The sequence below is a fragment of the Sporosarcina sp. G11-34 genome (assembly GCF_026931025.1).
Genome location: NZ_JAHNZW010000004.1, coordinates 1 through 115,343 on the forward strand (window position 1 = coordinate 1; position 115,343 = coordinate 115,343).

Annotated in this window: 112 protein-coding genes, 3 pseudogenes and 1 riboswitch (1 of these 116 running past the window's edge); of the genes and pseudogenes, 68 read left to right on the plus strand and 47 right to left on the minus strand. The window is 39.5% G+C overall.

Translation table 11 applies throughout. The annotated features are described in order from the left end of the window. A partial coding sequence (locus KSU66_RS06255; protein WP_269050575.1) for a transposase occupies positions 1-313 on the minus strand: 313 nt, incomplete at its 3' end. Between the two features lie 836 nt (positions 314-1,149). On the opposite strand from KSU66_RS06255, the gene KSU66_RS06260 reads away from it, so the two are divergent. Continuing rightward, positions 1,150-2,904 (plus strand): sulfate adenylyltransferase, encoded by a 1,755-nt coding sequence (locus tag KSU66_RS06260; protein WP_269050576.1) that lies wholly within the window; start codon positions 1,150-1,152, stop codon positions 2,902-2,904. Between the two features lie 79 nt (positions 2,905-2,983). Here KSU66_RS06260 and KSU66_RS06265 read toward each other — a convergent pair whose 3' ends face one another. Both KSU66_RS06265 and KSU66_RS06270 read right to left on the minus strand, forming a co-directional pair. Further along, on the minus strand, positions 2,984-3,649 hold the full coding sequence (locus KSU66_RS06265; protein WP_269050577.1) for a TIGR04104 family putative zinc finger protein: 666 nt from the start codon (positions 3,647-3,649) through the stop codon (positions 2,984-2,986). Beyond that, on the minus strand, positions 3,636-4,172 hold the full coding sequence (locus KSU66_RS06270) for a sigma-70 family RNA polymerase sigma factor (protein ID WP_269050578.1): 537 nt from the start codon (positions 4,170-4,172) through the stop codon (positions 3,636-3,638). Before KSU66_RS06270 ends, KSU66_RS06265 begins: the two co-directional genes overlap by 14 nt. Positions 4,173-4,427: 255 nt before the next feature. On the opposite strand from KSU66_RS06270, the gene KSU66_RS06275 reads away from it, so the two are divergent. From KSU66_RS06275 to KSU66_RS06315, 9 genes are all read left to right on the plus strand, one after another. Then, positions 4,428-5,159 carry a hypothetical protein gene (locus KSU66_RS06275; RefSeq protein WP_269050579.1) on the plus strand — a complete coding sequence of 244 codons (732 nt, stop codon included), beginning with the start codon at positions 4,428-4,430 and terminating at the stop codon, positions 5,157-5,159. A 27-nt stretch (positions 5,160-5,186) separates the two neighbouring features. Beyond that, positions 5,187-5,582 (plus strand): GntR family transcriptional regulator, encoded by a 396-nt coding sequence (locus tag KSU66_RS06280; RefSeq protein ID WP_269050580.1) that lies wholly within the window; start codon positions 5,187-5,189, stop codon positions 5,580-5,582. 4 nt (positions 5,583-5,586) lie between these two features. Next, positions 5,587-6,435, plus strand: a complete 849-nt coding sequence (locus KSU66_RS06285; RefSeq protein WP_269050581.1) for an ABC transporter ATP-binding protein — start codon at positions 5,587-5,589, stop codon at positions 6,433-6,435. A 17-nt stretch (positions 6,436-6,452) separates the two neighbouring features. Beyond that, positions 6,453-7,388 (plus strand): ABC transporter ATP-binding protein, encoded by a 936-nt coding sequence (locus KSU66_RS06290; protein WP_269050582.1) that lies wholly within the window; start codon positions 6,453-6,455, stop codon positions 7,386-7,388. Beyond that, on the plus strand, positions 7,378-8,610 hold the full coding sequence (locus KSU66_RS06295; RefSeq protein ID WP_269050583.1) for an ABC transporter permease: 1,233 nt from the start codon (positions 7,378-7,380) through the stop codon (positions 8,608-8,610). The genes KSU66_RS06290 and KSU66_RS06295 overlap by 11 nt, the downstream gene beginning before the upstream one ends. 157 nt (positions 8,611-8,767) lie before the next feature. After that, positions 8,768-9,544: a 3-hydroxybutyrate dehydrogenase gene (locus KSU66_RS06300; protein WP_269050584.1), complete on the plus strand. Its 777-nt coding sequence runs from the start codon at positions 8,768-8,770 to the stop codon at positions 9,542-9,544. A 39-nt stretch (positions 9,545-9,583) separates the two neighbouring features. After that, complete coding sequence (locus KSU66_RS06305; RefSeq protein WP_269050585.1) at positions 9,584-10,867, plus strand: GntP family permease; 1,284 nt, start codon at positions 9,584-9,586, stop codon at positions 10,865-10,867. A gap of 37 nt (positions 10,868-10,904) precedes the next feature. After that, positions 10,905-11,840 (plus strand): 3-hydroxyacyl-CoA dehydrogenase family protein, encoded by a 936-nt coding sequence (locus KSU66_RS06310; protein ID WP_269050586.1) that lies wholly within the window; start codon positions 10,905-10,907, stop codon positions 11,838-11,840. 251 nt (positions 11,841-12,091) lie between these two features. After that, complete coding sequence (locus KSU66_RS06315) at positions 12,092-12,853, plus strand: polysaccharide deacetylase family protein (protein ID WP_443028942.1); 762 nt, start codon at positions 12,092-12,094, stop codon at positions 12,851-12,853. A gap of 268 nt (positions 12,854-13,121) precedes the next feature. On the opposite strand, the gene KSU66_RS06320 is transcribed toward KSU66_RS06315, so the two are convergent. Beyond that, positions 13,122-13,343 (minus strand): small, acid-soluble spore protein tlp, encoded by a 222-nt coding sequence (locus tag KSU66_RS06320; protein ID WP_269050587.1) that lies wholly within the window; start codon positions 13,341-13,343, stop codon positions 13,122-13,124. Between the two features lie 334 nt (positions 13,344-13,677). Between KSU66_RS06320 and KSU66_RS06325 the strand changes: the two genes are divergently transcribed. The 8 genes from KSU66_RS06325 to KSU66_RS06360 are packed head-to-tail and all read left to right on the plus strand — an operon-like array spanning position 13,678 to position 22,233. After that, entirely contained in the window at positions 13,678-14,631 is a 954-nt protein-coding gene (locus tag KSU66_RS06325) for a sugar-binding transcriptional regulator (RefSeq protein WP_269050588.1), read from the plus strand. Next, positions 14,632-16,185, plus strand: coding sequence for an FGGY-family carbohydrate kinase (locus tag KSU66_RS06330; protein ID WP_269050589.1), 1,554 nt, complete (start codon positions 14,632-14,634; stop codon positions 16,183-16,185). Next, the gene (locus tag KSU66_RS06335; RefSeq protein ID WP_269050590.1) at positions 16,182-17,210 is read left to right on the plus strand and encodes a 2-hydroxyacid dehydrogenase; all 1,029 of its coding nucleotides are present in this window, start codon (positions 16,182-16,184) and stop codon (positions 17,208-17,210) included. Before KSU66_RS06330 ends, KSU66_RS06335 begins: the two co-directional genes overlap by 4 nt. Positions 17,211-17,225: 15 nt before the next feature. Beyond that, positions 17,226-18,428, plus strand: coding sequence for a trans-sulfuration enzyme family protein (locus KSU66_RS06340; RefSeq protein ID WP_269050591.1), 1,203 nt, complete (start codon positions 17,226-17,228; stop codon positions 18,426-18,428). 1 nt (position 18,429) lies between these two features. Beyond that, positions 18,430-19,434, plus strand: coding sequence for a sugar phosphate isomerase/epimerase family protein (locus tag KSU66_RS06345; protein ID WP_269050592.1), 1,005 nt, complete (start codon positions 18,430-18,432; stop codon positions 19,432-19,434). Continuing rightward, complete coding sequence (locus tag KSU66_RS06350; RefSeq protein ID WP_269050593.1) at positions 19,427-20,209, plus strand: SDR family NAD(P)-dependent oxidoreductase; 783 nt, start codon at positions 19,427-19,429, stop codon at positions 20,207-20,209. Before KSU66_RS06345 ends, KSU66_RS06350 begins: the two co-directional genes overlap by 8 nt. Positions 20,210-20,231: 22 nt before the next feature. Then, positions 20,232-21,572 (plus strand): Na+/H+ antiporter NhaC family protein, encoded by a 1,341-nt coding sequence (locus KSU66_RS06355; protein ID WP_269050594.1) that lies wholly within the window; start codon positions 20,232-20,234, stop codon positions 21,570-21,572. 13 nt (positions 21,573-21,585) lie between these two features. Continuing rightward, positions 21,586-22,233 (plus strand): L-fuculose-phosphate aldolase, encoded by a 648-nt coding sequence (locus KSU66_RS06360; protein ID WP_269050595.1) that lies wholly within the window; start codon positions 21,586-21,588, stop codon positions 22,231-22,233. On the opposite strand, the gene KSU66_RS06365 is transcribed toward KSU66_RS06360, so the two are convergent. Continuing rightward, positions 22,226-22,471, minus strand: coding sequence for a hypothetical protein (locus KSU66_RS06365; RefSeq protein ID WP_269050596.1), 246 nt, complete (start codon positions 22,469-22,471; stop codon positions 22,226-22,228). The two genes, KSU66_RS06360 and KSU66_RS06365, sit on opposite strands and share 8 nt — an antisense overlap. Before the next feature lie 149 nt (positions 22,472-22,620). Here KSU66_RS06365 and hpaB point away from each other — a divergent pair, with 149 nt between their 5' ends. The 17 genes and pseudogenes from hpaB (at position 22,621) to KSU66_RS06440 (ending at position 41,385) form a co-directional block, all read left to right on the plus strand. Further along, positions 22,621-24,054 carry a 4-hydroxyphenylacetate 3-monooxygenase, oxygenase component gene (gene hpaB, locus KSU66_RS06370; RefSeq protein ID WP_269050597.1) on the plus strand — a complete coding sequence of 478 codons (1,434 nt, stop codon included), beginning with the start codon at positions 22,621-22,623 and terminating at the stop codon, positions 24,052-24,054. A 189-nt stretch (positions 24,055-24,243) separates the two neighbouring features. Beyond that, a complete protein-coding gene (locus KSU66_RS06375) occupies positions 24,244-25,032 on the plus strand; it encodes a formate/nitrite transporter family protein (RefSeq protein ID WP_269050598.1) in 789 nt (262 codons plus the stop codon). Positions 25,033-25,190: 158 nt separating this feature from the next. After that, entirely contained in the window at positions 25,191-25,418 is a 228-nt protein-coding gene (locus KSU66_RS06380; RefSeq protein ID WP_269050599.1) for a hypothetical protein, read from the plus strand. Between the two features lie 36 nt (positions 25,419-25,454). Beyond that, on the plus strand, positions 25,455-25,553 hold the full coding sequence (locus KSU66_RS21410; RefSeq protein WP_443028944.1) for a peptidase dimerization domain-containing protein: 99 nt from the start codon (positions 25,455-25,457) through the stop codon (positions 25,551-25,553). A gap of 435 nt (positions 25,554-25,988) precedes the next feature. Beyond that, positions 25,989-26,942, plus strand: coding sequence for a bile acid:sodium symporter family protein (locus KSU66_RS06385; protein ID WP_269050600.1), 954 nt, complete (start codon positions 25,989-25,991; stop codon positions 26,940-26,942). A gap of 284 nt (positions 26,943-27,226) precedes the next feature. Then, the gene (locus tag KSU66_RS06390; protein ID WP_269050601.1) at positions 27,227-28,951 is read left to right on the plus strand and encodes an ABC transporter ATP-binding protein; all 1,725 of its coding nucleotides are present in this window, start codon (positions 27,227-27,229) and stop codon (positions 28,949-28,951) included. After that, a complete protein-coding gene (locus KSU66_RS06395) occupies positions 28,948-30,807 on the plus strand; it encodes an ABC transporter ATP-binding protein (protein ID WP_329958782.1) in 1,860 nt (619 codons plus the stop codon). Before KSU66_RS06390 ends, KSU66_RS06395 begins: the two co-directional genes overlap by 4 nt. 191 nt (positions 30,808-30,998) lie before the next feature. After that, positions 30,999-31,307, plus strand: coding sequence for a hypothetical protein (locus KSU66_RS06400; protein ID WP_269050602.1), 309 nt, complete (start codon positions 30,999-31,001; stop codon positions 31,305-31,307). 282 nt (positions 31,308-31,589) lie between these two features. After that, on the plus strand, positions 31,590-32,234 hold the full coding sequence (bluB, locus tag KSU66_RS06405; RefSeq protein ID WP_269050603.1) for a 5,6-dimethylbenzimidazole synthase: 645 nt from the start codon (positions 31,590-31,592) through the stop codon (positions 32,232-32,234). A gap of 135 nt (positions 32,235-32,369) precedes the next feature. Further along, positions 32,370-32,562: pseudogene (locus KSU66_RS06410) on the plus strand (ribonuclease J); the annotation flags it as partial. 416 nt (positions 32,563-32,978) lie between these two features. Beyond that, positions 32,979-33,293, plus strand: a pseudogene (locus KSU66_RS21325) (insertion element protein); the annotation flags it as partial. A gap of 298 nt (positions 33,294-33,591) precedes the next feature. Then, the gene (locus tag KSU66_RS06415; protein WP_269050604.1) at positions 33,592-33,975 is read left to right on the plus strand and encodes a hypothetical protein; all 384 of its coding nucleotides are present in this window, start codon (positions 33,592-33,594) and stop codon (positions 33,973-33,975) included. 422 nt (positions 33,976-34,397) lie between these two features. Then, complete coding sequence (locus KSU66_RS06420; RefSeq protein ID WP_269050605.1) at positions 34,398-34,811, plus strand: DUF4085 family protein; 414 nt, start codon at positions 34,398-34,400, stop codon at positions 34,809-34,811. Positions 34,812-35,203: 392 nt separating this feature from the next. Further along, the gene (mprF, locus tag KSU66_RS06425; protein WP_269050606.1) at positions 35,204-37,750 is read left to right on the plus strand and encodes a bifunctional lysylphosphatidylglycerol flippase/synthetase MprF; all 2,547 of its coding nucleotides are present in this window, start codon (positions 35,204-35,206) and stop codon (positions 37,748-37,750) included. Positions 37,751-37,762: 12 nt separating this feature from the next. Next, entirely contained in the window at positions 37,763-38,758 is a 996-nt protein-coding gene (locus tag KSU66_RS06430) for an alpha/beta fold hydrolase (RefSeq protein WP_269050607.1), read from the plus strand. 1,017 nt (positions 38,759-39,775) lie between these two features. Beyond that, a complete protein-coding gene (locus KSU66_RS06435; protein ID WP_269050608.1) occupies positions 39,776-39,937 on the plus strand; it encodes a hypothetical protein in 162 nt (53 codons plus the stop codon). Between the two features lie 785 nt (positions 39,938-40,722). Continuing rightward, on the plus strand, positions 40,723-41,385 hold the full coding sequence (locus tag KSU66_RS06440) for a DUF1232 domain-containing protein (RefSeq protein ID WP_269050609.1): 663 nt from the start codon (positions 40,723-40,725) through the stop codon (positions 41,383-41,385). A 128-nt stretch (positions 41,386-41,513) separates the two neighbouring features. Here the strand turns inward: KSU66_RS06440 and KSU66_RS06445 are convergent, their stop codons facing one another. The 4 genes from KSU66_RS06445 to KSU66_RS06460 are packed head-to-tail and all read right to left on the minus strand — an operon-like array spanning position 41,514 to position 44,303. Next, complete coding sequence (locus tag KSU66_RS06445; RefSeq protein WP_269050610.1) at positions 41,514-42,245, minus strand: ABC transporter ATP-binding protein; 732 nt, start codon at positions 42,243-42,245, stop codon at positions 41,514-41,516. After that, positions 42,238-43,011 carry an ABC transporter permease gene (locus KSU66_RS06450; protein ID WP_269050611.1) on the minus strand — a complete coding sequence of 258 codons (774 nt, stop codon included), beginning with the start codon at positions 43,009-43,011 and terminating at the stop codon, positions 42,238-42,240. Before KSU66_RS06450 ends, KSU66_RS06445 begins: the two co-directional genes overlap by 8 nt. Next, entirely contained in the window at positions 43,008-43,298 is a 291-nt protein-coding gene (locus KSU66_RS06455; RefSeq protein ID WP_269050612.1) for a thiamine-binding protein, read from the minus strand. Before KSU66_RS06455 ends, KSU66_RS06450 begins: the two co-directional genes overlap by 4 nt. 12 nt (positions 43,299-43,310) lie before the next feature. Further along, complete coding sequence (locus tag KSU66_RS06460) at positions 43,311-44,303, minus strand: ABC transporter substrate-binding protein (protein ID WP_269050613.1); 993 nt, start codon at positions 44,301-44,303, stop codon at positions 43,311-43,313. 99 nt (positions 44,304-44,402) lie between these two features. Beyond that, a riboswitch (TPP riboswitch) is annotated at positions 44,403-44,511 on the minus strand. A gap of 203 nt (positions 44,512-44,714) precedes the next feature. On the opposite strand from KSU66_RS06460, the gene KSU66_RS06465 reads away from it, so the two are divergent. The 6 genes from KSU66_RS06465 to KSU66_RS06490 all read left to right on the plus strand — a co-directional run bounded on the left by KSU66_RS06465 (position 44,715) and on the right by KSU66_RS06490 (position 50,030). Continuing rightward, positions 44,715-45,059: a hypothetical protein gene (locus KSU66_RS06465; RefSeq protein WP_269050614.1), complete on the plus strand. Its 345-nt coding sequence runs from the start codon at positions 44,715-44,717 to the stop codon at positions 45,057-45,059. Positions 45,060-45,258: 199 nt separating this feature from the next. Beyond that, a complete protein-coding gene (locus tag KSU66_RS06470) occupies positions 45,259-46,134 on the plus strand; it encodes a YIEGIA family protein (protein ID WP_269050615.1) in 876 nt (291 codons plus the stop codon). Positions 46,135-46,146: 12 nt separating this feature from the next. Then, complete coding sequence (locus tag KSU66_RS06475; RefSeq protein ID WP_269050616.1) at positions 46,147-46,338, plus strand: capping complex subunit for YIEGIA; 192 nt, start codon at positions 46,147-46,149, stop codon at positions 46,336-46,338. 25 nt (positions 46,339-46,363) lie between these two features. After that, positions 46,364-48,709 carry a xanthine dehydrogenase family protein molybdopterin-binding subunit gene (locus KSU66_RS06480; RefSeq protein ID WP_269050617.1) on the plus strand — a complete coding sequence of 782 codons (2,346 nt, stop codon included), beginning with the start codon at positions 46,364-46,366 and terminating at the stop codon, positions 48,707-48,709. After that, positions 48,706-49,542, plus strand: a complete 837-nt coding sequence (locus KSU66_RS06485) for an FAD binding domain-containing protein (protein ID WP_269050618.1) — start codon at positions 48,706-48,708, stop codon at positions 49,540-49,542. The genes KSU66_RS06480 and KSU66_RS06485 overlap by 4 nt, the downstream gene beginning before the upstream one ends. Next, a complete protein-coding gene (locus KSU66_RS06490; RefSeq protein WP_269050619.1) occupies positions 49,539-50,030 on the plus strand; it encodes a (2Fe-2S)-binding protein in 492 nt (163 codons plus the stop codon). The genes KSU66_RS06485 and KSU66_RS06490 overlap by 4 nt, the downstream gene beginning before the upstream one ends. Before the next feature lie 54 nt (positions 50,031-50,084). Here the strand turns inward: KSU66_RS06490 and KSU66_RS06495 are convergent, their stop codons facing one another. Continuing rightward, positions 50,085-50,471, minus strand: coding sequence for a hypothetical protein (locus tag KSU66_RS06495; protein WP_269050620.1), 387 nt, complete (start codon positions 50,469-50,471; stop codon positions 50,085-50,087). A 188-nt stretch (positions 50,472-50,659) separates the two neighbouring features. On the opposite strand from KSU66_RS06495, the gene yfkAB reads away from it, so the two are divergent. Next, the gene (yfkAB, locus tag KSU66_RS06500; RefSeq protein WP_269050621.1) at positions 50,660-51,784 is read left to right on the plus strand and encodes a radical SAM/CxCxxxxC motif protein YfkAB; all 1,125 of its coding nucleotides are present in this window, start codon (positions 50,660-50,662) and stop codon (positions 51,782-51,784) included. 102 nt (positions 51,785-51,886) lie between these two features. Beyond that, the gene (locus KSU66_RS06505) at positions 51,887-52,600 is read left to right on the plus strand and encodes a YwaF family protein (protein WP_269050622.1); all 714 of its coding nucleotides are present in this window, start codon (positions 51,887-51,889) and stop codon (positions 52,598-52,600) included. A 12-nt stretch (positions 52,601-52,612) separates the two neighbouring features. Here the strand turns inward: KSU66_RS06505 and KSU66_RS06510 are convergent, their stop codons facing one another. Continuing rightward, the gene (locus tag KSU66_RS06510) at positions 52,613-53,002 is read right to left on the minus strand and encodes a hypothetical protein (protein ID WP_269050623.1); all 390 of its coding nucleotides are present in this window, start codon (positions 53,000-53,002) and stop codon (positions 52,613-52,615) included. 536 nt (positions 53,003-53,538) lie between these two features. Here KSU66_RS06510 and KSU66_RS06515 point away from each other — a divergent pair. From KSU66_RS06515 to KSU66_RS06535, 5 genes are all read left to right on the plus strand, one after another. Continuing rightward, entirely contained in the window at positions 53,539-53,682 is a 144-nt protein-coding gene (locus tag KSU66_RS06515; protein WP_269050624.1) for a hypothetical protein, read from the plus strand. Positions 53,683-53,694: 12 nt separating this feature from the next. Next, on the plus strand, positions 53,695-54,231 hold the full coding sequence (locus KSU66_RS06520; protein WP_269050625.1) for a TetR/AcrR family transcriptional regulator: 537 nt from the start codon (positions 53,695-53,697) through the stop codon (positions 54,229-54,231). A 211-nt stretch (positions 54,232-54,442) separates the two neighbouring features. Beyond that, entirely contained in the window at positions 54,443-55,336 is an 894-nt protein-coding gene (locus tag KSU66_RS06525) for a 3-keto-5-aminohexanoate cleavage protein (protein ID WP_269050626.1), read from the plus strand. Further along, positions 55,336-56,289, plus strand: a complete 954-nt coding sequence (locus KSU66_RS06530) for an L-carnitine dehydrogenase (protein ID WP_269050627.1) — start codon at positions 55,336-55,338, stop codon at positions 56,287-56,289. Before KSU66_RS06525 ends, KSU66_RS06530 begins: the two co-directional genes overlap by 1 nt. A 47-nt stretch (positions 56,290-56,336) precedes the next feature. Next, a complete protein-coding gene (locus KSU66_RS06535; protein ID WP_269050628.1) occupies positions 56,337-56,807 on the plus strand; it encodes a thioesterase family protein in 471 nt (156 codons plus the stop codon). Positions 56,808-56,876: 69 nt separating this feature from the next. On the opposite strand, the gene KSU66_RS06540 is transcribed toward KSU66_RS06535, so the two are convergent. Continuing rightward, complete coding sequence (locus tag KSU66_RS06540) at positions 56,877-57,131, minus strand: hypothetical protein (protein WP_269050629.1); 255 nt, start codon at positions 57,129-57,131, stop codon at positions 56,877-56,879. Between the two features lie 152 nt (positions 57,132-57,283). Here KSU66_RS06540 and KSU66_RS06545 point away from each other — a divergent pair, with 152 nt between their 5' ends. The 3 genes from KSU66_RS06545 to KSU66_RS06555 all read left to right on the plus strand — a co-directional run bounded on the left by KSU66_RS06545 (position 57,284) and on the right by KSU66_RS06555 (position 62,498). Next, positions 57,284-60,544: an ATP-binding protein gene (locus KSU66_RS06545; RefSeq protein WP_269050630.1), complete on the plus strand. Its 3,261-nt coding sequence runs from the start codon at positions 57,284-57,286 to the stop codon at positions 60,542-60,544. A gap of 542 nt (positions 60,545-61,086) precedes the next feature. Further along, positions 61,087-61,887: a DUF4097 family beta strand repeat-containing protein gene (locus KSU66_RS06550; protein ID WP_269050631.1), complete on the plus strand. Its 801-nt coding sequence runs from the start codon at positions 61,087-61,089 to the stop codon at positions 61,885-61,887. A 320-nt stretch (positions 61,888-62,207) separates the two neighbouring features. Then, positions 62,208-62,498: a hypothetical protein gene (locus tag KSU66_RS06555; RefSeq protein ID WP_269050632.1), complete on the plus strand. Its 291-nt coding sequence runs from the start codon at positions 62,208-62,210 to the stop codon at positions 62,496-62,498. A 378-nt stretch (positions 62,499-62,876) separates the two neighbouring features. Here the strand turns inward: KSU66_RS06555 and KSU66_RS06560 are convergent, their stop codons facing one another. Then, entirely contained in the window at positions 62,877-64,019 is a 1,143-nt protein-coding gene (locus KSU66_RS06560; RefSeq protein WP_269050633.1) for a glycosyl hydrolase family 18 protein, read from the minus strand. Positions 64,020-64,295: 276 nt separating this feature from the next. Between KSU66_RS06560 and KSU66_RS06565 the strand changes: the two genes are divergently transcribed. The 3 genes from KSU66_RS06565 to KSU66_RS06575 all read left to right on the plus strand — a co-directional run bounded on the left by KSU66_RS06565 (position 64,296) and on the right by KSU66_RS06575 (position 68,469). Next, positions 64,296-65,651 carry an amino acid permease gene (locus KSU66_RS06565; RefSeq protein ID WP_269050634.1) on the plus strand — a complete coding sequence of 452 codons (1,356 nt, stop codon included), beginning with the start codon at positions 64,296-64,298 and terminating at the stop codon, positions 65,649-65,651. 299 nt (positions 65,652-65,950) lie between these two features. Beyond that, a complete protein-coding gene (locus tag KSU66_RS06570) occupies positions 65,951-66,868 on the plus strand; it encodes an ABC transporter ATP-binding protein (protein ID WP_269050635.1) in 918 nt (305 codons plus the stop codon). Then, positions 66,868-68,469, plus strand: coding sequence for an ABC transporter permease (locus KSU66_RS06575; RefSeq protein ID WP_269050636.1), 1,602 nt, complete (start codon positions 66,868-66,870; stop codon positions 68,467-68,469). Before KSU66_RS06570 ends, KSU66_RS06575 begins: the two co-directional genes overlap by 1 nt. Before the next feature lie 27 nt (positions 68,470-68,496). Here the strand turns inward: KSU66_RS06575 and KSU66_RS06580 are convergent, their stop codons facing one another. The 3 genes from KSU66_RS06580 to KSU66_RS06590 form a co-directional block, all read right to left on the minus strand. Then, a complete protein-coding gene (locus KSU66_RS06580; RefSeq protein ID WP_269050637.1) occupies positions 68,497-68,895 on the minus strand; it encodes a DUF2500 domain-containing protein in 399 nt (132 codons plus the stop codon). 111 nt (positions 68,896-69,006) lie between these two features. Beyond that, positions 69,007-69,891 (minus strand): DUF3307 domain-containing protein, encoded by an 885-nt coding sequence (locus tag KSU66_RS06585; protein ID WP_269050638.1) that lies wholly within the window; start codon positions 69,889-69,891, stop codon positions 69,007-69,009. Positions 69,892-69,906: 15 nt separating this feature from the next. Further along, entirely contained in the window at positions 69,907-70,707 is an 801-nt protein-coding gene (locus KSU66_RS06590; RefSeq protein ID WP_269050639.1) for a hypothetical protein, read from the minus strand. Positions 70,708-71,037: 330 nt separating this feature from the next. Here KSU66_RS06590 and KSU66_RS06595 point away from each other — a divergent pair, with 330 nt between their 5' ends. The 6 genes and pseudogenes from KSU66_RS06595 (at position 71,038) to KSU66_RS06615 (ending at position 76,625) form a co-directional block, all read left to right on the plus strand. Beyond that, positions 71,038-71,364 carry an ArsR/SmtB family transcription factor gene (locus tag KSU66_RS06595; RefSeq protein WP_443028945.1) on the plus strand — a complete coding sequence of 109 codons (327 nt, stop codon included), beginning with the start codon at positions 71,038-71,040 and terminating at the stop codon, positions 71,362-71,364. After that, complete coding sequence (locus tag KSU66_RS06600; RefSeq protein WP_269050641.1) at positions 71,361-71,777, plus strand: SRPBCC family protein; 417 nt, start codon at positions 71,361-71,363, stop codon at positions 71,775-71,777. Before KSU66_RS06595 ends, KSU66_RS06600 begins: the two co-directional genes overlap by 4 nt. A gap of 133 nt (positions 71,778-71,910) precedes the next feature. Further along, a pseudogene (locus KSU66_RS06605) lies at positions 71,911-74,012 on the plus strand (excinuclease ABC subunit UvrA). Positions 74,013-74,661: 649 nt separating this feature from the next. Beyond that, complete coding sequence (locus KSU66_RS21415) at positions 74,662-74,880, plus strand: putative immunity protein (protein WP_443028952.1); 219 nt, start codon at positions 74,662-74,664, stop codon at positions 74,878-74,880. Positions 74,881-75,108: 228 nt separating this feature from the next. Beyond that, positions 75,109-75,375, plus strand: coding sequence for a YqhV family protein (locus KSU66_RS06610; protein ID WP_443028946.1), 267 nt, complete (start codon positions 75,109-75,111; stop codon positions 75,373-75,375). 878 nt (positions 75,376-76,253) lie between these two features. Further along, on the plus strand, positions 76,254-76,625 hold the full coding sequence (locus KSU66_RS06615; RefSeq protein WP_269050642.1) for an rRNA methyltransferase: 372 nt from the start codon (positions 76,254-76,256) through the stop codon (positions 76,623-76,625). Between the two features lie 1,064 nt (positions 76,626-77,689). Here the strand turns inward: KSU66_RS06615 and KSU66_RS06620 are convergent. The 5 genes from KSU66_RS06620 to parE form a co-directional block, all read right to left on the minus strand. Then, a complete protein-coding gene (locus KSU66_RS06620) occupies positions 77,690-78,073 on the minus strand; it encodes an FAS1-like dehydratase domain-containing protein (protein WP_269050643.1) in 384 nt (127 codons plus the stop codon). A 595-nt stretch (positions 78,074-78,668) separates the two neighbouring features. Continuing rightward, the gene (locus tag KSU66_RS06625) at positions 78,669-79,244 is read right to left on the minus strand and encodes an MBL fold metallo-hydrolase (protein ID WP_269050644.1); all 576 of its coding nucleotides are present in this window, start codon (positions 79,242-79,244) and stop codon (positions 78,669-78,671) included. A 1,207-nt stretch (positions 79,245-80,451) separates the two neighbouring features. Next, the gene (locus KSU66_RS06630; RefSeq protein WP_269050645.1) at positions 80,452-81,672 is read right to left on the minus strand and encodes an MFS transporter; all 1,221 of its coding nucleotides are present in this window, start codon (positions 81,670-81,672) and stop codon (positions 80,452-80,454) included. A gap of 96 nt (positions 81,673-81,768) precedes the next feature. Further along, positions 81,769-84,198, minus strand: coding sequence for a DNA topoisomerase IV subunit A (gene parC, locus KSU66_RS06635; protein ID WP_269050646.1), 2,430 nt, complete (start codon positions 84,196-84,198; stop codon positions 81,769-81,771). Further along, positions 84,195-86,168: a DNA topoisomerase IV subunit B gene (gene parE / locus KSU66_RS06640; protein WP_269050647.1), complete on the minus strand. Its 1,974-nt coding sequence runs from the start codon at positions 86,166-86,168 to the stop codon at positions 84,195-84,197. The genes parC and parE overlap by 4 nt, the downstream gene beginning before the upstream one ends. 266 nt (positions 86,169-86,434) lie before the next feature. Here parE and plsY point away from each other — a divergent pair, with 266 nt between their 5' ends. Beyond that, positions 86,435-87,037 (plus strand): glycerol-3-phosphate 1-O-acyltransferase PlsY, encoded by a 603-nt coding sequence (gene plsY, locus KSU66_RS06645; RefSeq protein WP_269050648.1) that lies wholly within the window; start codon positions 86,435-86,437, stop codon positions 87,035-87,037. Between the two features lie 38 nt (positions 87,038-87,075). Continuing rightward, positions 87,076-87,369 carry a HesB/YadR/YfhF family protein gene (locus KSU66_RS06650; RefSeq protein WP_269050649.1) on the plus strand — a complete coding sequence of 98 codons (294 nt, stop codon included), beginning with the start codon at positions 87,076-87,078 and terminating at the stop codon, positions 87,367-87,369. Positions 87,370-87,421: 52 nt separating this feature from the next. Here KSU66_RS06650 and fabG read toward each other — a convergent pair whose 3' ends face one another. From fabG to acnA, 4 genes are all read right to left on the minus strand, one after another. Then, on the minus strand, positions 87,422-88,162 hold the full coding sequence (gene fabG, locus KSU66_RS06655) for a 3-oxoacyl-ACP reductase FabG (RefSeq protein WP_269050650.1): 741 nt from the start codon (positions 88,160-88,162) through the stop codon (positions 87,422-87,424). A 537-nt stretch (positions 88,163-88,699) separates the two neighbouring features. After that, on the minus strand, positions 88,700-88,996 hold the full coding sequence (locus KSU66_RS06660; RefSeq protein ID WP_269050651.1) for a hypothetical protein: 297 nt from the start codon (positions 88,994-88,996) through the stop codon (positions 88,700-88,702). Then, complete coding sequence (locus KSU66_RS06665; RefSeq protein WP_269050652.1) at positions 88,996-89,421, minus strand: acyl-CoA thioesterase; 426 nt, start codon at positions 89,419-89,421, stop codon at positions 88,996-88,998. Before KSU66_RS06665 ends, KSU66_RS06660 begins: the two co-directional genes overlap by 1 nt. 116 nt (positions 89,422-89,537) lie before the next feature. Further along, positions 89,538-92,258, minus strand: a complete 2,721-nt coding sequence (gene acnA / locus KSU66_RS06670) for an aconitate hydratase AcnA (protein ID WP_269050653.1) — start codon at positions 92,256-92,258, stop codon at positions 89,538-89,540. A gap of 423 nt (positions 92,259-92,681) precedes the next feature. On the opposite strand from acnA, the gene KSU66_RS06675 reads away from it, so the two are divergent. After that, the gene (locus KSU66_RS06675) at positions 92,682-92,936 is read left to right on the plus strand and encodes a GlsB/YeaQ/YmgE family stress response membrane protein (protein ID WP_269050654.1); all 255 of its coding nucleotides are present in this window, start codon (positions 92,682-92,684) and stop codon (positions 92,934-92,936) included. A 61-nt stretch (positions 92,937-92,997) separates the two neighbouring features. Here KSU66_RS06675 and KSU66_RS06680 read toward each other — a convergent pair whose 3' ends face one another. From KSU66_RS06680 to KSU66_RS06700, 5 genes are all read right to left on the minus strand, one after another. Then, positions 92,998-93,663 (minus strand): lytic transglycosylase domain-containing protein, encoded by a 666-nt coding sequence (locus tag KSU66_RS06680; protein WP_269050655.1) that lies wholly within the window; start codon positions 93,661-93,663, stop codon positions 92,998-93,000. A gap of 35 nt (positions 93,664-93,698) precedes the next feature. Then, positions 93,699-94,328 carry an SCO family protein gene (locus KSU66_RS06685; protein WP_269050656.1) on the minus strand — a complete coding sequence of 210 codons (630 nt, stop codon included), beginning with the start codon at positions 94,326-94,328 and terminating at the stop codon, positions 93,699-93,701. A 108-nt stretch (positions 94,329-94,436) separates the two neighbouring features. Continuing rightward, positions 94,437-94,565 (minus strand): YvrJ family protein, encoded by a 129-nt coding sequence (locus tag KSU66_RS06690; protein ID WP_269050657.1) that lies wholly within the window; start codon positions 94,563-94,565, stop codon positions 94,437-94,439. Positions 94,566-94,689: 124 nt separating this feature from the next. Further along, a complete protein-coding gene (locus KSU66_RS06695; RefSeq protein WP_269050658.1) occupies positions 94,690-94,908 on the minus strand; it encodes a DUF2922 domain-containing protein in 219 nt (72 codons plus the stop codon). 23 nt (positions 94,909-94,931) lie between these two features. Continuing rightward, positions 94,932-95,150: a DUF1659 domain-containing protein gene (locus tag KSU66_RS06700; protein WP_269050659.1), complete on the minus strand. Its 219-nt coding sequence runs from the start codon at positions 95,148-95,150 to the stop codon at positions 94,932-94,934. A 117-nt stretch (positions 95,151-95,267) separates the two neighbouring features. On the opposite strand from KSU66_RS06700, the gene KSU66_RS06705 reads away from it, so the two are divergent. Beyond that, positions 95,268-95,693, plus strand: a complete 426-nt coding sequence (locus KSU66_RS06705; protein WP_269050660.1) for a DUF2621 family protein — start codon at positions 95,268-95,270, stop codon at positions 95,691-95,693. A 15-nt stretch (positions 95,694-95,708) separates the two neighbouring features. Here the strand turns inward: KSU66_RS06705 and KSU66_RS06710 are convergent, their stop codons facing one another. The 5 genes from KSU66_RS06710 to KSU66_RS06730 form a co-directional block, all read right to left on the minus strand. Continuing rightward, the gene (locus KSU66_RS06710; RefSeq protein WP_269050929.1) at positions 95,709-96,212 is read right to left on the minus strand and encodes a CcdC family protein; all 504 of its coding nucleotides are present in this window, start codon (positions 96,210-96,212) and stop codon (positions 95,709-95,711) included. Further along, a complete protein-coding gene (locus KSU66_RS06715) occupies positions 96,208-96,537 on the minus strand; it encodes a thioredoxin family protein (protein WP_269050661.1) in 330 nt (109 codons plus the stop codon). The genes KSU66_RS06710 and KSU66_RS06715 overlap by 5 nt, the downstream gene beginning before the upstream one ends. Before the next feature lie 34 nt (positions 96,538-96,571). Then, positions 96,572-97,282: a cytochrome c biogenesis CcdA family protein gene (locus tag KSU66_RS06720; protein WP_329958783.1), complete on the minus strand. Its 711-nt coding sequence runs from the start codon at positions 97,280-97,282 to the stop codon at positions 96,572-96,574. Between the two features lie 153 nt (positions 97,283-97,435). Next, positions 97,436-99,232 (minus strand): ABC transporter ATP-binding protein, encoded by a 1,797-nt coding sequence (locus KSU66_RS06725; protein WP_269050663.1) that lies wholly within the window; start codon positions 99,230-99,232, stop codon positions 97,436-97,438. Beyond that, complete coding sequence (locus tag KSU66_RS06730; RefSeq protein ID WP_269050664.1) at positions 99,229-100,986, minus strand: ABC transporter ATP-binding protein; 1,758 nt, start codon at positions 100,984-100,986, stop codon at positions 99,229-99,231. Before KSU66_RS06730 ends, KSU66_RS06725 begins: the two co-directional genes overlap by 4 nt. 229 nt (positions 100,987-101,215) lie before the next feature. Here KSU66_RS06730 and KSU66_RS06735 point away from each other — a divergent pair, with 229 nt between their 5' ends. Together KSU66_RS06735 and KSU66_RS06740 are read left to right on the plus strand one after the other, a co-directional pair. Then, positions 101,216-101,917, plus strand: coding sequence for a zinc transporter family protein (locus tag KSU66_RS06735; RefSeq protein WP_269050665.1), 702 nt, complete (start codon positions 101,216-101,218; stop codon positions 101,915-101,917). A 182-nt stretch (positions 101,918-102,099) separates the two neighbouring features. Continuing rightward, a complete protein-coding gene (locus KSU66_RS06740) occupies positions 102,100-102,549 on the plus strand; it encodes a flavodoxin domain-containing protein (protein WP_269050666.1) in 450 nt (149 codons plus the stop codon). 6 nt (positions 102,550-102,555) lie between these two features. Here the strand turns inward: KSU66_RS06740 and KSU66_RS06745 are convergent, their stop codons facing one another. Further along, positions 102,556-103,242, minus strand: a complete 687-nt coding sequence (locus KSU66_RS06745) for a YjjG family noncanonical pyrimidine nucleotidase (RefSeq protein WP_269050930.1) — start codon at positions 103,240-103,242, stop codon at positions 102,556-102,558. A gap of 460 nt (positions 103,243-103,702) precedes the next feature. Here KSU66_RS06745 and KSU66_RS06750 point away from each other — a divergent pair, with 460 nt between their 5' ends. Then, positions 103,703-104,347 (plus strand): hypothetical protein, encoded by a 645-nt coding sequence (locus KSU66_RS06750; RefSeq protein WP_329958787.1) that lies wholly within the window; start codon positions 103,703-103,705, stop codon positions 104,345-104,347. A gap of 162 nt (positions 104,348-104,509) precedes the next feature. Here the strand turns inward: KSU66_RS06750 and KSU66_RS06755 are convergent, their stop codons facing one another. Next, the gene (locus KSU66_RS06755; protein WP_269050668.1) at positions 104,510-105,502 is read right to left on the minus strand and encodes an LLM class flavin-dependent oxidoreductase; all 993 of its coding nucleotides are present in this window, start codon (positions 105,500-105,502) and stop codon (positions 104,510-104,512) included. 164 nt (positions 105,503-105,666) lie between these two features. Between KSU66_RS06755 and KSU66_RS06760 the strand changes: the two genes are divergently transcribed. Next, the gene (locus KSU66_RS06760) at positions 105,667-105,969 is read left to right on the plus strand and encodes a YunC family protein (protein WP_269050669.1); all 303 of its coding nucleotides are present in this window, start codon (positions 105,667-105,669) and stop codon (positions 105,967-105,969) included. A gap of 90 nt (positions 105,970-106,059) precedes the next feature. Here the strand turns inward: KSU66_RS06760 and KSU66_RS06765 are convergent, their stop codons facing one another. The 10 genes from KSU66_RS06765 to KSU66_RS06810 all read right to left on the minus strand — a co-directional run. Then, complete coding sequence (locus tag KSU66_RS06765) at positions 106,060-106,683, minus strand: nucleotidyltransferase family protein (RefSeq protein WP_269050670.1); 624 nt, start codon at positions 106,681-106,683, stop codon at positions 106,060-106,062. 58 nt (positions 106,684-106,741) lie between these two features. After that, positions 106,742-107,542 (minus strand): XdhC family protein, encoded by an 801-nt coding sequence (locus KSU66_RS06770; RefSeq protein WP_269050671.1) that lies wholly within the window; start codon positions 107,540-107,542, stop codon positions 106,742-106,744. 59 nt (positions 107,543-107,601) lie between these two features. Continuing rightward, a complete protein-coding gene (locus KSU66_RS06775) occupies positions 107,602-107,922 on the minus strand; it encodes an XdhC family protein (RefSeq protein WP_269050672.1) in 321 nt (106 codons plus the stop codon). Positions 107,923-107,927: 5 nt separating this feature from the next. Continuing rightward, the gene (locus tag KSU66_RS06780) at positions 107,928-109,118 is read right to left on the minus strand and encodes a vWA domain-containing protein (protein ID WP_269050673.1); all 1,191 of its coding nucleotides are present in this window, start codon (positions 109,116-109,118) and stop codon (positions 107,928-107,930) included. A 25-nt stretch (positions 109,119-109,143) separates the two neighbouring features. Beyond that, positions 109,144-110,034: an AAA family ATPase gene (locus KSU66_RS06785; RefSeq protein ID WP_329958784.1), complete on the minus strand. Its 891-nt coding sequence runs from the start codon at positions 110,032-110,034 to the stop codon at positions 109,144-109,146. 100 nt (positions 110,035-110,134) lie between these two features. After that, positions 110,135-110,992, minus strand: coding sequence for an FAD binding domain-containing protein (locus KSU66_RS06790; protein WP_269050674.1), 858 nt, complete (start codon positions 110,990-110,992; stop codon positions 110,135-110,137). Next, the gene (locus KSU66_RS06795) at positions 110,989-113,337 is read right to left on the minus strand and encodes a xanthine dehydrogenase family protein molybdopterin-binding subunit (protein WP_269050675.1); all 2,349 of its coding nucleotides are present in this window, start codon (positions 113,335-113,337) and stop codon (positions 110,989-110,991) included. Before KSU66_RS06795 ends, KSU66_RS06790 begins: the two co-directional genes overlap by 4 nt. Further along, on the minus strand, positions 113,334-113,867 hold the full coding sequence (locus KSU66_RS06800) for a (2Fe-2S)-binding protein (RefSeq protein WP_269050676.1): 534 nt from the start codon (positions 113,865-113,867) through the stop codon (positions 113,334-113,336). The genes KSU66_RS06795 and KSU66_RS06800 overlap by 4 nt, the downstream gene beginning before the upstream one ends. 53 nt (positions 113,868-113,920) lie before the next feature. Then, positions 113,921-114,367, minus strand: a complete 447-nt coding sequence (locus KSU66_RS06805; protein ID WP_269050932.1) for a CoxG family protein — start codon at positions 114,365-114,367, stop codon at positions 113,921-113,923. A 216-nt stretch (positions 114,368-114,583) separates the two neighbouring features. After that, positions 114,584-115,343 carry the 3' portion of a LamB/YcsF family protein gene (locus tag KSU66_RS06810; RefSeq protein ID WP_269050677.1) on the minus strand. The gene runs 5 nt beyond the window's last position, so the window shows 760 of its 765 coding nt (coding positions 6-765); its start codon lies beyond the right edge, outside the window; it ends in the stop codon at positions 114,584-114,586.

The following is a 115,343-nucleotide window of genomic DNA, read 5'->3' on the forward strand; positions in this document are numbered from 1 at the left end:
CAAGAAACTTCTTATTCCATGAAGAAATCATAGGTGGATTCGTTAGGCCGAAGTGAAGTGCCGTTTCTGTCAGCGAAGCGCCTGTCCTTTTTATAAAGCTTAGTACATCGAGCTTGAATTGAACAGAATAAACTTCGTTACTTTCCTTCCTAAATAATCCTTCTACACCATACTCCTTGTATACTAGTACCCAATTTCTGATCTGTGTAGTGGATTTTATTTTATATTTTTCAGCTAACCGTTTATATCCAAGTAGTCCCGCTAGATATTCACGCACAATTATTACTTTAAATTCGTCACTATATTTGGCCATAATAAAACACCCCAAAAGTTAGTTTTTAACTCTAACTTTTGGGGTGCACTACACAAGGACCATGCTTTTTTCGTATTGCTATGAAACAGATTGGTACTCGGAAAATTTGTCTTTGTTCTTAAATCACAAACTGATCTTTCTGACGATGTTCGAAGCCCGTCTTCCAGTTTGATGGACCTAGCTGCCGTCTTAAGCCTTTTTGGCAAGGAAGTTACAAAATACTGTTCGTAACATTTTCCTTCCGCAGTTGGTCTTAACGTGCACTTACACAAAAAATTACCTTTTACTACTAGTTGTCGCTTGTTCTAGGAGAAACGTTGAAGCTTTAGTTCTCGACGAGATTTCTTATCGCCAGTAATGCAAATTTTCCGCCAAGGCTGTGCATTTCTACGTAAGAAGTTCACTGAAGGCTGCTCGTCTAGCAGTTTCCACCTTACGTAATTTCGCCTTGTACTTACTATATACCCCGACATTTTTAAGTTAAACCTCTTTCTCGAAAATTAATAAAAACTTTTTATTTTTTTACCAATGGTTCTGATACCATTCGAACCATTTTTTCACCATTACCTTTCCTACTTCACAAGGTAATGTTTCCTCAATATGAGAATTTGGAACTATAAAACGGGCAGATTAATAAGTAAAACGACGAGAAAGAAGGCTACTTCTAAGTAGAAGGGATCTATTCTTGAATTACCTCTTTTTCTAAGAACAGATATATGATAAGATTCAGAATATAGAGATATTTCCCTGCGCTGGTTGATTCACAATAAATGAAAACGGATACATTCAGTGTTGAGATAGAAATAAAGGGGAATTTAAAAAGGGAGGAAAAGGGAATGACAAAAGAAACAGTGGTAGCACCAAATGAGAATAAGTTTGCCAATTATCCACAGCAGCCTCATGGTGGAAAATTGATTGATAAGGTGATAACAGGAAAAGAGCTAGAAGAGGCATTAGTTAGGGCCGAGCAATTACCTAAAATTATGGTGGACATGGAAGCAGTGATTACGCTTGAAATGATTGCCACAGGGGTTCTGTCTCCAAACGAAGGGTTTATGAATGAAGTTGACTATAAGTCTGTCCTGACGAAAGGTCGGCTAGATAACGGAATCATTTGGCCGGTTCCGTTAAGTTTCGCCCCGACTGGTAAGCGAAATCAGGAAATTGTTAAGACACTTTCCGTTGGCGATGAAGTAGCGCTTGTGGATGAAAGTAATAAGCCAGTTGCGATACTTAATTTGAATGATGTTTTCCATTACGATAAAGAGTATCGCGCTATACATCTTTTTGGTACGACAGACCGAAATCATCCAGGAGTAGACTCGATATACAGGCGAATGGGGGATATCGCTTTAGGCGGGCCTATTCAGTTGCTAAGACGTGTAGATTGGGGACCGTTTGAGAAACTAAGGTTAGAACCAAAAGATACGTGGCATGAGTTTTATGAGGAAAAAAAGTTCCGATCTGCGGCTGGATTTATCACGGGGGCGAACCCTTTACATAGGGGGCACGAATATATTCATAAGAACGCTTTAGAAGAGATTGACGGTTTGTTACTTCAGCCTTTGGTCGAAATGGCTAAACGCGAATATACCCGTCATGAGTTTCGTATGCTATCGTATCGCACCGTGTTAGATACGTATTATCCAAAAGGAAGGTCGATTCTAGCTCCTCTCCGGGTAACGTATATTTTCGCGGGACCTCGGGAAACGGTTTTACATGCGCTAATTATGAAAAACTATGGTTGTACGCATGCGCTAATTGGCCGAGATCATGCGGGAATAGGCGATTATTACGACAAGTATGCGAGTCATAGTATATTTGATGAGTTTGATCCAGCGGAACTTGGGATTGATATTCGGCTATTTCATGAAGTCTTTTATTGTACACGTTGTGATAGCCCGGCGACTGGTCAGTCTTGTCCGCATGATGAACAATTTAGAATTAACATCTCTGGTACAGGTATTCGGGAAATGCTTCGTCACGGAATTATGCCACCGAAAGAAATTGTGCGTCCGGAATCAGCCAGAATTGCTATGCAGGGAGTTCAACCTAAAGGGCTTGATGAGAACTATGAAGCCATTTCACCGGTAGGAAAAACAATCAAAAGTATATTCCCGTTCTATTTAGAAAGAATGAGACTTGGTGGGCGAAAACGTATCGCGCCTTTAACAGTTGAAGAACTTACGAATCTTGACTTGGAGGCGGCGAATTTAGATGTCCGTTCCAATGCGGATCGTATTTACCGTGAAATATTTGAAGAATTTAGTAGTATAGGTGATACGAACCGGAATCTTCAGCCGGAGTGGATAACAGATGCCCGGGAGGCAGCGCGGAACCAACAAGCAATGGTTATCCAAGACTTGGAGGAAAAAATAGGACAAGCACCAATCGTCGCATCCGATGAATTCATGTACCAAGATAAGGAAGAGTCTGAGCGGGAGTTGGAAGTAGCTAAAAAGATTCTTAAGGATATGCCTCAGGCACTTCGTGCGGATGACTTGGAATATCGAACTTGGAACCTTTTACCATACAAACGTTACCGGGGCAGTGATGAACCGGATCAGAGTAAGAAAGAATCGGACTCATAACTCTTTAAAACTTCAAAACTAAAAATAGTCAAGGGGATAACAACCTTTTGACTATTTTCGTTTTCTACTTTTAGTTAGTTCACCATAAAGGATCAGTGAGTGAATCTTTCTCCTGAAGGTCCATAAAATAAGGACTTAAATTACACATGATATACGTTGTACAAGAGGCATGGACAACAATCCCAAGCAGGAAATGATCAAATAGATAAGGTACAAAGACCATGAAAGGCATAAATAGACCAAGCATAACTCCTTTTGAGAATGATTTTTTCGTTCGGTACTGTTTTTGATCACAGTAAGGACATGTCAATGCTGTGTTTTTCATGCTTTGCTTGAAAGCTTCTCGATAGGACCATTCTTCACCACAATGCACACAAACGGGTAAGCCTTTTCCACCTTTTTGAAGGCGTCTCTTTATCAAGGTTCGTAAAATAATAAAAAAGCTAATGTAGAGTACCGTTTTTGAAACGTCATTATGAAGTATAGACCAAATCGGAGTTGTTCCAGATTCAATAGGTGCTGCACTTTGTGATTTACTTACGGAATCATCCTGTTGCCATAGTAAATAACTGAAGCCGAGTGCGAAAACTGTGAAAGTCACAAGCACAAATCGATACTGCCAGTGGATGCGCCTCTTTTGGCTATAATTTTTCGCTTTTGCCTTCATTGCGATTCGCTGTTTTGTTTCTTTGGATAAGGATACAGATTGTAACTCACGATTTAAATCTTTCTTAAATTGATTCATGGCGTAGTTCCTCCCATTCATAATCAATTATCCGATTCTTTAATTGTTTCCGTGCACGCTGTAATCTAGTTCTTATCGTCGCTTCCGGACAAGTTAATAATTTTGCTATTTCCACAGTTGTCATTTCCTCAAAATAATAAAGGATGAGAACTTCGCGATAAATTATAGATAATGTAAATAAGGCCTCCACTAATTCCTGCTTCTCCGATTTCTTAAGCATTGCACGCTCAGGTGTATGATTTGTACTTTTACCTGTAATTTTCTCAAACAGTATAATTCTCCTGTTTTTCCAGCTTCGTAAATAATCATGGCTTCGATTAACTACCATTTTCACTAAATATGTTCTAAGTGATGCATCACCCCTGTACTGCTCCTGTTTTTCATAAAAGGCAATGAACACGTCTTGCACGATATCTTCCGCGGTTGCATTATTTTTCACATACAAATAGGCGACACGCAATAAATAATCGCCATGCTCGGCAATGATACCTTTAATATTCGCCACAAGCTCACCTACCTTCATCCTACTGACGGAACCCAAACCTTTTCCGATTCACTTTTCTTAAATTTATTTATCATGTACTACTATTCTAGTACTTCTTAGATAACGACTACTAGTAATTGTACCGTACTTCTCTAAGACTAATAGCTTATAAACGAAAGACGTGTCCGAACTATTGGACGCGTTTTTTCATAATAGTTAGTTGACAATTTTCAGTTAATGTTTTATGGTGTGTATATCGATATGCACACCATCACTTACAAAGGAGAGAGTTGATTGAAAAATTGGAAGCAAGCATTTTTATTAGCAAAATTTGAACTAAGGCACTCAAAGTTTGCACTTCTTACACTAGGTATACTTTTAATTCTATACGTGTACTTTATCGCCGATTCGGCATCGGCCTATTTGGGGGAAGGATATGTGTTATTCGATCCATTTTTTCTAATCGTCATTGGATTGACTCCAGTTTGGGTAAGACCAAAAGACTTTCAACTGCAAAAGATAGCAAATGGTTTACAGGTGAACCCCTATTTTGTGACATTACACCAATTGCCCATACCGAAAGAGGTTCTTATTAAAAATCGATTGGCCATTTACTATATGTATTCTGTTCCTTTCAATACATTGTTTTTCACACTCATCTATGTATTTTCAGATGCAATCCAGTCGATGTTGACATTGCCCCAATATGCAGCTTTTTCGTTTATCTGGATTTCCTTCGGTATTTATTGGGGATCGGTCTATGCGGTGACTGATGTAGGTGAAGCTACTAAAAAGAGTACATTTAAATCGTATGTCTATATGTTTCTCTTTCTCGTACCAATTGTTGTTGGGATGGTCATACTACACAAATATTCAGGGCATGGAGTCATTTATTGGTCAATGATCCTTGCAAAACAGTGGCCGCTTTTAGCCTCGATACTTTCTGTAATTGCTACTTATATAAGTACGATTTATTGGATCCGCTATGCGCATAAAATTATGAAAAGAATTGATTACTCGAACTAAATCGTTAGAAAGAGGGGAGTGTGTACGATGGAACTTCCGATTCAGTTATCAAAGGATTCCCGGGAACCGATTTACTTTCAAATCGAAGAGCAAATCAAAGCATTGATTGCGAGTGGGCAGTTGGGTGCGGGGGCGATGCTTCCTTCAATTCGCGCGCTTTCGAAAGACCTGGAAGTAAGTATCATCACGACGAGACGAGTGTATCAAAATTTAGAACAGCAGGGATTTATTCATTCAGCGCAAGGAAAGGGATCCTATGTCGCAGAAATAGAAGAAGGATTAAAAAAGGATGTAAAAGAGGCAGCTGTTCAACTCGTATTTGAAACCGCAATCGAAACCGCATTACGTCACGATTATTCAACGGAACAAGTGAAGGTTATTTTTGCAGATTTAATGAAACAGTATGAAGCGAAAGGAGAATAAGCAAATGAATGATGCAGTAACAATGAGCAACGTACATAAAACGGTGGATGATTTTCAATTGAAATCGATTAACTTGGAAATTGAAAGAGGAACAATATCTGCCCTAATTGGGAAGAATGGGGCTGGAAAAAGTACGCTTATAAAAATGATTATGAATTTAATGAAATCAGACGAAGGGGACATTCAGCTACTCGGCCAGTCCGTGTCGACAGAGGATGAGTCGTGGAAAACGAACATAGCCTATTTGCCACAAAAGCTGCCACTTACCGTTCCTTTTACGGGCCATGAAATGAAAGAATTAATCTTACAGTGGTACCCATCTTGGGATGAACACTACTTTCAAGAAATCGTATCGTTATTTGGTGTTGATCTTTCCAAAAAGATGAAGAAGCTATCACCGGGCGTCCAGCAACAACTCAACTTAGCACTCGTGCTTGCTAGAAATACCCCAGTGCTTATTCTAGATGAACCAACCGCACATCTCGATATACCGTCCAAGCAAATTTTGAATAATTTACTCATAGAGTGGATGGATAAGGGGGAAAGAACAATCATTCTAGCGACACATCAAATCGAGGATATACAGAAACTAGCGGACTATCTCGTTGTTTTGAAAGGTGGCAAGATTCGTGGCCAGTTTGAAAAAGAAGAACTAACGGATATGTATAAACGTTACTGGTTTTCACAACCGTTGGAGTGCGCGGCAGTACCTGGTGAAGTAGAGAGAAAAGAACATTCACTTACGACAAAGTGTCCAATAGAAGCAGAAGATTTTCTTCTTCAAGAAAATATACGTTGGACAAATGTGCAAACCGTAGCGTTGGATGAAATTATAACGATGCTATTAGTGTAATGAAAGGGGAAAAGATGATGACTAATGTATTGACAGTGAAGCGTATAGGGAAATCATTCAAATCAAAACAGATCATCAAAAATATTTCGTTTGACGTGCGTAAAGGGGAAATCATGGCGATTTTAGGTCCAAATGGCGCGGGTAAGTCAACGACAATCCGCAATGTTATGGGCATCATGTACCCAGACGAAGGAACGATTGAGTTTAATGGATATGCGGAAAATGAGATTCCACGGCGGAAGATCGGCTATTTACCGGAAGAACGTGGTTTGTACAAAAATGTCAAAGTGATGGATATGATTTTATATTTGGCGGATTTGAAAGATTATCCGAAAAAGAAAGCAAAAGAGCGTGCACTCGCCTATTTAAAGAAATTCGGTCTGGAAGGTAAGGACAAAGTTTCTGTCGAGGAATTATCGAAAGGGATGGGGCAAAAAGTACAATTCATCGCTTCGATTATTCATGAGCCAGAATTGCTCATTTTAGATGAGCCGTTTTCGGGGCTGGATCCGGTCAGTCAGGAAACGTTCAAACAGGAAATCCGTGAACTTGCAAACAACGGGACAGCGATTCTTTTATCGTCTCACCAGATGAATGTTGTCGAGGAATTATGTGACCGATTATTTATGATTCATCGTGGTGAAAAAGTCATCTATGGTGCGATGGAAGAAGTGAAAAACGAATATGCCAATTTTAAATGTACGATTAAAGGTCAAAATACACGTGCTTTAATGGAAATGATTCCGGACGTGCTACGTATCGAGCAAAACGGAGATCTAACGGTGCTTTACTTAACCCAAGATGTCATTGTCCCGTCATGGTTAAAGAACTTACCAGAACAACTGACGATTCAGGAATTGTCAATTGACCGAATTTCACTTCATGAGATTTTCATAGATATTGCGACAGACCAACATCACTTATGGGAAGGAGGCGGAAATGATGCGGAATAGTTTAAAAGTGGCGAAATGGGAAATAAAGCGTAATATGACGAATAAATCGTTCATCATTTCATTGCTTAGTACACCGGTTATCTTTTTGGCATTCTTTTTTATCCCGATGCTATTCAACAAATCAGACTCAGGTGACAATGCGAATGTGGATGTTTATGTGTACGATGAATTGGGTGTTTGGAATGAACTACAAAAGGTAGTTGACGAGTTAGGCCTATCGAATTGGACGTTAATAAAGGCTGAAACCGGGGAAGTGGAAATGCAAAGTGACTTGCTCGATATGGAGCAGAGCGTTTATCTCGCTATGACAGAAAAAGCACTTGAACAAGGCCAAGTAAAGATGTATATGACGGACGATATGGATGAGCATTTTCCATTTGAAGCAACAATACTGGAAGAGCCACTTCGCCAGTTACAAATGGATAGACTTGGTCTAACGGATGCACAAAAAAAAGCCGTTGCGAAGCACATATCTATTGTTGCAGTTGATTCGGAAGTATTGGAGACAGAAGAAATTGCTATGGATGAAGCCGATCCGCTAAAACGGATGATCCCTGGTGCATTCGCTGGAATTATTCTTTTCTCCATTGTGATGACGGGGATGATGATATTCCAATCCGCCTCACAGGAAAAGAAAGAGAAAGTTGCTGAAATCATTTTGTCTTCATTAACACCAACGGAATTGATGCAAGGAAAGATTATTGGTTACTTTGTTCTTGGTATTACACAAGTAGTCGTCTGGCTCGTCGTTGCGATTCCGGCTGTTGTGTGGCGCTTTGACTTTCCACTTCTTGAATACTTACTCGTTCCTGAATTATTTCTTTTATTATTCATAGCATTCGCGGGTTATCTGCTGTTTGCTGCAATCTTTGTTGGTATTGGAGCAACAGTGGAAGACATGACTGCAACGAGCAATTTCCAAGGGATAGTCATAATGCTTCCGTTCCTGCCAGTAATCCTCATCGGTCCAATACTTGCGGATCCGAGCGGGCTCATTGCACAAATCGGGTCATTCATCCCAATAACTGCCCCGGCAGTTTTACTCGTTCGCTTATCTATTCTCGATGAGTGGCCGTGGATGGAAATTGGTATCGCAGTCGCCGTGTTAGTTTTCAGTATTTGGCTCTTTATGAAACTGGCTGGGAAGATTTTCAACATGGGTATAATGATGTACGGTAAAAATGCCACACCGAAAGAAATTTGGAAATCGATGTGGGCTTGAATTGAAAAAAATGAAAAAAGGATGCAATCCCTATTGTGTAGAAGTTGCATCCTCTTAACTTTTCCGAATAAAAATACTATTCCACCTAATAGTTTGCATATAACTGTGAATTATGTAAACTATTAGATGGGTTACTATTATATTAGGAGGTAGAAAAATGAATAAAGACAAAGTAGTTTTTATTACAGGTGCAGCAAGTGGAATCGGTTATGAGATTGGGATTGGGTTTGCAAAAGAGGGTGCAAAAGTCGCTTTTTCTGATCTTAATGAAGAAAAGCTGAACGAAGTAGTAAACGCATTAATTGCTGAAGGGTATGATTGTTTAGGCGTTAAATGCGATGTAACGAAAGAAGAAGACATTCAACAAGCAATTGATAAAACGGTTGAGCGATACGGTAGAATCGATGTATTGGTGAACAATGCGGGTATGCAACACGTTGCTTTAATAGAAGATTTCCCTACCGAAAGATTCGAACTGATGACGAAGATTATGCTGGTCGCACCGTTTATGGCGATTAAATATGTGATGCCAATGATGAAAGAGCAAGGATTTGGTCGGATCATTAATATGGCGTCCATTAATGGGGTTATCGGATTTGCGGGTAAAGCGGCTTATAATAGCGCAAAGCACGGATTGATTGGATTGACAAAAGTGGCCGCATTAGAAGGTGCAGCATATGGAATTACCGTTAACGCCTTATGTCCGGGTTATTGTGATACGCCACTTGTGCGCAATCAACTTGTCGACTTGGCTGCAAATCGTAATGTGTCGCTCGAGAAAGTGTTGGAAGAAGTTATTTACCCGTTAGTGCCACAAAAGAGATTGTTGGCCGTACAAGAAATTGCAGATTTTGCATTATTTATTGCGAGTGATAAAGCAAAAGGAATGACTGGTCAATCGATCATTATTGATGGGGGATATACCGCACAATAAGTAACGTAAAATACAAGATATAAAAAGGGGGGACTCATAATGTTAGGTATTATTCTTGGTCTTATTGTTTTAATGGTGCTCGCCTATTTAGGTTGGTCCATTATTTGGGTCGCGCCTATTGCCGCTGGGGTAGTCGCACTTACGGGCGGTTTGGATTTATTAGATGCTTATAAAGATACATACATGAGTGGGTTTGTTGCGTTTGCACAAGCATGGTTCCCGGTGTTTTTACTTGGGGCAATATTCGGCAAGCTAATGGAAGATACAGGGATGGCAAGATCCGTTGCGGTTGCCATTACGAAATTACTTGGTACGAAACGTGCAATTTTAGGAGTTGTAATTTCCGCAGCGGTTCTAACGTACGGAGGAGTTAGTCTGTTCGTCGTTGTGTTTGCTGTTTATCCACTGGCACTGTCATTATTTAGGGAAGCCAACATTACTAGACGTTTAATCCCACCTACAGTTGCATTAGGTGCTTTTACGTTTACAATGACAGCGATACCAGGAACACCACAAATACAGAACTTAATTCCTATGAATTATTTTGAGACGACGGCAATGGCTGCACCAATTATGGGGATTGCAGCTGCATTCGTTATGCTAGGTGGCGGTTATTGGTACTTGAGTTACCGCGAGAGAAAAACGAAGATGGATGGGGAGTTTTTTACTGAACCAAAGGATGAAAATGTGCTCAATCCGGATGGTCATATCCCTTCATTTATCTTGTCATTATTACCATTAGTTATCGTTCTCGTTACGTTGAATATGTTAAAATGGGATATTATTGCTGCACTTTTATCAGGTATTATTTTAATTATGGTATTGAATATAAGTAAAATGAAATTATTTATTAAAGCCATAAATGGCGGTGCGATTGGCTCAGTGACAGCGATTGTTAATACGAGTGCCGCAGTTGGATTTGGAACGGTTGTAAAAGTCGTGCCTGGTTTTGAGAAGCTTACCGAGTTACTAATGGGAATCAAGGGAAATCCGTTAATATCAGAAGCGGTTGCTGTAAATATTCTTGCGGGGGCAACGGGTTCCGCTTCTGGGGGAATGGGAATTGCTTTGGAAGCGCTTGGTTCCAAGTATTACGAACTTGCAATTGATACTGGAATAAGTCCAGAAGCATTTCACCGTGTTGCATCACTTGCTTCAGGCGGATTAGATACGCTGCCGCATAATGGTGCGGTATTGACTCTTTTGACAATTACAGGAATGAGTCATAAAGAAAGTTACAAAGACATTTTTGTCGTTGCAGTATTAATTCCAATTATTTCGGTTATCGTTGCTATTTTACTGGCGATGGTTGGATTAGTTTAAAAAAGTAGGATCCATTAAGGAAAAGGGGTGAAATGGTATGGAGAAAATCGGCGTAATTGGTTGCGGAACTATGGGTCACTCCATTGCACTTAGTGCAGCTTGGGCAGGGTACGATGTGATCATGCAAGGAGTAGACAGTGCGGATATTGATAGAGGTTTGGCAAGCATGCATGGGAAACTGCAAGTGCTCATTCAAAATGGATTGATAGCTGAAGTAGAGTCGCAACGAATTCAAAGTAGTGTTCAAACGACAACTTCGATTGTGGAGGTTGTGGAAGATAGAACATTTATCATTGAGGCGATTCCAGAAAATATCGAATTGAAGAAACGAATTTTCAAACAGTTAGATAGTCTTTGTGAGGTCGATGTTATTTTAGCAAGCAATACTTCCGCACTCAGTCCAACGGAAATCGCTTCCGAAACGAATCATCCAGAGCGAACCGTTATTACTCATTTTTGGCATCCAGCACATCTTATTCCTCTTGTTGAAGTCGTTCGTGGCGAACAAACGAATGATCATACAGTAGAAAGAGCGTTGAAGCTGATGGTAGAGATGAATAAAAAACCGATTGAAGTAAAAAAAGAAGCGCCTGGTTTTGTTGGAAATCGTCTACAATTTGCCCTTTTACGAGAGGCGCAGCATATTTTGGAAGAGGGGATCGCCTCGAAAGAAGATATCGATGCGGCCGTAGTTTACAGTATTGGAAGAAGATTACCTGTAACAGGGCCGATTTTATCGGCAGATATGGGTGGTCTAGATGTATATACGGACATTTCGAATTACTTATATAACCATTTGTCGACTGCTACACAATCGACACCAAGTATGGCCAAGCTTGTGAATAAAGGCAAGTTTGGGAATAAAACTGGAGAAGGTTATTATAAGTGGGATGCTTCGTTCTCTGAAGAGGTAAATAGCGCAAGAGAAAAAGAACTCATTCGTTATTTAAAACAGGATATGGGCTTGAATTGAGAAAAAAGGGTGTAATTCCTACTACATAGGAGTTGCATCTTTTTTGAAACTTTATTGTTGGAAATATACCCATTTAGCCAAGAAAACATAAACTAGGTAAAAACACTTACAAGGTTACATAATACTATTATAAATATTTACTCAACGCGTAAAAAGCTTAGTATAATTCCAATGCTTTGACGAACAATAACTGGGAGGACATCAACTTAATTTAATCCACTGCTAAAAAGCAAGGCTTGGAGGGATGCTATGTGAAGCATTTTGGGTTTATTGTAGGTGTTGTTATTATTTTGTTTTTTTCAATCGCTTATGCTTCAATGGCAACCGAGAAAGGAAGGGCCTATTATGAAAATAAAGGGTATATTTTATGGGATGTTCAAACAGAGGAAAAAGTTATAGCTCTTACATTTGACGATGGGCCGCATGCGACTTATACAGCCGAAATTTTGGACTTACTTTCCGCGCACGATGCAAAAGCAACGTTTTTTGTCCTTGGTGAGCGTGCAGAAAAATTTCCAAACCTTATCCTCAGACAAAAAAATGAAGGCCATGAAGTGGCGAATCATACGTATTCACATCCTTATTCAAGCACACCCGAAAATTTAGAAATGGAATTAAAAAAGACAAATGAAATCATTTTTGAAATCACCGGCACGTACCCGTTGCTTTACCGGCCAGTAGGAGGAAGTTATAATGAGCCGACTATTAATACAGCTGTAAAAAATGGATACAAAGTGGTGCTGTGGTCATGGCATCAGGATACAGAGGATTGGAAAAGACCAGGGGTAAATAAAATTGTAGAAAAAGTACTTTCAGGTGCCAAACCAGGAGATGTTGTATTATTTCATGATGCAGGAGGAAATCGCTCTCAAACAGTGAAAGCGCTAGAAGAAATTCTGCCAGAACTGAAAAAGGAAGGCTATGAATTTGTAACGGTATCAGAACTCTTAAATCGAAACAGCATTGAAGTATCACGTAAGAAAAACAAAGATAATCAGAACGTAGAAAAATAAACGACTTATATATGATGAAATAAAAACTCCAACTAAAATCGCTTGGCGCTGGGGGGATACCTCCCGCAATAAGCCAATTAGAAAACCACTGCTTGTCTTATTGTTTCGGCTACCCCAGCAGATGCCTTCGCTAGATTTGTGTCCGTATTCATATGAAAAGTTAAGAACTCAACCAAGGGGGAATTTGGTTAAGTTCTTTTTGTTTGTGTAAAGTACTTATCAATCGTTCATCCATAGGCACTGGCGCAATTAATTTATGACGGAGATTTCATAAATACCCGTTAATTCGTGATTTATCTTCTTCGATTATTTCTTTGCGCAAACTGTCAATACTATCTTCACGTCGTGCATTTTTCTCCTTGATTGCATCAAGTTCTTTTCCTTCAGCGAATTTCATTGCTTCTTCCGCCGCTTCCATATTACTGATTGTTTTCTTTAATCTTACTTCATTGTCCGCCGAATCATTCGGTTTTGGGGTGATGTTGGCCATTGTATTTCCTCCTTTACTTTTTAAAAACCTTCAAAAGTTAGTATCCCCAAATTCGTGATAACTATTTCATGTTTTTTAGTCGCTCCTTGATGCCTTATTAAGAAGGTGGAAATGCTGAACTAAAGTAAGATATTAGACTAAGTCACAAAAAATCTGTAACTACTCAAAAAGTTTACGGTCTAAAACAGTAAAGCTAGAAGGGCTGTTGATGAAAAATTAAACCTTTCAATCGGATTGCCGGTCGGAAGGTTTTTCTGTTTCTTAGTATTAAAGTTCGGCGGCGTTACATATGTTTGAGTAGTGAGCAAATGTAACGTGTAGAGGAAGTGACTGAATGGTGGATGAGACAAAGACATTGCTAAAAATCGCCTATTATTATTACAAGGATGGATTGACCCAGCAGGAGATTGCCAAAAAACTTTCGGTTTCACGCCAGAAAGTGAATCGATGTATAAAGCGGTTGCTTGCAGAGGGGCTTGTGACAATAGAGATTGCGAAAATAGAAGGATCTTATGAGGAAATGGAAAATTATTTGGAACGATTGTTGGGTTTGAAGCGTGTCGTTATCGCACATGTAGAAAATGAACAATCGATTATTGAGCAAATCGGAAAAGCTGGAGCGCAGTATGTAATGGAGAATATGGCGAATGGCTTACGAGTTGGCGTTTCATGGGGGAAAACGCTTCATAGGGTTGGGGGTTACCTGTCGGACAAAAGGAAAGAAAATGTAGAAGTCATACAACTAATTGGCGGCGTCAATTCAATCATCGTTGCAGATATGACGAATGAAATCACGCGCTTATTCGCTACAGGTCTTCAGGCGATCCCGCATTATATCCATGCGCCTGCAATTGTAAAAAACAAAAAGCTAAGAGAATCCATTTTAAAAGAAGAAAGTATACGAATCGTTCTAGAGAAAATAGATGAATGCCATATGGCTGTTGTTGGGATTGGTGAACTTGGTAGTGATTCTACCATATATGGGCAAAGTTATGTAGATCAAGCGCATTCGAATTACTTGCATGATCAGAAAGCAGTCGGAGATATTTGCCTTCATATGTTCGACAAACAAGGTAGGTTCATAGGGGAAGATATGGATCACTATTCAATTGGAGTGGGCCTAGACCAACTGATGAACATCCCGCAAGTCATCGCGGTTGCAGGTGGCGTAGAAAAAGTATCGGCTATATTGGGTGCGATACGAACTGGGGTAATCGATGTATTAGTCACCGATTCGATTAGTGCCTCGCTCTTATGCAAAGCGGTAAATAGCAAGGGGGTCAATTGAATGGATCCACGATATATTTTGGCGATTGATGCAGGTACGACGAAGTTGAAAGTCATTCTGTTTGATGAAAATGGGAGTGCAGTAGATTCCGCCGTAACACATGTCGACTATATGCAACCCGAAGCAGATTGGTTTGAAATGGACATGAATCATTTATGGGAGAAACTAGAAACGTTAGTAAAAGAATTATTGATTCATTCCAACATTCATCCCGCTTCTGTCATTTCAATAGGAATCACTGGACAAGGGGAAGGCTGTTGGTTGGTCGATGGGGATTTCCAACCGGTTCGAAATGCGATTCTTTGGCTCGATAAAAGGGCAGCAAGTGACTTGAAGAACCTTCAGGATGACGTTCTTCAGGCGTACAAAAATATTTCATTTTCGTCGTTAGTACCGGGGGCAACAATTGCCTTGTTGAAGTGGCTTGATATGCACGAACCATTGGCCTTAAATCGTGCGGCTTATTGTCTTTCTTGTAAAGACTGGCTCCGCTACAAATTGACAGGAGCTATTAGGTCGGACTTTTCGGATGCTTCGACTTCCATGCTTGATTTGCAGACTGCCCAAATTTCTGCGGAAGTGTTTGAGCTTATAGGTATTCAGCATCGTCAATCGCTTGTTGCGCCACTATCATATGGAAGCGAAGTCGCCGGTCTGGTTTCCAAGGAAGCTTCTTTTTTAACAGGGTTAGTGGAAGGAACACCAGTCATTACCGGGGTACTCGATATTGTGGCCAATGCACTCGGGTGTGGAGCGATTGGTGAAGGGGATGTAAGTGTAACAATAGGGACAACTTGTAGCAGCCAAGTCATCCTGAACAAGCTACCGGGAAATGCTAGCCAGGTCGGGAGTGTTCTCTGTGGCGCAACGGAAAATCAATATATTCATATGGTCGGTAGTATGGCAGGGACACCCAATATGGACTGGCTTGCCCGTGAACTATATGGCATTGATTTGCATGATAAAGAAAAGGCAACGAACTTCTTTACTTTAGTAGACAAGGAGATTAAGGCGGTTGAGGTAGGCGCCAAAGGGGTCGTTTATCACCCATATATTATGACTGGAGAACGAGCGCCTTTTTACAATCCATATGCGGTCGCACAATTTTTCGGAATCCATTCAAAAACGACAAAAGAACATTTGAGTCGCGCAGTTTATGAGGGCATCGCTTTCTCCATTAAAGATTGTCTTCATTTAAATATAGAAAAAAAGAGGATTATTTTAAGTGGTGGCGCTTCAAACAGTGAAATCCTGCCACAAATCGTTGCGGACTGCCTAGGAGTCGAAGTCGTTAAATTAGTGGGCAAAGAACAGACGGCTAAAGGTGTTTTCATGCTTGCAGCGGTCCAATCTGGAATCGTTAACTCGTTGGAAGAAGCAATCCATAAGACAACACATATTGCGGCGTCTTTCCAACCGAATATGGAAAATCATCGACGTTATAACGAGCTGTTTCACTTATACAAAAATTTGCGAAAAATGAATGCTAGGAATTGGGAGTTAAGACATCGCTTTTTGCAAGGGACCAACAGCAGACTGGAGGAAAGAGTATGAAAGCGCTATTAACCGCGGAAATGGATGAGTCGCTTGTTCCAGAATTGGATTGCATGTTGGACGTTGAGACGGATGGGTGGTATGTCTCGAATGAATTACTTAGTGAGTCTGACCTTATTCGGAAAATGAAACATAAAGATGTACTCATTACGAGTTACGACAAGGTGACTCGGAACGTCATTGAAAATTGTCCGCAGCTAAAACTCATTGCGTGTACAAGATCGAATCCTATAAATATTGACTTTGATGCCGCAACTGAAAGAAAAATACCTATTATTTATACACCTGGTAGAAACGCAAATAGCGCAGCTGAATATACAATCGCTATGATGTTGAATATTGCGAGGCATATCCCTTTTGCTTATAAAGAGTTACATGATTCAAACAGTCTCATCGAAAAAGAAGTCCAAGAAGTTCAAAGGGAAGCGCTCAAAGAAGATATTACATGGGGGCTTGGGATAGGTAGCCCATATATCGAATTCAAAGGTTCGGAGTTAAAAGATAAAACACTTGGCATTATCGGTTATGGGCAGATTGGAAAGAAGGTGGCCGGGCTCGCACGCGCATTCGGCATGAAAATCTATGTAAATGATCCTTATGTGCAAGAATCTGAAGCACAGGACGTTACGTTAGTTGGGTTCGATAGGTTGTTAGAAAGCAGTGATTTTATTACTTCTCACGCGGCTGTTGTACCGGATACGATTGGGCTTCTAAATAAGGCGGCATTTGAAAGAATGAAAAAAAACGCCTATTTAATCAATACGAGCCGAGGAGCGATTATTAATGAAGACGATCTTGTTCTAGCGTTACGTAACCGGACGATTGCAGGTGCGGCATTAGATGTGTTTGCGGCAGAGCCACTGTCAGCAGGTCATCCGTTCCTTTGCGAACTTGACAATGTACTTGTGACGCCACATATTGCTGGTGCCACATTTGAAGCCATCACGAACCATTCGAAAATGATAATTGAAGAGATTAAAAGATTTATGAATAAAGAGCCTTTGGAATTTCAATATAAAAAATGACTAGGGGGAATTTGATTGACTCATGTAAACTGGAGTTTTGAAACAAAAGCTGTGCACGTAGGTTCGGAACCATGTCCGCAAACGGGTGCACTTGTTTCGCCAATCTATCAAACATCAACGTACACGTTTAAAAGCACGGAAGAAGCAGGGAATATCTTCGCCGGAGAACAAGCCGGATATGTTTACGGTCGTGTTTCAAGTCCGACACAACATGAACTTGAAAGGAAAATTGCAGCACTTGAAGGTGGCGAAGCATGTAGCGCATTTGCATCTGGTATGGCAGCAATCGCCTCAGTATGTACTGCATTGCTAGAATCAGGGGATCATGTAATTTGCGACACGGTCGTGTACGGCGGAACGTACGGTTTGTTTGAAAAGATTTTTTCGAAATATAATGTGGAAGCTTCTTTCATAGATACGAGCGATATTGAAAAATTAACGAATGCCATCCGACCAACTACGAAATTTGTTTACTTGGAATCCCCAGCAAATCCAACATTAAAAGTAGTTGATATCGCCGAAGTTTCGAATGTTTGTAAAAAACACGATTTACAGTTGATTGTAGACAATACATTTATGACGCCTTATTTCCAAAAGCCATTGGAACTTGGGGCGGATATCGTCGTTCATAGTGCCACGAAATTCATGGGCGGTCACGGCGATTTGCTTGCAGGGGTAGTCGTTGGATCTGAACGATTCATCAAGGAAGAGCTGCATGATCCACTAACTAAACTCGGCGGAATTATATCCCCATTCACATGCTTCTTAGTAAAAAGAGGTCTCCAAACATTAGCGCTTAGAATGGAAAAACATAACGCAAACGCACTCGAAATCGCAAGGTATTTAGAAGGTCATTCTAAAATTAAGTCTTTGGCTTATCCTGGACTGGAATCGTTCTCTCAATATGAACTCGTTAAAAAGCAGATGAGCGGATATGGGGGACTTATTGCATTCGAAGTGGTGGGAGGCTTAAAAAATGGACAAGTCTTTTGCGACAATCTCAAATTGATTCAGTTGGCTGTAAGTTTAGGAGATGTCGGTACACTTATTGAGCATCCAGCTTCTATGACACATAGGTCCGTACCGATTGAAGAGAGAAGAAAACACGGAATTACGGATGGCTTAATCAGATTATCTGTTGGAATTGAAAACGCGACAGACATTATCGGCGACATCGAGCAAGCGTTGGCCAAGGTTGAGACAAAAGGGGCGGAGTGATTTGGGAAAGTATAAATATGCGGTAGGTGTCTGGGCTTTTGGCTCCATTTCCGATCGATTTTGCGAGCAAGGCTATCAGAAGCCAAGGTCTTTCCGTGAAAAACTTAAGGCGGCATCGGCATGTGAAAAACTTGCTGGCATAGAAATTCACTATAATGGTGATTTTGACAAGGACACAATTGTGGAGACGAAGGAAATGGTTGACCAATATGGTCTAGAAATCGCTGCAATTAATTGCGAACTATTCGGCGACCGAAAATTTCGGAAGGGGGCCCTGACATCCACGGATGCCGAGATTCGTAAGGCAGCAATGGATGTCATAAGGGGGGCGGCGGAAGCGGCACATAAACTTGGGGTTGAACTGGTGAATATCTGGCCAGGAGCGGAAGGACATGATTATCCATTCCAAGTGAATTTCACAGAGCTATGGGAGAATTTAATCACCTCAATCGGCACCGTCGTAAAAGAGTTCCCGAATCAGAAATTCGCCCTCGAATATAAAGGAAGAGAACCAAGGGGCAGGTCATCGATTAGTACGGTTGGAAAGTCCTTACTCATTATTCATGATCTTGGGCTAGATAATTTAGGCGTGACGCTCGATTTTGGCCACGCTCTCCAAGTAAAAGAAAACCCGGCGGAATCTGCGGCGATTTTAAATCGTTACGGCAAGCTATTCCATGTTCATATGAATGACAATACACGTGACTGGGACGACGACTATATGGTTGGCTCCTATCATTTTTGGGAAACGCTTGAGTTCTTTTATTACTTGAAAAAGATTAATTACCAAGGGTGGATTAGCTTGGATATTACACCTGCAAGAGAAGACCAAATCGGGGTGGTCCAACATTGCATCGAAGTGATGAAACAGATGGCGAACGTCGTTGACGGATTGGATGACAAGCTAATTGAACAGGCGCTTTACGAACAAGACGCACTCAAAACACAACAATATTTGTTAGCGAAATTCTTTGGGAACACGATTAGGGGGTTAGAGCGTGTATAGTCTTGATTTGACGAACAAAGTGGCAATCGTTACCGGAGGAACGCGGGGAATTGGGAAAGCGATTGTCCATGCGTTCATTGAATGTGGAGCGAAAGTAGCGATTGTTGGCAGAGACATAGAGACATGTCAAGACGTTGCTAAGGAATATGATTCGGGGGCCGTCCTTGCAATTGCTGCTGATGTTTCAAACACGGAAGATATTGAACGAATGGTTGAAGAGACAAGAAGCCATTTTGGTCAAATCGATTTATTAGTAAATAATGCAGGGTCTTCCACTATGGATTTTGTTGAAGATATAAGAGAAGAAGACTGGGATCGAGTTATGAATTTAAATGCCAAAGGTGTGTTCCTATGCAGCCAGAAAGTAATTCATATTTTCAAGGCACAAGGGGGTGGCGGTAGAATCATAAATATCGCTTCCCAGGCGGGGAAAAATGGGTATAAGTGCATGGGGAATTATGTTGCTTCAAAACATGCCGTACTCGGAATTACGAAGGTAATGGCATTGGAGCTTGCGAAAGAAAATATATTAGTAAATGCCGTCTGCCCCGGAATCATCGAGACGAAAATGAAGGAAATTGAGCGAGTGTGGGGAGGCGAATTGCGGGGGATGCAAACACATGAGGTGGAAGCTGAAGATTACTCCCAAGTACCGCTTGGAAGAACGGGGAAACCGAACGATGTCGCGAATGTTGTCTTGTTTTTAGCATCTGATTTGGCTAATTATATGACGGGACAAAGTATCAATGTAACAGGTGGAATGACAATGCATTGAAAACTAAAAAGGGGTGTATGGGATGGAGACTAAAATGAATAAAGGGAATCCATGGGCACTGCTACCGTTACTTGTGTTTTTGCTACTTTTCGTTGGGAGTGCTTTCATAACAAATGACTTTGCAAAAATGCCGGTCATTGTTGCAACGCTAATTGCTGGAACATTTGCCTTAGTCATGAATCGAAAAGAAAAGTTTGGGAAGAAAGCCGATATATTTTCCAAAGGTGGAGGACATCCAAACATTATTCTTATGGCGATTATTTTCATTTTGGCTGGGGCGTTCGCATCCGTTGCAAGAGGGATGGGTGCTGTCGAATCTACAGTGAACTTTGGGCTCACGATGATTCCCGCTAATTTACTTCTTGTTGGAATTTTTGTTATCGGTTGTTTTATTTCATTATCAATGGGAACGTCGATGGGAACTATAGTTGCGCTCGCACCAATCGGTTTTGGAATTGCAGAACAAGTTGGGATCTCACCCGCATTGGCGATGGGCGCAGTCATCGGTGGGGCGATGTTCGGAGATAATCTTTCGATGATTTCGGATACAACAATTGCGGCAGTTCGAACGCAAGGAACGAAAATGAGTGATAAATTCAAAGTGAATTTCATCATTGTGTTACCTGCGGCGATACTTACCGCCATTATTTTAGCCATCGTTACACCAGGAAATACAGCATCTATAGGAGGGGATCTACCTTATACGCTACTGAAAATCCTTCCTTATTTGGCCGTTCTAATCATTGCGTTACTCGGTGTCAACGTATTGATTGTGTTAATTGGTGGTACGATATTTGCTGGCATTATCGGTATTGTTGACGGATCGTTTGGATTTTATGGTTTAATTGGACTTATCGGCGATGGGATTGAAAGTATGCAAACATTAGCGATGATTGCGATCTTAATCGGTGGGATGGTTGCGGTTATTAAACATAATGGTGGAATCGACTATATGCTCCATGCAATTACGAAACGGATTCGTACGAAAAAAGGAGCGGAATTTGGAATTGCGGGGCTTGTGAGTGTGGCAGATATAGCTACTTCTAATAATACGATTTCAATCGTTATGATTGGACCTCTTGCACATGATATTGCAAAAGAATATAAAATCGATCCAAGAAAGTCTGCGAGTATACTAGATATTTTCTCCTGTGCGTTCCAAGGCATTGTACCATATGGAGGACAAATCCTCGCTGCGGCTGGAATTGCGATGATATCTCCTCTTAGTATCGTGCCATTTGTATTTTATTCATTCTTGATTTTTACTTTCGGAATACTGGCAATACTGTTTGATTTACCACGCTTAAAAAAATACCAAGAACCTGAAATAATTGACTACGGGGAAGCTGATAAAACGATTTAAGGGGGATGAATATTTGTTGCTGAATAAAGAATGTAATCTCATCGTTCAGTATGGACAGAAGCTTATACAGAATGGCTTGACTACGGGAACTGGTGGAAATTTAAGTATTCTAAATCGAGAGAAGAACTTAGTTGCAATTTCACCAAGTGGAATGGATTATTTCGATGTTACTCCAGAAGATGTTGTCATCATCGATTTGGAGGGGAATATCGTCGAAGGAAACCGTACACCTTCAAGTGAAATGGCGATGCACTTAATTTATTATAACAAAAGGGATGACATCGAGGCAGTCGTACACACACATTCGACATATGCCACCACGATTTCCTGCTTGAATTGGGGATTACCGGCTGTCCACTACTTAGTAGCGTTTGCGGGGGAAGACGTCCGGTGTGCGAAGTATGCGACGTACGGAACACCGGAATTGGCGGTGAATGCTTTTGAAGCAATGCATGACAGAAGAGCGGTTTTACTTGCAAATCATGGGCTGTTGGCAGGTGGAATGGATATAAATCACGCATTTAATATCGCAGAAGAAATTGAGTTTTGTGCAGAACTATACTATCAAACAAAAAGCATTGGTGAACCCGTCCTTTTAGATAAGGAAGAAATGTCGCTTATGCAGAAGAAATTCGAGACATATGGGCAACGGGTTACATGAGCAAGAAATGAAGGATTTGAATCGAAAAGGCTAGTTCACTTGTATGACTAAGTGAACTAGCTGTTTTCGATTTACTGACGCTGTTTATTTTTTTCTTTGCTTTAGGATAAATATTCGTAAAGTAATCGTTCTTAATTTCACGTACTTTACCACTTAAGAACAGAACTGCGATGGCGTTGCGGATAACAACTACTGCAAGTAAAAGGTCAAGAAAATTCCCAAATGAATTGCAATTCACCTACAGCGTGGGGTAGTGGTTCGTAACGCGACGATTCTGATGATTTTCAATAATACGCAATGGTGCGCACACGCCCCTGTAACAATAGAAGGAAAATAATAATAGTATATAATAAAATCAATTGGTCATTACTATTTAGGAGTGTGTGTATGCCAGCAATTACCGGGAATGAGTATATGAACCGTATTGACCAGCTACGAACGAATATATGGATAGATGGTAATCCTGTGAAGGGAAATATTTCCGAACACGATGCATTTAAAGGAATCATGAAAAGCCAAGCCGCATTGTACGATCTGCAACATGATGCGTCCTTAATAGATGTTATGACTTATGAGTCGCCTCTAACTGGAAGCCAAGTAGGAATGTCTTATTTACAGCCGAAAACAAAAGAAGATCTAGTGAAAAGGCGGACGATGGTCCAACAATGGGCGAAATCGAACAATGGCATGATGGGAAGAAGTCCCGACTATATGAATACTGTGTTAGTCGCACTGGCATCATCTGTGGAGTACTTAAAAGGAAAAGACAATTGTTTTCCGGATAACATACGGGCGTTCTATGAACATGCACGGGAAAATGATTTATCGATGACACATACATTTATTGACCCACAAGTAAACCGAGGGCAATTCTATTTCGAAGAGTCAAATAAACCGATTGCTGCTAAAGTGATTGAAAAAAATGAAAAAGGAATCGTCGTAAAGGGTGCGCGCTTACTTGCAACGCAAGGCGGAATAACGGATGAAATTGTCGTTATTTCGGCAGGAGGCGTTTATGATAAAGCAAATGGCTTTGCATTTTCGATACCTAGTAATAGTAAAGGACTACGATTTGTGTGCAGGGAATCATTTGTTGGAGGAGACTCCACATTTAACTATCCATTAAGTTCGCGGTATGAGGAAATGGATTCAATTGTTGTTTTCGACAATGTATTGGTTCCATGGGAGCGCGTGTTTTATTATGATAATATAGAGGTTTCGAATAGGTTCATGGCTGCTAGTTCCTTTTTGCCACTTACACTGCATCAAGTCATTTCTAGGCAGATTGTTAAAACCGAATTTGTTTTGGGTGTTGTTCAATCGATTATCGACACGATTAATATTGGGGAATACCAGCATGTTCAGGCGAAGGCCTCCGAAATTATTATTGCACTAGAAACGATGAAAGCTTTGGTGATCAAGTCGGAAGTTGAAGCCGAACTGGATGACTGGGGATTTATGCGACCGGATCAAACGACGCTGCAAATCGCTATCAATATATTTCCGGAAGTCTATCCAAGATTTACGGAAATCATTCAGCTTTTAAGTGCAAGTGGATTGATGTCAATCCCAACAGAAAATGCCTTTCGATCAAGTATTAGAAAGGATTTGGATCAATATTTGCAGGCTAAATCCAGAAACGCGGAAGATCGCGTCAAAATTTTCCGTTTAGCATGGGATTTAACGATGAGCTCTTTCGGTACACGTGAAACATTATATGAACGGTTTTTCTTTGGCGATCCTATTAAACTTTCGAGTCAATTGTATCATTCGTATGATTTAGAACCGTATGTGAAGCGAGTGAAGGATATGTTGCAATAATCGTAATAGGTGCCTGCATAATAAACAATCATGAATGTTTATTATGCGGGTATTTTTGTCGTTGTCAAGCTTAAACTAATTGATTTTTGGGAAAAGTGAAGGTGCGTATGTCCATGTGATATTATTAAAATAGTTGAATATAAGGTACGTTATTGTAAACTATGCTTGTTCTTGGTGGAGGGAAAAAAGATGAAAGCAACAATTGCTGTTTTAGGTGATACAGCCATATCAAAAGTAAATCAATTACATACGAGTAAAAGTAGATACCTCATATTGACAATGATGGGGGGATTTTTTGTTGGATTTGGAATTATTCTTATTTTTACGATTGGTGGGTTGCTCGGACCTACTGACTTCGCCGGAACTAAAATTATTATGGGTGTTTCATTTGGAATCGCGCTCAGTTTAGTTTTAATGGCGGGAGCGGATCTTTTCACAAGTAATAATATGATTATGACCATTGGTACATTGACGAAGAAAACGACGTGGTATGAAACAATGCAAATTTGGATATTTAGCTATATGGGCAACTTTGCCGGAGCTATTCTCATCGCAGCGCTTTTTTTCTATTCAGGGCTAGCCACAGAGGGAACCGCGGACTATATAAATATGGCGGCAGGCGACAAGATGAATGCACCGTTTATGGCGTTACTTACTCGAGGAATTCTTTGTAATATTCTCGTCTGTTTGGCCGTTTGGTGCGCTTATAAGCTTAAGGAAGAAACAGCGAAATTAATTATAATTTTTTGGTGCCTATTCGGCTTTATTACTTCAGGTTTCGAACATAGCATCGCTAACATGACCTTGCTCTCCATATCACTGATGATTCCTCATCCTGAAACTGTTTCATTGGTAGGGTTAGTAGCAAATTTAGTACCGGTGACAATCGGGAATATTATCGGTGGAGCTATGTTCATTGGAGCAGCATACTGGTATGGGAATTCAGAAAGACCTAGGAAGAATTCTATCGGAAATTAAAAATCATCTGCTGTGCACGATTTCATAAATGAGTATCTTATCTAGCGCGATCATAATTGATTGTCACAAAGAGGTATATGATGTTATGGGTGAGGAGATAATAGAAACGAAATAAGAAAGAATTTATACTTTCATTCTTGACTTAGGAGATGAATAGCATGAAAGAATTCAAAGTGACTTACTTTTTTGATGAAACGCATTATATTAGAAGATTTATTCATATGGAGTCCCAAGATAATGCAGAAAAGCTAATTCAAAGCGAGCGTGATCAATACATTTCATTTCAAGACAGCCGTGGCATTTATCATGAGCTACATACGCGGAATGTTCGTGTCATTCAAATATCTGAATATCATAGAATCGACAAAACTAAAAAACATGACTAGTCGAATACCTATAAAAATACTTTCCATGCGGGGATTATGTATTTCCATGTTTATGTAAAAGGAAGAATTGCACATGCTGGTTTATCGCATGAAGGCGTTAATACCATAAAGAATCTGGTCAATTTGCTTACCTAAACTTAGGTGTGTTGAAGGCCAGGAACTGGGAATCGACTGTTCCTGGCGAAGCAATGCTTGAAAGGGCGAATTGGATTTACTCCCGGAGAAACAAGGCAAAGGATTAAAGAACTCATACATGATACCGTTATGAAATCTGTCGAAGGTGACGAGTAGATAGATAAAAAACCAACTATTTTTGGAAACAACTAAAAACGAACAGATTATAAGCATCTCATGCTTATAATCTGTTCGTTTATTTTGAGTTCCTACTATATAATAGGGGAGACAATATGTTTCAACGGGGATTTATTCAGGCCAGTGCAAATGCAATGCGCATCAACCAGTGGAGAAAGAAGAACATTTTTGTATGAAAAAGTATGAAAACTATAACTTTTGCTTCGGACAATGTGAGAATTGTTTCGATCACGGGTTTTGTTGTATGGAGGAAAATAGATGAGGATTCTTCAGGCGATACCTGTACTTATTTCTCGATTTTTACCGTTTTGGATTATACTACTCTCACTCGTTGCCTATTTTGTTCCAGATGCATTCATACCAATTCAAGGTTTAACGGGTGTTGGGCTGGGTACGATTTTTCTGTTGATGGGTTTGTCACTTTCGACAGAGGCTTTATTTTCGATTATTAAAAGTCCGAAATATGCACTGTTAGGTGTTCTTTTTAAGTGGACAATCATGGTTACGGTAACAATTGCCATTGCTTACTTGTTTTTTCGGGATAATGCCGAATTGGCAACGGGTATCATTTTGGCGGGAACAGTTCCAAGCGGGACATCTGCCAATATGTATTCATTTATCGCAGGTGGTGAAGTTGCGTTAAGTATTACAATGGCTACGATGGATACATTCATTTCACCGATACTTACGCCAACGCTTGTTCAAGTTTTTGCTGGAAAACTCATTCCGATTGCTTTTTGGCCTCTTTTTATTAATATTATTTCCATTGTTTTTATCCCACTACTTACTGGTTTGTTCATTCAATGGAAATGGACGAAGAGAGCAGGGCGTGTGAAACCTTATACCGCGATGCTTTCACAACTTGCTTTGTTCATTGTTGTTTTGTCGGTCATTTCAAGTGCCCAATATTCATTGCAAGTAAACTTGTCGATTCTTCCAATCATTTTCTTAGCTGTATTTTTTCAAGTTACAATTCCAATGTTCGCGGGTTATTCTATGTCAAAATGGATGAAGGTACCCGAAGAAAATTCACGTGCGATTTTGTTTCACACCGGAATTTGTAACACAGCTCTTGCTGCGACTTTGGCCATGGAACATGTTAGCTCACTAGCGGCGGTACCCGCGGTCGCCAATATGGTTGTCAATTTAACGGTAGGGGCCATTGTTGCCAATCTATTTGCAAATAAATATAAGATTGAGAAGTTGAAATAGAGAATCTTACTAAAAAAGAAAATCGTTGAACCGGCTCCCTTAGCGCCAAGGGGAAAGAGGAAGTTCACTCTCTCCTTGTTTTTAGTTGGATATTTTAACTCAACCTATACAGATAGAAAAAAGTGAACAATCAATAGAAAGCGTTCAATTAATTATATACGAAACGTTGCGCACCTTGAAATGACGGGTGCGCTTTTCACCTGTATAATGAAAGGAAATCGCTTTTAATCGTTTCACCAATGCCATTTGTATTTTAAAAACTAAAGAATTGAGGAATTTCTACAATGATTAAACTTTTAAAAAATTTGACTGTCTATAAATGGATTGTTCTTGCAATATTAGGGCTCGTATTCATTCAATCCATGTCGGATTTGTTTTTACCGACGTTAATGGCAGATATTATCGACAAAGGTGTTGTCGTTGGTGATATCCCGTATATTTGGAAAATTGGTGGACTGATGCTTCTTGTATCTGCATTTAGTGCTTTGGCATCCGTTGCTGCGAGCTTTTATTCATCAAAAGCGGCGATGGGATTTGGCAGAGACATCCGTCGTAAAGTATTTACACATGTAGAAAGCTTTTCACTGCAAGACTTTGACAAGGTCGGTACAGCGTCGCTTATTACAAGAACGACGAATGATATTACGCAACTGCAACAAGTTGTTATTATGATGCTTCGTATGGTTGTCAGTGCACCGATTATGTTCGTCGGTGGGCTCGTGATGGCCTTATCAAAAGATGCGAAATTATCCCTTGTCATCGTTGCTGCAATGCCAGTTTTAATCGGCGCGATATTACTTGTTCTTTATAAAGGCGTTCCTCTTTTCAAAACGGTGCAAAAGCGACTCGATCGCTTGAACCTTGTATTACGGGAAAATTTGACGGGAATTCGTGTCGTCCGTTCATTTAATCGTGAAAAAGAAGAGCAAGTTCGACTCAGAAAAGCGAATGAAGAACTGACGGATGTTTCCATTAAAGTAAATAAGTTAATGGCTTTCTTAATGCCTATTATGATGCTCGTTATGAATATAACTATTGTAGGGGTCATTTGGTTTGGTGGAATTCGAATTGACAGCGGTAGCATGCAAATAGGGGATTTAATGGCTTATATTCAATATGTCACGTTGATTATGTTTTCACTAGTCATGGCTTCAATGATGTTCATAATGATTCCGCGGGCTGCTGTTTCAGCAAAACGTATTAACGAAGTGCTCGACATGAAACCGACATTTTTAGATGAAGGAACTGAACTGGCGACTAAAGAACGCGGGACACTTGAATTTAAAAATGTTTCGTTCAACTATCCAGAAGCTGAAGAACCTGCGTTATCCGATATTAGTTTTAAAGCGAAATCAGGAGAAGTGACTGCCATTATCGGTGGAACTGGCGCCGGTAAAACGACACTTATTAACTTAATACCCCGTTTTTATGATGTGTCTAGAGGTACGATTCTTGTGAACGGGGTCGATACCCAAAAATCTTCTCAAGAAGAGATTCGTTCGAAAATAGGCTTTGTTCCCCAAAAAGCATTACTCTTTACCGGAACAATCGCGGAAAATATCCGCTTTGGTAAACAAGATGCTACACAAGCCGAAATCGAACATGCGGCTCGCATTGCGCAGGCGGCAGATTTTATTAATGATATGAAAGATGGGTATGAATCGACTATTTCGCAAGGCGGTTCGAATGTATCGGGTGGACAAAAACAGCGTCTATCGATTGCACGTGCGCTTATCCGGAAACCCGATATTTATATTTTCGATGACAGCTTTTCAGCGCTCGATTATAAGACAGATGCCAACTTGCGGGCAGCACTGAAAGATGAAACAAAGGACGCAACAGTTGTTATCGTCGCGCAACGAGTAAGCACGGTCATTGATGCAAATCAAATTATCGTATTAGATCGAGGCCAAATTGCTGGTATAGGTACACATAAAGAACTTCTTGAAACGAATAGCGTGTACCAAGAAATCGTCCAATCACAGCTCTCAGAGGAGGAAATCGCATGAGTGAACATAAAAAGCGCACACCTCAAGGCGGGGGCCCAATGGGATTTGGCGGAGGAAATATGATGATGCAAGGCAAGAAAGCAAAAGACTTTAAAGGGACCTTACGTCGCTTGCTTGGTTATTTAAAGCCACGTCGCAACCAACTAATCGCAGTGTTTTTTGCGGCGATATTGAGTACAGTTTTCATGATTGCGGGACCGAAAATAATGGGGAACGCAATTACAGAATTATTTGAAGGGGCCTACGGAAAATTTACGGGCGTGCCTGACGCAACAATTAATTTTGACACGATTGCGAAACTGTTGCTCCTTCTAGCCGGTTTGTATGTAATTAGTAGCGTATTTAGTTATATTCAGCAATTCATCATGTCGACTGTCGCCCAAAAAACCGTTTATGATTTGCGGGAAGATGTAAATCATAAGTTGGAGAAACTTCCTTTAAAATATTACGATGGGCATCCTGTTGGAGATACATTAAGTCGGGTGACAAATGATATCGATACGATTGGAAGTACTTTACAACAAAGTATTACACAGTTTATCACATCAATCGTCACGATTGTTGGAATTCTTGCGATGATGTTATGGATCAGTCCAGTATTGACGCTCATTGCACTCGTTAGTTTACCATTATCTATTTTTGTCATTCGTCCGTTTTTGAAACGGTCCCAAAAACATTTTGCGGATCAACAGCGGACGCTTGGGAATTTAAACGGTCATATTGAAGAGATGTATACTGGTCACCAGGTTGTCAAAGTGTTTGGCCATGAGAAGAAAGCAATTGCCGAGTTTGATGAGGTTAACGAACAATTATACGATGCAGGCCGCAAAGCTCAATTTATATCGGGTATTATCATGCCGATGATGTCCTTAATAGGGAACTTGAGCTATGTATTAATTTGTATCGTTGGTGGAATTTTAGTCACACAACGTGCGATTTCAATAGGAGATATTCAAGCTTTTATTACTTATACACGCCAATTTACGCAGCCGATTATGCAAACGGCGAATATCGCGAATGTCATCCAGTCAACAGTCGCAGCTGCAGAGCGTGTTTTTGAACTGTTAGATGAGGAAGAAGAAATGAACGAAGTAACAACAGTACGTTTGGAGCGTGCAAAAGGCGAAGTGGCGTTTGAACAGGTCGATTTCGGATACGGCGATGATTTGCTAATCGAAGACATGAACATTCATGTGTACGCCGGTCAAACGGTCGCAATTGTGGGACCGACTGGTGCTGGTAAAACGACGCTTATTAATTTATTAATGCGTTTTTATGAGTTAAACAGTGGAACAATCAAAATTGACGGTTTTGACACGCATATGATCTCACGTAAAGATCTCCGGGCGACATTCGGAATCGTCCTTCAAGATACATGGCTCTTTAATGGAACGATTAAAGATAATATTGCTTACGGAAAAAATGATGCGACCGATGAAGAAATTTTCTCGGCTGCTCAAATGGCTCGTGCGGATCACTTTATCCGTACACTTCCGGATGGGTATGAAACGGTTCTAAATGAGGAAGCATCGAATATTTCACAAGGGCAAAAACAGCTTATAACAATTGCTCGTGCTGTTTTAGCCGATCCTCCAATAATGATTTTAGATGAAGCAACATCTAGTGTTGATACGCGGACGGAGCTTCTCATCCAGCAAGCGATGAATCGCTTAATGGAAGGACGAACAAGTTTCGTCATCGCACACCGACTGTCAACCATTCGGGATGCAAATCTAATTTTAGTAATGGATCAAGGGAAAGTAATTGAACAAGGAACACATATGGAACTGTTAGAAGCGAACGGTTTCTACGCAGATCTATACAATAGTCAGTTTTCCAACAAATCTGCGATATAATAGTATTACTAAAAGCGTGATCACTTACAGGGGAATTTACCTGTAGATGATCACGCTTTTTATTTTTTGGGAAAATATCACTTAACAGATTCAGCCAAATGAAACGATGGATAGTTCCCTTATTTCGGACCAACCTACAATGTATCTCAAAAAAAGCATCTTAAGTGATCGCGGAAAGGAGATGACTTCCTATGTTGAAAAAAGCTGTACCACTTGCCGTTTTGTCGGGGATTTTACTTGTTGGTTGTGGCGCTAAAAATGCGCTTCCGAAGAACAACGAAACACCTATGCAAGATGTCCGCGAAGATACTAGGCAATGGAAAAATGACGTAGAAAGAGACATTGATGGCCGTAATTTTGACAATGGTACGAACGGCACTATCGATAACGGTATGAATCAAGATGGGAATAGTGTAAACGACAACAATTTGAATCGTGACGACAATAATACCCAAGTAGAAATTATTGAAGATGTAAATCGAAAAAATAACGTTCACTAACTTGGCACTATTATTTTAATTCGATAAGCTATAAACGAGTCAGAAATCGTAAATTGGATTTCTGACTCGTTTTTCTTTTATATGAAATGGATACTCTTGATTTATGATATAGTAAGTTATTCGGAGAGATGGCAACAAAATGAAGATAGAATAGTCAGTCGTAGCATATACTAAAATTAAAAAAGTAAACTGACTTTTTGAAAACTCTAGCGAATACAGTAAAATTCTAACTGTGGGTACAAAGTGACATATTGGGCAAATATAAAAACAGGAGAGAAGTCTATGTTTTCTAATGAAGAAAAAGAATCCATTTATAAAGTCATTTATAATAGAAGGGATATTCGAAGCTTTTTATCTACGCCTATATCAGAAGATAAGATTGATAGAATATTGAGCGCTGCCCATCACGCGCCGTCAGTAGGTTTTATGCAACCTTGGAATTTTATTTTAATTTCTTCAGATGAAGTAAAAGAAAAGTTGGCTTGGGCCGCGGATAAAGAAAGACGGTCATTGGCAATTCATTATGAAGGAGAAAAAGAGACGAATTTTCTCAGCTTGAAAGTTGAAGGTCTAAAAGAAGCCCCTTTAACCATTTGTGTAACATGTGATCCCACAAGAGGTGGCTCACATGTTTTGGGAAGAAACTCAATGCCTGAAACAGATATGCTTTCAACGGCTTGTGCCATTCAAAATATGTGGTTGGCTGCATGTGCAGAAGGTCTCGCGATGGGGTGGGTAAGTTTTTATAAGAAAAATGATGTTCGGGATATTCTAGAAATTCCACCGCATATTGATCCAATCGCGTTAATATCAATTGGGTATACGGACGACTACCCGGAAAAACCGATATTGGAAACAGCTAACTGGAGAAAAAGGGAATCATTAAAGAGCCTTATTTTTAAGGACAAATGGCAAGAAACTAACTGATTGCTAAAGAACGTTTTCTCAAACCTCCTTCTACAACTTATCATTGCAGAAGGAGGTTTTTGTGTGCAGACTTATCGCTTATAATCATTCATGAAAAATGAATTCTGGGTAAAATTTGATTATACATTCAAAGTCGACTTTAAATTTGATTTAAACCTTGCAAATAATGAATATGCGGATATCAATAAAACGGCTAAGGTTGGGGATGACGGTGTATTAGTTCTTTTGTCGGAAAATACGAATGCGCAACGCCCGTCGTAAAGTATTTATCTTTACTTTTTCTTCCAATGTACATCGTGTACAACAAGTCGTAGATGCAGCAGAAAAGTACAGGTGATGGTGTTTTTCATGATCACAATGCAGGGGAAAAGCGCAGCGTTTCTTAAATATACTAGGACAACAATTAAAGACATTGGTTGGAACATCGATTATTGGACGATAAAATGGGGAAGAAAAGGAGGTAACTATTATGTTCGGGGCGCTGCACCGAACATAAAACAAGAGCATTCCATCCTACCCGACGTATACACCCACCATTTTCCTATATCCAACACGAAAAACCACACGCTGCATTCAAGTAGGGGATAAAGCCCTCGGTTAGTGTAAAGCTTGCAAAAAGAAGACAGCACTTACACAAAGAAGAGATAACTCTATCACGTATAACTAGAAACGAAGTGAAATCCATCATCTTTTTGCTAAATTGTTATTAAGCCGAACACCCGTTACAAGAACCTGCGAAACTCATCATCGCTCGATCCAAAAGATGTCGCTGTCTTAATAATGAATGTGAATAACAACGCTACCAACAGCTTTATCCAACAGATTCGGAGAAGGCTGTCTATTTTGGAAAGACCGTTAACTACGGCTTGTCGAGATGGGAAAGGTTATATCTATTCGAATTTCAATCCGAAATATGCTCAAATGGCTATCACTATACTGCGAACTTATTACAACTTTTGCTTAGCATATAATTCTAACGGGAAAATGAAGACACCTGCTCAACGATTAGGAATTACCAATAAAAAATTCGACCTAAAGGACGTCATTTATCTAAGGTAGTTCATATATCCTGAAAAAGAAACTTTTTTATTGAAAGAAATAAGGAAATCTATGTTAAATTAAGTTAAAGGGTTCTAAAGAAAGTCGGTTCTGTGTGATGAATCAAGATCAATCTTAATTCAACAAACAAGCCATTTAGCAGAACAGAGCTGTCAGTAGATAGCCTTATTGTTGCTCAACTGAAGGGCAGTTTAGTTCAATAAAATTACGTTATAATTTGAAACCTTTACCAATAGATATCGTCAAACTTACGTATGAACAGTAGTGTGAATATTAAAAATCAACGGGAGGGATTAAGTTGAGACAGATTTTACTATTGGTTACTTTAGTATTTTTACTGAGTGGCTGTGTGGATGGGAACAAAAATAGTTTTTCAGGAAGTGGAGATAACTGGGACGTTTCTTATGAAGCAGTAGTTACAAACGAAGTTGAGCAACAAACTGCTGGGAAAATCAAGTATATAGGAGATAATAAAACACCAGAAACGTTAGACTATACAATCAAATATAACAATTTAGGACAAGGAAGTATCGGAGAAGAAAGACCATTGAAATTTGGAGCTGTTAAATTTAAAGATGTAACTTGTGGTAACTGCGAAATCATCCAAAAGGATGATAAAATTGAAGTGGAAATAATGTGGGAGGGACAAACAGAAAAATTAATATTAATAACTGACAAATGATAGGGCTTTAAATAGAAAACACCCCAACTTCGAATTACATTATCCTCATTATTATCTTAGTTTCTTTAATCCTATCTACGCTGACCTCCATCGGGGTGCTAAACAAACAGTGGAATATAAGACAGGCAAGGTTAAGCGCATTTTTGACAAACGTAGTTATATTAGGAATCGCGACAGGAGTCTTGTACAAAACAGACGTTCAAACATTTCATAAAGAGGCTGACGGATTATTTAGTAGTTTAGGTATAGGAGTATTGATATTTTGTATTCCAATAATCACTTGGATTAATATCTATATTCTTGATTTTACAAAGAGAACTATAAAGAAAAAATGGTAGGAGGGCAATGTTATTAAATACTTTACGATAGATTGGTACAAAGACATGCAAAGTAGCCGCGGATCAGCATCTTTCGTGAGGAAAATGGAGGAAATCGAAAGAAAGTATAGTGAATACTACAATTCCATTGAAAATGAATTGCCAAGAAGTATTATTCAATTATTTGAAAGCTCTTTACATGATGCAGAAATCACATCTTTAGATGTACAATCAGAAGATGTGATAAGTATAACCTTAGATTGTAGGTCTTCATTTTACGATGCAAACGAAATTAAGTTAACCTTTCTTGGTGTGAAAGAAGTATTAATTCCAGAGGGAATTGTCGGTTCTTATTGGCTTTATAATGAAGTGTATCCAAAGTATTTCAACGAATATAACGAAGACTTTGAGTATGTTAAGAAACGTGGGTTTGAGCTCCACGTATTGCTTGATTGCTTCCCTCTGGCAGAGTTTACAGTCATGGCGGAGGGTTTTTTAATAGAAGTACTGAAGGAATAAAGTTCCACTTATTTAAGCGAACGATGGCCAGCTGTACTATTACCGCGATGAAGATTCAGAGCAGCACGGAATTTTCTCTACTTTAATTATAGGGGATAAGGAAAAGCCCACGATTACAGTGCTATTAAGCGCTGATTTCGAAATTGGCGATAATGGCTTGATCATGGAGGGGGGAACGATTACAATCTTCCCGGTAACTCCTAGCGAATCAAAGGGCAAGATGTATTATAGTCAATAGCAATTCATATTCAAGGTCTTGTTGGATACTTGCAACTTTGAAGTGTTTTTAGTTTTGTCAATAGGGTATGTTAATAGTATATTTCCTCCGAAAACCATTGTTAGTTAGGGAACGTTTTGCATAAAGTAAATCAAAAACAAACGGGGGGGATCCGATGCTGAAGATTCGAAAAGAGCAACTCGTTCAACTACTAAAAATCCTGTTTCCAATACTGCTCCTAGTTATTGCAACGATTGAAATTGGTAAAGCGGTGAATGGAATTGATGGAAGCTTGTTACGACATGAAGTGAGTCAACTACAACCATGGAAAGTGATTCTTATTTTTGTCTTTGCTTTATGCACAATACTGCCAATGTTATTTTATGATGTCATCCTTATAAAGTTGTTAGGGATCCAAATGAAAGCGAAGAAATTAGTGAAACACTCGTTTATCGTCAATACATTTTCGAACTTAATCGGTTTTGGCGGGCTCGTTGGACTCATGTTAAGGAGTTATTTCTATTCGAACTATAAAGAAGAAAAAAAAGGTGTATTGAAAACAATCACTTCAGTGACACTTTTTTATCTGACGGGAATATCACTACTCTCATGGATCGTACTCATCGGCTTTCGAAATTTCCCTTTACTTGTCGATAAGACATGGCTATTTCTAATTGTAGGGGCAGTAAGCATCTATTTACCAATGTTCATTTTATATTCCGTAATTCGACTTAAAAAAGAAAATAGTTCATCGATTAAAATCAAAGTCGCATCAAGTCTTATCGCTACGTCGACGATTGAATGGATTTCTGTCTTTCTTCTTATATGGTTGTTAACGTATTTTCTTCATATTCCGATTGGATTAACGGATTTAATCCCTGTCTTTCTTATTGCTGCTTGCGTCGGGATTGCAAGTATGATCCCGGGTGGAATTGGTTCTTTTGATCTTATTTTCCTCTGGGGTACGCAAAGTTTAGGGATTGCAGATGAAAAAGTGCTTGTGCTGCTCGTCCTTTATCGGTTAAGTTACTTTGTTATCCCTTTTCTTCTGGCGGCCTTCCTCTTTGTTAAAGACTATTGGGAAAAGTGGAATCGTTCATGGAACAATATACCAAACACCGTCTTTGAGCAAATCAGTCATACCTTATTAACGTTTGCCGTTTTCATATCAGGAATTATTTTGCTTTTGTCGGCATCTGTGCCTGGTGTCTTGAGCCGATTGAAAATTGCACAGGATTTTTTGTCTTTACCAATTATGAACGTGTCCCATCAATTGACCGTCATTGCTGGAGTTCTTTTATTGGGGCTTTGTCGAGGCATTGAATATCAAGTGAAACGGACATACAATATTGTCGTTATCGTCTTAGCTTTAGCCGCTGTTTTTTCGTTGTTGAAAGGATTCGATTTTGAAGAGGCTATCTTTGTCGGTATCGTTGCAATCCTCCTTAAAGTATCTAAAAAACGGTTTTATAGAGAGAGTTATGTGCGTACATGGGGGAAAATATCGTTTGATATGGCAGTGATCTTTACCATAACTGCAATGTACGTCATTATTGGGTATGTAAATTTACCGGCTTCAAACTTACGTGTTTCCGATAAGATACTCCCTTACATCCTGACCGATTATCTTGACTTGTTTTACAGTGCAATTATTGGGCTTCTCATTGCGGGGATAATTCTGCTATTTGGTTATTTCGGGCGTAAATCGAAGCAAATCGAAAAGATATCTCCTATCCATTACGAAGATGAAATAAAAGAGCATCTCGGGAAATATGGTGGAACTGAACTTTCTCACCTCATTTTTACGAACGACAAATATATTTTTTGGAATGAAGAAAAAACCGTTTTATTTTCCTATCAGACATATGCAGATAAAATTGTTGTTCTCGGTAATCCAGTTGGAAAGAAAGACGACTTTTCGTCTGCAATCGAGAAGTTATTGGAAACAGCGGACCTATATGGTTATACACCTGTCTATTATGAAGTAAGCAGGGAGTTTATTCCCTATTTACATGAGTACGGCTATGGATTTTTTAAACTTGGTGAGGAAGCTTTCGTTAACTTGGAAAGGTTTTCTTTTTCAGGGAAGAAGATGAAAAACGCTAGAGCTATAAAAAATAAATTCGAAAGAGAACTATATAGAGTAGAATTGTTAACACCACCATTTCAAGCGGATCTTATGCAGCAATTGAGAATTGTTTCAGATGAATGGTTGCATGGAAGAAAAGAAAAAGGATTTTCTCTTGGATTTTTTGACGAAAAGTACTTAAATACTTCAGAGATTGCCGTTATGAAGGGAGAAGAGGGAATTATTGGCTTCGCAAGCTTAATGCCAATGTATGACAATCACAAAGTTATTTCCGTCGACTTAATGCGTTTTAAGCCTGGTTCTCCGTCTGGTACGATGGATTATATTTTTCTATCCTTGTTCGAATGGGCGAGCGAATCGGGGTATGAACGATTCAATATAGGCATGGCGCCCCTTTCGAATGTCGGTCTTTCCAAATATTCGTTTTTACCTGAAAAGTTGGCGGCTCAACTCTTTCTACACGGACAATTTTTCTACCACTTCAAGGGGTTAAGAAACTTTAAAGAAAAGTATGCGAACAATTGGGAACCAAAATATTTAGCCTACCGAAAAAGGTCCTCATTACCAATTACAATGGCACAACTTACATTAATGATAGGGAAGGGCAGAGAATCAGACAACAAGCCAAGTTGAAGGAGCCTGTTTATGGAAGTGAAACCGGGTAAAGACGAAGCAAAAAAAATTAATTCTTTAGAAGCGGTAAAAATAAATGGAGTTAAGCAGTGGATTTATGTGCGAAGTAAAAACCTTAATAATCCTATCATTCTTTTCTTACATGGTGGCCCAGGTGTTTCTCATATTTACTGTATAAAAAAGTACTTCGAAAACTTGGAAAGTCGTTTTATAGTCGTGGATTGGGACCAACGAGGTTCTGGGAAAAGTTACTCCGAAACAATACCAAAAGAAACATATACAATCAACCAATACGTTGAGGATGTAAAAGTTTTGGCGGAGTTATTAAAAACACGTTTCAACAAGAAGATATTTCTTGTAGGTCATTCTTGGGGAAGTATTATTGGTCTTATGGCAGTCTATAAATATCCACAATTATTTCAATGTTATATTGGCCTTGGTCAAGTCGTTGATATTGTTGCGGGCGATAAAAGAGCGTATGATCACGCATTGGAACAATCCAAGTTAAACAATGATAAGCCTTCCCATGAAAAACTAAATAAAATGGGTCCACCGCCTTATCACTCACTTTACAAATCATTACTATTTCGGATCTATCTCAATAAGTATGGGGGTTTTGACTATAAAAAATCAATAAATCTTTGGACGGATTATTTAAAGGAAATGGTTTTTTCGAAAGAGTATAGTCCAATGGATGTCGTGAAATGGTTGAAAGGGATAAATTACTCGGGTAAAAGAATGCAGAAAGAAATGCTTACAGTTAATTTTATAGAGCAAATTAAAAAAGTGAAAATCCCTGTGTACTTTTTAGCTGGAAGATTAGATTATATAACCCCAAGTTCATTGGTAGAGGAGTATTATGCACTTATTGAAAGTCCGTATAAAGAAATGATCTATTTTGAAAATGCAGCCCACAATGTACATTTCGAGGAAACAGATAAATTCATTCATGTTTGCTGTGAAGTTGCAAATAAGTTTGAAAATAGCGATAGCAAGTTGAACTATTGAATTTGAATGTTTTAGAAAAATGTTATATGTCTTACGATTATCTTGCGAGTTCTACATTTGTAAGGGGAGAGAATTAAAAGAGGGCGGCGTTCGGGCGAAATCCCGCCCTTATGGCCCCGATACATACAGGCGTTGTTCTTGTTCTATGAACATATAACAAAATCAGCGCAAAATAAATGGGGGATTTAGAATAGGCGACAATTGAAAAAAACGTTGATAATCTCCTGACGCGTTACGGGACAAGACTTATTCGTTGCAAAATTATTACGTAGGGTCAGACAGAAGAGTTGGTGGGGAGATTGATATTAGACGGTAAAATTAGCCAGGACTATTAAAGCATATAGAAAAGTAATTAAATATTATGTTCGGGGCGCGCCCTCAGATTGAAAATGAAATCTTGTCCAGCCCCCATGTATATATCCGCAAAGCTTACAACTTCCAACATGAAAAATACACGCTGTACTCAAGTTTTTTAGAATCTAATTGATCAAACTCGAACAAAATTGATTAGTGAAACACATATCAAAAGAAATATTCCCGTAAGTAGTGCCTACCGATGTTAGATACGGCGGTATGTGACAAACCGTCGTAAGTTGGAGTCAGACCAACGTATCGACTTTATAGCACACTATAGTTCATCAAGAATTGGCATCATTAAAGAAAAGCGATTGTTAAATATAGTGATAAACTTTTGCACCGCTTAGGAGGTGCTTTTTCCATGCCTGAAAATTACCGGGATGGCGGTGGTATAATATGCCTACTTGGGAGGATGTTAGGGAAGAGTAGGGGACAGCAAGCATAACGTTTGTTGTATTAGCAGAAAAAAGCGATGCGAAACTTAGGACAGTTGCAATAAGAGGGATAGTAGGGAGTGAAAGCCAATTGAATGTTCTGAATGGAAAGTGCCAGAAGATATGTATTGTGAAATCTGATAATACATTGAAGAAGAACCCGTCGGCGGAAGGCTAATTTCTTTTCAACTACTGAAATCTATTCACTTTAAATACCTAATAAACCATGGAGGACATCATGACACATTTCCTACAAAGCTTAATGGATCAACATGGATATCACATGCTTGGTATTGTGCTTGGTATTGCGCTTCTTCTTGAGCTCCTTGCATTGCCTTTACCAGGAGAAGTGCTTATGGCTTACGCAGGACTAATTTTCTTCTTGTGAAGAAATTGACTTTCTGTCAACTATAAAATAGATAGTCATTATGGACATTGTAGTTAAACTATTTTTAGTTTTGACGATAAGTCAACAGTTAAAGAGTTGATTGAAATGACAAAATGTCAATATTTCAACCGTCTAGGTAATTGACATGCCGTCAACAGGCGTGTAAACTTGTATCAGATACCTAATCTATTACCTATATGAGCCGATTTCATAATTCCCTATTTTAACTTAAAGTACGAATGATAATGGGGTTTTAAGTTTTATTGTTCATTAATATAGAAGGCGTTTCGTTGATTGGAGCGGAGGGCGGCGACTCCAGTGGGAACAGCACGAGCTGAAAGCCCCGCAGGAACTCAGTGACGAGGAGATTGAAGCCGTGCCCACGGAAAGCGTCCGACCGGAGCGGAAATCAACTTTGTTCGTATTTCAAGACTAAATCTTCTATTATGAAATTAACTCATATAGGTTGAACTAAAGAAAGTGACACCTAGTTGATTGTAGTGGAGAGCGGCGACTCCAGCGGGAAAAGCAGGGCAAAGACGGAGAGAGAAAGTTTCACTCTCTCTTTGTCCAGGTCAGACCCCGCAGCAAAGCGAGGAGGCTCACGGACCGCCCACAGAAAGCGTCCGCTCGGAACCGAAAAAAACGGCTCAGTAAAGCGATTATCATTAGACTTTTTCAGGTTAAAATCTTTAAATCAATATATATAGTACATTTTTTACATATTGATTTGTTAATTGACAAGTAATGCTTTCCCTAATAATTTTTAGAAAGGACAATAGAATATGTCTGAAGAAAGAACAAGCAACAGCCTCGGTTTGTTGTTAAGAGATTTATTACAAGAACGTTCATTGTCAATGCGACAACTAAGTGAACTTACTGAAATCGACACAGCTACAATTTCTCGCATTAGTAACGGAAAACGAAACGCAACGCTAGATCACTTACAAAAGTTTGCAGACAGTTTAGATGTTCCAATGCAAAAGTTAGTTGAAGCTGCCGGATACCCGTTTGAGGGGGAGGAGATAAAGAAACAATCAGATATTCATATGTCAGTTGATATGATACAAGGCTTTCTGGAGTCCTCAAATGTATATAAAGATAATTTTTCTATTGAACAGGTGGAAGAAAAATTAACAGATTACGAACTATATGTACAAACAGAAGAGGGAGGCAATACGATTCTAAAAGGCTTTGAGGAGAAAATTCAAAGTGTGAGTGGTATAGGTCCTTTCATTACACAACTTAAGGAACTATTTTCGAAATATCGTGAACGACAATCAACTCCATATGAGCTCACTTTAATTGGAAGTGCACTCCTATATTTCATCATTCCAGTAGATGTAATTCCAGATTATATATTTCCAATCGGCTACTTGGACGACGCGATTGCAGTGAAACTTGTTGTCAAATCATTATCAAATAGAGGCGTGACATTTGATACATAACAACTGCGAAGAAACAATAATTCTAGTATAGGTAGTACGATTTATGAAAAGGAGCGAAAAAAATTGCGTGAACGACTGTAGTCGACTCACGCAATTTTTTTCATATGAAATGAAATAATTATTACCTATTATCCTCTTAATTCATAATGAATTTCTCTTTTCAATTTCATGAATTCGTCACTCAACAAAAGCTCTTCCTTACGTGGTCGCGGGAAGGGGTTGATGATTTCTTTTTTTATGGATGCCGGTTTATTTGAAAGGATAAGAATTCGGTCGGACAAATAAAGGGCTTCATCGATATTATGGGTAATGAACAAAACCGACTTCCGGTAATCCTCCCAAATCGCAAGTAACCACCCTTGCATTTCAAACCGGGTGAATTCGTCGAGGGCGGAAAAGGGTTCATCCAAGCAGATGATAGATTGTGGACTGTTTAGACTTCGAATGAATGCAACACGCTGCTTCATACCGCCAGACAATTGGTGTGGATAGGCATCTTCATATCCACCAAGTCCCGCCTTTTCAATGAGTTCCAAGGCATTCCCAGTATCTTTTGAACCTACAATTTCTGAACTTAATAAAACGTTTTGTAAAATGGTTCGCCAAGGGAGTAACGAAGGATTTTGTGGCATATAGCTAATATGGCCGCGAGAATTATTTACGCTATTTCCATCCAATGTAATATCTCCATGATCAGGGGCATACAGGCCTCCAATCAGCTGAAACAATGTGCTTTTTCCGCTTCCGGAAGGCCCAACAATTGAAACGAATTCGCCGTCATCGACATGAAATGAAACATCTTGAAGTACATGATTTGTGCCATATGATTTTGAGATATGTTGTAACTTTAATTTACTCATCGGACGCATTCCCTCCTTGTCGTTGCCATTTCAAAAACCATCTTTCAATAAGTGCAATGATTGCGAAAAACGTTAAGCTTAAAATCATAATAAGGAAAATGGCAACAAATACACGATCTGTTTTAAATGAAGAGGAAGCATACGTCATATACACACCAATTCCTTTACTCGCACCAAGCCATTCCGAAATAACAGCCCCCATCACGCTATACGTACCTGCAATTTTTAAACCCGAAAAGATGGAAGGGAGAGCAAAAGGCCATTGCAATTTCCAGAAGATTTGTCGGTTTGTTGCTCCTGTCATTTTCATATAATGCAATAGATCCCTGTCTGTTTGCCGCAAACCATCCAACGCCGCAATTGTAATTGGAAAAAAGCAGACGAGCACAATGATGATGAGTTTTGGTAATATACCGAATCCGAACCAAATGACAAGCAATGGCGCCAAAACGATGATGGGTATATTTTGCGATAAAATGAGTAGTGGATAAAATGCTTCTTGTAAGATGGGTAGACGGAATAGCAATATTGCGACCGCTAGCCCGATGATGCTCCCAATCGCATAACCTATAAGGGTCAGTGTAATGGTAGAGAATATATGATTTGAATAAAGTGCCCAGCCTTGAATTGCTTCTTGTCCTATGTGAGTGGGGACCGGGAGCAACCAAACAGGAATCGCAAAAAGACGACCGGCAATTTCCCATGAAATAAGTAAAAGGATGATGACCCCTAGTGGTCGCCATCCTTTTTTCAAAACAGTTTTCAACGGTATTTCTCCGTCAACTTGTCCATCGAGGCACCGTCTGGTTTATAAAAGATTTTCACTTGAGATATAATACTAAGTGAACCTTTTTCAATCATCTTCTCATTCATTTTTTGGACAATCCCGAGTAGGTCTGACAAGTTTCCTTCCATCGTCGTTTCAAGTGGGGATACTTGATAAGGAACTCCCGCTTCCTCAATTACAGCAATCGCTGCGTCAACGTAAGGTATCACGTCTTCTCCATTTGGTGTTTTAGGTATGATTTGAATACTTACTAATGCGTTTGTCATGTAAATTCCTCCTTAGTTAGGTAAAAACTCATTTGTGAATGCATCTTCCGCGATAAATTCACCGTCAAGTAAATCGTTTTCAGTTAGCCACTCTGCGTAGCCTTGCCAAATCGACAGTTTTTGTTCACCCCAACGAGGTGCATCGTCTTTATATTTTGGTGAAATCCATTGTTGACTCGCTTTGACGAGTTCTTCATCAAGATCAGGAACGGCTTTCAATAAAATCGTTGCGGCTTCCTCTGGATTTTCACTTGCGAATTCATAACCCTTCGCAACGGCTTTGACAAAAGAACGGACCGTATCTGGGTTATTACTAATCATCTTTTCATTCGTCGTAAGAACGGGCGTATAAAAGTCAAGTTTGTCCGAGTAGTCTTTCAAGTACTGCATATTCAAGTCGATGCCACGAAGTTCCGCTTCAATTCCAGTCCATGCGTAGTAAATCCATCCAAAATCAATATCTCGCTCAACTGCCGTAAAAAAGTCGGAGCTTCCTATATTGATGAATTCAACTTTCTTGGCATCCGCATGTTCTTTTTCCATAAGTGAAGAGATTACAGCTTGCTCGATAGGGGCGCCCCATCCACCGTATGTCTTACCTTCATAGTCTTTCGGTGATTCGATGCCGTCTTTCTTTAAAGAGGCAAAACCCGATGTATTATGTTGAAGAATTGCAGCAATCGAAACGATAGGTATATCTTGGGCGCGGGCATCCGTAATCGATTCCTGTGCACCAATACCAAACGAGGCTTTACCGGCGGCTACGAGTTGGTCAGCACCTGCTTCTCCTGGTAACATAATTTCCACATTAAGACCTTCGTCCTCAAAAAAACCTTTTTCTTTCGCTACATATAGGCCGGTATGGTTTGTGTTTGGCGTCCAATCGAGTACAAACTGAACTTTTTCCAACTTTGAACCCTTTTCTTTCCCATTGCCTTCCTTACTGTTGCATGCCGAAAGTACAAGTAACAGACTCAGCGCGACAAACAACGACACTTTCTTCAATCCTATTCCTCCTCATAGATTCATAGCAATTACACATGTACAGTTTTTCGGAACAAAAAATGCGTGCTCCGAACAACCGAAGAACGCATAACCATAGACAAAGCTAATGAGTATGTTCCCTTCGCTGGCCTTAACCAGATCAGGTTCAAAGGGTCTATACCTTTTAAGTATATCTCAACCAGCATCACTGGTACCCCTACATAATTATAACTGTATGAAGTTTTATAATCCTTACCATGTCTACTGTGCCACATTCGCCTAATGGAATCAAGTATATGCGAACAATGTATGTAGATTCTATTCAGTTGATATTGAATTTTATTATAGGGAAGATATAATACATAGTGAATCAATGCAGTGAGGTATAGAAGGCAATTAGTTGTTAAAACAATGATGTAGGGAGTAAATAGTATGATTTATGCAAGTGGGGTTGTTTCATTCCTTTCAAATAACACGGATCGTAAGTCAATTGTAAATAGAAGAAACAGGACTATTACTTTGGAATTTATAGAAAGAATCCCTTCAGAGAATAACGGCAGTACTTCCGAGAAAATCACTTGCAAATTTACGGTGCTTCTTCCTAGAAGTTATGAATGCAAAACATTGGAAGACTATACCGGGAAAATCAAGCCGTTTTTACAGGCATCTATAAAAAAGGTGATTGTCAGTGTAGCGATTTCCCATTTGAACTATGCAAGCAGTGGGGCGACTGATTTAAGGAAAACAACTTCCTACGGAAAGTATTCACCTAAATAAATGCATCTTCATCTACAGTCCAATCTGTAAATGAGGATGCTTTTTCATTTATTTGAAATAAATCTCATTAGGAAGATTTTACTCGATATAAGATTGAATTGACATGACTAAGACACCCGTCTGTTATTTAATTCATATTAGTCCAAAAAGCTGGTTATGCTATGCATGATAGCACCTTTTTATGAAAGGGAGACGATTCATGGATAGTTACTTACCGGCGGTTGTCATCGGCATTATTTTTGGTTTTATCTCACGTCTTACTTTATTACGTACAGATTTCCGTCAATATCCTACCTATCCACAAGGGCGAATCATTCATCTTTCTTTTGGATTTATAGCCGCATTTATTGGGGCAGTTGCGATTCCAGCCGTTTTGGAATCCGATTGGACTGCGGTTACGTTTCTAGGTTTGGCAGCTACCCAATTTCGTGAAGTTCGAAAGATGGAAAGGGATACACTCGAAAATATAGATACGAAGGAATTGGTAAAGCGCGGGGCTCCTTTTATTGAAGGAATGGCACAAGCATTTGAAAGTCGGAATTATTTAGTCATGTTTTCGGCTTTAGTAACGACGCTTGTTTCTGTTTATTCCCTTTGGCTGGGCGCATTGGCCGGAGTTGCTACGCTTATTATCGTTAAAAAGAATATGTCGGGCAAATTGTTACGTGCGATTGCTGACGTTTCTGAAGGAGACATAAGGTTTGAGGGACCTAATCTTTTCGTCAGTGATATTCTCATTAAAAACGTCGGCTTAGAGGATACACGGAATGTGATTATGGAACGGGCTGTTGGTGTGATAGTCACTCCTAAAAATGAAAATAGCGTTGTCACCATATCTCATCTTGGTCAAAGACAAGCGATGCTACACCACGTCACTACTGTTCTTGGCGCATTTCTAGATTCAGGAGAACCGGCTCTTGTGCCGCTTGCGAAACGAGATATGGAAGACGGAAGAATCGCCTTATTCATTTTGCCGCGCGAAAAAGACTTTGAACAAATCAAAACGGTATTGGAAAAAGTCCCCGTCCTAGACAGCGCCATCCGTTTACCAAGCGAAGCAGATAAAGGGAAATAAGGAGTTGTGAAAATGAATGAACAACATTCAGCGATTGTTGCCATTGTGACGACTAACCCTAAGAACCTAACAGGCGGGGGCACCCCTGTTTTTATTGTGACAGATGGCGAAGTTTTACAAAAAACTAGTTTGACTTTAGAAAAAATCATGGATGCGTCAGCCCATGAAATTAACACGGAAACAATCATTATCGTTGCACGGTAAATATAGTTCGGGAGGTATTTTTGGTATGACACATAAAATACGGACAACGGTTGGGAAAGCTGAAAAACGAATTGATGCAGTAGAAAAGTCAGCGGGAAAAGTAAGATATATAGGAGATTATTCAGTGCCGGGGTTAATGCACGCAAAACTTGTAACAAGCACACAAGCCCATGCCTTGATTAAATCTATTGACACGACAGAAGCGTGGAAAATGCCTGGTGTACGCGCGATTGTGACAGGTAAAATGTTTCCGTTTCATATAGGCCCCATTTTAGCGGATCGGCCACCGTTGGCATTTGAAAAAGTTCGTTATTATGGTGAACCCGTTGCGATTGTTGTAGCGGATCATGAACATCAGGCCAAGTTGGCAACTGAAAAAGTGAAAGTTAACTATGAACCGCTACCTATCGTCAATTCTGTTCAACAAGCTTTTCAACATGATGCCCCTCTTGTTCACAAAAACTCCGGGCAATATACGAAGCTAATAAGCGATGTCTATCCTAAAACGGGTACCAATATTGGCAGTCATATCAAAATACGTAAAGGAGATTTTGACTCCGCATGGGCAAACTGTGAAGAAACAATTACGGCTACTTACTCATTCAACCTTTCGGATCACGTTGCACTCGAAACAAGAAGCGTACGAGTTGAAATTAATCCGATGGGCAAGGTTATTGTTCATTCCTGCACCCAATCCCCATTTACAATCAAAAAAGTGCTCAACCAATTTTTCAATATTGAAGTTGGAAATATTTTGGTTCATGTTCCGATGGTTGGTGGTGCGTTCGGAGGAAAAGGGACTGTACAGTTAGAACCGCTTGCCTATTTAGCTTCGAAAGCAGTAGGTGGTAAATTGGTGAAACTGGAGTTTGACCGGGGAGAAGATATGACTACAGCGCCTTGCCGGATTGGCCTCGATGCCACAATTCAACTTGGGGTAACTAAAAAAGGAAAATTGGTAGCCGGAAAATATACGTATTTAATTGATTCAGGTGCTTATACAGATCAAGCGGCTGGGATAACGAGAGCGGCGGCACTAGATTGTACAGGCCCCTATAATATACCGAATGTCTGGTGCGACTCGTACTGTATGTATACAAACCATCCATTCGCTACTTCGTTTAGAGGCTATGGTCACCCGGAACTTACTTTTGCAGTGGAGAGAACAATGGACCAACTTGCCAAACAGCTACATATCGATCCAGTCCAGTTACGGATCATTAATGGTATTAAACCCGGCGATACAACGCCAACCCAGACCGTATTAACAGCAAATAATATTGGCGATGTGGAGAAATGTGTGAACCGAGCAAAAGAACTTATTCAATGGGACGAAGGACAAACACATGAGGTCGCAAAAAACAAAGTCCGTTCGAAAGGACTTAGTTTGTTTTGGAAAACGTCGACAACCGCAACAAATGCACAAGCGGGAGCCATCCTAACATTTGAAGCCGACGGAAGCGTAAATTTAAATTGTGCCGCAATTGAGCTAGGACAAGGAACGAAAACGATTCTGGCACAAATTCTCGCAGAAAAACTAGGGATGGAAATGAAGAAAATTCATGTAACGATGGAACTAAACACGCAATATGATCCCCACCAATGGCGTACCGTCGCGAGTAGCTCAACTTTTTTAGCGGGTCGAGCAGTCGTTTCCGCGGCGGATAATGCGCTTTCCCAATTAAAAAAAACAGCATCTATTGTCTTGCAATGTTCCGTGGAAGATTTAGACGTGGGAAACGGAAGGGTTTACTTGAAACCTGATCCTACATTTGGAGTTGAAATCAAAGACATTGCGTTAGGATACACCTACCCAAGTGGACATTCTATCGAAGGACAAATTGTCGGAGTCGGAAAACATATTCAACGTCATTTAACGCCGATGGATCAGCAAACAGGATTTGGAAAGCCAGGTCCTTGGTGGTCCGTTGGTGTGCAGGCCGTGGAAACTGAACTGGATACAAGGGATTTTACGTATAAAATTTTAAAAGGTGTCACAGTTCTTGACGGCGGAACGATTATTAATCCAATGACGGCAACGCAGCAAATGCGGGGCGGCATGCATATGGGGTTAAGTTATGCGACAAGTGAAAAGTTTATTTTCGATGAAAAAGGCGTTGTTCAAAACTCGGGGCTTCGAAATTACCCGATGTTGCGGTACGGGGAACAACCGGCGGAATATATTGTCGAATTTATCGAAACACCCGCGGCAGACGGTCCATACGGGGCTCGCGGAATTGGTGAGTACGGAGTCATCGGGGCGCCAGCTTGCCTTGCGAATAGTCTTTCAACCGCAACTGGTGTCGAGTTAAATCAATTACCGCTTACTCCAGAATTCATATGGGAGACAAAGAAGGTGAATGACCAATGATTGCATTCGATTTCGAATACTATAAACCTTCCTCGATAGCGGAAGCTGTTGAGACGTATAGCATCGTTCAAACGCAAGGGAAGAGTGCGATGTTCTTTTCTGGCGGTACGGAATTTATTACTTTTGCGCGGGTAAATAAACTAAAAGCGGACGCCGTCATTGATATTAAAGGAATTCCGGAATGCAATGTGTTGGAGGTTCAGGGAAACGAGCTAGTTATTGGAGCGACAATGTCACTCAACAAAATTACAGAGTCGAAACTATTTCCTCTTTTAGGGGAATGCGTAAAACAAATTGCGGATCATACGTCGAGAAATAAAATTACAATTGGTGGGAATATAAATAGTGAATTGATCTACCGGGAAAGCGTCTTACCTCTATTATTAACAAATGCTAAAGTGAAAATAACGAATGGGAACGAAGTGGAAACAGTTTCATTAGACACTGTTTTTAATAAAGAAATGAAACTTAAACCTGGGAACTTTCTTCTTCAGCTCATGGTTGACACCTCTTATATTGACCTACCCTATGTGAGCCTTAAGAGAACAAAAATTTCTAAAGTAGGTTATCCAGTCGTCTCCGTCGCGGCAATCACAAAAAACAATCAAATTCAGGTCGCGTTTAGCGGTGTTTGCGAATATCCATTTCGTTCGGCTAAGATTGAAGCGATTTTGAATGACTCGAATGGTACTACGGATGAACGAATTGAGAGAGTGATTGCTCATCTTCCTTCATCGATTGTCGACGACATTCAAGGATCGGGAGAGTACCGTGCCTTTGTGTTGAAAAATGTTTTATTAGATACGCTAAACGTATTGGAGAGGGTAAAATGATAACGGAAAATGGAATATCTAAAACACTGATCCATTTACATGTAAACGGAGAAACACAGGAGGCGGTTGTTCGCTCTGCTGATACACTTTTGTATACATTACGTGAGGAGCTTGGGTTAACGGGTACAAAGCGGTCATGTGGTGACGGTGACTGCGGGGCCTGTACGGTTCTAGTTAACGGGGAACCTACTCATTCCTGTCTTTCATTGGCCATTGAGGCAGTAAATCAACCGATTACAACAATCGAAGGGTTACTTAATTCTCCCATGCAAAAGATGTTTGTCGAAAAGTGGGCGATTCAGTGTGGTTATTGTACACCGGGTTTTATCGTCAATTGTCATGCGCTTGTAAATAAACACCCGGATGCCGAAGACGAGGTCATTGAGGAATGGTTACAATCGAATATTTGTAGATGTACGGGATATCAAGAAATACAAGATGCTGTAAAAGCAGTTTTGAAGGCTGGGAATGCATCTTTAAATGAATAAACGCCCACGACTTTTCCACTTGGAAAAGTCGTGGGCGTTTATTCATTTAGGCGTTCACCCTTTTTTAAAGCTATTGTTTCCGCTGTTTAGGGAGTGGATGAGTTGAAGAGTTTGTGCTGCTTGTTCGATTTGTTGTTGTACTTGTTCCAATTGTTGTTGTTCTGCCGTTGTAGATTGTGTAATTGAGATTCCTTGCATATAATTTAATAATTGAACGGCTTGTTGAAGTTGTTGTTGTGCCTGTTGCAATGATGGTAAGTCTATCATTGAAGCTATTTGCTGAATTGTTTGTACGGCTTGTTGCATAGCTTGTAGTGCAAGTTTCTTTTTTGTGTCAAATTGTTGTTCCATTTGTGTTTGATTTTCCTGCAGTTGCTGTTGCTGCTGTTTCATTTGTTGTTCTTTAAAACTTTGCTCTTGTTGTTCACTTGGTTTTTTCATATGGATTACGCCTCCTTCAAATTACTTGTATACAATAGTCTGTCCTAATAACTATTATTTAAAATGAATTCGCATTTTTTATTACTTCAGACGGCGTTGAAAAGACGTTAGTTAGCCCTTGCTTAACACTCAATAAACATGCATACTATTTTAGTGTAAAAAAACTATGTATAGGAGTTATTTATAAAATGAATAGTGCAGCATTTAAAAAAATGACACCTGCTCATGATCCATGGGAAGCTTACTTGGACGTACAAGAGCACGGCAAACTCACGCTATCTAGTATTGAATTCACGACGACATACTTGTGTAATATGCGCTGCGAACATTGCGCGGTTGGGTATATGTTGCAGCATAAAGATCCAGATGCTTTGCCTATCGAATTGCTTTTATCCCGACTAGACGAAATTCCTCATTTACGAACAATTAGTATTACAGGTGGGGAACCGATGTTTTCTAAGAAGTCGGTTGAACAATATGTTTTACCTTTACTGAAGTACGCACACGAGCGTGGTGTTCGAACGCAAATGAATTCAAACTTAACGATGCCTTTAGATCGTTATACGGCAATCGCCCCGTATTTGGACGTTTTACACATTTCACATAACTGGGGTACCATCGATGATTTCATCGATGGAGGTTTTGCTAATATGGATCGGAAACCGCCCCGTGAACGTCGTGCGGGGCAATTTCAGCGGATGATTGACAACAGTCGTGCATTGGCTGAAACGGGTGTTATGGTATCAGCGGAGACGATGTTGAATAAACGCACACTGCCGCATCTTGAACATATTCACCGACAAATTATTGAGGAAATGAAATGTGCGCGCCATGAAGTACACCCGATGTACCCAAGTGACTTCGCTTCGCAGCTTGAAGTGCTTTCTTTAGATGAAACACGAAAAGCAATCCATAAATTATTGGATACGCGTGATGAAGATGTATGGATGCTGTTTGGCACGTTACCGTTTTATCCATGCAGTAATAACGAAGAGGATTTAGCACTGTTGAAACGAATCTACAATAGCAAAAACGTATCGGTACGCAACGATCCGGATGGTAGATCCCGCTTGAACGTCAACATTTTCACAGGAGACGTCATTGTGACCGACTTTGGTGATACGCCGCCAATGGGCAATATTCAAACGGATTCACTTCCAGTGATGCTAGACCGTTGGCAAGAACGTCCACTTGCGAAAACGATTAGTTGCCACTGTCCAGCAGTCAAATGCTTAGGACCGAACTTATTAGTAAAAGAAGCCTATTATTCTGAAACGGACTTCATGAAGAAAAAATCAAATATTACGCTTTAAAATGTTCGTAAAACAACATGATTACGGGAAGTTTATCGTGATCATGTTGTTTTTAAATAGTTAAATAGATTCGAATCTGTACAAGGAAATGGGATGGAATATATGGTAGATAACAGAGAACCCGACTTTGTTATGTTTTCAACGACTCATATCGCAACTGTATTTGTAGTATGCTTGCTCATCATTTTGTTGTTCATTTCAAAAGGGAGATGGGCAATTGAACCCAAATCTACTCAACTAATGGAGCGCATTTTTGCGTTTACTTTATTGTCGATGGAAGTCCTTTACCATGTTTGGGCGATTGGGACGGGGCGATGGGATATAAGTAATTCATTGTCGCTTGAATTATGTAGTTTTAGTTTATTGGGTGCAATTATCCTTTTATGGACGGGGAACAGGTATCTCGTCGATTTCGTCTTTTTTGCGGGAATAGGAGGGGCGCTTCAAGCGATAGCGACCCCTGTTTTAGATTTCGACTTTCCACATTTCAGGTACTTTCATTTCTTTTATACGCATAGTGGGATTATATTGACGGCACTTTATTTTATGTGGTTTAAAGGATATAGGCCTACTTATAAAGGAATTATTAAAGCAATGATTATCTTAAACCTATTGCTTCCGCTTATATTTGTTGTAAATATATTGGTTGATGGAAACTATATGTTTTTAAATACGAAACCAGAAACGGGGTCCTTGCTTGATTATTTAGGACCTTACCCGTGGTATATCCTTTCAATGGAAGGAGCTGCGTTTTTTGTCTTCCTTTGTCTATGGTTATTATTCAGGAAATGGAATGTTAAGCTAAAAAAGGGATAGACAACTATTGTCCTACCAATGTAACTCGATCGTTAAATCGCAACAACTGTTTTCTTGATTGAAATTATCTATTTTAATACGGATTCCAGTGGGAGTAAAATCAGTCTTTACATGTAATGTGATTCCAGTTGATAAAATCAATTCATCTACTTTTTTAGTGTTCGATAATTGGGCGGAATCCATCAGTTCATGTGCAAATTCTTTAGAGTTAATAATCTTATCCAATAATAAATTGGCTTGCTTCATGAGTTCTTGAAATTGTTGTGCGGATGAGTTTAGTATTGTCGTATTTATAGGTGGGAACGGGCTTTGTGGCTTTACGGCGCTATTTGGATTAACTGGAATTGTTGTATTCAAAGCGAGCCACTGGGGATGATAATACGGATAAGAGATATAATACATAGAAACACTCCTTTCTAAACATCATATATTCTTATACTATGTGCAACCTGAAGAAGAAGTTTTCTAGATTGGTAGACCAACTATAATAATTAGCGGAAATACGAATCATTTACCGACCTTTCATCATTTACTAAAGAGAACGAACAATTTTCTTTTAAGGGGTGGATGGATGTGTCGAAAAGGAAAAGAGGAAAAGCATTAAATAAACTACCTTCAAATGGACGCGGAGACTGCCCATTATGTATAAGAAGTGGTATTAAGTTGTTGTATACGCACAGATTGAATACAAATGAAATCATTCAAGTATGTAAATTTTGCCGAGATAGATAAATATGTAAAAATTGGTGAAGTAGCTAATAGCGAAACAGTTATGGTTAAATTAAGGCATATAAAGAGGATATGTCAGTTACTCTATCTGAAGAGAAGATGGTTATAAACTGACTTATTGGCGCGACGGATAGTTAAAAGATGACTACGGTAAAATTATTACTATTGATAATAGTAGTAAATCAATCCGTGCTTGACAATTTGTCCGGATGCCAAATCTCTGGCAGGGAACAGGCAATTATATGTACCGTTTCGGTGTTGACGCATCGAAATGGTTTTTTTACGTCTGGATTACGAAAGTGTCGAAAAAAAACCGTCTGGATGGTATATTGCTTACATATGTAAGCAACTGAGGGGGAAATCAAATGGTCCAAACAACTCGGAAAATAGATATTCTTGATGCTGCGTCCAAGATTGTAGCGGAGAAAGGAATCTTTTCGTTAACAATAGAAGCTGTAGCAAAGGAAGCTGGCATAAGTAAAGGAGGCTTGCTTTACCATTATCCATCAAAAGAAGTGTTAGTTGAGAAGATGGTTGAGCATCTTGCCACAAATTATAGAAGTAAAATTGCTAAGAATGCTGAAGAAGACCTTGCCGAAAAGGGAAGCTGGACTCGCGCCTATTTAGATGTCACGTTTAAACAAGCGTATCGAAATAAGGATATGCACTCTGGATTGCTGGCAGCAAAAGCAGTAAATCCATTATTACTAAATCCTATTCATGAAGCGTATTCTGAGTGGCAACATGAAATTGAAAACGATGGGTTAGATCCAGTTATGGCAACAATCATTCGTCTAGCAACTGACGGAATTTGGTTAGCAGATCTTTTTGGTATTAATCCGATTGAAGATGATCGTAAAGAGTTGATTTATGAAACGTTAAGAAAATGGACGAATAAATAATATCCGTCCAATTTACGAAACAAATAGCTGATGACAAGGCCTTCCAACTAATGAAGAGGCATTCAAATCACTTATAAAACATGCTGGAATTACTTCATTTTACCTAATGGGTTGAAAGTGAAATCTTCCACATGTATAGTGTGATTAGAATTCAAAACCGTCCAGACGGTACAGTATGAAAAGATGAAAAAAATGAATCGGGGGAGATACTATGAAGAACAAAGTTTTGTTAACAGCGGCAGTTACAGGTGCGGGAGATACAACAAAAATTAATGAATACGTACCAGTGACTCCTAAAGAAATTGCAGATGCTGCGATTGAATCGGCAAAAGCTGGGGCAACAGTAGCTCATATACATGCCCGTGATCCAAAAACAGGTGGCGTAAGTCATAATATGGATCATTACCGAGAAATAGTAGACCGCATCCGTGAATCAGAAATAGATGTCGTTATTAATATTACTGCTGGTGGCGGGGGAGATTTCATACCTAGTTTAGATACGCCTGCTGCTGGAGGTAATGGGACATTTATTCAAACACCTGGCGAGCGACATAAACCGGTAGGAGAATTACTCCCAGAAATGTGTACGCTTGACTGTGGAAGCGTCAACTTTGGGGATATGATTTATGTGAGCCCTACTGATTGGTTAAGACAACATGCGAAGCTCATTCAAGAAAGTGGCGTAAAGCCCGAATTAGAATGCTTTGACACGGGACATCTTCGTTTCGCCAAAAAATTAATTGATGAAGGGCTAATTGATGGAGATCCAATGTTCCAATTCTGCCTAGGTATTCCTTGGGGAGCAGATGCAGATATTGAAACATTAATGTACATGAAAAATCGTCTGCCTGAAAATGCACATTGGTCCGCATTTGGCATCGGTCGAATGCAATTGCCAATCGCTATGCAAACAGCCATGTTAGGTGGCAATATACGCGTTGGATTGGAAGATAACTTATACCTAACAAGAGGTGTGCCCGCACGTAACGAACAACTCGTGGATAAAGCAGTTAACATGCTTAATAGCAACAATATAGAAGTAATGACTCCTCAAGAAGCACGAGACTATTACGGATTGAAAAATCCTCGAGGAGGCAACAAATAATGAGTGATATAAAAAAACTGGCTATCATTGGCACAGGTGTAATCGGAAACGGTTGGATTGCGCGATTTTTAGCCCGAGGATATTCAGTCGTTGCTTTTGATCCGGGTGAGGGTGCGGAAGAGCGAACCCGCATAGCAATTGAACGTGCATGGCCTTCTTTAGAAGAACTGGGTCTTGCTCCAGGAGCTTCGGCTGATCGGATTACATTTGTCTCCACAATAGAAGAAGCGGTAAGAGATGCCGATTTAATTCAGGAAAATGTTCCTGAAAGAGAAGAGTTAAAAAGAAGTGTGTTAATGAGCATTGACCAACATGCAAGACCTGAAGCAATTATTGCATCAAGCACGTCAGGGATTATGCCAAGTACATTGCAAGAAGGTTTGAAGTATCCTGGGCGAATGATTGTGGCACATCCATTTAACCCTGTTTACATTTTGCCACTTGTTGAACTAGTAGGCGGCCGTTCAACGACGCCATTCATTATGGAGCGGGCAAACGAATTCTATAAATCAATTCATATGAAACCACTTATTATACAAAAGGAAATCGAAGGTCATGTAGCAGATCGTCTAATGGAAGCACTATGGCGCGAATCGTTGCATTTGGTGAACGATGGCATTGCTACGACTGAAGAAATAGATGCAGCCATCATTTACGGTGCGGGCCTTCGGTGGGCACAGATGGGACCATTTTTGACATTCCATTTAGCTGGTGGGGAAAAAGGCATGCGTCATATGCTTGAACAGTTTGGCCCGGCGCTTAAACTTCCATGGACAAAGCTTGAAGCACCGGAACTGACAAATGCCTTAAAAGAAAAAGTTATTGAAGGCTGCGAAACTCAAGCTGGAGTTGGTTCAATCGCCGAACTAGAAGTGAAACGCAACGAGTTTTTAGTAAAACTACTCGATTTGGTTGAAGAATATTGGCATGAGCCAAAACGAGTTTCTAGTTAAGCCACTTTCGGATGTCACAAACATTGGAATTATTGGAGGAAGTCATTATGGGATACACAACATTTAACTACAGGGATCTCGTACAATCCAAATGGGTTGACTATAACGGTCACATGAACGATGCGGCTTATGCAATCGTGTTTAGCCTCGCCGTAGATGAATTTATGAATTATATAGGTTTAGATGAAAAGGCGCGTGAACAACATACGTATACAATCTTCACGTTGGAAACACATGTATGTTATTTACTTGAAGCGAATGAAGGGGAACAGCTCGGTGTAACGGCACAGCTATTAGATGTTGATGACAAACGGATGCATGTATTTTTCACAATGAACAATAGTGTCGGAGACGTTATCGCAACGAGTGAACAAATGCTTATGGGAATCGATACCGAACAAGGAAAAGCTGCATCATTCCCTGCACCAATTGCATCCACAATCGAGCGACTCTCACTTCTAGACAAACAGCTAGAAACGCCGAAGCAAGTAGGTAGAAAAATCGGCATTAGAAGATAAGTTTATGTGATTAATGAATACAAAAAGCAAACCATTTTAAAATGGTTTGCTTTTTGTATGTTGGCTCTGTTACATCTTACAATTTCTTTTCCATAGATAAAAAAGTATAGCGAATACTACCTGAACTAAAGGAACAAATATTGCCCAAGGAAATGGTGGGTGCTTACTAAAAAACCAAGCATCAGGAAAAATCAAAATTGCACTTAACAACATCCAAATCCAAGAACGTTTAATAATGGGGTAGACAAATGTAACGACTGATGCTAAAAACAACGGATAAAACAAACCTAAAGACTCCAATAAGACTCCCATAATTGTTTCCATGCTTTAAACCTCCACTCTATTTTAACAAAACCTATTATTAACAAGACAATTACGATTCTTAACCCAAAATTAACTGTTATACGATATAATAAAAGAAGTATAATCATTAGAATATTCAATAAGTTAGTATTGGAGGTGTGGTGAACTTCATTATGTACAGACGTTTATGTAACGGAGTTTGTTCTCTCTTTCTACTGCTAGTATTAGTCATATTAACTGCCCCCAACGAAGCAAAAGGACACGAAAGTGAAGCGCTTATTTTGCTGCCTTCTACGGAAAGCGAAAATTTGTATCCAGCGATTAAAATGTTTACGGATAAAGAGAAGGGCCTGACGATTGAAGATGTCTCTTCGGATTCATACGCAGATAAGTTTGCTCCTTCCGAACTAATGGTTCAAAAGGGCGGTTTTTTCGATACAGTGACTTGGATTCGTTTTGAAATAAAGAATCAATCGAATCAAAATGAATGGCTATTAGAGCTTGCTTTTCCTCTTATTTACGAAATTATGATTTATGGGGAAGATGATTCCGGTATCGTCGAAATGAAAAAGGCCGGATCCAATTATCCGTTTGAACAACGGGAAATTAAAAATCGTCAATTTGTCTTCAATTTGGACATTGAACCGGAGAAATTGAAAACATATTATATCCGTGTTCGTGGTTCAGGCGATTTGCATCCACCTATTAATATATGGAGCTCCGAATCATTTATCGAGAAAACGCAAATGGAATTTAGTTTACTAGGTCTTTTTTATGGTGCCATATTGGTTATGATTTTATATAACTTATTTCTTTACTTTAGCTTACGCATAAAAAGCTATCTTTACTATGTGTTTGTTATTACTGCTACATTGATGGGGCAATTGTCGACGAACGGACTTGCATTTCAATATTTGTGGCCAAATTCCCCTTCATGGAATATAATGTCCACACCATTTTGGGTCAGTCTAGCGTGCATATTCATCCTTATATTTGCGAGAAGTTTTTTGGATACCGATCAATATTCCTCTAAATTCAAACTGATTTCCTATTTATTAATGATTTTAAATGGGATTGTTATTTGCACTTTATTCATATCTCCTATTGTTGCTTTAAATATGATGCTTCTGAGTACGATAAGTACATTTTTCACTGTTTTAAGTGTTGCTTTTGTATGTTTGAAACGCGGGGCACGCCAAGCACGTTTTTTTATAGTAGGTTGGGTGATATTTCTTATCGGGGTACTTCTTACGATATTCGAAAGAGCGACATTGATACCTTATTCAATTGCTATGGACTATGCAGGTCAAGTAACATTAGCGATTGAAGTGATTTTACTATCTCTGGCATTAGCAGATAAAATCAATATTATGCGTACCGAAAAAGAACAAGCAGAGCAAGAAGCGATAGCAAGCCAAGCATTGGCAATGGAAAGCTTGAAAAAAACCGACGAACTGAAAGACGAGTTTTTGGCGATTACATCCCATGAATTGCGCACACCACTATACGGAATCATCGGTATTGCTGAATCCTTACGTGATGGGGTTACAGGAGATATCCCGACCGAGATGGGTGAACAGCTTTCAATAATCATTACAAGTGGCAACCGGCTCACACATTTAATAAATGATATATTAGACTTTTCTAAGTTAAAACACGACTCTTTAGATATCCATTTGAAACCAGTTTATCTGTCCGGAATCGTTGATGTTATATTTACCATTTGCCGACCATTAGTGCAAAATAAGCCAATCCGCCTTATTAACACGATTGACAATTCACTGCCGGCTGTCGTTGCCGATCAAAATCGTCTCCAGCAAATTTTCTATAATTTAATAGGCAACGCCATTAAATATACGGAAGCCGGAGAAGTAATCGTTTCTGCCGAACATAATGGCAATCTGATAAAAGTCAGCGTGTCGGATACTGGAAAAGGGATTACGAAAGAAAATCAGGAGATAATCTTCGAACCTTTTGAACAAGGAAATGCGTCACTTTCAAGAGATGTTGGTGGAGCCGGAATCGGTTTAAGCATAACGAAGTGGTTAGTTGGATTACACGGGGGGAGGATTGAAGTCGAATCGAAAGTGGGTGAAGGTTCGATTTTTAGTTTTATGTTACCTATACAAAACTTCAATGAAATTGTAGACGAAGTAGCAGTAGATACAGAGCCGTCTATAGAGGAAGAGTTCGTTCTGTCAACTCCCAATATCGCGCTTACTAAAAAGTCGGTGAAAGTACTGGTCGCTGATGATGAACCCGTGAACTTACAAGTATTGATGAACCAGCTCACATTAGAAGGGTATGAAGTGATTACAGCATCCAACGGAGAAGAGGTATTACGCATTGTTGCGGAGCAGTCGATTGAATTACTCATCCTAGATATTATGTTGCCAAAAATGTCTGGTTATGAAGTCTGTCAACGATTACGAAAGAACTACTCGTTGATGGAATTACCCATTTTGATGTTAACGGCGAAAAGTCAAGTTCATGATAAGATTACATCATTTGAAGTGGGAGCTAATGATTATTTAACAAAACCTTGCGATAAAGAAGAGCTACTGTCACGTGTGAAGACATTAATTCGTCTGAGAAGTTTAAATCAGGAGCTTATTGCGATGAATCTAGAACTTGAGGAAAAAGTGATGGAGCGAACAAAAGAGTTGGAAATCGCCAATGATGATTTAACAACAATGAACGAAGATTTGATGACGATGGCGAAATCTAGACGTCAGCTCTTGGCAAATATCGCACACGAGTTAGGAACACCGGTTACACTAATTCATAGTTATGTGCAAGCACTGCAGCAAGGATTAGTTGCGGCTGACGATACGTATTATAGCAATCTTGTTTTCGATAAAATTAAAGTGCTTAGTCGATTAATTAGCGACTTGTCTGACTTATCTAATCTGGAAGCAGGGCGAACAAGTTTAAATGTAACTCACATGAATTTAGGTAGATGGTTGGATCAAATTTATAATAAGTTCGAATTCGATGTATTACAGTTTGGAAAAGTTCCACAAGTACCAAATGGCACGATTAGCTTGGATCATTATTCCTGTTCAATTGATATTGAACGCATGGACCAAGTATTTTCGAATTTAGTCCGAAATGCAGTTAAATACACGCCAACAGTAGATGGAATCATTTCAATCAAAGCTGACTTAAATGAAGCTGAAGACCAAGTGGTTATCCAAGTCAAAGACAATGGCGATGGCATACGTGAAGAAAATCTACCATTAATATTTGAACGGTTTTACAAAGACTCTCGCCCCTCGACTGAAGATAAAGAGAATGGCACAGGTTTAGGACTAACAATTGTAAAAGAGATTGTTCAAAGTCATAAAGGAACGATTGCTGTGGAAAGTAAAGTCGGTACAGGAAGCAGTTTTTATATCTCATTACCCGTTCAGCGGAAAATCAATAGGAAGTGAGAGTCAATACCTCCCAATTTCAAGTCAGAAAGTTTGCACCTAGTGGGTGTTTCTTTCATTGACGTGGCTAGTACGGGTGCGGGTGGCACATCGTGGAAGCCAGGTGGAAAAATTCCGTTCAACGTAACCTGTCAAACGCAAAGCTGCAGAAGCATTTAGTGATTGGAGTATCCCAACAGCCGAATGCATAACTTCAGTGAGAGGGCAAATTGGGAAACAACTCATTATCGCAAGTGGAGAAGTCCACACCGGCATGGAAGGCGCAAAATAAAGGCCGCCACGCAGTCCAGGGAAGATGTCTTGGAAGTGATGAAGACGAGAGAATTGGGGCTCTGAATGACAATGTTTGCTATAGGGGCGGCATCATTGAAAGAGACGGATCGGTTGATTTCTTGAGCTTTATCCGTGTTTGTCCCTTAGGTAGTAAAAAAACTTACGACTAAGGTCTGAGACGGATTCACCTCTTAGGTCTGTTTGAAAGAATCCTCCATCCTTTATAATATAAGTAATATGAACAAAATTTGAAGGGAGGATATAATAGGATGAATTCGAAAAGAATAGTACTTATTATTGGGTGTATATTGTTCATCGGGGCAACTGGAATTCTTTTTATGTTTAAGTCTTCGAATGGATTTGTCGGGGATTCAAATGAAAAAGTGATAGAAGATAGGACTTTTTCAAATATCGAAGTTTTAGCTGACAATGCAGCGGTGGAAATTGTACCGGGCAATGATTCAGCAACTACAGTCAACTATTCGGGGCAATCAAAAAGGAAATCGAAGACTATTTTCAAAGCGGATGTAAAAGGAGATACACTTGTCGTTCAATTAAAAGAAAAGCGGCGTGGCTTTTTTCATTTTGGAATGCCTTCGTTTGACTTACAATTAACAGTGACGATTCCCGAAAAACAATATGACAAGATTCAAGCCGAAAGTGATAACGGACACATTAAAGTGGAAAACATTCATACAAATGCTTTGATATTGGAAACAGACAATGGCAGTATTAGACTGAAAAATATTGAAGCTACTTCTGTCGATGTCAAATCGGATAATGGAAAAATCATTCTGGATCAAGTCGACGGAACAATTCAAGGAAAAACAGATAACGGAGCGATTTCCCTTACGACAAATAATTTAGATCGCCCTATCCAATTAAAGACAGATAATGGTCGAATCGAGATTCAAACGGAAAAAGAGCCTGAAAACGCCACAATCGATGCAAAAACAGACATTGGGAAAATCGAGATTTTTGGTCATGAAACCAAACAGACGACGTTTGGTAAAGGGGAGCATTTGATTAAATTACGAACGGATAATGGGGGCATAACTGTAACTAAGTGATGAGCAAGGTCAGTGAATTGAAAAAATCCCACTTGGTGTGAGTTTAACCCGTTCAGTTGAGTGGTACAAAACTTTAAATAACACCGCAAATATCAAAACAAATAACACTAAATTCAAGTACAAATTAGCAGTGCTTTTTTATACTTTTGTCAAAGTATTCCAACAATAAAAGGAAACTAATTATTAATGTGGTATGATTATTGAAAGATGAAGTTTTCAAACTCTAAATAGTATTAGTAAACTTTTATTCAACTAACGAAACAGTTTATAAGTAAGAATTGGTAACTCAAAGGTGTTTATTAACAAAAGGGGAAGATTTATTGGGAGTTTTACTCGAACTGATAGGTTCAATGGGAACACTTATTTTTTCTTCTATGAAAGATGTTACAGAAGGAGAAATTAACAAGAACATTGAGTTTCTTAAAAAATACGAATGGTTTCAAGCATATATTGATAATGTACAACGCAATAAGTTAATCAAAGAAAATGACCAAGTGCGACACGTCATTGGTAAAATAAATATTGAAAAAATGTGGAGAAATTCCTATCAGAATAAGTATAGAAAAAAACTAGAAGTGATGTTACAAAAACAGACAAATAATGTTGGGTAACTTCTTAAGCTAACGGTTGTTTTAATTGAAGATGGACGAAGTAAATATTACTTATAAAAACAAAAACGCTGGATTATTTTCAGTGTTTTTTTGTTGAATAAATCTTATCTTTTCCATCTTCATTTCCCTTCAATTTGGCCAGTGAATTAGCAATGGTTTTAACACGATATTTTTACCTTTCAATAATTATTGTAGGTCGTGTAATTTGTGTGTCATTTTGATTGTCGGAATAAGTGTGCTTTATATGTAAACGTTAATGCATAGGCATTTTAAAGACCGCTAATTCATATGCGAATTAGCGGTCTATTTCGTGCTTTATTTTTTTTGTATCACTCAACTGAACGAGTTAGTATGAGTTCCAAGTGGTTTTTTTACAATCTATATCCTTTTCCGAATCGTAAAATTATCCTCAAGTAACAACCAATTTTGCGGAAACGGATAGCCTAGTACCCAGTAACTAATCCCACGTAAATGATAGTCCTTCACCATATCAAATTTAGCTTGGGCACTACGGGCATCTTCAAACCAAACTTCATGCTGACGACCTTGTTCATCTGTATAGCGGAAAAATGGGGACTTCGCGATTGGATCATATTGAATGGCTACTTTATATTGAACAGCTCTTCGTATTGCTTCCTGTTGACTAAATGTTTCTGCTTCCTGTCCCTGCACGAAGGGAAGAAGCCAGTCGCGCGCATAAATTTGAAATCCGAATAAAATCTTGTCCCTTGGTATAACCGTAACTGCATAATCAAGCACTCGTTTGATCTCATTAAGTGGCGAAATAGCCTGGGCAGGACCCCGTCTATACCCCCATTCGTAGGTCATTAATACAACGAAATCGACGATTCTTCCATGTGCCTCGTAATCATGCGCTTCGTATAATAAGCCTTTTTGTTCACCACTAATTTTGGGAGCAAGCGCCGATGAAACAGAATACCCTTCTGGATGCATACGGTCGACCGCTCGCTGTAAAAATTGATTGTAGTTCTCGCGATCGGCTGGAAATACATTTTCAAAATCAATGTTTACCCCTTGATACCCTTTTTCTTTCATTACACTTAATATATTAGTCAATAATTTGTCCTGAAGCTCACTACTTGCAAGAATCGTATGTGCAAGACCAGATCCGGCTGCCGTGGCACTAAAGTTCGTAATAGCCATTATAGGAACGATTCTCTCGGCAGAAGCAGATTGAAGCATGGCGGTATCATCGAGACTAGTTAACCCGCCATCTTCCTGGATACTATACACAAAAGGCATCCAATACGTTAAATACTTACCTACTTCCTGGATCTCTTTGGCTCCTGTTTCACCTGTATTGATTGTATAAGCGTTTACATCAATCACCGGTTTAGGTCCAGTTGTCTGGGAGATTGTCGGAATTACAAGGGCCTGACCGATTACTAATTTATCAGGGTTTTCTAATTGGTTCGCAGCAACAATCTCGTTCATTGTAACGCCATAATGATGAGATATTGTCCATAGTGTTTCTCCCTCTTTAACCACATGAATCTGCACTTCACTCCACTCCTTACTTGTCATCACTTCCATATTATTCGAAGGGGGAAGGGAATGACCTTACCGATGAAACGTCATCTGCTAATACTTAAAAACAGAGAGTATATATTAGGAATATAGCGAATACTTGTTCTTTAATGATGTAAGCGCTTTTTCATTGTAGATATGTTAAAGTTCTATTGGGGTAATTATTTGCAATACTCTTGTTACATTCACTTTTGAATTTAACGAAAACTGTAGAGATCTTAGAGATAGAAAGAGAGTGTGAGATTTCGGATGAAGGAACAAGAATTGTCAAGAGGGCTAAAAAACAGGCACGTGCAACTCATAGCGATTGGTGGTGCAATCGGAACGGGATTATTTCTCGGTGCAGGAAAATCAATACATTTAACAGGCCCATCGATTTTATTTGCGTACATAATTACAGGTATAATTTGCTTTCTAATAATGAGGGCACTTGGAGAACTTCTTCTAACGAATTTGGAATATAATTCATTTGTAGATTTTGTCCAAGATTATATGGGGAATATGGCAGCGTTTATAACGGGCTGGACCTATTGGTTTTGCTGGGTTTCAATCGCAATGGCCGATTTAACAGCGGTCGGTATTTATATTCAGTTTTGGTTCCCTGGTGTACCACAATGGATGCCAGGATTAATCGCACTAGTTGTTTTACTTTTTATGAACCTTGCAACTGTAAAGCTTTTTGGAGAAATGGAATTTTGGTTTGCATTGATTAAAGTCATTGCGATTCTTGCACTAATTGTTGTTGGTACATATATGATTATTAACGGTTTTACTACCGATGCTGGTACAGCTAGTTTCTCCAATCTGTGGAGTCATGGCGGCATGTTCCCGAATGGTATGAATGGCTTTATCTTGTCATTCCAAATGGTTGTGTTCGCATTTGCTGGTATTGAGCTTGTAGGATTGACTGCGGGCGAAACAGAAAACCCTGAAAAAGTAATTCCAAGAGCTATCAATAACATCCCCCTACGAATTTTAATTTTCTACGTAGGCGCACTTACGGTTATTATGAGTATTTATCCTTGGAATGCCATCAATCCAGCGGAAAGTCCATTTGTCCGAGTATTCATGGCAGTTGGTATCGTTGCCGCAGCTGGTGTTGTCAATTTTGTTGTCCTAACATCCGCCGCTTCAGCATGTAACAGCGCCATCTTTAGTACAAGCCGGATGGTTTACGCGCTTGCTAAAGATAACAATGCGCCTGTACCATTTACCAAACTAACAGCAAGTAAAGTACCTGCTAACGCATTATTTTTTTCAACGATCGTTATATTGATCGCGGTTGTTTTGAACTATGTAATACCAGAAGGTGTATTTACACTAATTACAAGTATTTCTACTGTATGTTTCCTATTTATTTGGGGAATCACTGTCATTTGCCATTTGAAATACCGTAAAACAAGACCAGATTTAGCGAGTGTGAGCAAATTTAAATTACCACTTTATCCATTTTCGAATTACTTGATTCTTATTTTCCTAGCATTTGTTTTTGTCGTACTAGGACTTGCTGAAGATACACGTATCGCCTTATTCGTAACTCCTGTTTGGTTTATTTTACTAATTATAATTTATAAAGTACGAGCGAGTCGACTTAGAACAACTTAATAAGTCCTTTGTTTGACTAACCGGTAAGAGAAATGTTTATTTCTCTTGCCGGTTTTTTCTTTTTTAAAGGTGACAGTCCAATCAGTGAATTAGGTCATTATAGTAGGTTCATATTCGTAAGATATATGATGATATTGATTATCCTTTGTTTAGAAAGGGTATTGATGCAAAAGAATCAAATCACTAGGGTGATTTTTGATGGCTATTAAAAGAAAGTGGACTACCATATTGGCCACAGCTTTATGATTGGTTAACTACTATGGAAACTACTTCTTATCCCAAAAAAAGGAGCGTGCGAAATGACAATCTTACAAGTGAATCATTTAACGAAAAAGTTTGGTAAATTCACCGCGCTGGATAGAGTTAACTTAGAAGTGAAGAAGGGCGAAATTTACGGTTTCATTGGTCCAAATGGCGCCGGAAAGTCAACAATGATTCGTGTGTTGCTTGGTATTTTAAAGGCCACTTCAGGTGAAACGAAGATTTTTGGTATGGATGCTTGGAAAGATGCCGTTGAAATTCATAAACGAGTTGCGTATGTGCCCGGTGATGTGAACTTATGGCCGAACCTGACGGGCGGGGAAGTCATCGATTTATTTGTGAAACTACGAGGAACGAACGATAAAAGCCGACGTGAAGAACTTATTAAGAAATTTGATTTAGATCCATCCAAAAAATGCGGAACGTATTCAAAAGGGAATCGGCAAAAGGTGGCGTTGATTGCCGCTTTTTCATCAAGTGCAGATCTTTATATTTTGGATGAACCGACTTCGGGACTCGATCCGCTAATGGAAAGAGTATTCCAAGAATGTGTGCACGATGCGAAAAAAGAAGGGAAAAGCGTGTTGCTTTCAAGTCATATATTATCTGAAGTAGAAATATTATGTGATAAGGTAGCTATTATTCGGGAAGGAAGAATAATAGAAACGGGTTCTTTACAAGAGTTGCGTCACTTAACAGGCACAATTCTACGTGTGGAGACGAAACGCCAAATGATTTCTTTGGACGAAGTAAAAGGTATTCATGATGTCGAAGTGAAAGGTAAATCGTATTCATTCCACGTCGATGCGAATGAACTGGATGAAGTTATGCAATACATTAGTCGGTTCGGCATTGTGAAATTAGAAAGTGCACCGCCCACATTGGAAGATTTGTTTATGCGTCATTATGAAGGCGACAGCCCAACTACGGATTCAGGAGTAGGAGGCGCATCCTAATGGCCAAGCAAGTCTTTACGAATACGATAATCCTTACGCGTTTTATATTAAGAAGAGATCGTCTTCGTTTTCCGATTTGGGTTCTTTCCCTGTCAGTATTGACCGTTCTAGTCGCGAAGGCATTTACAAACCTTTATGCAACAGCTGCAGAAAGACAAACGATTGCGACAACAATGCTGAATCCTGCAATGTCCGCGATGGTGGGCAGGGGCTATGGTTTAGGCGATTACACAATTGGAGCGATGATGGCCCATCAAATGCTTCTTTTTACGGCTTTAGCTGTTGCAATTATGAGCATTTTATTCGTTGCGCGCCACACGCGGGCAGATGAAGAAGACGGACGTATTGAATTGATTCGTTCTTTGCCAACTGGTCGCTTATCCCATCTACATGCGACAATGCTCGTCCTGTTTGTCATGAATCTAGTGTTGGTGCTCGGTATAGGATTTGGTTTGTATGCGCTCGGTATTGAAAGTATGGATTTGGAAGGTTCACTTTTATATGGGTCGGCACTTGGAGCAACAGGAATATTTTTCGCTGCCGTCACAGCTGTGTTTGCTCAACTCTCAGAAAGTGCCCGCGGGACAATCGGGTTGTCATTTTCGGTTTTAGGTGTCGCGTATTTAATTCGGGCAATTGGTGATGCCGGGAACGAAGCTCTTTCTTGGATATCTCCACTCGGATGGGTATTGGGTTCGGAAGTGTATGTGAATAATTATTGGTGGCCCATTTTACTTACGGTAGGTGTGGCAGTTGTGCTCGTCATTTTCGCCCTTTATTTAAACGCCATTCGGGATTTGGAATCTGGGTTCTTACCGTCAAAACCGGGGAAGAAATATGCATCATTTTTTTTACAGAGTCCACTAGGTCTTACGTTGCGATTACAGCGCACTGGGCTCATTGCTTGGGCAGTCGGCATGTTTATTCTTGGTGCGTCTTATGGGTCTGTTTTGGGAGATTTAAATGCTTTCTTTTCAGGCAATGATATGTTGGAAAAATTGTTAACGCCTGTCCAAGGATTTTCTTTAACAGAACAATTCCTTACGATGCTCATGTCCATTATGGCCATGTTTTGTACAATCCCGGCCCTTTTAGCAGTGCTTAAATTAATAGGTGAAGAAAAAAAACATCGTACGGATCATTTACTCAGTCGGGCGGTGTCGCGTACACGACTTATGGGAGGCTCACTAGTCATCTCTGTTGTCGTTGCATTTGCGATGGTATCATTTACTGCACTTGGCCTATGGTCGGCCGCAATGACAACGATGGAAAACGGAATCGCTTTTGGCATATTGTACCGCGCAGCAATCGTTTATTTACCTGCGGTGTGGATCATGATTGGGGTTGCCGTATTACTAATCGGCTTTGCGCCAAAATGGACAGGTTTGATTTGGATTTACTTGTTTTATTCATTCATCGTTGTTTATTTGGGTGGGTTATTTCAATTTCCAGAATGGGTAGGAAAACTCTCACCATTTGGTCAAATTCCACGACTACCTGTTGAAGACATGGATATTATGAGGGTGTCCGTACTGGCCCTTATTGCGGTGGTCTTAACTGTCGTCGGTTTTGTTGGATATAATAGAAGAGATATTCAATAGTTATACAAGGAAAAGGGCTTAATTCGACTATGAATTAAGCTCTTTTTCGTTAAATAGGTCACTAACCCGTTCGAATCCAAGATAGCGTGTACCTTGGAAAGTGAGCATTCCCGTATCACCTTCCGCCAACATGCCGTATTTGGAACCACTTAAAGAAAACTCGGACCGATCTTCACTTTCAAATTGAAAGGTTACATAATAAGACGTTGTTGTCGTTGAATGCATATTATCACTCGAGTGATGGGTACCCCCCGACGTGCTCGTTCTTTTCGCGACAACTTTGGCGGGAACGGTTAGCTTTGGAGCATTATTGTTCGAACCCCATTCAGCGGCTCCTTTAATGATAATAAAAATAAAAACCCCGATTATTAATATTGGAACAATCGTAAACATCGCATTACCTAAAGGATCGGGATCGAAATACATATATATACCCCCCTGTCTTACTGACTAAATAGTATACGTTTATTTCAACGAATGGTTTCATTTCTTCAGGTAATTCATTTTACCTTGCTATTGGCATAGTAAGAATACTGACTACATGACAATCGCCCTTACCAATAAACCAAGCAGTAACCCTAGAAATATGGAGGATAATGTCCCTAACAAGAAATATTCCGCCCAATTTCGATCGTCTAACTGTTTAAAACGTGCAATTGATTTCGCGGCTATGATGAAGGCGATAGATGGGTACGCACCAACAATAGTTAATAAAATAACTAGCAATCTTTCGATATAGCCGATTAACTTCCCTCGTGAAAGAAGTGGATTTGAATAGGTCAAGTAATGATATTCCTCCGTAAAATTACTTTCTAACCTAGATTCACTACTATTCTTTGCATCTAGCGTTTTATTCTTAAACGTAAATTCCGCTTCAAAATTTGCAAGTTCAGAAGGCAATGAGCCTAAAATTAATTTAATCATATGTCCACTTACACTCGTAGCTAAAATAAAAATAATGATGATAAAGAGAAGTGTGTTGACTACATTTAAACCATTTGTTCCGCCATTCTCTCCAAGTAGTTGCAATAACCTAGTCATCATTGTTGTAGCTTTCACATCAAAGAAAACGATACAAGTGATGATCAGCGTTGCCAAATGAAGCGCCTGATCCACTAAGAAGAACCCCAACTTCTTCAAATCATGGCTATCTATTGGTTTTATCGTATCAAGCAGTTTCAGTTTCAGCACATCAATAATGAGATGTGTCACACAAATAAAAAGTAAAGGGAATACGAGGTAGTTGATAACCTTTGAAAAGTGATACGTATAACCCCAGATGATTATCAATGCCAGTCCCGTTGTGATTAGGTGATGAAGCATATGCTTTTTTATATGTTTCATTTTATTATTTATCATCGAGTCTGTTTGTAGCCAAAAGTCAGCGATTAAATGGGCAAGAAGCAGCAATAATACACTCATCATTTCTTCCTCCACTTACGAATTGATTGGAAAATAATCATGAAGATTATTACTCACAATCAGCTTGATGTTATTTTGCAAACGATCATTGATTAACTGTGGATTCGAACCTAAATCGAACTCACTGTTAGCTTGCAAGGAATTCAATACATTAACAATGCCAGTAAAAGCGCTCATAATCGCATCACTTTTCCCTTTTTTCATATGACTTGAAACGGTAGATGCCGATCTACCGAGGTAGTTACTTACTTTATTTTGTTGATTCAGTATTAGAAACAAAGAACAAACAAGCGACTGAATATCTGTTTGTTCATTAATTTGATCTTGTTGCAATCGTAAAATGGTATTTAGTAAAACTTCAAATTGACTTCTAAACAAGTGGTACCCTTCGAGTGTTTTTTTGTTAGAAAAGTCATCCAATTTAAAATTAAATTGAACTCTATTATGTTCCTGTTGCTTCAGTATGTCGTTGGAATACCTCGCTTGCTTCATCAATGGATGGATCCAAGTCTCTATATTTAGGTCACTTACATCATTTTGAATGTCGCCAAACGATAAACCAAAATAGGGTTTGTGATCTTTGAATTTCCATACTCTACTCATATAAAATGCAATTGTATAAGCTGTTGCATAGCCACTACAAATGACTACAATTTCATCACCTGAACGGTGGATTACCTTAGTCGTTGTGATATCTTTCGTCCAGTTAGATATCCTTTCTTCTAACTGATGAAGATAAGTACTTAATTCATCACCGACGTCTTCCGTGGAAGAATTACTCACATCCATAATAAAAACAGAAACCTGATACGTCATAAAATTCTCCTATCATCTGGTTTGTAGAAACTTACATCCTATACGATACGCCGGATAGCATAATAAGTTCGTCCATCTAGTCGAATATAACAGTAGTTCGACTAAGTAGTCAAACTTAGTGGAAATTCGTCTATATGTAGTAGATGAATAGCATCACCATTTTCCAAAGCTAATTAACGCTTCATTATACAGAAAGCTATCGGAAGGGAACTTGACGTGTCACCTTTTGGTGTCCTACAATAAATAAGACAACAAAAGGTATCTTATTAGGTTGTTATGAAGCATAATCGGTGACATTAAAGGAAATGTTAATGAAAAGGTGGGGTGGTTTTGAGCGAAAAATGTCAAGTGCGAGATGTTTATGGTGCCGTTGCTGATCCAACAAGGCGAAAATTACTTCAAATATTGGCAGATGTTGAAGAATTACCCCTACATGAGATAACGGTTCATTTTCAAATGGGTCGTACAGCGGTTTCTAAACATTTGGCTATCCTTAAAGAGGCTGATCTCGTAATTGCTCGAAAGGTCGGTAGGGAAACAAGGTATCGGCTAAATGCCGCTCCGCTCCAAGAAATTCAAGATTGGGTCTCTTTTTACGAAGGATTCTGGAAAGAAAGAATTGCTAAATTACATCTTTTATTGGAGGAAAACAAATGAAACCAGATGTATCATTAGATTATCAATTTACAAGTTCAATCGAGCAAGTGTGGAACGCTTTAACAGATTCGGATATGCTTGGGAAATGGATATGGAAAAATGACTTTAAACCAATTGTAGGACATAAATTTCAATTCCGAGATGAGCCAAACGAATGGTGGGATGGCATTGTAGATTGCGAGGTACTCGAAGTGGACGAGCCTCATACATTATCTTACACCTGGGTAAGTGCCGGAGAAAGCACTACGGTTACATGGACTTTGAAAAAAGGTTCAGACGGAATGGTCCATCTACATTTTGATCAAAGTGGATTTAGCGAAGCTACAAAAGCCCGCGAAGGAGCCATCGAGGGAGCTAAATATGCTTGGACGCAAATGGGTGATCAGCTCGGAAAAGTGTTAGCGGCACTGTAAAAAAAGAATTCTTCGATATAGGGCGCTTTCCCGGAATGCGGAAAGCGTCATTTTTAATGAGATAAAGGATGGAGTTAACTATAATTCAGCAAACACTGCAATACCAAATTTAGAGAATCGAGAGGATGTCATTATGAAAGTAAATCAATTAATTGCGAACAATATTAACAAATTAGATACAGTCCTACCAGTAGACAAATCGTTAGGAATTGCTGGTCTGTCCGGATCTGGTAAAACAACTTTTTGTCAAACAATTGGCGAAGAATCCAAAAAACGTCTCGTTTCGTTATTGCCAAAGGCTGAATATCAGTATTTATTCCCCAATATTATGGAAACTAATTTCAGTGCCATCAAGATGGAAGAAATGCCTTTAGTCCTTTTTCTTGGAAAATTGGACTTGGTTATTTGACGTTGGAAAGAAAAACACAGTCCTTATCGACGGGTGAATTTCAATGTGTCCATTTAGTTTCCGAGCTGTTTGCCAATTCAAGAAACCCACATACGCTTTTTATTTTTGACGAGCCTTCAAAAGGGTTATCACAAAATATTTTAAATCAATTCATTGATAGCATACGGGTCATTCTGGAGGATGAATCTGTCACAATGATCATGATTGAACATAATGCGTATATGCTAGAAAACTCCGATTTTATCGTTGATTTTGGTAAAAGGCAGCTTGCACCTGTCGAGCATCTTGACGTTGTCAGTCATGGTGAGTATTATCGCGGGCAAAACAGTGCCGATCGAGTTGCTCCATTGCATATTACTTCCGCACTTAAGCAGCAAAATGGCATTACCTATTTAAAAGAAAATCATATTGATTACTTTAAAAATGCGGAAAACGTCTATAAGGGAGGCATCTTAAAAAGCTTATCGTCAATGGCCCGTTTGATTTATGGTGAATACGAATCCGATACAATTGCACCCGTCATCGCCATTGATCTGGAACGTCACTTGTATAGTCAATATAGTTTTCTTTATGAAATGGGCGGCTTGATCAACCATATTGTGGCGGCGCATCCGACCAATAAAAATACGAGTAGCTTCGATTTATATAATCAGGACAATCATTGCCCTAGCTGCTCGGGTCGCCGTGTGATTGAAAAGTTTGATATAGATGTTGTGATTCAAGACAAAAATACTCCATTCTGGGATGGCTTACTACATCCAGATGTGATGGAGGTATTAAAACATTATCAATATTCAAGATTGGAATTCATTTTTGAGGAAATTAAGAATGAGCTCGGCCACGATATGAGTAAAAGCTATAATGAGATGACAGAAGAAGAAAAGCATACCTTTTTATACGGGTATTTGGAAAAGTCGTTTTATGATAAAGAAGCCAAGACTCGGAGAACATGGCAAGGCTTTAACAGCATAATTGGAATGTATATGTCGATTTCGAAATCGAGTATTAAGGAGCATATGAAAGCATCAAAAGAGATGATTACATGCCCGATCTGTGAAGGGTCTGTGTTAAACCATCATAAACAACTTACATTTGGAAACATGGATATTCGTGAGATTATTCAGCAACCGCTTGATCAAGTATTGAAAACAGTAGGAGCGTTACCGGAACTGATAAAATTGAAAGCTGTTGTCGGTGGGGATATCATTTTGACGGAAGATGTCTCTTTACTGTCTAGGGAAACACAAGTCGCGCTAAAAATAGTTGAATTGGAAATGGCAAGTTTTACAGGTTATGAAGTGGTATTACAAAATGCCTTGCCATTCTGGGATAAAATTAGTGGTAATATCGAATCCATTAGCACGAATAACGAGGTTACCATCTGTGATTTTGATAAGATCACTGAGACGAGAGAAACAATCATTGATACGTATTACACAAACGGAAAATACAAAAGACTAACGTATGTTTATGAAGCTTTTGGATATAAAAAAATTGTCACCCAAATTAATAAGATTAAAAAAAGTTATCCATGCCCATTTTGTAAAGGAAAGAAAGTCATTACAGAAGATAATCTTCATGATGGCGTATATAAATTAACGATTCCATGTGTAAGCTGTAATGAAAGTGGTATCACTGATGAAGGAATTCAGGAAGTTGTCGAAGGCATAGCAGTTGAAACATGGCTCACTGGTAAAGTAAGTGATGTTGTTGATAACAACCTATATACTGGGGCTGTTGCTGATATTCCAATCTTCAATCGTATTCGCGAGTTAAATAAACGAGATTTGATGGCGGTTTATCAATGTCTTAAGGAAAAACTTTAATACAAAGCTAGCCGGCAGTCAGTGAAGAAAACTCATTTACAATAATAAATTGCAAATGAGTTTTTATGTTCTTCTGAATAGGTATTTTATAAATATCGAAAAACGCTTGGACTTAGTCCCTTGCTGATCAGGTATTGCGAGACGCTATCGGATTTTACACAATTGATATCATTAGGGCTTCAAGATAGTAGATGTATAGATAGAAGAGGTTTTAGGGATGTTCAGCATTGGTCGCAGTAGCTTTTGCAACATTAATTGTATTGATACTTACATTTAACCAAAAACAAAAATAACCCATCCTCCAGTTAACGGCTCAGCTAGGATGGGTTATTTCATCATATGAAGCTTACTGGCCAGTAGGTGACCAATTGACCATAACCTTTACTCGAATGTCATATGGACAAGCATCGCATCAATCTTATATTCACTACTAAAGATTGTAGGAACACTAATTTCCACCTAGGAAAAATTATAAAAAGAGCTTAAAAAATTTCAATTTTAACTGATTGTACAAGGTGAAGGAAGGCAATCATAATCGCATGGAAAGCCTGCCAGCAACTAACTTTATTAAAGAAGACAGTCTTTTAATATTTAATTACTAAATTAATAATAGTTTTATTAAAAAGTGCTACATTTAGCCGTCGTGAACATGTGTTCCTTTTGCCGAAAATGTTATTCATTATTTCGAACAAAAATATCCGCAAGAAAAGCGGGTCAAACATGGATTCAAAGAGAAATAAGTGTAAGTGATGCCCGAAAGGCGGCGTTTGCTGCTCATACTGCGGCTAGGGAAGCCGACAATCATGCTCGTGCTGCTAAACAAGCCCATGTAGTTGCCACGCGCTACACGCATCTACATACTCAGTGAAATCAGTCGCATATGCCACTGATTTCGATGTGATTGCTGTTGCCAATGAACGAACTTGGCAACAGCAACATCTATTAGAAATGGGGAAGCCTGTTTAGTATTTTTATAACGTGAACTTTTCAGATAAGAAAGGGGCGGGATTAGCAATCTACTTTAACCAATTGATAAAAGAAGAATAACTTTCATACACTTCAGGTAGTACATTGAAGTAGAAAGGGGTTTCTTTTATTGGTTGAAAAGGCACTTTTAATGATCATACTTCTACGGATCTTTTCGGGGAGTGTAGATATTACGGCTGCGATGTTGATGTATAAATTTAATGATTTAGAAAAAGCCTTTTATATTAATACTCTATTAGCTCTAGTAGGCCCTTGTGTGTTAATTATTACGACGGGAATCGCCTTATTCGGACTCGCTGAAAAGATCTCACTATCCCGAATGATTTTCCTGTTTTCTGGAATCCTATGCATTCTATACAGTCTGAAATCTGATTAAGGGCGGTTGGAAGACGTCCAAATATTCTTTGAGTTAAGGAAACATATTGTAAAATATTTATGTCAAGAGATTAAAAGATAAGTAGAAGAAAGGTTGTCCAGGAATTCAGTTTTTCACTAAATTCCCGGACAACCTTTTCTTTTAATCAACACCACAATATTAAATGTGAAAGTGGGAAGCAATTAATATGATATGATGATTGATTCCGCTGGGCAGTATACCCAGTATGAAAGATGCCGTTGTTGAAATCGGGAGTTGGAAGTTGCTAATCTGGATAAGAGCAAACCGATTTCAACGATTGGGTATGCGGTAGATAAGTTATCGTCTATCATTCAAGGCAGTAATATTATAGTGTTCTGAACTTAATTCCACAGTTCTTTGTAATTATTTTTGCAAGAATGTTGGGGGATAAGCATGAAGGGGGATACTTACAAGTTATGGAGTTCTTCATGATCACGATACAGAGAAAAGTCGCACCATTTCTCGCATATACTAGAGCGAAAATTAAAGATTTTGGTTGAAAAATCGGAGATCGGACGATAAAACGGGGAAGAAGAGGTAGTTGATAGGGTGAAAGCCCATACTAACTGCTTTTATATTTCATTTTATCGATTATAGAGAAAAGTCAGTAATTGTTATGTTCGGGGCGCCGCATCGGACCGAAAATAAAAAAATACAATCCCACCCAACGTATATACCCGCCATCCTTACTGCTTTCAACATCAACAAACTACACGCTGCACTCAAGTAGGGGATCAGCACCTGGTTAGTGTAATAGATGACAAAGAGAATCTATGTTTGTATAATCAAAGTATACGAAATATTCTACTTCGCAACGGGATTAATGAATGAAATAGAAAGGTAGGGGTGTTTTATTCATGTGGAAATTGGTAGATGGAAAGTTAATTCATACAACGGATACTTCGAGAGTTAAATTTAGAACAAATATTAGCCGTGCAATACTAAAATCTTTGAAGGAAGTAGCCACTGAAAATAGCACGCATATCAATTATTTGCTCGAGACAGGATTGAAAGAAACTTTATCATTAGGTGCGATTTCATTTGATAAAAAATCTCGACCGAAGGATCGCATTCAGTATAAAACAACATACGACAGGGAACTGTTAGAAAGCGTAAGGAGCTTTGCAATAAGAAACAACTTATTTATAAATGATGTGATTGAATACAGCGTGCAGTTTATTGATGTTGAAAGTAGTAAGGATAGCGGATATAAGCACAGGGTGGAGTGAGGGTTTTTTATCCTTGGGCCTGAGATGACGCCCCAAACATAATAGACGGAATAGTCCGGACTATTAAACCCTCGTTACGAACCATTGGTATTTCTAATAGGGCTATTCGGGATGTTATATACAAGCATAGCATTCCAATGAACAGGGAACAGTACTCGAGACAACCCGGGAAAAACAAAATGAATGAAGATATACTTTGAAATATGGACACACGAAATAGCCTGGGTGTCGGGTCTATTCATAACAGATGGACCAGGGATTGCTTCCAATAAATTGTTAACAGTACGGTTTCAAACATACCAAAAGAGTTTTTAGCATCCTTTGTCAAAGGTGTGATTGATGGAGATGTCTAGGATAGGTAAAGAAGGGCATCAGATGCATGTAACTTCTGCGAGCTTGGATTTATCCGAAGGACTATTATCCGTATTTCTCTCTTGGAAATTAAAATTCGAAATTAGAACTATAATAGGTCAAACTAGTAATTTAATTTACCGAGTATAGAAGAGTTATAACAACAGTAGCCCCGAAAGCTTTCATGTCTATAAAAGAACATATATAAACACAGCATTCAGATTGTCCTTACTATATTGCGGATCGCAGAGATTCACCAATGCAGAAGCTAGAAATAGAAAGTTAATTCATACGAAAACTAGCTTAAGAATTTCTTTTCGAACAAATATTAACAAATCAATTTTGAAGGATTCAAAAATGATTGTTAAGAAAACGGCACCTGAATGAATTATCTATTTGAAGATCGATTAGAAAATATCTAGGCACTAGAAGTCATTTCACATTGTAAGGCTTAGAGACCTAAGAATCGTAGTCAATATAAAACGACTTATGTATGATAGAGAATTATTTAAAAGTGTAAGGGGACCGGACTAAAATAACCCCTTTTTTCTTCGAAAAATATTTTAGTTTACATAATATATATTATCGGTAGTTACGTATCATCTAATAAGTATACTTGAAACAGTGAGATATTATCGAATTTGCAAAGAGATATGAATTTCTAATTAGCTTAGACATTCATATCTCTTATTTTAAATATTAGCTAATCCTTTTTAAAGTATTACACCTGAAAAATACCCTTTTAGTACTTCTTTTTCATTCTGATTTCTACATAAAAAAGATGCAGTAATAGCTGTTCTATTATTTTTATTTTCTTGCCTTTCGTATTCTTCAATTTTAACTTCACAAATTATTGTATCACCCGTAAACACTGGCCTTAAAAACTCAAAAGTCATTGTACGGGCCAGCACGTTATTATCTCCACCCACTTTTGTTGGTAGAGTTGCCGTCAGTAACCCTTGAACTACAAGTCTCCCCTGTTCATCTGGGGTTAGATGATGGATCCCTTCATCTCCCGAAACCTTAGTAAACAATTCAACATCTTCTATTGTAAAAGTCCGTTCAAATGCAATAATATCGCCTACTTTTAAAGACAATTTTATTCCCCCTTTATTTTAAATCCATTAATCTTATCTGATTATGTTGAATAAGCCTTTTCGTTAACATAATTTTTCTTACCTATATGCCAATACCAACTTTGATACGCCACATTTTTTATATGATTGGCCTCAATCTAGATGTGACATATATTTAAATGCTATTGTCCCAAGAAAGCCCCTTTCAAGAGATTCTTATGTAACTATACATCTTTATATTTAATGGCTATAGTATGTTATTGCAGAATTACAGCTTCGGTAGTGTGAACGTTACAAATTCAGGGCGCTTATATGTTATATTTCATTTTTTAGCACATTTTTAGCTATATGAGAAATCCTGAGGTTTCCAATCTTTCGGGTTTATGTTCTTATTTATCCATTCTTTTTGTGGTGCTTCTTATGGAGTAGTCGCGACTAAATGATTATTGCACCAGATTGCTGCTCCCGAACGAATCATTTCATCCATTAGAACTTGAACAAACTCTTCTGGCTGGATCTGGCTGGAGCTGGAAAGAGTAGCGTGCAAAATCTTGGAACCAACCGCACTTAAGTAGGTATTGATTGATTTTTTCTTTTGCCAATCCGTTTTTAATGATTAATGTGAATGAAAAAATCCTCTTGCAGGCATGCCATGAAATTTTTCCGATGCCTTGAGATACTTTTCAAACCGTTTCATTGCCATATCAATAGCAACGAGCGGATTGTCTATTTGAGGTCCGTGTCCTGAATAGGCCTTTTGGATTTGGAGCATAGACAACCGATCCAAACTTTCTAAAGATCGTTGGATAGATGTAACACCCTTTCGAAAGATATTTAACCATCCGATATCATTCTTGTGAAAAAGATCACCGCAAATTAATATTTCCTCTTCAGGTTCATATAAAGAAATGTGGCCTAACGTATGCCCGGGTGTAGACAAAACTTTCAAAGTTCTGCTTCCTGTATGAATCTCATCATTATCTAGGAGCTTTCTATCGACTCTATAAGGTTCTACAGGCTGATCTAACCATTCTGCACTACAGGCTTCAGGGTCACAAAAGTTAATTAAATCAGCTTCCCATTTATGAGCAGCAATCGGAACACCATAATTTTTTTGAAGATGAAAGTTTCCTCCAACATGGTCACTATGATAGTGCGTGTTCACAACAAGGTGTAATTCTTCTGGTGACACACCTCCCCCTTTAATTAATCGCTTTGTATCTTACACATCACTCCCAAAACCAGTATCGATAAGGATTGGAAGCCGGTCTTTAATAAGGATCATGTTTGCACTTGGAAATTTTCTTTCAAAGAAAATAATACTCGATTTCTTCATGAACTATTCCCCCTTAAATTCAATGACTAAACAATTATGATTGAACGTTCGCTCAATTACATCATACATAAAATATTGAATATTTCAAATAACGTTGTTATCTTTTTAACAGAGTCCATTTGTTAGTCCGGCCCCAATGACCACGGTGCGTCACCCAGGGAGATAATTTTCACCTAATTTCCTTCCAAATAGTAATGTTTTCCCCCTCAAAGCATCCGTTGTGTGAATTAATCTTCCGTCTACCAATATCCGTCTGGAGAAAACACTCCTACTTTCCTATTTTCGTTAATGTATTTCACTAATCAAGTTTTTAGACTCTAAAAACTTGATCACAGCGTGTGTTTTTTATGTTGGAAGTTGTAAACGTTGCGGGTATGTACGTGGGGTAGCGTATTATTTTACTTTCAGTTCGGGGGCGCGCCCCGAACATAATAATTATTGAATCTTCGCTATAATTAGTAACTTTATACAGAAAAAGGGAGATAATTTTCACCTAATCCCCTTTCAAATAGTAATGTTTTCCCCCTCAAAGCGTCTGTTGTGTGAATTAATCTCCCATCTACCAATATCTGTCTGGAGAAAACACTCCTACCTTCCTATTCTCGTTAATGTATTTCACTAATCAAGTTTTTAGACTCTAAAAACTTGATTACAGCGTGTGTTTTTTATGTTGGAAGTTGTGAATGTTGCGGATATGTACGTGGGGTAGCGTGGCGTTTTATTTTCAACCCGGGGGCGCGCCCCGAACATAACAATTATTGATTCTTCGCTATAATCAGTAACTTTATACAGAAAAAAGAATACAAAGAAAATATCTGCACCAGCTGTTTCTTGCTTATTAGTTCTATCGATTGTCTAAATTATATGATTTGGACTGCTACTACTACGCTGATTGCCCTAATTACTTGTATAATCGACCGTATCCGTGTCCCTCTTCCCCACCAATCGACGCAGACATCCTCATTGTAGATTCCAGCCCTAGAGCGAGCATTCGTTTTTTAGTCTTTTCTATAATGTATTTCTTAAGGTTTCTTCATGATTCCACAGAAAAAAACGCAGAAAGTCATATACTTTCTGCGGCAACTTCTTTTGGTTGTTCCAAAACGATATTTCTTCTTTTCATCTCGACGAAAAATAATACGGTCATACTTAAACTGATGACTCCGAATGCAACGACCATATATTGTAGCCCGATAATGTCAAGCAATGCTCCAGCTGTTAGTAAAACAACCTGGAACATAACCCGTTCCAACATATTTCGGAACGAAAAAAATCGTCCATGGAATTCTTTTGGCATCTGTTTTTGAAAAATAACCATTGCTGTTGGGAAAAAACAGCCTAGTGCGAAGCCTAATACGGTAAATGCAGATAGCGTGATGACTGTACTTTCAGCGAAAAACAGCATAAACTCGGCAACAGCGACCATTGTTGCGAAGAAAAAAAGAATCATTGTTGTTCGCCATTTAGAGGATATATATTTGACGACAAACGCTCCAACCATAAATGCAATCCCTTCAAAAGTGTAAACAAGTCCTTTAATCGATGCAGAATTTTGAATTTCACTTAAATTAATGACAATTAAATTAAATGATCCAATGAAAAGTAACGGAATGAGCGTCATAATAAGCGTCATTCCAACTGCTGGGTATGCTTTCAATACCGGGAATATCTCCATGAAACCACTTTTATTTCCGATACCCTTTACTTTCGCTTCCCTGTTCTTCCCTTCATCAATTCGCAATATCAATGTGAAGAAAAAGAGTGCTCCGTATGCAATGATCGATGCCACATACAGCGACATCAGTGACCAGTAAACAAGCATTATCCCCGCAAGTGCCGTGCCTATGACGCGGGAAATCGTTGCGACGTTCATATGCAGCCCATTCATCGCCAATAATTCATCTTCCTTAACAATAAGTGGAATTGTTGCTTGCAGCGCTGGAAAATAAAATGTTGCGGATAACTGAATACTAATCATAAATGCCACCATCCACCAAATGGATCCCGTTGAAATTGCAATCAACATAAAAATAACACTCACCATACGTCCCAAACCGGAAATAATAAGAACCGTTTTCTTCTTCGATTGGTCAATCACTTTTCCGGCAAGTGGTCCAGCTATGAGTCCCGCAAGAAGTCCCACAGACATAATTAAGGCTTTTATAAAGTCAGACGGCACTTTCTCTTGCATAAACTCTAGATTGCCGATAATCCCCGTCCATAGCCCCAACCCCGCAATCATTTCCCCCGACAAAATAATCCATACGTTACGATTTTTCCACATACCCGATCCCCGTTCTATTATTTCGCTTTTCGAACCATTATACTTTAGGCAAATTTAAAAGTCACGCGTTTTTGGCACGTGACTTTTAAAAGGTTTTTATTCGATTATCGCTTTTGGATCCCTATATATATGTGTTACATCCCCATCTTTTTTCTCGTCAGCAAGAAAACTTCCATTTGAATATCGATCGACTGGTCGTAAGGACCCCGCCAGAATCGGAAGCTTATGGTCCTTCTCCGTTGCTAGTACGATAATTTCATCGTTTGCAACTAGTTTAGCCCCAACGACTCGATGTGGATTGGATTTTAGTTCTTTCAATACAACGAGTCCGCGCTGTGCCCTTGAAGCACTTTCAAGTTCTTTTAAAGCCATCCGCTTTACTGCACCGCGCTGTGTCGCAATTAAAATGGATGCACTTTTACTCCCGACAACTTCCAAAGCAACAAGGTAATCTTCTTCTTTTAAGTTAATCCCTCTAACGCCAGCTGTACGAATCCCTGTCACGGAAATTTCCGAGAGCGGGAAACGAAGCGCATACGCTTGATTTGTAAATAGGATAACCTCTTCGTTACCTTTAACGAGTTTGGCATCAACTAGCGTATCTCCGCCTTTTAACCCCATCGTTCGAAATGTTCTTGCATAGCGACGGACTACATAATCGGCAAGTTTCGATTGCTTAATTAATCCATTTGCAGATGCGGTCAGAATAGACACGTCTTCATCGAACGTTTCAATCCCAATCACAGCTACAATTGTTTCATTGTGCTCGAGAGGAATAATGCTGGATATATGTTGTCCAAGGTCTCTCCAACGTATGTCCGGAAGCTCATGAATCGGCTGATACATATAATTTCCGAGTGAAGTGAACATCAGTAAATGATGTTGTGTATTCATCGGAGATTCAAACAACATAAAATCAGATTCTTTCATGTCGTGTCCTGTCCCATTTGAAGCACTAAAGGATCTGACACTTGTTCGTTTCACGTATCCATCTTTCGTTACAGAAACGATGACTTCTTCACTTGGTACAAGTATATCTAAATCGACTTTAATTTCTTCGATTTTCGCTTCAATCTCGGATCTTCTCGGTTCTGCAAACTGTTTGCGAATCGATTGAAGCTCTTTTTTTATGACATTGGAAAGTTTTTTATCGCTTTTCAATATAGCATCGAGTCCTTCAATTAGTTTGCGAAGTTCCGCATTTTCAGCTTGTAATTCAGTAATGTCCGTATTAGTCAATCGATACAATTGCAAAGAAACGATTGCTTCTGCCTGTATTTCAGAGAAAGCAAACTCTGCGATAATATTGTTTTTTGCATCTCGTTTATCTTTCGATGCCCGAATCGCTTTAATGACTGCGTCCAAAACGGATAATGCCTTTATTAACCCTTCAACAATATGAAGTCTTTCTTTTGCTTTTTCAATGTCGAAACGTGATCTACGAGTGACAACGTCCTTTTGATGCCCAATATAGGCGTCAAGAAGCATTGGAAGTGACATTAATGTCGGTCTTCGTCCGGAAATCGCGATCATATTGAAGTTGTATGTGACTTGCAAGTCTGTATTTTTCAGCATATATTGCAAAATACCGTTTGCGTCCGTATCTTTTTTCAGTTCAATAACAACCCGAAGACCCGTTCTGTCCGATTCATCGCGTACTTCCGCGATGCCGTCGAGTTTGCGGTCCAGACGGAGCTCGTCCATACGTTTCACCATGTTGGCCTTGTTTACTTCGTAAGGAATTTCGGTAATGACGATTTGTGATTTTCCACCTTTTAATGGCTCAATAAAACTTTTCGCACGAATGATAAATCTACCTTTACCCGTTTCATAAGCTTGTTTGATGCCATCGGTTCCTTGTATCGTACCACCCGTTGGAAAATCAGGACCTTTGATAACCGTCATTAATTCATCCACCGAAGCTTTCGGTTTGTCCATTCGCATAAGTACTGCATCGAGTACTTCATGAAGTGCATGCGGTGGAATGTCAGTTGCATACCCCGCAGAAATTCCCGTTGAACCATTCACTAAAAGGTTTGGAAATCTTGAAGGTAATACAGTTGGTTCAGGTTCTGTCTCATCAAAGTTTAAAACAAAGTCGACTGTATTTTTTCGTATGTCGCGGAGCATTTCACCGGAAATTGCGGAAAGGCGTGCTTCCGTATATCGCATCGCTGCTGCCGAATCGCCGTCTACAGAACCATTGTTCCCGTGCATCTCAATCATCATATGACGAAGTTTCCAGTCTTGGCTCATCCGAACCATTGCTTCATAGACGGATGAGTCGCCGTGCGGATGGTAGTTACCAATTACGTTACCGACCGTTTTAGCAGATTTCCGGAACGCTTTTTCATTTGTATTGCCCTCATGGAACATCGCATATAAAATACGTCGTTGAACCGGTTTTAAGCCATCCCTAGCATCGGGTAATGCCCGGTCCTGAATAATGTATTTACTATACCTTCCGAACCGATCACCCACGACTTCTTCCAAGGAAAGGTCTTGAATACGTTCAGTTACTGTCACTCAAAATCCCCCTCAACATGTATAAATTCATTGTCCAATATGTTGTGATCTTCTGTTTGACCAAAATCGACATTTTCTTCAATCCAACGTCTTCTCGGTTCTACTTTGTCGCCCATGAGTGTCGTAATTCGTCGTTCGGATTTAGCTCCATCTTCAATCGTCACCCGTATAAGTGTACGCGTTTCAGGGTTCATCGTTGTTTCCCAAAGCTGATCCGCGTTCATTTCCCCTAGACCTTTATAGCGCTGAATGAGATAGTTGGCACCGACTTGTTTGATTGCCGTGTCTAAATCGCTTTCTGTCCATGCATATGCCGATTTTTCCTTTTTACCTACTCCTTTAGAAACTTTAAAGAGTGGTGGTAAAGCGATGAATACTTTCCCTGCTTCCATAAGCGGTTTCATATAACGGTAGAAAAATGTAAGAAGAAGCACTTGGATATGGGCCCCGTCTGTATCCGCATCCGTCATAATAATTATTTTGTCGTACGCAATGTCTTCAATTTGAAATTCAGATCCTACTCCTCCGCCAATTGCGTGGATAATCGTATTGATCTCTTCATTTTTCATAATGTCTTCTAATTTTGCTTTTTCGGTATTCAAAACTTTTCCTCTAAGCGGTAAAATAGCCTGGAATACACGGTCGCGTCCTTGTTTTGCGGATCCGCCAGCAGAGTCACCTTCCACGAGATACAGTTCATTTTTTGCTGCATTTCGTGATTGTGCAGGCGTTAACTTCCCCGTAAGAAGCGTATCCGACCGTTTACGTTTCTTTCCAGACCTTGCATCTTCACGCGCTTTTCGCGCCGCCTCTCTCGCTTGTTGTGCTCGAATCGCTTTCCTTACGAGTGATGCGCTTAAATCGGCATTTTCTTCAAGGTAATACAAAAGCTTTTGAGAAACGACCGACTCTGTTACTGTTCGAGCTTCACTTGTACCCAGTTTCCCTTTCGTCTGTCCTTCAAATTGTAGGATTTCTTCGGGGATTCGAACAGAAATAATTGCCGAAATACCTTCGCGTATATCGGAACCTTCTAGATTTTTATCTTTTTCCTTTAATAAACCTGTTTTTCTCGCATATTCATTGAAAATACGAGTCATCCCTGATCTAGTTCCAGTTTCATGTGTGCCGCCGTCTTTTGTGCGCACGTTATTAACGAACGATAAAATCGTTTCCGAATACCCGTCACTAAATTGAAATGCAAATTCAACTTCGATTCCATCTGACTCACCTTCTAAAAAGGCGACTTCATGAAGAACGTCTTTCTCTTCATTTAAATAAGAAACGAACGCTTCAATGCCTGTTTCATAATAGAACGTATCCTGCTTATCTGTTTCTTCTTCTTTAAGTTGTATTTTTAAGCCTTTCAAAAGAAATGCAGATTCACGGAGTCGTTCACTTAGGGTTTCATATTGGTACTTTATTGTGGAAAAAATGGTGGAATCCGGTTTGAAGTGGATTAACGTACCTGTTTCACGCGTAGTTCCAATGGTTTCTAATGTTGTTACAGGTTTTCCGCCTTTTTCAAAACGTTGACGGAACTTTTTACCGTCACGAAAAATAGTTACTTCAAGCCATTCAGAAAGAGCATTCACTACTGCCGCTCCGACACCGTGAAGGCCTCCACTTGTCTTATAGCCACCTTGCCCAAATTTCCCGCCCGCATGGAGTACAGTCAGAATTACTTCTACTGTTGGCTTACCCGTTTGGTGAATACCCGTTGGCATCCCCCGACCGTAGTCACGTACACTGACGCTGCCATCCGAATGGAGCGTTACATCTATCTGACTACCAAATCCCGCGAGTGCCTCATCGACCGAATTATCTACAGTCTCATAGACAAGGTGATGAAGTCCACGGGCATCCGTCGATCCTATGTACATACCAGGTCGTTTACGAACTGCATCTAACCCTTCAAGTACATGAATCGAATCATCATCATATTTAACTAGCTCTTGTTTTTTTGTCAAATTGCCGCCCCCCGTCAAACGAATGTTCTCTAATGTATAATCGTACCGCTTCCGTGAAAGGTTGTCAAATCAACGTTCCGGTAAGCTTGCTCAATTAATTGTATAGAAGAAAATCAAAATTTGCAATGAAGATAGAAGAATCGATACGTAATATAATATTGCTCATACTTAATAATCCCTATTTTAAGGGTCGCATACCATTGTCCCATGAACTCTGTTCTGATAGACTAAAAACATTGATAATACAACAAACAAAGGAGTATCCAATGGAACTTATATTTATTTTATTAATCGCCTATTTGTTAGGTTCAATTCCTTCGGCGCTATGGATTGGCAAATTATTTTACAAAGTAGACATTCGCGAACATGGTAGCGGCAACCTTGGCGGTACGAACACATTTCGTACGCTTGGTAAAACAGCGGGGTTAATCGTCACAACTTTGGATATTTTAAAAGGGACAGCAGCGACATTGTTACCACTACTTCCACTGTTTAGTGATACAAGCGTCAACCCCCTTATTTTGGGGCTGTTTGCGGTCCTTGGTCACATGTTTCCGGTGTTTGCACGCTTTAAAGGCGGGAAGGCTGTTGCGACGTCTGGTGGCGTGATACTCGGATACAATTGGCCTGTCTTCGTCATCGTCCTTCTCACTTTTTTTATCGTCTTGAAATTGACTAAGATGGTCTCGTTGACATCCATGATTGTTGCGATTGTCGGTTTTCTGTATAGTATTTTCCATTATTTCCGTACGGGTGATTTTTATCTACTAATTGCGATTGGACTTTTTGGGATATTTATTTTTTATAGACATCGTGCGAATATCGTAAGAATCAAGGCAGGAACTGAGCCGAAAGTGAAGTGGTTGTAATACAATGGAATTAGCAACGTAAAAGGCAGGTGTCACGATTGAAGATTGTACTATCCGATGCAGCACTTAATTGGTTTAAAGAAGAAATGGAAGTTGTGCCCGGCGATGCGATTCGCTTCTTCGCAAGATATGGCGGCGCAAGTCCACTCCATGAAGGTTTTTCCCTTGGTGTGATGAAAGAACAACCCGATGAAGTAGCGGTTGAAACGACGCATGGGGATACGCTGTACTACGTAGAAAGCCGTGACGAATGGTATTTTGATGGCCATGACTTACACGTTAACGTAAACCCCGAATTAAAAGAACTTATTTATTCATATGAAAAAGCGTGATGGCCATATAAGCCACACGCTTTTTTTCTTTTATATGGACGTTGATCGATGCTTACATTATGATGCCGCCGTCGACGTGTAAAACATGGCCATGCACATAATTCGATTCATCACTCGCGAGAAATAAATACGCATTTGCGATATCACGTGGATCCCCAAGACGCTGTAAAGCGATACTTGATTTCATTTGGTCCACTACTTTTTCCGGCATTTTCTCCACCATGGCAGTTCGTGTAAATCCAGGTGCAACCGCATTTACATTGATCCCTTTTCTTCCGAATTCTTTTGCCCATGATTTGGTCATTCCAACAACTGCCGCCTTTGAAGCCGCATAGTTTGTTTGTCCAAAGTTACCGTAAATGCCACTTACCGAAGATGTATTAATAATTTTACCTGCGTTTTTTTCAATCATATAAGGTATAGCCACCTTCGTGCAGTTAAAAACACCCGTTAGATTTACGTCAAGAACACGTTGAAAATCCGCGGGATCCATTTTAACAAGTGTTGAATCACGCGTAATGCCCGCATTATTAACTAAAATATCAATCCCGCCCATAAGTTCGACCGTTTTCGTAACGAATGCTGTCACATTTTTAAGGTTTGTCACGTCTACTTGTAAAAATGTCACATCTAACCCTTTTGATTTGAAGAAGGCTTCTTCCTTTTTTCCAGTTACTTCGTCAAAATCCCCCATAATAACCTTTGCTCCTTCTTCTGCGAACCGTTCACATGCAGCCAAGCCAATCCCATTCGCGCCACCTGTAATAATTGCTACTTTTCCTGATAATCTCAATGTGTTACCCCCTACTTACATAAGTTTTCAATAAGTCCTTCTAATCTATTCGAGTCATTGACTGGCCGCGAATCTCACGTTGTTTTCATTTTGTATAGCCATTCCCCCCTGTTAACTTGACTACATTGAAAAAAATATCCCTTTTTACTTACAATTAAATAACGGCCGATTATACATTATAGTCCAGTTTGAATACATCTAGCACTACGTCCATGTCATCTACCAACAAAAACCTCCTTTTAAAAGTCTTTGGCGTGCGATTAGACCAACTTAACTGCACCTCCTTAATATAAGTCATCCGTGACCTCCCGTGCTTCACTTGGCACCCCAAACCGCTCAATTGGAAAGCCTTTTAAAAAAACCGATAGTTTACCAAAACTAAAAGAAATTTTACGTTGACGATTGTATACGAAATATTCCCAATACATATAATGGTACATCAAAGCTCCTTAAAGTAAAGCAGAAAATAAAAAATGCTTGGATTTATGCTCCAAGCATTTTCCCAGCATATTCTTTTGTAAACATTCACTGCCCTAGTCAATCAAATCGCTTCAGTTGTTCCGATAACCCTTCATTCAACAAAATATCCCGTTCATACGTACCAAACAAATCAAAATGCGGATAATCGTCTCGCATATCAATCCAATCTTTTTTTAGTCCGTATTGTTTTCCCCATTCGACGAGCTTTGCAATGTCTACACAACCCACTTTTGTTACTGTCTTGCATCCAGGGAAGCGTTCATCTAGCCAATAATGTGTTAGAAAAGCGATTTCTCCGTTCCCTACGGCCTGTTTCCACGCAACAAGCTCGTCCCGTTTAATGCCGAATGCCATCAGTTTGTCACTCGTTGAATTTCTGCATATTTCGCATCCCATTCAGGGGCTATTTTCTTTAGGGAAACCGGGCGGAAATTCTCTTTTTTTACAACTACGTGTTCCGAAGTTCCAGTTGCAGCTATCTTACCGTCTTCGTGAATGATTTCATAGCCGTATGTCGTGCGTAATTTGCCGTGTGATTCAATCCATGTACGCACGGTCGCCTTCTGTCCATATTTCATCGCTGCCTTATATTGGACCCTTATATCCGTCACAGGAGACAAATAACCGTCTGCCTCAAGCCCAGCGTATGTAAATCCAAGGCTTTCAATAAGATTAGTTCTTCCGATTTCCATCCAGACTAAATAATTCGCATGGTAGACGACGCCCATTTGGTCCGTCTCCGCGTATCTGATTTCAACTTCTTTTTCACTTATATACACCACAATCACCTCATTGTTCATTATACAAAAGGAATATCCAAAAAGCTGTTAAACAGATATTTACAACGCAAAAAGATGCCCGATTGAGTCGGGCATCTTTTTATTTATTCTTAAAATCAGTTCGTTTTCATTTTATCACGTAGAACCATTTGTAGAATTCCACCGTGGCGGTAGTAGTCAACTTCAACATCAGAATCGAAACGTGCAAGCACGTCGAACTCTTTAACAGAGCCGTCTGTCGCTGTTGCTGTTACTTTCAGAATGTCGCGTGGTTTAACGCCTTCCGCGATGTTCACACTGATTGCTTCTTCACCTGTTAGGCCAAGTGTTTCAGCACTGTCGCCCTTCATAAACTGAAGTGGAAGAACACCCATCATAACAAGGTTCGAACGGTGAATACGCTCGTAACTTTCAGCGATAACCGTACGAATGCCTAGAAGAGATGTACCTTTCGCAGCCCAGTCACGTGAAGAACCCATTCCGTAGTCTTTACCTGTGATGATTGCAAGACCCGTGCCTTCTTCTTGATACTTCATAGCTGCATCATAGATTGGCATGATTTCTTTGTTTGGCCAGTACGTTGTGAAACCGCCTTCTGTACCTTTAGCAATTTGGTTACGAATACGAATGTTTGCGAATGTACCGCGCATCATTACTTCGTGGTTTCCACGACGTGAACCATATGAGTTAAAGAAACGTGGCGTTACGCCGTTATCAAGCAAGTATTTTCCTGCAGGTGTATCTTTACCGATTGCGCCCGCTGGTGAAATATGGTCTGTTGTAATTGAATCGCCGAATTTACCAATGACACGAAGACCTGTAAGTGCTCCGATATCTTCTGGTTCAACCGCAAGTCCTTCAAAGAACGGTGGGTTTTGGATATATGTTGATTTGTCATCAAAATCATATAATGATTCGTCTGTTGTTTCAATCGCATTCCAAGCCTCGTTCTCTGTAAACACACGTGCGTATTCTTTACGGAAGAGTTCAGGTGTAACTGTTGAATGTACAGCTTCTGAAATTTCTTCAGTAGTAGGCCAAATGTCTTTGAAGAAGACGTCTTGACCGTCTTTGTCTTGACCAATTGGATCATTTTGAAGATCGATATCAACTGTTCCTGCAAGTGCATACGCAACAACAAGTGGCGGTGAAGCAAGATAGTTTGCTTTCACTAACGGGTGAATACGCCCTTCGAAGTTACGGTTTCCTGATAGAACGGAAGAAAGAAGCATATCGTTCTCAATGGCTACTTTTTCAATTTCAGGAAGTAGTGGTCCCGAGTTACCGATACATGTTGTACAACCGTATCCAACTGTATTGAATCCGATTTGATCCAAGTATTTATTAAGGCCGGAAGCTTCTAGGTAGCCTGTAACAACTTTTGAACCTGGTGCAAGTGATGTTTTCACGTATGCTGGTGGCATAAGTCCTTTTTCAACTGCTTTTTTCGCGACAAGTCCAGCACCTAACATTACATATGGGTTAGATGTGTTTGTACATGAAGTAATTGCAGCAATTGCTAAGTCGCCTGTTTTAATCTCGACTGAACGACCATCGTTGAAATTGATTGTTGCTTGCTCTGATAGCTTTTTAGGTGATAGACCAAAGCCTTGGTTCCCTTCTGGTGCAACAACCGCGTCGTTAAACTCGCGTTGCATTTCAGAAAGTGGAATCAAGTCTTGTGGACGTTTTGGCCCAGCAAGGTTTGGTTCGATTGCAGAAAGATTCACTTCAACAACTTCTGTGTACGTCGGTTCTTCGTTGTCTACTGTGAAGAACATACCGTTTTCGATAAGGTATTGTTTAACTACAGAAATTTGTTCTTCCTCACGTCCTGTTAGACGCATGTAGTTTAGTGTTTCTTCGTCTACTGGGAAGAATCCACAAGTAGCTCCGTACTCAGGCGCCATGTTAGCAATTGTTGCACGGTCTGCAAGTGGCAATTGGGCAACTCCAGGTCCGAAGAATTCAACGAATTTGTTAACAACACCGTGTGAACGAAGGATTTGAGTTACTTTAAGTGCAAGGTCAGTTGCTGTCGTTCCATTAGGAAGATCTCCAACAAGTTTCACACCAACAACTTCGGGAATTGGGAAGAATGATGGTTGACCAAGCATGCCAGCTTCTGCTTCGATACCACCAACGCCCCATCCAAGAATACCCATACCGTTAATCATCGTTGTATGTGAGTCTGTCCCAACGAGTGTATCTGGATACGTTTCGAATGAGCCATCTTCGTTTTCGATTGCGTGAACAACGTTTGCCAAGTACTCAAGGTTCACTTGGTGAACGATACCTGTTGCAGGTGGTACTGCACGGTAATTGTCATATGCTTTTTGTGCCCAGCTTAAAAACTGGTAACGTTCAGCGTTACGCTCGAACTCTAAATCCATGTTCAGTTGAAGTGCGTTTTGGTTTCCGTAATTATCTACTTGTACGGAGTGGTCAATAACAAGGTCAACCGGAATTTCAGGATTGATTTTATTCGGGTCCCCGCCCATTTCTGCCATTGCTGAACGAAGTGCAGCAAGGTCAACAACAACAGGTACACCTGTGAAGTCTTGTAGAATAACGCGTGATGGTTTGAAAGGTACTTCCGCTTCCGCATCTGCGCTTGCATCTAGTCCCCATTTCGCAAGGTTTTCTACGTGATTGTCTTTAATCACATAGCCATCATGTTGTCTTAGTACGGATTCAAGTAGTACTTTGATTGAATAAGGTAGTTTAGTAACGTTCGCGATGCCTGCTTCTTCAAGTGCCTTTAGACGGTAATAATTATACGTTTTACCGTTAAGATCAAATGAAGTACGGCTGTTGTGTAAGTTGCTTTTAGCCATTTGTTTTCCTCCTAGTGTTTACTGAAAAGGCTTGCAAAAGAGCGTCTTTTCTCTACTTCATCATATAATACCTACGCACATAAGTAAAATACATTAACTTTATAGTCTTCGATAAGTAAAAGTTATGACCCACTTTTTTAAAAAATAACTCCTAAAATAGAAGTATTTTAAGTACCACCCTAGAAAAGTTTAGTTCACGTTTACGTCACAATAATGGACAAGTATGGACAACGGAAGATCTTTTCAATGTATACCCTCTTTCAATTAAATTATAACATTTTACGACACAGGAAAGGACGGGAAAAAAGCTTCTAAGATATTTCAAGATAATTTTTGCATAAATGGTTTGAATCGTAAAAAATAGGGTAAAGGTTAAACTAGTTATTAAATAAATAATTCTGTATATAAAGGAGATGGAAGTGCATGAGTTTCATTTGGTTTTTAATTATCGGTGGCGTTATCGGTTGGCTGGCGGGAATGATATTAGGGAAAGATATTCCGGGCGGTGTCATTGGTAATATCATCGCTGGTATTATAGGTGCGTGGATAGGTGGGAAACTTCTTGGTGAATGGGGCTGGAAAATTTCTGACTTTTATGTATTCCCGGCACTTATCGGTGCACTTATCCTTGTCTTTGTCGTAAGTTTCGTTTTAAAATCGATGCGCAAAGCAACCTAACAGGTGCTTTAGTTTGAAACAATAAAAAAGATGGCCTGCGTAATTTCGCGGGCCATCTTTTTTATTGTCCAGCTTCTGCTTCTATCCGATACAGTTCAAATTCATCAAAAAATTGGAGGACATCTTGAACGTATTTCTCACTGTGATTGTAGCTAAAAATCGCTTTTTCATAATCCCCGCCCGCTGCCCCACTGTTTGCAAGGTATTTCGCGGCACTGTGCATGGCATCTTCCAAATCATACGGATCTGCAATGCCATCACCATTTGCATCGACACCGTACCCACCGTATTGCTTAATCACTTCGGGATTCGTTTTATCTTCTTCGGGTATATCACCTTGACCTAATCCACTGCATCCAGGATATGTCCACCCAACAAATGTACAAGGCATAAACTGCATATGTCCTTCCGCACCTACAGGTGAAAGAAGCGGATCCATCGTAGAAAATCTCGTTTCAATACGATGGTGTGCTGCAAGGAGCGTCCATGGAATGCCATACATCTCGGCTGCGTCTTTATAGATTGGGATATACTCTTCTGGAATCGACATGCCACTGTGCCGGTCTTGTATAAGCGTGTTTGCCGACTTACGGATAAGATCTGGATTTGTGTAACTAACCCAGATAATAGCGGTCAATGTGAATACAACAACTGCGACAGGGATTAGAAGGACGATAAACAGTGCCTTCTTCTTCATCGAAAGTCCTTTTTCACGCCGCTTCTTCATTGAATCTTTGGCACTTCCTTTCATGCATTCTCAGTTTACGATCCCGATTTAATAAGTGCTTTCATGTCTTTTACAATTTGATCGAACGGTACATCTTCATTACCGTTATAGGATTTGACGACTTGGCCTTCTTGGTTAACTAAGGAAAAAAGAACCCCGTGCAATACTTGTCCAGCTTCGGGACTTGAGTCTGGATAAGGAAAAACAGGCATTTTGAATGATTTCAATGAGATATCTGCAATTTCTTCTTGCGTGTACCCTGTAAGCATTTCCCATTTCGACTCATCCCAATCTTTTTCCGTGTCTTCGGGATCTGTTGCAAAGCCGTTTAGGTATTCCTGTAAAACTTCTGGTGTATCGTTTTTAGGATCGACTGAAAATGACACAAGTTTATAATCTTCTACACCATTTTTAATCAGTTGGTCTTGCAATTCTGCCATATGGAACATCATCGGCCCACAAACTGTTGTACAATTTGTAAAAACGAATTGCGACAGCCATACTTGACCTTTTAAATCATCCAACGACACTTTTTCGTTGTTTTGGTTTGTAAATTCAAATGGTTCAATTTCATATTTATGATCTGCTTTGAAGCCGCCGCTCGAACAAGCTCCAAGAACAAGTATGATAAGTAGTACATATGGCAGTACAAATAATTTACGCATAATTCTCCTCCGACATTTAAATAATATATTAATCATAGCGGAAGAGCCCTCCCCAAACAAGCGAAGGGCTAGCAACCTTTTGACGAAACATTGACGATTATGTGAAGTTTATTTCACTTTCATGGAGATTAGTACGTCATGTATAGCCACAAGTTTTGTTTCGAGCCGGTGCAATAGATAAAATGAGACAATAATCGGAAATCCAATTTCTTGTATTAAGCTTAACCATTGTTCCATTTCGTTAACCCCCTTCCCCCTATTTTGAACATAGAAAAAGCCGGACACTCAAAAGAATTGAGGCCGGCTTAGTTCGATGTCTAGACTTTGGCACTGAGTTACAAAGGTGCTTACGCTTTTTTCGTTACCCTTCGATTAGTTCTGTAACGTTGCGTTCGACGATGCTTGCATTCAACGCGGCATCGAGTTTCTGCCCTTCTATTTCAAAAATCCCCGCATTAATGATTTCTTGCATAGCATCGGCCGCTTCTTGTGCCGTTAAATTTTCCCGTGGCTCATCGACAGTAAGCATCATTTTCTTCCCGGCCATTGTACTGAAATTCAGTTGTAATGTTTTCGCCATTTTCTTATTCCCCCTTTTTCAAATTAGTTATTAACGCCTGATGTCTCTACCTTCTCCACTTCGATGAATGGCATGGAGGATAGTTTCGCAAGTTCCTCGAGTCCTTTGTACAAGTTCTCCGCGGTCGCTCCCGCAGCAATGTTACGGTACGTTTTCGACTTGCGGATTAATTTCCCTTCATCCGTTGTTCCACCGTCAAAGTGAATCCGACCTACCGCACTTTTAAAATCGATTGTCGCCATCTTCTCACCCCCTTTCACCAGCTATATAGAGTGAATGAAGGGAAAAGGAGACAATGTCCGTGTTTTTTTTGTCGAATGCTCTTATAATGGGTACATAGAGTAGAAGAGGTGAATACAATGCTTGAAGGTTGGTTTCTTTGGTTTATGATGTTTTGGGTTGTCGTACTCGTTGGCTTGTTCGCAATCGGCGGCTTTTTTATGTTCCGTAAATTTTTGAAAGTGTTCCCCAAAGCAGATGGTAAATCAACGATAGATTGGGAAGAACATTATGTAGACCGTTCCATTCACCTTTGGAGTAAAGAATCGAAAGATATGCTTGAAGAGCTTACGAAGCCGGTTCCTGAATTGTTCCGCCCCGTTGCGAAACAGAAGATTGGTGCGAAGATTGGTGAAATTGCACTTGAGGAAAAAGCGAAGAAAATTGATTTTGATTTGATTATTCGTGGTTATATTATAGCGACGCCGAAACGAGATCATAAATTCCTTCGAAAAAAACTGGCGCAAATGGAAATTGACGTTTCGCCATATGAACATCTATTTTAAAAGGTGTCCGCACATTTAGTGGCGGACACCTTTTATTTTTTCTAATGTAGTAAATTTAACGAGCATCGCAATTCTCCATGGAACAATCATTCCAAAGGCAAGAATCCAGAACATCCCTCCGAGTTCACCGATATCGATTGTGCTACTTAAAATCAATTTACCAATAAGTCGAATAATTAAAAGTCCGAGTAAGATAAAAAGAAATGCTTTCGATCTTTTCATATAAATTGAGTCATCTCGAATTTCAAAGTTTGTCGTTTTAATTAAAATAATTGAAAATAACATCCCAACAAGAATTGCCTCTAGCACTTGTATTCCAGGCACTCTAAATTCTTCGAATATGAACATCAGTGCACCTGTAGACATAAAGAGCGGCGGCAAAATAATTTTTTTAATCGTTGCCGGTTTTTTCGCCGCTTTTGACCGAACGATTAATGCCATGATTCCCATGAAAATTGCAAGTGCAGTAGAACCACTAATTAAGTATACAGGGGGTACTTTTGTAAATATAGCTTCAATCAATCTCTTTCCCCCACTTTTCAAGTTCTTCTATCCGTTTTTTTAATTCTTCCATCGGAACAAAACGTGCAAAACGAGTGTACTCTTTTCCTTTCGCAAACAACAACACAACTGGAGCCGTAAACAAAGATAATTGCCCAGCCATTTCAGGCATCTTTGCCGCATTTACAATGTAAAAAGGTATGGTAAATATAGTTTGAAGTGCGGTTACTTGCGGAAGCAATCCGTCACAGACCGAACAATTATCCGTTTTCACAAAAAGAAGAAATGGACGTTCGCTTTTTACTATTTCCAGCCATGCATCGTAGGAGGTGATCCATTCCATCCAATTCAACTCCAGTATAATAAATTAAGTTAAGTTAAAACCCTGTGAAGTCTCCGAATATTGGTGCAAGTAAAGCAATGATGTACGTCATTCCATCGAAGAATAATAGAATTCCTACAGCAATCATAATGTATCCACCGATTTTTGTAATCAGTCCGCTGTACTTTCGAATTACGCCCATTTTCGTTATGAAGAACGATAGAACAAAAAATGGAATTGCAAATCCAATGACATAAGCCATCATATATAACATACCCGATCCTGGGTTTGCGCCAGCGAGAATGATAATTGATCCAATAATTGGACCCATACATGGCGTCCAACCCGCAGAAAATCCTAATCCAATCAACATCGTTCCAAAATAACCAGCCGGTCTATTTTTAAATTGAAGTTTCCGTTCTTTCATTAAAAACTGTGGCGTAAACAACCCTGTAATAACAAGACCGAATAGAACGATGAAAATAGAGCCTATTTGCCTTATCATATTCATATTTTCTATAAAAAACTTTCCAAGAAATGTCGTGCCAAAGCCCAATGCGACAAAAACAAGTGAAAAACCAATTAAAAAGAACAGCGTGTGAAGCATTCCACTCTTATTCATTCGCTTTGAGTCGGATTGTAAATCATCTAACGACATGCCTGTAATGTAAGAAATAAATGCCGGGTAGAGCGGTAATGTGCACGGTGATATAAAACTTAGAAATCCAGCCCCGAAAGCAAAAAACATATTTAAATCAGTCGCCATCATTTTCTCTCCTTAAATTTTCTACCTTAATCGTATCAAATAAGCGTTCGGATTACGCTAGTTTTGTCTGTGAAAGGTTTATGACAATTTTTGTTTAGTGAAAAAAACCGGTTTGCGCTGATCTTTAGTAGGATCAGGCAAACCGGTTTCGACTTACATCACATCTTCTTCCAAAATATTGTTTTGAAGCAAATACATCATATGATACAACCCTTTTTGTGTAAGCAGTTCCTGATGCGTGCCGCGTTCCACGATTTCTCCCTTATAGAGAACGAGAATAAGTTCCGCATCTTGGATTGTACTCAGTCGATGTGCAATGGCTATTGTTGTACGCCCTTTCCTCATCTTCTGAAGACTCGATTGAATCGCCACTTCTGTTTCCGTGTCAATGTTTGCGGTCGCTTCATCTAACACAAGAATCTTAGGATTCGCCGCCATCGTGCGGGCAAATGCAACAAGTTGACGTTGCCCACTTGAAAATGTGGAACCTCGCTCGGTCACTTTTTGCATATATTTATCGGGAAGCTTATCAATAAATTCATTCGCTTGAACAAACTCCGCTGCAGCCCTTACTTCTTCAGAGGTTATCTCTTGGTCATGTAGACGGATATTGCTTTCGATGTCGCCATAGAAAAGGAATGGATCTTGTAAAACGAGTCCTGTCTTCTTTCGAAGTTCATCTTTGGGATATTCTTTCAGTGAAACCCCATCGATGTAAATAGCGCCTTGGTTGTATTCGTAAAAACGCATAAGTAAGTTAATGATTGAACTTTTCCCGCTACCCGTATGTCCGACAAGAGCAACCGTCTCTCCAGCATTCGCTGTGAATGAAATGTTTTTTAGTACATCCGTCTTCCCATCATATGAAAACGTCACATCACGAAACTCAATTTTCCCGTCTTGAATAGCAACTTCTGATTGACTTTGTTGGGCCGGCTCTATGTCCGTCTCATCAAGTAAACGGAAAACACGTGAAGCAGCAACGATTGCTTGTTGAAAAATAGATAGCTGTTGCATCACTTGGTTAATCGGTTCGAAAAATCGATTGATGTATGTGACAAATGCATAAACAACCCCAACTTCAACGACATTATTGAATGATGTAATTCCGAAATAACTGAGTACCAAAATAATTGCAGCTGCATAAACGAGGTCTACCATAGGCCGTAACAGAAGGCCATCTAGTTTAATGTTTCGCATACCAGCGCTGTAATGTTTTGTATTAATGGCATCGAATTCATCTTGAAAACGATCTTCTTGCCTAAATGCTTGAATCATACCCATTCCCGACAGCGATTCAGCGATTTTGGCATTCAATTCACTAAGTCTTTCACGTAAATCTTGGTAAAACTCGGCACTATACCGCCTGTAAATGCTTACAATCAAAAAGATAAGTGGCAGCAACACAAGTGAGATAAGTGCAAGCCTTACGTTGAGTAAAAACATCGCAATATAGACCGCGATAACTAAAAATCCAGCTTGTAGAAAACTGGCAAGTACACTGACAAACATGTCTTTAATTGCTTCGGTGTCATTCGTAACTCGGGAAACGATGCCCCCGGCTGGTGTGCGGTCAAAATACCGCATACCAAGCCTTTGCACTTTCGAAAAGACATCAATTCGCATTTGCTGAATGATTTTCAAAGCAATCTCTTGGAATTTAAGCAATTGGAAATAGCTGATCAGTACATTGATCACATGAATCGAAATATACGCAATACCTAAACTCACAAGTGGCCCTTGCGGAAAAACACCTGGTGTTAAATAATCATCGATGAATATTTTTATAAGGTACGGTCCAACAACTTCCCCGGTAACACTAAGCGCTAACAGGATAAGCGCAATCGTAATCATCCTTTTATGTGGCAAGGTATACGTAAGTAACCGCCTGACAACGGCCCATTGTTCTTTACTACTTAATTTCGGTTGTTGTTCGTTTGTATTTTTCATTTTGCACTCCCTCCTTTTTCTACGAGTGCTTCCAATTGCTGCAAGTCATACATCTCTTTATACTGCCCACCGAGCTTCATAAGTTCCTCATGCGAACCACTTTCGATAATTGTTCCTGCTTCCATCACGATTATCGTATGCGCGTGCTGTATTGCACTTAGTCGATGGGATGTAATAATAGTTGTTTCTCCGGTACGTGTTTTCTTAAGCGATTCAAGAATGGCTTCTTCTGTCTTCGCGTCGACTGCCGAAAGCGAATCGTCAAGAATTAGAAGTTCCGGTTTCATCATAAGGGCACGTGCAATCGAGATTCGCTGCTTTTGTCCTCCTGATAACGAAACGCCGCGTTCCCCAACAATCGTTTGATACCCTTCTGAAAAACCTAGAATATCTTCGTGTATATGCGCAAGTGTTGCCGCTTCGAAAATGGCTTCTTCCGCCGCTGTTGTATTCGTAAATGCAATGTTTCCGGAAATGGTTGTTGAAAATAGAAAGTGGTCTTGTGGTACATACCCAATTGCTTCACGTAACCTCTTTCTTTTGTATTCCCCAATCGATTCCCCGCCATAAGTAATTCTCCCTTTATATCCTTCAAACTCACGAAGAAGCAACTTCAAAATCGTCGTTTTACCGGAACCCGTCTTCCCAACGACACCAAGTGTCTCTCCGCGCTTCAATGTGAAATGTACATTATGAAGTGCCAGGCGGTCATCCTCCGGGAACTTAAAATCATCGATTGCAAACAAAAGATCCCCTTCTGCTTTTTGGTCAATTGCATTTGGCTTATCTTCGATTTCTGGCTCAATACGTAATAGTTCTGAAATTCGTTCATAGGACGCACGACCACGTTCGACAATGTTGAATAGAAAACCAAATGCAAGCATTGGCCAAACGAGAAGTCCTAAATACGTTGTAAAGGCAATCAAGTCCCCAATGGACATGTCACCCGCAATAATAAACTTCGAGCCAAAGAAAATTGAAAGTAAAAAGGAGATCCCGACGATAAAAGAAATTGTAGGATTGAATAGCGAATCGATTTTCGCAACACGTATATTTTTCTCGACGACGAGTTCCGATAACTTTGTAAAGCTTTCAATGTCTTCCTTTTCTTGACCGAATGTTTTAAGCACCTTAATACCCGAAACACTTTCTTGTGTCTTATCGTTTAAATCAGAGAATGCTTCTTGCGCGAAACGGAAGCGCTGATGAAGAAGCTTGCCGTAATAACTCGTTAGAAGCACCATAAACGGCATCGGAATAAGCGCGATTAACGTAAGCTTCCAATTGATTGTGAATGCCATCGCCGCAATGACAAACCCACCGGCCGTAACGGAGTCGACAAGCGTCAGAACACCCACACCGGCTGTTTGCTGAACCGCACTCAAATCGTTTGTCGCATGTGCCATTAAGTCACCTATTCGTCTTTTCTGATAAAAAGAAGGAGACATTCGTGTAAAGTGATGAAATAATTGCCCGCGCATTTGCCTTCCAAGTTGGACTGCGGAACCAAAAATCATTATTCTCCAGTAATACCTTAAGACATACATGCCGATTGCCGCGCCGGCAAGCACAAGTATCCACTGGATAAGGACTCCAGAAGTTAATGTTCCAAGCCGAATTTCATCGATGACATAACCGATAATTTTTGGAGGAAGTACTTGAAGGAATGCAACAAACATAAGCAATACGATGCCAATCAAATATTGCTTTTTTCTTTTTTTAAAAAACCAACCTAATTGCAAAAACACTTTCACGTGCATACCTCCTACGCCTTGGGAGTGAATCCCATTAATCGAAACTCCTATTATTTTAGCAAATTTTCTAACTCTTTAAAAGGTCCGAGTTCTAAAATATTCGGGCTCTGAAATAGTTTAGAAGATAACAATAAAATAAAGTTAAGTACCCGGCATATAACACGCTCATACTCCGAAGTATCAAACATATATTTTGATAAGAGAGTTTGTAATACTTTCGTGCAAGGGAATGATAAATTTGAGCATAATCATACTTGGTGGGTTTCTTTTTTTCAGTGTCAGCATTGGCGGTGGCCTTGCTTGGTTAGTATCAAAAGTTTTTCGGAATACATATGAAGGTTTGGCGCTGTTATGTGGCGGTTTTTTAGTTGGTTTACTCGTACTCGATATCATTCCAACCGCTTTACAGATGTATCATTTTTCCGTATTAGTTATTGGATTATTTATTGGATGGGTTCTTTTTTTGTTGCTTCATAATTTATTTCATTCATCAAAATCCAAAATGCCCTCGCTCCCGTTGCTTGCAATTGGTATTCTGCTACATACAATTCCAATAAGCATGACCATCGGGAACTTACTGGGTGACTCCACTTTCGGAGCTACGATTACAACTTCTACAATACTCCACCATCTTCCAGAAGGCTTTGCGTTCGCTTCAGCATTCATTTCACAAGGCAAGAAATTATGGGGATTATTTCTTTGCTTTATCGGTTTATCAATCTTCTTTAGCGTATTCGTCTGGGTTGGGCATCACGTAAACCTCACCGTAAAGGCTGAAAGTATTCTTATGGGTGTATCGATTATCCTTATTGCGTGTACAAGTATTAGTGAATTCATTCTTACAAATCTACGGCTCGTCTCTACAAAGTTCTTTTTGTTATGCCTTCTTACCGGATATTTACTAAGCAATCTATTTCATTTATTTTTATAAACAAAAATGACCTTTGTGAACATCTACAAAGGTCATTTGAATTCCAATTTATTCGATTTGTATTACTTTCCGATGATTTAGTTAACCTTGATGTATATCAAGGACTTTCATACAGGCTAATTGTAAACTTGGTATAAGAAAGAATGATAAGTTGTTAAGTTGTGATGAATGGAGTGTTTTGGATGAGAAAAGTCCTACTAATCTATGCAAGTTCATCAGGGAATACAGAACAAATCGCAATGCTATTGAACGAACATTTGGATCCACTACTGTTCGCGATTACTCAAATCGAAATTGATTATGACGACATCGATATGCATTGCCTTCTCCAATATGACGGTATCCTTTTCGGCACGTATTCATACGACGACGGCGATGTACCTTATGAAGTTGAAAGCTTTCACGAAGATTTAGTCGATATAAATTTAACCGGGAAAGTCGTTGGCGTATTTGGATCCGGTGACAAGTCATATCCATCTTTCTGCGGTGCGGTTGATTTAATGAAAGAACAGTTTGAAAAAGCAAAAGCAACGGTCATTGAACATATCGTGAAAGTAGATGGTTATCCCGAAGATAACGATTTACCTTCAATTGAACAATTAGCTGCCCAGTTCAAAGACAGTTTAGCATAGTCATTTTTATATTTTCACAATTTCCATCAACTCCATTAAATGAGTGATTTCATATGTAGGTGCGATCGTAGTCGTATTCGTTTTTAAATTCGGGTTGAACCAACACGTATCGATTCCGTACTTATTTCCCCCTTGGATATCCGATGTTAACGAATCGCCTACGATTAATACTTTACTTTTATTTGTAATTTGTAACTTTTCAAACGTATGATCAAAAATCCCTTTATGCGGTTTCTGAAATCCTACTTCTTCAGAAATAATAACGTGTTCAAATGTATCACGAAAAGGTGAGTTTTTAATTCTTGAATTTTGAACGTCTGTAAACCCATTCGTAATAATAGCTAGTCGAAAAGAAGATAGATTTTCACACAATTTTACGGCACCTGGCATCAGATGTGTTTCTTTCCCCAAATAGTTGAGGTACACACCACCGAATGCATGTGCATCGATTTCAAGTTTATTCGTATGAAAGAGTCTTTTGAATCTCTCAATACCTAACTCTGTTAACGTGATTCGATCTTGTTCTAAGTCTCTCCATAATACATCACTGATTTCTTTGTACTTGGCTTCATAATCCACCAATCCCGATTCTAATCCAAATTGGTTAAACGTGTTATGTAATGCCCTTTTTTCGGATAGTCCAAATTCCAATAATGTATCGTCTACATCAAATAAGATGATTTTGTATTTCATAGCTTCATTAATCAATAAGATTCTTACCTCCAACTACTTATATTCTCGCTCGGTCGTTAACCCTATTTTAACGCATAAAAGGTTCTTTTCAAATTAGATAAAAAATTAAAGTGCTATTCTTACGCCAAAACCAACTAAATTTTGTACTGTTATCAACAATATCATCCCGGACCGTCAACGATTATTGGAACCGTACTAACTATCATTAGCTATTTACTATTCTTTATTGAATTAATAAAAAACACCATGAAATACGGTGCTGATAGGTGCTATTTCGTTCATTGTCATCCAAGGGTTTTTCCTTTTGTAAATAGATTTTCTATATCTAGTAAAATCACATAAACGAATGAATCGGAGTACTCTAACTTGCAAGCCTTTTTCAGAAAAGGCGTGAAATTATCGATTAAAAGGAGCGAATGTAAAATTGGATTCTTATTCTAATAGATTTACCTCCCACCCCATCGAACCGGTTAATACGTCCGGTAATGAAGGATCATATTCGCAATATACAGCACCCGTCAGGTATATCTTGAATAATAGGAATGATTTATATGGAAGACGTTTGATAAGCAAAGCTGAGTTTGATTATATTAGTATGAATCGGCTACTTTGGCTAGAGCATGTCAACTGGACAAGGATGACAATTATTAGCATCGTCTTCGGCTTGCCGGATTTAGAGTTTGTCCAAGAACGCCTACTGAGAAATGCAACGGATTTGGGCAATTGTCTAAGACCTTTTTATGGCGATCAAATTGCAGATAAATATGCAGAGCTTATTAAAGAGCATTTAGTACTTGCGGCGGAATTAGTAACAGCAGCCGTAAAAGGTGATTCGAAAACAGCAGCGGAAAAAGAGAAGCAATGGTATCGAAATGCAGATGATATCGCGGAATTCCTAAGCAACATTAACCCATATTTAGGAAAAGAAGAAGTGACGAAAATGTTTTATACGCATTTAGCTTTAACAAAACAGGAAGCGGTTTATATGATTCAGAAAAACTTCACAGCTGATATAGAAGTGTTCGATAAAATCGAAGCCCAAGCATTGGAAATGGCAGATATGATATCGAAAGCAATCATCATACAATTTCCTTATAGATTCTAGAAAAAAAGAACGGGGCCTTCCGATACGTCTAAATTGAATCGACTTATAGGCGGTCCCCTTTTGTGGATAAATATTGAAACTTAGTACAGCTTACTTATTATTTGAATCGGTCAATTTATTAATACAGTGTTATTTGATGTTGTCCGCCCTGTTCATTTTTCATTAAAACAGCTCCCGTGCAAGTAAACGATACACATTGAGGCGTTTTTCTTGTGAATGAGTAATGCTACAAATCATCGCTTCGTCAAACCCGTAATAATCTCGCTCTTCTTGTAATCTCGTTGCAACCTCTTTAGCTTCACCAACTAAATGTATTTTCCTGTTTTCTTTAATAACCATGCGATCCATTTCGGTTAATGAATAGTCCTGCGCTGCCTCAGGTGTCAAACCTTGTCCTAAACGACCTTTCATCAACCATAAACGTGAAATGTCTTGTGGTAATGCTTCAAACTCGGCTTCTTCTTTCGTTTCCGCGGCAGTCACTAGGTAGGACACTTTAATTTCCGGTTTCTCCATAAATACAGAAGGAAGAAAGTTCTCTTTGTAATTATCTAAAACTTCTTTTGTCATACCACCCATGAAAAACTGTGCAAATGAATAACCTACACCCATCCGCCCCGCGTGCAACGCACTATTTCCGCTTGAGCCCAATAGCCACGCTTCAGGTAATACAATATTCGACGGTGTCGCGATTGTTTGATTGTACAATTTATCTTCTGGCACTTCATCGTTAATCAATTTTAATGCGGTATGGAATTTTTGATACATATTGTTTAACATAGGCTCGCGTCCTTCGGATAAAGCATACATGGCACTGCTATCTCCACCAGGTGCCCGACCTACACCAAAATCAATTCGCCCCGGTGAAAAAGCGCTTAATGTTTTAAATACTTCAGCCAGCTTTAGCGGAGAATAATGCATCATCATAACGCCGCCCGTACCGATACGAATATTTTTTGTTTTGGCGGCCAAACGGGCAGCTATTACTTCTGGGGCTGAACTTGCAAAACTATTTGTCCCATGATGCTCAGCCATCCACATCCGTTTGTAGCCCAATTCATCGCCTAATTTAGCTAGTTCTTCTGCTTTCAGTAAAGCATCTATCGCAGTATTTCCCATCGTAATCGGTGCCTGGTCTAGTATACTTAATTTCATTTTCTGACGTCCTTTCACCCTAAATAACTTTGTTCGATTGTTATGTTCCACTCTAAATGTGACATGTACAAAAGTATACTAATTGGCTTTGATTGTTCCCAAATATCACGATTTTCCTTTCTTTCACATAAAGTGTATAGAGAAGAAAAGGAGTGATCGAAGAAATGATGAGTTTGGAGCCGATTGTGATTGAAGGGTACACTTTTTTGGCCGTTTCAGTTGTACTACCGAAGACGAATTTGCTCGTTGTAACGAATGATAATGGATACATCATGTGTGGCGCTCTCGACATCGCCTTGCTAAATGAAAAATTGAAGGATCGTAAAGTAATTGCCGGAAGAGCTGTTGGAGTGAAAACGATTGAACAACTTCTCGATGCGCCATTAGAAAGCATTACTTACGAAGCTCAAGAACTCGGCATCACGAAAGGCATGGTTGGTCGCGAGGCACTGTTGAAAATGGTATAGTCTAAAACGCGAAAAGTCAGTAACTCTACTTGAGTCCACTGACTTTATTTTTATGAGTATGCAATTTCATTTGTAAAAAAATCATCGAATTCAATGCTCAAGAGATTGTATCCTTTTTGCTTCAACATAATCACTAGGCGTATCCACATCAAATAAAATTCCGTGATCGTCTACGTCAAGAAGTATGTGATCGGAGATTTTATTCATTATTGTTTTTCCGCCTTTGTCACCTTGTAATTGCGCAAACAGATTTCTATCTATATTTCCAAAAAACACTGGATGTCCTGAAACGCCTTTATGCGTTGGTCGAATCATAAAAGCTTCTTCGCTTTCTTTCATCCGTGCTACTCCCGATTGATAAATTAAGCGAATCGTTTCGGTTGAAGTAAATGGAAGATCTCCAAGAAACACCATTATATTTGAATGATGTTCCCGCAAACTTTCAATACCAATCCTTAATGAAGCACTTTGTCCAGATAAATAATCTGCATTTTCTACCCAACGAAAGCGCTTATCGTCGATTGAAATGACTTTTTTTATCATTTCAGTTTCATGGCCAATTACCGCAATTACTTCCGAAAAGTCCTTTTCTAATGAATGGTGAATCACATGTTCCAATATTGTCCGATTTCCCAATAGGAGAAGTTGTTTTGGTTTCCCCATTCTGTTAGAAGTTCCCGCAGCGAGGATAAGTGCACATATAGATGTATTCATAGCTTGTCCTTTCACGCTTCAAAGTAAAGTATGCTAATTCCCGATTGCATTTTTCTTATTAATTATTATGAATAAATTCCGCTCCTTGTAAAAATCCGCCTCTATGACCATTTTTAATAGCAATTATTTCTGCTAATATGCTGATAGCTATTTCTTCGGATGAACTAGCACCGATATCCAAACCAATAGGGCTATATAAACGCTGGAGCTGACTGTCCGAAAAAACAATACCTTCCTCTTCCAGTGTCTCTAACATTCGAATTCGCCGCGAGCGCGGTCCGAGAAGGCCGATATAGGGAGATTGTGAGTTCAATACAAACTCTAATGTCTTTTGATCCTTTTCTAAATGATGGTTCATAACGATAATATACGTTCGGTTTCCGATTTTAATATTCTCTTGATAACCATCTTCATTTGTAACAATTCTTCTTATACCCGGAAAGCGTTCATCGCTATTATAAAAAGATCTCGAGTCGACAACAGTTGTTCGTAGTCCAAGAGATACGCTATAATTTGCAACAGGAATGGCGTCATGCCCGGCCCCAAATATAATTAAGTCGATTGGTGGTATGTACACATCAATAAAAAAACTCATTTCCAATCCATCTGATCCTGAAAATGTGTATGTTTCTGATTTCGGTTTTTTTTCATGCAATTTTCTAATAGCTATCTCCATGATTTGCGCATTGATTGATGCATCCCTCAAGTCACCAATTGGAATACCTTCATTGGATATAAACATACGGCTAGATTCTGGATTCGTTAAAGGTAACTCCGTTTGTAAAATTGTCGCAAGTACCCCGGCCTGTTCGGCTTCTATACAAGCTAGCCAGGCTTCAAATGCTAATTGTTTAGACATAAGTTCCCCCTTCCTTTCAATCACAATTCGTACGTATCTTGAAAACTCATAGTTTGGTTCTACGAAATAGGCTCAATATAAACTTCTACTTTCCCCGGGCACCCCAAACCTAGTCCCCATACAAGATCTTCATCCATATCGTACATTTTTAATACGGGTTGGCCAGATTCAATAACTTGTTTCGCTACTTCCGCCACATCTGATTCAAGACAACCTCCGGAGATCATGCCCGTTCTATTTTCGTCTTCGTCAATGAGCATCTTGGCCCCTTCTCGTCGATAAGCCGATCCATAAACGCGCACAACAGTAGCTAATGCAGATTTTTTCTGCCTTTTCATTGTTTTGTTTAAAGCTTCAAATACTAAAGCATTTTCTTGCAATCCATTCACCTCCGAATTGAAATTGTATTCGCGAGCTTGAGAAATGACTTAGCAGTAGTAGCCCCCGAAAATAAATCAATATAAGGCAGGGCCGCTTTCATCCCTCTCGCGGTTGGTTCATACCCGTCAATGTTTAGCAATGGGTTTAGCCAAATAACAGAAGTAGTCCGTTGACGAATCTCTTTCATAGCCCCTTGAAGCTGATCGATTTCACCAGCATCCAGTCCGTCGCTTGCAATTAAAACAACTGTATTTCTCCTTAAATACATACCATATCGTTGAACAAACGAATATAACGACTCTCCTATACGAGTTCCCCCGCCATACTCATCTCCCACTATCGTAAGCACTGGGAATTCGCCTTGTTTAGCTTTTTTAAATTGGTCCGTCACTCGTCTTAACTTCGTAGAAAAGAGAAATACTTCCACATTATTTGAGCACTTCGTCAACGCATAAGCAAATTGCAAAAAAGGCTCTGCGTAAGACGACATCGAACGGCTGCTATCACAAAGTAAAATGAAATTAGCTTTTTGTTTTACGGGTCCGGTCCATACAGGCTTTATTGGATATCCTCCGAGCTGTATGCTTTGTCGTAACGTTTTCCGCAAATCGAATTTCAGTCCCTTTTTCGAAACTTGATAACGTCTGGAACGTTTTAGGTTGATTCGATGAACGAATGTTTTTGCGGCCTTTTCCATCGATTGAAATTGATGGGAAGACACATACACTTTTATTTCTTGCGCTTCTTTATTCATAATATTAGTGGCGGCCCAGACATGTACTTTACGTTGTTCTTCCCCAGAACTTCCATTTGCGATTTGATTTTGATGTATTCCACTTACTGTTGGATTCGTCGGGCTATTTTTTTCGGACTCTTTCTTTTGATTCACTTCGTTCGTTGCATCACTTTTTCTTTTTTCTTCAGAAAGAAAATGGAGCATCTCTTTCGTATTCTCACTATTATTCCCATTTAAAAAAAATTTTATAAACGCTTCATCGAATCGTTCTTGCTCTTCCTTACTTGAACAGAGAACAATTCGTAGCGCAAGCCTAAATTGCTGGAGGTTAGCTATGTCAATGAATTCAAGAGCGCGAAGCCCATCACTCATTTCTTTTGTACCAATCAAGAATTCTTTATCACGTAAATACCGAAAAAATAATAACAAATGATTAGAAAGTTTTTCTGATTGTATCATTTTGGCACCCCCCTTCTATGCTTGACTACGCATTTGACGTTAAGAGTGTACCTTGTTTCAGCTCTTTATCAACCGTTTCCCAATCATCGCGATTTTTTAAAAAACAACCAAGTGTCTCTTGAACCGTCTCTTGATTTAGCTCACTGCGATGCATCGAAATAAGCGCTTGAGCCCAATCCAAACTTTCCGCAACCCCAGGAATTTTCTGGAGCGGCATTTGGCGAATCGTTTCCATTACCTTTGCAATTTGTTCCGCTAAGTTTTTATCTATATCGGGTAGACGCGCTTGAAGGATTTCGGTTTCTTTTTTAAAGTCTGGATAAGAAACCCACTGATAAAGACATCGTCTACGAAGCGCATCGCTCAGTTCACGCGTCCTATTTGATGTTAAAATCACATAAGGACGGTGCTTTGCCTTAATTGTCCCTAGTTCTGGAATCGTAATTTGAAACTCTGCAAGTGCTTCAAGAAGAAAGGCTTCAAATGCTTCGTCCGCACGATCTACTTCATCAATTAATAAGACCGATGGAGCCTCTTCTTCCATAAAAGCTTCCAAAATAGGACGGGTTAATAGAAATTGTTTACTGAAGATGTCCGCTTCTCTTTCCGCTAACGTTGCTTCGCTATTTTCAGTTAAGCGAATGTGAAGCATTTGTTTCGCATAATTCCACTCATACAAAGCATTGTTTACATCTAATCCTTCATAACATTGCAATCTTATTAACTTCGTGTTTAAGGATTTCGCCAAAACTTTTGCGATTTCTGTTTTCCCAACACCTGCCGGACCCTCTACTAGTAATGGTTTTTGTAAAGATTGCACAAGATGCATTGCGGTTAATATCGGTTGGTCTGTTATATAGCCATTTTCTCGAAAAGTTCTTTCAATTAAACTAGTGTTCTGATCGATAACAACCACCCCTTATTGATACGTAGGCTTTCAATTGAAAAAGTCTGGGAAACACAGCAATTAGCCGCGTACTTTCCCAGTCCTATTTCTACTCTTTTATATTAAGCCCTTACAGTAAGACCGATTTTAAGGCGCGTGCCGTATACACTTGACAAATATTAGCCCGATACTCTTCAGAAGCGAATAGATCGCTACCCATATCTACATCTTCGATTGCTAGTTTCGCGGCAGATTCAATCACGTCATCTGATGGCTTTTGTCCCAACAAGGCATCTTCTACCGCGGTTGCACGATACGTTACATCGCCAACACCTGTAATCCCGACCTTAACATAATCGATTAAGCCTTCCTTATCTGTCCCCGCCACGACCGCCACTCCTACTACTGGATATCCCGTGGCGTGATGGAAAAACTTAAGATATGTCGATTTTGCATGAGAAGGTGGAATCGCCAAACTAATACTCGTTACAATACTATTTTCCGGAAGTATTGTAATAAGAGGACCAAGTATAAAACCATCAAGTTCCATTACCTCAACACCCTCCTCTCCATGAACGATAAGACCCGCATCGAGGGCTATCGCAGGAGCCGGTAGATCAGCGACCGGATCGCCATGAGCTATATTTCCACCAATCGTGCCGCGATTTCGAATTTGAATATCACCAATTTGGCGAGCCGCTTCAGCTAATACTGGAATTTTCTCATTCACAATTGGATTATTCGCTAATTCGTGATGTGTAGTCATCGCCCCAATAATAATCCGGTTACCTTCCACCCGAACTCCTTTTAAATCAGGAATTCTACTAATATCTATTAATTTACCCGGTTCCGTTACCCTGAATTTCATAATCGGCAGTAAACTATGTCCTCCGGCAATAATTTTGCCTTCTCCATCACTTTCTTGTAATAATTGGACGGCATGTTCTACCGAGTCCGCACGAACATAATCAAATTTAGCGGGTATCAAAGGCTTTCCCTCCCATTTTGAATGGCTCGCCAAACCTTTTCAGGGGTAAGCGGCATTTCAATATCTTTCACTCCATATGGTTCCAGCGCATCGACAACTGCGTTCATCACCGCAGGAATAGAAGCCGTTGTTCCTGTTTCTCCAATTCCTTTTGCCCCAAGAGGATTGACCGGTGACAGTGTTTCCGTAAAGGCGGTTTCGATATGCGGGAAAAATCGTGCCTTTGGCATAGCATAATCCATAAATGAACCAGACAAAAGCTGACCCGTATTACTATAAACAATGCCTTCCCAAAGCGCTTGACCAACACCTTGAGCAATCCCACCATGTACTTGCCCTTCCGATGTAAGCGGATTAATAACGCGTCCAACATCATCTACAGCAAGGTAACGTTGTATGTCAATCTCGCCTGTATCTTTGTCCACTTCAACAACAACAATATGCGTGCCAAATGGATAGACAAAATTTGAAGGGTCAAAAAAAGCTTGCGTTTCAAGCGACGGCTCCATATCAGCAGGCAAATTCCAAGCAAAGTTCGCCGACTTAGCAATTTCTTTGAACGTTCGTTGTTGTCCCGGGACGCCTTTCACTTGAAATACACCATCCGAAAAATCAATATCTTCCACGGATACTTCCAGTTCATGTGCTGCAATTTTCTTCGCTTTGTCAACAATCCGGTCAGCAGCCATCGAAACAGCTCCTCCGCCTACCGCTACGGAACGCGAACCATATGTGCCCCAGCCCATAGAAATTGCCCTTGTATCATTAAAAACAAACTCAATATCTTCCATTGGAATACCCAATTTGTCTGCAACAATTTGTGAAAACGTCGTGTCATGACCTTGTCCATGTGGAGATGTTCCTGTATAGACATTCACCTTGCCCGACGGATGAACTCTTACAGTTGAGTTTTCCCAAACGCCACCTTGAAACCCAATAGCGCCAGCTACCGCTGAAGGGCCAAAACCACATAGTTCAACATAGGTAGACATACCAATCCCGACAAGTTTTCCTTCTTTTCGTTTCGCTTCTTGTTCTTCACGCAACTTTTGATAATCAATCATTTCAAGTGCTTTATTAAGTGGTTTTTCATAATCGCCGCTATCATAGACTAAACCTTGCGCATTTGTGTATGGAAAATCTTCTTTTTTCGCAAAGTTTTTCCTTCTTATTTCAATTGGATCCATACCAATTTCTTTTGCAAACAAACTAATTGCGCGTTCGATTTGATACGTAGATTCTGGTTTTCCGGCACCACGGTACGCATCCGTTGGTGTTGTGTTTGTATATACGCCAAATGTTTCGCATGATGCTTTTGGAATGTCATATGCACCTGTTATCATCAGCCCAAAGTCAATTGTCGAAACACCAGGTCCCATTGTTGATAAGTAAGCACCCATATTCGCTGTATTTTTCACGCGTAATGCAGTTAATGTCCCATCACGTTTTCCAGCCAACTCCACGTCAATGATTTCATCGCGACCGTGATTCGATGCCGAAAAAGATTCATTTCGTTCTTCAACCCACTTAACCGGTCTTTTCAAATCACGTGCCGCGTATCCAATTAATGCTTCATCTGGATAAACACCAATTTTCCCACCGAAGCCGCCCCCCATATCTGGGACAATAACCCGTAATTTGGCTTCAGATATATCTAAAACCTCAGATAAAACCATTCGATGAATATGTGGATTTTGAGAACTACACCATAAAGTTAAATCCCCACTTCCGGGATTATACTGCCCAATTGCAGAACGTGTTTCCATTGGGCTTGGTGCTACACGTTGAACGTTAAAGCTTGCGCGTACAACAACCTCTGCGTCATCAATATCTTTGTCGTCCACTTCGCCTGCCTTCCAATGAAACGCAATATTATTTTCAATATCGTCATGAACAAGTGGCGCATTTTCAGACATGGCGTCTTTTTGTTTGACAGATACGGGAAGTACTTCATAGTCGACATCGATTAAATCAAGCGCATCACGCATCGCATAGCGGCCATCACCAATTACTAAAGCAATCCCATCTCCGACATATCGTACCCTGTTAATTGCTAAAGGGTATTGGGATGCTTCCTTCAAATTAGAGTCTGGCACAAGCCATGACGAAGGTATTCGCCCAATTTTTCCTTCTAGATCTTTACCGGTATAAATTGCTACTACTCCCGTGGCTTTCAAAGCCTCGTCAACATTAATATTTTTGATTAACGCATGTGCATGTGGACTTCTTAAAATTACTGCATGTAGCATTCCTGGTAACTGAATATCATCTCCGAAGTAACCATTTCCAGTTAGTAGCTTTGGATCTTCTTTTCTTTTAATCCGTGCTCCTACTTTTTTGGTCATGATGAAATTCCCTCCTTTACTACACTTGTATCTTCAGCTGGTTCACTTTTCTCCTCCGCTATCAATCTTGCTGCATGCTTCACCGCACTAACAATAAACTGATAGCCTGTACAACGACAAATTACACCTTCTAAGCCTATTCGAATTTCCTCATCAGTAGGGTTTGGATTTTCCTTAAGAAGTCCCATCATTGCCATCATGACGCCCGGCGTACAATAACCACATTGTAAGCCGTGTTCTTCCCAAAACCCTTTCTGCATCGGACTAAGATTGTCTACAGTGCCTAATCCTTCTACAGTTGTAATCTCGGCCTCATCCGCCTGTACGGCCAATATTGTACATGACTTGACAACATCACCGTTCACGATAATTGAACATGCACCACACTGACTCGTATCACAGCCAATATGTGTACCTGTTAATGCAAGTTCATCACGGATAAAATGAGCCAATAACATTCGCGGTTCAACTTTCGCACTTTTTTCTAACCCATTAATCGTTACACTTACTTTTACGGCTTCAATCGCCATAAACTACACCCCCATAATGGTTTTGTATTAAAGTTTAGCTACTTTCAATGAAGTTAAAATTCAGCTACTTTCTGCGTCTCTTTTTCAATATCTTTGAAAAATTGTCCGATAACAACTTTTGCGACGCCACCCATAATACGCTGTCCAATTGATGCGAGTAAACCTGTCACTTCCAAGTCCGCATTACAAGTAAGGACGGCTCCCTTTTCTGTATCCACCATATTCATTTCTGCAATTGCTTCGATGTCACCAGGTTTACCTTTAACATGGACGAGCAAGCGATAGAATTCTGGTTCTTTCATATCTACTTGTTGAACATCGGCCGTGAATTCCCCTTTTATAGGACCAATATTAATAGCCAGGACCGCATGAAATACGTTCTCCTCAACTTCATCAAAAACCTTACAGCCTGGCAATGATTTTTGTAATACTTCCTTATCTTGAATCGTTTTCCAAAGTACTTCTCTCGAAATCCCCTTAAAAATATATGAATGCTCCATTTTCAAAAAAAATCACCCCCCTTTACTTTTTGATTATTCAGAACCCTATTTGTATAGCTATATATGTGGAAATAAAGATGGAGGACTTCCTTCCTCCATCTTAGCTTTGCTACTCTCGCGGGAGTAGCGCCTTATTCAACGGTTTTCAAGTGTGCAGAAATAAAGCATCCCTATTAAAATAGCTACTGCTCACGTGTATAAGTTCAACATATATTATTAAATAATTTGTTGAATAGGTAGAATTTCTACATCATTTTTATTAAGAGCTTGGACAATAGCTTTTGCTAATTGAGGTGCTCCTGGCGTATCGCCGTGAATGCATATTGTTTCCGCTTCAATTGAAACATCTTTTCCATCGTACGCAATTACTTTCTTCTCTTTAATCATTCGTACGACACGCTCGGCCATTTGGTTATCGTCTGTAATTGGGGAACCTTTTCTAGTGAGCACAATAGATCCGTTTTCCGTATGCTCCCGGTCAGAATAAGCTTCTTTAGCTATCGGGATGCCCATTTTTTTCGCTTCTTCCATAAATACTGAATTATTCAATGAAAATACAATCATGTCCGAATCAACATCGTGGATAGCTTCTAATATGGCACGTGCTATTTGTTTATCTTCCATCGCTTTCATGAATAAGGCACCATGTGGTTTACAATGTTGAAGCTTGACATCCATTGCACGAGTAAATTCTCGTAATGCACCCATTTGATACGTAACATAATCTTTTACTTCCGATGGTGTACACGCTAGATCACGTCGACCAAACCCTAGTAAATCAGGAAAACCTGGATGTACACCAATTCCTACTTCATACTTTTTAGCTAGTTCAACTGTTCTTCTCATAACATGTGGGTCACCTGCATGAAATCCACATGCAATATTTGCAGACGTAATATACTGCATCATTTCTTCATCATTACCTTGTTCATAAAGACCAAAGCTTTCTCCCATGTCACAGTTTAGATCGACCTTA

Coding starts and splice junctions, on each gene's coding strand:
- KSU66_RS06260 (WP_269050576.1), top strand. CDS start 1,150: ATGACAAAAGAAACAGTGGTAGCACCAAATGAGAATAAGTTTGCCAAT.
- KSU66_RS06265 (WP_269050577.1), bottom strand. CDS start 3,649: ATGAATCAATTTAAGAAAGATTTAAATCGTGAGTTACAATCTGTATCC.
- KSU66_RS06270 (WP_269050578.1), bottom strand. CDS start 4,172: ATGAAGGTAGGTGAGCTTGTGGCGAATATTAAAGGTATCATTGCCGAG.
- KSU66_RS06280 (WP_269050580.1), top strand. CDS start 5,187: ATGGAACTTCCGATTCAGTTATCAAAGGATTCCCGGGAACCGATTTAC.
- KSU66_RS06285 (WP_269050581.1), top strand. CDS start 5,587: ATGAATGATGCAGTAACAATGAGCAACGTACATAAAACGGTGGATGAT.
- KSU66_RS06290 (WP_269050582.1), top strand. CDS start 6,453: ATGACTAATGTATTGACAGTGAAGCGTATAGGGAAATCATTCAAATCA.
- KSU66_RS06295 (WP_269050583.1), top strand. CDS start 7,378: ATGCGGAATAGTTTAAAAGTGGCGAAATGGGAAATAAAGCGTAATATG.
- KSU66_RS06300 (WP_269050584.1), top strand. CDS start 8,768: ATGAATAAAGACAAAGTAGTTTTTATTACAGGTGCAGCAAGTGGAATC.
- KSU66_RS06305 (WP_269050585.1), top strand. CDS start 9,584: ATGTTAGGTATTATTCTTGGTCTTATTGTTTTAATGGTGCTCGCCTAT.
- KSU66_RS06310 (WP_269050586.1), top strand. CDS start 10,905: ATGGAGAAAATCGGCGTAATTGGTTGCGGAACTATGGGTCACTCCATT.
- KSU66_RS06320 (WP_269050587.1), bottom strand. CDS start 13,343: ATGGCCAACATCACCCCAAAACCGAATGATTCGGCGGACAATGAAGTA.
- KSU66_RS06325 (WP_269050588.1), top strand. CDS start 13,678: ATGGTGGATGAGACAAAGACATTGCTAAAAATCGCCTATTATTATTAC.
- KSU66_RS06330 (WP_269050589.1), top strand. CDS start 14,632: ATGGATCCACGATATATTTTGGCGATTGATGCAGGTACGACGAAGTTG.
- KSU66_RS06335 (WP_269050590.1), top strand. CDS start 16,182: ATGAAAGCGCTATTAACCGCGGAAATGGATGAGTCGCTTGTTCCAGAA.
- KSU66_RS06355 (WP_269050594.1), top strand. CDS start 20,232: ATGGAGACTAAAATGAATAAAGGGAATCCATGGGCACTGCTACCGTTA.
- hpaB (WP_269050597.1), top strand. CDS start 22,621: ATGCCAGCAATTACCGGGAATGAGTATATGAACCGTATTGACCAGCTA.
- KSU66_RS06375 (WP_269050598.1), top strand. CDS start 24,244: ATGAAAGCAACAATTGCTGTTTTAGGTGATACAGCCATATCAAAAGTA.
- KSU66_RS06380 (WP_269050599.1), top strand. CDS start 25,191: ATGAAAGAATTCAAAGTGACTTACTTTTTTGATGAAACGCATTATATT.
- KSU66_RS21410 (WP_443028944.1), top strand. CDS start 25,455: ATGTATTTCCATGTTTATGTAAAAGGAAGAATTGCACATGCTGGTTTA.
- KSU66_RS06385 (WP_269050600.1), top strand. CDS start 25,989: ATGAGGATTCTTCAGGCGATACCTGTACTTATTTCTCGATTTTTACCG.
- KSU66_RS06390 (WP_269050601.1), top strand. CDS start 27,227: ATGATTAAACTTTTAAAAAATTTGACTGTCTATAAATGGATTGTTCTT.
- KSU66_RS06395 (WP_329958782.1), top strand. CDS start 28,948: ATGAGTGAACATAAAAAGCGCACACCTCAAGGCGGGGGCCCAATGGGA.
- KSU66_RS06400 (WP_269050602.1), top strand. CDS start 30,999: ATGTTGAAAAAAGCTGTACCACTTGCCGTTTTGTCGGGGATTTTACTT.
- bluB (WP_269050603.1), top strand. CDS start 31,590: ATGTTTTCTAATGAAGAAAAAGAATCCATTTATAAAGTCATTTATAAT.
- KSU66_RS06420 (WP_269050605.1), top strand. CDS start 34,398: ATGGAGGAAATCGAAAGAAAGTATAGTGAATACTACAATTCCATTGAA.
- mprF (WP_269050606.1), top strand. CDS start 35,204: ATGCTGAAGATTCGAAAAGAGCAACTCGTTCAACTACTAAAAATCCTG.
- KSU66_RS06430 (WP_269050607.1), top strand. CDS start 37,763: ATGGAAGTGAAACCGGGTAAAGACGAAGCAAAAAAAATTAATTCTTTA.
- KSU66_RS06435 (WP_269050608.1), top strand. CDS start 39,776: ATGGAGGACATCATGACACATTTCCTACAAAGCTTAATGGATCAACAT.
- KSU66_RS06440 (WP_269050609.1), top strand. CDS start 40,723: ATGTCTGAAGAAAGAACAAGCAACAGCCTCGGTTTGTTGTTAAGAGAT.
- KSU66_RS06445 (WP_269050610.1), bottom strand. CDS start 42,245: ATGAGTAAATTAAAGTTACAACATATCTCAAAATCATATGGCACAAAT.
- KSU66_RS06455 (WP_269050612.1), bottom strand. CDS start 43,298: ATGACAAACGCATTAGTAAGTATTCAAATCATACCTAAAACACCAAAT.
- KSU66_RS06465 (WP_269050614.1), top strand. CDS start 44,715: ATGATTTATGCAAGTGGGGTTGTTTCATTCCTTTCAAATAACACGGAT.
- KSU66_RS06470 (WP_269050615.1), top strand. CDS start 45,259: ATGGATAGTTACTTACCGGCGGTTGTCATCGGCATTATTTTTGGTTTT.
- KSU66_RS06475 (WP_269050616.1), top strand. CDS start 46,147: ATGAATGAACAACATTCAGCGATTGTTGCCATTGTGACGACTAACCCT.
- KSU66_RS06480 (WP_269050617.1), top strand. CDS start 46,364: ATGACACATAAAATACGGACAACGGTTGGGAAAGCTGAAAAACGAATT.
- KSU66_RS06485 (WP_269050618.1), top strand. CDS start 48,706: ATGATTGCATTCGATTTCGAATACTATAAACCTTCCTCGATAGCGGAA.
- KSU66_RS06490 (WP_269050619.1), top strand. CDS start 49,539: ATGATAACGGAAAATGGAATATCTAAAACACTGATCCATTTACATGTA.
- KSU66_RS06495 (WP_269050620.1), bottom strand. CDS start 50,471: ATGAAAAAACCAAGTGAACAACAAGAGCAAAGTTTTAAAGAACAACAA.
- yfkAB (WP_269050621.1), top strand. CDS start 50,660: ATGAATAGTGCAGCATTTAAAAAAATGACACCTGCTCATGATCCATGG.
- KSU66_RS06505 (WP_269050622.1), top strand. CDS start 51,887: ATGGTAGATAACAGAGAACCCGACTTTGTTATGTTTTCAACGACTCAT.
- KSU66_RS06510 (WP_269050623.1), bottom strand. CDS start 53,002: ATGTATTATATCTCTTATCCGTATTATCATCCCCAGTGGCTCGCTTTG.
- KSU66_RS06515 (WP_269050624.1), top strand. CDS start 53,539: ATGCCAAATCTCTGGCAGGGAACAGGCAATTATATGTACCGTTTCGGT.
- KSU66_RS06520 (WP_269050625.1), top strand. CDS start 53,695: ATGGTCCAAACAACTCGGAAAATAGATATTCTTGATGCTGCGTCCAAG.
- KSU66_RS06525 (WP_269050626.1), top strand. CDS start 54,443: ATGAAGAACAAAGTTTTGTTAACAGCGGCAGTTACAGGTGCGGGAGAT.
- KSU66_RS06530 (WP_269050627.1), top strand. CDS start 55,336: ATGAGTGATATAAAAAAACTGGCTATCATTGGCACAGGTGTAATCGGA.
- KSU66_RS06535 (WP_269050628.1), top strand. CDS start 56,337: ATGGGATACACAACATTTAACTACAGGGATCTCGTACAATCCAAATGG.
- KSU66_RS06540 (WP_269050629.1), bottom strand. CDS start 57,131: ATGGAAACAATTATGGGAGTCTTATTGGAGTCTTTAGGTTTGTTTTAT.
- KSU66_RS06545 (WP_269050630.1), top strand. CDS start 57,284: ATGTACAGACGTTTATGTAACGGAGTTTGTTCTCTCTTTCTACTGCTA.
- KSU66_RS06550 (WP_269050631.1), top strand. CDS start 61,087: ATGAATTCGAAAAGAATAGTACTTATTATTGGGTGTATATTGTTCATC.
- KSU66_RS06565 (WP_269050634.1), top strand. CDS start 64,296: ATGAAGGAACAAGAATTGTCAAGAGGGCTAAAAAACAGGCACGTGCAA.
- KSU66_RS06570 (WP_269050635.1), top strand. CDS start 65,951: ATGACAATCTTACAAGTGAATCATTTAACGAAAAAGTTTGGTAAATTC.
- KSU66_RS06575 (WP_269050636.1), top strand. CDS start 66,868: ATGGCCAAGCAAGTCTTTACGAATACGATAATCCTTACGCGTTTTATA.
- KSU66_RS06580 (WP_269050637.1), bottom strand. CDS start 68,895: ATGTATTTCGATCCCGATCCTTTAGGTAATGCGATGTTTACGATTGTT.
- KSU66_RS06585 (WP_269050638.1), bottom strand. CDS start 69,891: ATGAGTGTATTATTGCTGCTTCTTGCCCATTTAATCGCTGACTTTTGG.
- KSU66_RS06590 (WP_269050639.1), bottom strand. CDS start 70,707: ATGACGTATCAGGTTTCTGTTTTTATTATGGATGTGAGTAATTCTTCC.
- KSU66_RS06600 (WP_269050641.1), top strand. CDS start 71,361: ATGAAACCAGATGTATCATTAGATTATCAATTTACAAGTTCAATCGAG.
- KSU66_RS21415 (WP_443028952.1), top strand. CDS start 74,662: ATGTGTTCCTTTTGCCGAAAATGTTATTCATTATTTCGAACAAAAATA.
- KSU66_RS06615 (WP_269050642.1), top strand. CDS start 76,254: ATGTGGAAATTGGTAGATGGAAAGTTAATTCATACAACGGATACTTCG.
- KSU66_RS06630 (WP_269050645.1), bottom strand. CDS start 81,672: ATGTGGAAAAATCGTAACGTATGGATTATTTTGTCGGGGGAAATGATT.
- plsY (WP_269050648.1), top strand. CDS start 86,435: ATGGAACTTATATTTATTTTATTAATCGCCTATTTGTTAGGTTCAATT.
- KSU66_RS06660 (WP_269050651.1), bottom strand. CDS start 88,996: ATGGCATTCGGCATTAAACGGGACGAGCTTGTTGCGTGGAAACAGGCC.
- acnA (WP_269050653.1), bottom strand. CDS start 92,258: ATGGCTAAAAGCAACTTACACAACAGCCGTACTTCATTTGATCTTAAC.
- KSU66_RS06675 (WP_269050654.1), top strand. CDS start 92,682: ATGAGTTTCATTTGGTTTTTAATTATCGGTGGCGTTATCGGTTGGCTG.
- KSU66_RS06680 (WP_269050655.1), bottom strand. CDS start 93,663: ATGAAGAAGCGGCGTGAAAAAGGACTTTCGATGAAGAAGAAGGCACTG.
- KSU66_RS06685 (WP_269050656.1), bottom strand. CDS start 94,328: ATGCGTAAATTATTTGTACTGCCATATGTACTACTTATCATACTTGTT.
- KSU66_RS06690 (WP_269050657.1), bottom strand. CDS start 94,565: ATGGAACAATGGTTAAGCTTAATACAAGAAATTGGATTTCCGATTATT.
- KSU66_RS06695 (WP_269050658.1), bottom strand. CDS start 94,908: ATGGCGAAAACATTACAACTGAATTTCAGTACAATGGCCGGGAAGAAA.
- KSU66_RS06700 (WP_269050659.1), bottom strand. CDS start 95,150: ATGGCGACAATCGATTTTAAAAGTGCGGTAGGTCGGATTCACTTTGAC.
- KSU66_RS06705 (WP_269050660.1), top strand. CDS start 95,268: ATGCTTGAAGGTTGGTTTCTTTGGTTTATGATGTTTTGGGTTGTCGTA.
- KSU66_RS06715 (WP_269050661.1), bottom strand. CDS start 96,537: ATGGAATGGATCACCTCCTACGATGCATGGCTGGAAATAGTAAAAAGC.
- KSU66_RS06720 (WP_329958783.1), bottom strand. CDS start 97,282: ATGGCGACTGATTTAAATATGTTTTTTGCTTTCGGGGCTGGATTTCTA.
- KSU66_RS06725 (WP_269050663.1), bottom strand. CDS start 99,232: ATGAAAAATACAAACGAACAACAACCGAAATTAAGTAGTAAAGAACAA.
- KSU66_RS06735 (WP_269050665.1), top strand. CDS start 101,216: ATGATAAATTTGAGCATAATCATACTTGGTGGGTTTCTTTTTTTCAGT.
- KSU66_RS06740 (WP_269050666.1), top strand. CDS start 102,100: ATGAGAAAAGTCCTACTAATCTATGCAAGTTCATCAGGGAATACAGAA.
- KSU66_RS06745 (WP_269050930.1), bottom strand. CDS start 103,242: ATGAAATACAAAATCATCTTATTTGATGTAGACGATACATTATTGGAA.
- KSU66_RS06755 (WP_269050668.1), bottom strand. CDS start 105,502: ATGAAATTAAGTATACTAGACCAGGCACCGATTACGATGGGAAATACT.
- KSU66_RS06760 (WP_269050669.1), top strand. CDS start 105,667: ATGATGAGTTTGGAGCCGATTGTGATTGAAGGGTACACTTTTTTGGCC.
- KSU66_RS06765 (WP_269050670.1), bottom strand. CDS start 106,683: ATGAATACATCTATATGTGCACTTATCCTCGCTGCGGGAACTTCTAAC.
- KSU66_RS06770 (WP_269050671.1), bottom strand. CDS start 107,542: ATGTCTAAACAATTAGCATTTGAAGCCTGGCTAGCTTGTATAGAAGCC.
- KSU66_RS06780 (WP_269050673.1), bottom strand. CDS start 109,118: ATGATACAATCAGAAAAACTTTCTAATCATTTGTTATTATTTTTTCGG.
- KSU66_RS06795 (WP_269050675.1), bottom strand. CDS start 113,337: ATGACCAAAAAAGTAGGAGCACGGATTAAAAGAAAAGAAGATCCAAAG.
- KSU66_RS06800 (WP_269050676.1), bottom strand. CDS start 113,867: ATGGCGATTGAAGCCGTAAAAGTAAGTGTAACGATTAATGGGTTAGAA.
- KSU66_RS06805 (WP_269050932.1), bottom strand. CDS start 114,367: ATGGAGCATTCATATATTTTTAAGGGGATTTCGAGAGAAGTACTTTGG.